Here is a 114,320-nt window from a genome sequence, read left to right on the forward strand (position 1 = left end):
TCGGCAGAGATGTGTGCGGTCTCGCCCGGTGCATAGTCACCCTTGTTGGTCTTTACTGTGGTCGCCATGGCTGCCTACTCCCTGAATCCGAATTCATTGAATGTGCTTTCCCGACGCCTTCCTGACGCCGGCCCGGAGGATTGCCGGACCCGGCACGACGCGGGAAAATCCTTGCTGCTGCCTACCGAAGGCGTGACCGCCCAGCAATCGCCGGTCACGCTTTCCTGTTCTTCCTGGAGCGAGCCACGGTCGGACAGGACGAACCGCGCTCCGATGTTGCTCCAACCTTCCTCAAAATAGCCTCGCCCGAGTGGCTTGCCTATTCCCCAAATGGGTACGGAGAGACCCCTGGGTCGCCGACCGGCCAGCCACCGATCACCCGGGCTTTTCATCGTCGAGCAGGGCCACGGCGTAGGCGAGCTGGCTGCGTCGCCGCACGCCGACCTTGTTGAACACGGCGCCGAGGTGCTTCTTGACGGTATCCGGGGAGACGTTCAGTTCGAGGGCAATCTCCTTGTTCGTCTGACCCGCCGCGGCACGCCGGGCGATCGCCGCTTCGCGCGCGGTCAGCGGCGACAGGGGAACGGGCCGCTCACCGCCTGCCTGGTCTTTCACCAACCCTCGGACCAGAATCCGCTGGCAGATCTGGCTCATCATCCAGCGCGGAAGCCACAGCCCGCCCTGACTGACCTCACGGATCGCCCGCGCGTAATGCCGTGCCGACGCGAACAACGGAATGCAGCCGCAGACGCTGTTCCTCTCGATGTCGTCGATCGGCACGGGATAGGCCTCGTCCCAGAGCAGCAGGAGTTTCGCGCGGCCGTTGGCCTTGCGCGCCTGATCGAGACAGCCGACCCCGAGCAGGGCCAGCAAGGCGGTATCGACGAGAACGACCTCGGCCGACGACCGCCTGACGAGGCCCGCGACGTCGGCCAGCGCGTCCGGGCTGGCCCCGGCGAAATCGATTCCACCTTCGGCGGCCAGGCGCACACCGATGCCCGCGACGAGATCCTTGCGCTGCGAGGCGACGAGCACCGGAATCGCGCCATCGCGCCGCGAACGGTTCGCCCCCGTCGCTTCCGGCCGCTGGCCCAGCCCTTCATCCAGCCGATCCACAGCCGGCCAGGCCCGGCGCTCGCCCTGCCGGCGATCGACCGACCGCCAGTGGCCGGGATCGCCGTCCTCACTTCGCCTGGCGACCTGCCGGCGCTCCGCGCGCCGGCGCTCACCGAACGGCAAAGGCACGACAGCCGGGTGATTTCGGGTGGGCGCTGCCGGTCGCGCGCTGCGTTCACCGGGGAACAGCCTGACTACCGGGTCGCTCGCTGCCAGCGTAGCCCCCGCCAGTGGATCGTCGCCCCTCAGCACGGCCAACCGTCTGCGCTGGGCAACCGCGCGTAGAGGCTCCAGTCCGGCCAGACAGTCGCTGACCACCTGCCTCAGGCTCGGACCTGGCCATCGCCTGCGCGACAGCGCGAGCGGCAAAGGCGCAGTCTCTTCACTCTGCTCGGGGCTGCCGCTCTCGCGGCCGTCCGACTCTTCTGCATCCATGCTCATTGTGAGGATCGCTATGGGTTACACGACGGCAGGCAGGCCTGGGGGGCCGGTCGACTCGGCCGGGGCCGAGCCAGGTTCCTGAGCGCCGCGATCGTGCGCCGCCGGCACCAGGTCAGATCAACCGTGGATCACCGCCAGACGAAGCGGTACGCCTTCTGAGGGAAGTGAGAAGCAAGCCCTGTTCCAGAGAGGAACTGAAGCTGATTTAACGTTTCTTTCGCCGCGATCGGAAAAGCGATCAATGATCGCTGTAAATTTTTTCGACAGCGCGCCGGCCGGGGCCGCCGGCGAAGCTCCGGGCGGACGCGCCTTACGGACCACGCAGCGGCCTTCGGCCGCCGGGATCTACCGGCCGGCGATGCACTTGCCGACCTCTAACTCGTTGCCGGCCTTGACCGCCTGGTACTTCTGCCAGAATGACAGATCGATTGCCTTGAGATCCGCTCGCTGCTTCGGGTTGCGATAACGCGTCAGATGGCCCGGCCCGCCGTTGTAGACCGCGTAGGTCGCTCGCGCGAGGTCGTCGGAACTGCCGTCGGCGACGCCTTCGCCACGGGCGATCGCGTAGTCGAGCAGATAGTGGTGAAGGATTTCTGCGCCCGCACGGCCGTTGTAACCGATGTCGGACTGCAATCCGGAGACGTCGTAGAAACCCCGCCAGACACGCGGGTAGACCTGCATCAGGCCAACTGCGCCGAGCCCCGACTGCAAGGGCTGGACCTTGCCCTTGAGCCGGACGAACTGGCGCCAGCAGCTCTCCTGCCAGGCCGTGGCGAGGACCACGTGCTCGTAGAGAGCGCGGAACCGCGGATCCAGCGCGTGCCCCTCGCCCTCGCGGCTGGCCACCGTCGCCTCGGCGGTGCGCAGCAGCATCGTGCGCATCTCGGCCAGATATTCGGCGAGATCGTCGCGCGTCGGCAACCAGTTGTTCAGCCGCCTGACCAGATCTGCGGTCTCGCCCTCGCCGCCTGCCGGTGCCTCGGGTGCTGCCGCATGGGCTGCCGGCACGACCCGCTCGAGGGCAATCTCGGCAAACGAAGACCGGCGCGCGGCGAGCAGCGAACTGCGCGGCCCGGGTTCGAGCGGCGCGCCGAAACCGAACAGCGAGCGAAGTTCCGGGTCGACGGCCAGGTCGTAGAACAGCGGGTCGAACTTCCTGTCGGCGAGGACGAGGCGGGCGAGGTCGCGAAGCATCTCGGGAGTGATCGGCACACCGATCGCCTCGCCGAGGCCCTGCGCCGCCTTGAGCGCCTCGCCGGCCTGGAGCAACGCGCGGAACGGCTTCGCGGCCTGCGCATCGAGTTCGCCGACCAGGCCCTGGAGCTGCGGCGCGAGCCGCTCCCAGCTCTGCAGGAAGAGTTCGCGCAGTGGGTCGGGAACCGGCGCGTCCCTGGCCAGCAGGTCCAGGCCGTCGTACCGACCGCTGAGCAGGACGAGCAGGAATTCGTTGCGCCGGCTGCCCGGCCGGGCTTCGCGAGCGGAACGCTTGATCACTTGGGTGAGGAACGCGTCCCACATCTCGCTGGCCTCGACCGTGGACACTGGCGAAGCGCGGCGCGCCCGATCGGCCGGCAGCGCCTTCTTCTGCAGCAAGCCGCCGATCGCCTCGATCACCCGCAGATCGCTGTCGCGCGCGTCGACCGGGGTCGACAACCCGACCAGAAAAACCAGCAGCAGCGCAATCGATGGCCTCATTGTTTCGCTCCCCAATGGCGGATCGGCGACGCGTCGTGGCGCCCGAGCCTGCTTCCGCGACGATCAGCGCCCGGCGGTCGCCCGGGAAGACAGCCAGTCCCTGACTGCGAGACCGGTCCCGAAGTCCCAGGCCTTGAGCCTTTCGGGAGCGATCAGGCGAAACTCGGCGAGTTCCTCGTTGAGCCGGATGTCGCCGTTGGCGACGACATGATAGGCGATGATCACCTCGTTCCTGCGGACGAACGGGTAGACGCCGATCAGCGCGACGCCCACCGCGCTCAGGCCGACCTCTTCGCGGACCTCGCGCGCGACCCCGGCAACGGGCTCCTCGTCGCGTTCGAGAAAACCGGTGATCAGCCCGAAAGCGCCTTCGGCCCAGGCGCGGTTGCGCGCGAGCAGAATCCGCCCCTGGGTTTCGACGAGCGCCGCGAGAACCGGCGCCGGGTTGTCCCAGTGCACGAAGCCGCAGCCCGCGCTGCAGGCGAGCCGCGGCCGCTCGCCGACCTGGCTCGGCACGAGTCCCGCGCCGCACAGCGGACAAAAGCGCCAGGCATTCATCGGCAACTCGGCGAGAGCTCGCAAAGGGCTGCGGCACGCTGCGGCCAGTCGTCGTCTCCGTACGAGCGGACGTGGCCTTGGTTGGCCGCGATCAGCGCGGCCAACGCCTCCGGGCAGACACCAGCGGAGTCGTCACTGGCAAACTGCCGGGCCATCGCCCCCTGCCGCGAGACGAGGAGCTTCAGAGGCGCTGTTCGACCCACTCGCGCACCGAAGCGAGCGCCGCCGGCAACTTCGCCGGATCGTTGCCGCCGGCCTGCGCCATGTCCGGTCGACCGCCCCCCTTGCCGCCGATCTGGCGGGCGACCATATTCACGAGTTCGCCAGCCTTGACGCGGCCGGTCAGGTCGGGCGTCACACCGGCGATCAGCGTCACCTTGCCGTCGGTCGTCGAGGCGAGCAGCACCGCAGCGCTCTTCAGCTTGTCGCGCAGCTTGTCGGCCGCCGCGCGCAGGCCGCTGACGTCGGCGCCGTCGAGCTGCGCCGCGACGACCCATGCGCCCCGGACCTCGACCGCCTGGGCGAGCAGTTCGTCACCCTGCGCCGAGGCCAGCCGTGCCTTCAGACGGGCGAGTTCCTTTTCGAGCGAGCGCACACCGTCGAGGACCTGCGCGAGCTTCGCCGGCACTTCGGGAATCGAAGCGTGGAAAGCGGCTGCGGCGTCGGCAAGCATCGCCTGCTGCTGCTGGACGACCGCCAACGCACCGTCGCCGGTCACCGCCTCGACTCGCCGGACACCGGCGGCGACGCCGCTTTCCGAAACGATCTTGAACAGCCCGATGTCGCCGCTGCGCCGGACATGGACGCCGCCGCAGAATTCCTTCGACGAACCAATGCTCATCACCCGGACCTGCTCGCCGTACTTCTCGCCGAAGAGCATCATCGCCCCCGAGCGCCGCGCCTCGTCGATCGGCATGACACAGGCTTCGGCCGGGGTGTTGGCGAGGATTTCGTCGTTGACCAGGACTTCGACGCGGCGGATCTCGTCGGCGGTCATCGGCGCATGGTGGGCGAAGTCGAAGCGGGTCCTCTCGGGATCGACCAGCGAGCCCTTCTGCTGTACGTGACTGCCGAGCACCTCGCGCAGCGCCCTGTGCATCAGGTGCGTCGCCGAATGGTTGCGCACCGTGCGTGCGCGGGCGATCCCGTCTACGCGAGCGCTGACCGGGTCGCCGATGCGCATTTCGCCGGTACGCACGACGCCGTGATGACCGAAGACCGCGGCCTGGATCTTCTGCGTGTCTTCGACCGCAAAAATCCCGCGCGCGGCGTGCAGCACGCCGCGGTCGCCGACCTGCCCGCCCGACTCGGCGTAGAACGGCGTCTCGTCGAGCACGACAACGCCCAACTCACCCTCGCGGAGGCTGTCGACCGGGCTGCCGTCGCGGTACAGCGCGAGCACCTTTCCCGCATGCTCGATCGTCTCGTAGCCGTGGAAGGTCGTCTCCGGCCCGGCGTATTCGAGCCCGGCGGCGATCCTGAACTTGCCGGCGGCGCGCGCCTGCTCCTTCTGGCGCGCCATCGCCGCGTCGAAAGCGGCGACGTCGACGCTGACTCCACGCTCACGGCAGACGTCGGCGGTCAGGTCGAGCGGAAAGCCGTAGGTGTCGTGCAACCGGAAAGCGGTCTCGCCATCGAACACGCGGGCCTCGCCGATGACCGCGAGTTCGCCCTCGAGGATGCTCATCCCGTGCTCGATCGTCTCGAAGAAGCGCGCCTCCTCGTTGCGCAGCACCTCGCCGACCCGCTCCTGCCCGGCCGCCAGCTCCGGATACGCGGAGCCCATCTCGGCGACCAGGTCGGGAACCATCCGGTGGAAGAACGGCGCCCGCGCGCCGAGCTTGTAACCGTGACGGATCGCTCGCCGGATGATCCGCCGCAGGACGTAGCCCCGCCCCTCGTTGCCGGGGATCACGCCGTCGGCGATCAGGAAAGAGCACGCCCGGATGTGGTCGGCGAGCACGCGCAGCGACGGGCTGTCGATGTCCTCGGCCGAGGTCTCGCGCGCCGCGGCCTCGATCAGGCGAACGAACAGGTCGATCTGATAGTTGCTGTGCACGTGCTGCAGGACCGCCGCGGTCCGCTCGAGGCCCATGCCGGTATCGACCGAAGGCTTCGGCAACAGATGCATCACCCCGGCCTCGTCGCGGTTGTACTGCATGAAGACGAGGTTCCAGACCTCGATGTAGCGGTCTCCGTCCTCGTCGGCAGATCCCGGCGGCCCACCAGGAATGCCTTCACCGTGATCGTAGAAGATCTCGGAGCACGGGCCGCAGGGCCCGGTGTCGCCCATCATCCAGAAGTTGTCCGAGGCGAAGCGCGCCCCCTTGTTGTCGCCGATGCGCACCACCCGCTCGGCCGGTACGCCGATCTCGCCCGTCCAGATCGCGTAGGCCTCGTCGTCCTCGGCATAGACGGTGACCCACAGCCGGTCCGGCGGCAGGCCATAGACCTCGACGAGCAGTTCCCACGCGTAAAGGATCGCGTCGCGCTTGAAGTAGTCGCCGAACGAGAAGTTGCCGAGCATCTCGAAGAAGGTGTGGTGGCGCGCGGTATAGCCGACGTTCTCGAGGTCGTTGTGCTTGCCGCCCGCGCGGACGCACTTCTGCGAGGTCGTCGCACGCAGGTACGGACGTTTGTCGAACCCGAGGAAAACGTCCTTGAACTGGTTCATCCCGGCGTTGGTGAACAGCAGTGTCGGGTCGTCGTGCGGGACGAGCGAACTCGAAGGGACGATCCGGTGACCCTTCGACTCGAAGAACCTGAGGAACTTGTCACGGATTTCGGCGCTTTTCATCGTCGTCGATCCCTTTCGGGAGTTCGTTCAAGGAGTCGCGATTCTAACGTATCACCCGGCCGAAGGCCCGGTCGCCGGCGCGCTGGCGGTGATCAGCACGGCGCGGAAGTCGTTGACGTTGGTCAGCGTCGGGCCGGTGACCAGCGAATCGCCGAGCGCGCAGAAGAATCCGTGGCCATCGTTGTCGGCGAGGCTCGCCCGCGGGTCGCGCCCGATCGCGCAGGCACGGGCCAGCGTGTGCGGATAAGCCAGCGCGCCGGCGATCTCCGCACGGCCATCGACGCCGTCGGTGTCGGCGGCGAGTGCATACACGCCGGGCAATCCTGCGAGGGCGATCGACAGCGCGAGCAGGAACTCGACGTTGCGGCCGCCGCAGCCCTGGCCGCGGACGGTCACCGTCGTCTCGCCACCCGAAAGCAGGACGCAAGGCGCGGCGAACGGCTGGCCGCGGTCGACGATCTGCCGGGCAATCGCCGCGATCACCCGGCCGACTTCGCGCGCTTCGCCCTCGATCCGGTCGCCGAGGATGTGCGCCCGAACGCCGGCTTGCCGGGCGACCCGCGCCGCGGCTTCGAGAGCGGCCTGCGGCGTGGCGATCAGCCGTGTCGTGCATCCGGCGAGACGCGGGTCGTCGGGCTTGATGCTCTCGCCTTCGCCGCGCTCGAGGCAGCGCCGGACACTCGCCGGCAGCATGATGCGGTAGCGTTCGACGATCGCCAGCGCGTCGGCGCAGGTCGTCGGATCGCCGACCGTCGGACCCGAAGCGATGTCCACCGGACGGTCTCCGGGAACGTCCGAGATCAGCAGCGTCAGCACCCTCGCCGGCCGGCAGGCCAGTGCGAGCCGCCCGCCCTTGATCGCCGAGAGATGGCGGCGCACGCAGTTGATCTCCGAGATCGTCGCGCCGCTGACCAGCAGCGCGCGGCTGAGCGCCTGCTTGTCGGCAAGCGTCAGCCCGGGAGCCGGTTCGGCGAGCAGCGCCGAGCCACCCCCCGAGATCAGGCACAGGACGAGGTCGTCGTCGGTCAACCCGGAAACCCTCTGCCGGATCCGCCGCGCGGCATCGACGCTGGCCGCGTCGGGCACGGGGTGCGCCGCTTCGACGACCTCGATCCGCGTACAGGGAACGGCGTAACCCTGGCGGGTGACGACGAGCCCCTCGAGCGCGCCCGACCAGTGCTCCTCGACGGCACGGGCCATGGCTGCCGACGCCTTGCCGGCACCGACGACGATCAGTCTTCCGCGCGGCGACTCGGGCAGGTGCGCTGGCAGACACGATGCCGGTTGCGCGTAGCCGACCGCTGCGGCGAACAGGTCGCCGAGGAGTTTCCTGGCCGCGGCGTCGGCAACTCGATCAGCCCCCATTCCGGAACCTTTGGAATCCAGGACGGCCTGTCTTGCCTCTCAGGGACGCGCATTGACCTTCTCGTCCTTCCCACTCCAGGCAAGGCTGATTGAGCGCGTTCGATCCGCGGTCCGGCGTCGTCGTTGCCGTGAATCTGCCTTGAGCGGCAAAGAAAAGCCCGGGAGCAGGCCGCTCCCGGGCTTCTTTCCGGCCAGGCGGCCGGCAGGCAACGGATCGTCGCTCAGTGACCGGATGCCACGGCGGCGCCGAGACCGGTTTCCGAACGCACCTTCTGCGCCGGGTACAACGAACGCTCGAGCTTCGCCTGTGCGCTGTTGTCCAGTTTGGAAACCACATAGATCACGATGAACGCAGCGGTCATCGAGAACAGCGCCGGTGAAGAGTACGGGAACCATGCACTGCCCTTCGGGTTCTTCATCACCGCTTCCCAGACCGAGGCCGACATGATGGTCAGGGCCACCGAAGACACCAGCCCGACGATGCCGCCGGCAACCGCGCCCTTGGTCGTGCAGTCCTTCCACAGCACGGCCATGAACAGGATCGGGAAGTTCGCCGAACACGCCACGGCGAAAGCCAGCATGACCATGTAGGCGACGTTTTCCTTCTCGAAGGCGATGCCCAGGAAGACGGCGAAGATGCCCAGACAGACCGTGGTGATCTTCGAGACGCGCAGTTCCGAAGCCGAGTCGGCGTTGCCATGCTTGAACACCGTCGCGTACAGGTCGTGCGAAACGGCCGAAGCGCCCGACAGCGTCAGACCGGCAACGACCGCGAGGATCGTCGCGAAAGCGACCGCCGAGATGAAGCCCAGGAAGATGTTGCCACCCAGTGCCTCGGAGAGCAGGATCGCCGGCATGTTGCCGCCGCCCCTGAGGCCTTTGGCGATTTCACCATCGACGAAGTACAGATCGGGATGCGGAACCAGATTGACGATCGCGCCGAAGCCGATGATGAAGGTCAGGATGTAGAAGTAACCGATCCAGGTGGTCGCCCAGCCGACGGACTTGCGGGCTTCCTTGGCGCTCGGCACGGTGAAGAAGCGCATCAGGATGTGCGGCAGACCGGCAGTACCGAACATCAGCGCCATGCCCACCGAAATCGCCGACACCGGATCCTTGATCAGCGCCCCCGGAGCCATGATCGCGTCGTGCTTGGTGTGCACCTCGACGGCCTTGGTGAACAGGGCTTCCGGGCTGAAGCCGAATTGCCAGAGCACCGAGAGGGCCAGGAAGGTCGCACCGAAGAGGAGCAGGCAGGCCTTGATGATTTGCACCCAGGTGGTCGCAGTCATTCCGCCGAACAGCACGTAACACATCATCAGCACGCCGACGATGACCACCGCGACCGTATAGTCGAGGCCGAAGAGCACCTTGATCAACTGGCCGGCCCCGACCATCTGGGCGATCATGTAGAAGGCCACGACGACGAGCGAGCCGGTGGCCGCGAACGTGCGCATCGGAACCTGGGCAAAGCGGTACGCAGCGACGTCGGCAAAGGTGAACTTGCCGAGGTTGCGCAGGCGTTCGGCCATCAGGAAGGTGATCACCGGCCAGCCGACGAGCCAGCCGATCGAGAAGATCAGCCCGTCGAAGCCGTTGGCGAACACCAGGCCGGAGATTCCGAGGAAGGAAGCGGCCGACATGTAGTCGCCGGCGATCGCCAGACCGTTCTGGAAACCGGTTATCCCGCCCCCGGCGGTATAGAAGTCGGCCGCCGTCTTGGTCCGCGCCGCCGCCCACTTGGTGATGCCCAGCGTGATGGCCACGAAAATGGCGAACATCGCGATCGCCACCCAGTTGGTCGCCTGCTTCTGCGTCGTGCCGAGGTCAGCGCCGGCGGCCAGTGCTCCGCCTGCAGCCGCGAGGCCCAGGGCCAGCCCGATCAGCTGGCGTGTCGATTTGCTGATCATTACTTGTTCACCTCCCTGATGATCTCGGCGTTCAGTTCGTCGAACTCGGTGTTCGCACGGCGAACATAGACGTTGGTCAGGACGATCGTGATCACGATCACCGCGAGCCCGAGCGGAATACCGATCGAGGTGGTCATCCCCGCGCCGAGTTTGGTGCCCAGCCACTCCTTGTTGAAGGCAATCAGCAGGATGTAGCCGTAGTAGTTGATGATCATCAGGATCGAGAGGAATATCCCGAAACCGTTGCGTTTGCTGACCAGTTCGTGGTACTTCGGATTGGCCTCAATCCGGGCGACGATGTCTTCGTTCACCGTGGTCTCCTCCTCTTCTGGATGTGGACGTATAGAGTCACAGAGCATGACTGGACGGGAATCCTAATGGCCGTTGCTTACTGGGGCCTTACGTGAACCGCGGGGAACGACCGGCTGAGCGCACGACGAACGAGGGGAACAATTTCACGGCCGCGAGCGGTCTTCTGGGTAAAATCCGCAGCTGTCCGACCGCCGCGACCCCCATGACGATGATCGAAGCGACCCTCCTCCACGAACTGATCCGCTGCTCGGCGCGGCGCACCCCGGAAGCGACCGCTCTGTCCTCAGGGCGTGAGTCGATGAGCTACGCGGCGCTCGAGCAGGCGGTCGACGGCTTCGTCGGCGGGTTGATCGGCCTCGGACTCGAGCGCGGCGAAAGGATCGCCATCTACCTCGAAAAGCGCTTCGAGACGATCGTCGCCAGTTTCGGAGCGACCGCCGCGGGCGGCGTCTTCGTCCCGCTGAACCCGTTGCTCAAGGCCGACCAGGTCAGTTACATCCTGCGCGACTGCAACGTCCGCACGCTGGTCACCTCGAGCGAACGCCTCGCGCTGCTTGCCCCGGTTCTGCCGGCGTGTCACGACCTGCGCCAGGTCGTGCTGGTCAATGGCCAGACCACTCCGGCGAGCGACGGAATGCCTCCGCTGTTCGGCTGGAGTGAGCTGCTCGACGCGCCGACGAGCGACGGCCACCGGGTGATCGACACGGACATGGCGGCGATCCTGTACACCTCGGGCAGTACCGGCAGACCCAAGGGAGTCGTCCTGTCGCACCGCAACATGGTCGCCGGGGCAAAGAGCGTCGCGAGCTACCTCGAGAACCGCGCCGACGACGCGCTGCTCGCCGCGTTGCCGCTCTCGTTCGACGCCGGCTTCAGCCAGCTGACCACCGCCTTCCACGTCGGCGCGCGCGTCGTGCTGCTCAACTACCTGCTGGCCCAGGACGTGCTCAGGACGATGGCCCGCGAGTCGGTCACCGGTCTGACCGCGGTTCCGCCGCTGTACATCCAGCTCGCCCAGCTCGCCTGGCCGGAGGCAATCGGCGAGCACCTCCGCTACTTTGCCAACACCGGTGGGCGGATGCCGCGCGAAACGCTTGCCGCGCTGCGCCAGCGGCTGCCGCAGAGCAAGCCTTTCCTGATGTACGGTCTGACCGAGGCGTTCCGCTCGACGTACCTCCCGCCTGAAGAGGTCGACCGGCGCCCAGACTCGATCGGCAAGGCGATTCCAAACGCCGAGATCCTCGTCCTGCGCGAGGACGGCTCGGCGTGCGCGGCCAATGAACCCGGCGAACTCGTACACCGCGGCGCGCTGGTCGGCATGGGCTACTGGAACGATCACGAGAAGACCGCCGAGCGCTACAGGCCGCTGCCGGCGACGCTGCCCGGACGCGAACCCGGGCTCGTCCTGCCCGAAATCGCCGTCTTCTCAGGCGATACGGTGCGCATCGACGAGGACGGTTTCCTCTACTTCATAGGGCGGCGCGACGAGATGATGAAGACCTCCGGCTACCGGGTCAGCCCGACCGAGGTCGAAGAAGTGATCTACGCGACCAGGCTGGTCGGCGAGTGCGTGGCTTTCGGCGTCGATCATCCGGCTCTCGGCCAGGCGATCGTGGCCATCGTCACGCCAGCCGGCGACCAGGCGCTGGACCACGCGGCGCTGCTCGCCGAATGCCGAAGGCGAATGCCGGCGTACATGGTGCCCGCCGAGATCGTCGTGCGCCGTGGCCCACTGCCGCGCAATCCCAACGGCAAGATGGACCGCAAGGCACTCGCCGCCGCAGTAACCGCCCAGACAGGACGGACAGCGACGAGCAATCGGCCCGAAGCCTGAAACGAATCCCGACACCTGCCCTGCGAGGAACGATTCTCGTGACCCAGAGCCAACGGCTCGCACCCACCCACGCCCCACTGACCGCCTTCGCCGTCCGCGACGGGGAACTGCTCGTCGGCGGCATGCCGCTTTCGCGGCTGGCTGCCCGAGTCGGCCAGACGCCCTTCTACGCCTACGAACGCCGTCTGCTCGACGAGCGCGTCGGCACCCTGAGGACCGTCCTGCCCAAAGCGCTGAAGCTGCATTACGCGATCAAGGCCAACCCGATGCCCGCGCTCGTCGGCCACATGGCGCGACTCGTCGATGGCCTCGACGTGGCCTCGGGCGGCGAACTGAAAGTCGCCCTCGACGCCGGCGCGGACCCGCGCGAGATCAGCTTTGCCGGCCCGGGCAAGAGGCTCGGCGAACTGCGCCAGGCGGTCGCCGCCGGAATCCTGGTCAACGTCGAATCGTTCGGCGAAGTCTCCAGCCTGGCCGCGATCGGCGACGAAACGGGTCTCACGCCACGGGTCGCCGTGCGTGTCAACCCGGATTTCGAGCTCAAGAGTTCGGGAATGAAGATGGGCGGCGGCGCCCGGCAGTTCGGCGTCGACGCCGAGCAGGTACCGCAATTGCTCGCCGAGATCGCTGCGACGGGCCTGGCCTTCGAAGGTTTCCATCTCTTTGCCGGCTCGCAGAACCTCCGGCCCGAGGCGATCGTCGAAGCCCAGGCGCGCAGTTACGAATTGGCCGCGAGGCTCGCTGAGCTGGCTCCCGCACCGGTCCGCTTCCTGAACCTCGGCGGTGGCTTCGGCATCCCCTATTTCCCCGGCGAGCAGCCCCTCGACCTCGGCCCGATCGGCGACAATCTTGCCGGCATCGTCGAGCGCGCGTCGCGCGAACTGCCGGAAGCCGAGCTGGTCGTCGAACTCGGCCGCTTCCTGGTCGGCGAGGCGGGTGTCTACGTCACTCGGGTCATCGACCGCAAGGTGTCGCGCGGCCAGACCTTCCTCGTCTGCGACGGCGGGCTGCATCAGCATCTCGCCGCTTCGGGGAACTTCGGCCAGGTCATCCGCAAGAACTACCCGCTGGTCATCGGCAACCGGATGAGCCCCGCGAAACGCGAGGTCGTCTCGGTCGTCGGTCCTCTCTGCACGCCGCTCGATCTGCTCGCCGAGCGCATGGAAATGGCCGAAGCCGACGTCGGCGACCTGGTCGTTATCTTCCAGTCGGGCGCCTACGGACTCACCGCCAGCCCGCAGGCCTTTCTCGGGCATCCACCCTGTGTCGAAGTCCTCGTCTGAACGGCCTCGCCGGACCAACGCCGCGCCGGGCTCGTCGCCTTGCCTCGTGCGCATCGCTCGCCATTGCTGCGCGCCATCGCTCCGATGAGCAGGCAAGGCACGACTTTCAGGGCCGCCGGCCTGCCCACCGCGCCGCTCCTCGACTGGTCGAGTTTCTCGCACGGCGCCAGGGGTGCAGGCGTACATAGCATCGACGACCTCGGCAACTCGTGCGTCACGACCAGCGGCCGGGCGGCGATCTACCAGGCACTCCTGCAGCTTCGGCTCGAACCGGGGAGCGTCGTTCTGGTTCCGACCTATCATTGTCCGACGATGGTCGCCCCCGTGCTCATCGCACGGCTCGAGGTCGGCTACTTCGGAATACGCGAAGACGGGTTGCCAAACCTCGAGACGATCGACCCGGCACTCGCCGGGCGGGCGAAAGCGATGCTCGTCTCGCACTATTTCGGACTCGCCCATTCGCTGACCGAAGTCCGGCAGTGGTGCGACGAGCACCAGATCGCGCTGATCGAAGACTGCGCACACTGCTACTTCGGCGATGCCGGAGACCGCCCCGTCGGTACCTGGGGGGATTACGCGACGGCCAGTCTGTCGAAATTCTTTCCGGTCCCGGAAGGCGGCGTTCTGGCCTCGGCCAGGAAGCCGCTCCTGTCCCTGCAGCTCTCGCCCCAGGGATTCCATTCGCAGGTCAAGGCCTGGGCCGACGTGCTCGAAAGAGCAGTGATGTACGAGCGTCTGCGCGGCATCAATACGCTGCTCGCCGGCTTGTTCCGGGTCAAGAACGCGCTGTCCGGTACGCGTGACCCGAACCCGGTCAGCCACGGCGCGACGGCGTCGGCGGCTGAGCTGATGATGCGCAGCTGCAATATGGAGCGCATCGCGATGGCCCCGGCGTGGACCGCGCGGGTGCTGCGCCGGCTGCTTCCCCGGGGACACATCATCGACCGGCGAAGGCGCAACTTCGCCATCTACCGAGAGCACTTTTCCGGCACTTGCGGCGCTCACCAGCTCTTCGAGTCGCCTGACGATGCCGCCGTTCCGTACGTCTTTCCGCTCTGGGTCGACGATGCCGATCGCGTCTACCACGCGCTGCGGGCGCAAGGGCTCCCTGTATTCCGCTGGGACCGTATCTGGCCCGGCACACCGGCCATCCGCGGCGATCTCGCGCCCTCCTGGAGCAAACATGTGCTGCAGCTCCTCTGTCACCAGGATCTCGGCGAAGACGATGTCGCGCGGACGGCCCGGGCGACCCTGGATTTGCTCGCCAGACCCGCCGATCTGACCGCAGCACCCCGAGACCACGATCAATCCACGACATAGACGTCCGCTGATGTCCACAGTATCCCGGCTGACCTGGCAGAACGAGCCAGCCAGCGCGCTGCAGCGCAAACCCGATCTGCTCGCCGCCTGGGACCGGCTGAACGCCGAGCGCGGCGACCTCCCGTTCCTCAGCGCCAGTGCCGTGCTCAGCGCACTCGACGTCTTCGGGCAAGGCAACGAGCGACTGCTGGTCGGCCGAGAAGGCGGGCGGATCGTCACGCTTTTCCTGCTCCGCCCGCTCGGCCGGTGCTCCTGGGTCACCTTCCAGCCGTCGCAGATTCCGCTCGGCGCGTGGGTCGCCAGCGCCGACCGGTCCCTGCCGGAACTCGCGCAAAGCCTGACGAGCGGGCCGCTGGGTCTCTGTCTGATGCTCTCGATCACCCGGATCGACCCACTTTTTTCACCACGCGGCGACGACTCGCGCTGTGTCCTCAGCAGCGATTACATCGACACCGGGTGGATCGAACTGCACGGGACTTTCGACGAGTACTGGAATGCACGCGGCAAGAACCTGCGCCAGAACATGCGCAAGCAGAGGAACCGGCTGGCCGCCGAAGGTGTCGCGACGCGCCTGCGCACGCTGAGCGATCCCTCGGAAATGGCTGGAGGCGTCGAACGTTACGGGCTGATCGAGAGTGCCGGCTGGAAAGCAGCGCAGGGATCGGCGATCCACCCCGAGAACGCTCAGGGACGCTTCTATCGCCGGCTGCTCGAGACCGCCGCGGAGCACGGCGAAGCGGTCATCTACGAGTACCTCTTCGGGGAGCGGGTCGTCGCCTCGAACCTCTGCCTGCGGCGCCCGGGAACGCTGGTGATCCTCAAGACGACCTACGACGAATCGCTCAGCGCGTACTCGCCCGCCTTCCTGCTGCACCAGGAGGTGATCGCCGCGCTCTACGCCGACCAGCACATCGACCGGATCGAGTACTACGGGCGGATGGTGGAGTGGCACACGCGGTGGACCGGTAGCCGGCGCACGCTCTATCACCTGACCGTGTATCGCTGGCCGCTGATCAGGAAGATCGCCGACTGGTACCGGTCGCAAGGCGCGCCGAAGTCCGGCGAAAACAGCCAATAGCGAAGTCTTCCGATCGGCCTCACCGCCCGGCGGACCCGCACGCTGCGCGGCGACTATAATCGCGTCTCCGGCAGCCCGTCTGCCTCGCCAACCGGGGTTCCTCTTGCGTGAACGGGATTCCTGAGCCTGCCAGTCTGCTCCTCGCAGCCCTGCCGGCTCTCGCCTTTGCGGGCGTTCCACTGCCGCTGCTGTTCCAGCGCTTCGGACGGACGAGCGCGGCGTCTGCAGCGATGGCCGTCATGGCCGCCTGCTTGGCGGTGCTCGCACCGCTCGCCGCGGCGGTCCTCGCCGGGCAGGTCGCGACCTTCGCCTGGGCCTGGCTGCCGGCTTACGGGCTCGATCTCAGCCTGCGCCTCGACGGCCTCGGCCTGCTGTTCTGTCTGCTGATCCTCGGCATCGGCCTGCTCGTCGTGCTCTACGCCGCGTGGTATTTCCCGGAAGGCGATCGCCTCGGGCGCTTTTTTTCGGTCCTGCTGCTCTTCATGGGCGCGATGCTCGGCATCGTGCTCTCGGCGAACCTGCTCCTGCTGCTCGTCTTCTGGGAACTGACCAGCGTCTCGTCGTTCCTGCTCGTCGCCTACCACGGCCAGCGAAACGAGTCCCGGGTTGGCGCACGAATGGCCCTTGCGGTGACCGGTGGCGGTGGCCTGGCGCTACTCGCCGGTTTCCTGTTGCTCGGCCAGATCGCCGGCAGCTACGAGATCCCGGCGATTCTCGAGAACGGCCAGCGCATCCGCGCGCACGCCCTTTACACGCCGATGCTGGTCCTCGTCCTGCTCGGCGCATTCACGAAATCGGCCCAGTTTCCGTTCCACTTCTGGCTGCCCAACGCAATGGCTGCGCCGACGCCGGCTTCGGCGTACCTGCATTCGGCGACGATGGTCAAGGCCGGGGTGTTCCTGCTCGCTCGCCTTTACCCGGCACTCGGCGGAACCGACCTCTGGTTCTGGATGGTCGGCGGAACCGGCGCGCTGACCCTCGCCTGGGGCGCGGCGGCTGCCCTCTTCCGGAACGACATCAAGGGCCTGCTGGCCTACTCGACGATCAGCCATCTCGGTCTGATCACGCTGCTGCTCGGACTCGAAACACCGCTCTCGGTGATCGCCGGGATCTTCCACATCATCAACCACGCGATCTTCAAGGCGTCGCTGTTCATGGCTGCCGGGATCATCGACCACGAGTGCGGGACGCGCGACATGCGCCGGGTCAACGGGATGTTCCGGCGCATGCCGATCACTGCCACACTGGCGATCATCGCCGCCGCGTCGATGGCCGGCGTGCCGCTGCTCAACGGTTTCCTGAGCAAGGAGATGTTCTTCGCCGAGACGGTCAGCTCGCCGCAGTTCGTGCTGATCGGCTGGGCGCTGCCGCTGTTCGCGACGCTCGCCGGCATGCTCGCGGTCGCCTACTCGGCGCGCTTCGTGCACGACGTCTTCTTCAACGGCGAACCGGTCGACCTGCCGCGGGAGCCCCATGAACCACCTCGCTGGATGCGCGCGCCAGTCGAACTGCTCGTCCTGCTCTGCCTGGTGGTCGGCATCCTTCCCGCGTGGAGCGTCGCTCCCCTGCTCGAGGCCGCCGCGGCCGCAGCGCTGCACAGCCCGCTGCCCGACTTCGAACTGGCGCTCTGGCACGGCTTCAACAGGCCGCTGCTGATGAGCCTGGTGGCTCTGGCTGGCGGGGTACTGATCTACGTCCTGCGTCGCCCGCTCTTCGCCTGGTACGACGAACTGCCGTCGGTCCATGCCGGAACGGCCTTCGAGCGCGCTCACCGCAAGCTCGCCGGAGGCGCCGGGCGCCTGCTGGCGACGATCGACAACGGTTCGCTGCAGCGTTACTGCTTCCTGCTCTTCTGCTTCACACTGCTGCTCGGCGGCTGGGCGTTCTTCTCGGGAGCGGCGAGCGAGGCGACCATCGCCGGCCATCCGGCCGAGGAGGCGGCGATCGCCGCCCTGCTGGCGCTGCTGCTCGGATGCGTCGGAGCGACCGTGCTGCACAGGAAGCGGCTGCTCGCGCTGATCCTGGTCAGCGTCGTCGGTCTCGTCGTGACACTGACCTTCGTTCGCCTCTCGGCACCCGACCTCGCGCTGACCCAACTCGCCGTGGAGACCGGGACGATCATCCTGATGCTGCTGATCCTCTACTACCTGCCGCCGACCAGCGCGCCGGCAAGCAGCGCTCCGCGACTGATCCGCGACGCGTTCATCGCCTGTCTCGCCGGCGGCGCGATCATGCTGGTCACGCTGCGCATGCTCGCCGTCCCCTTCGCTCCGCTCTCGGGGTTCTACCTCGACCAGGCGCTTCCCGGTGGCGGCGGTACGAACGTGGTCAATGTGATCCTCGTCGATTTCCGCGGCTTCGACACTCTCGGCGAGATCACCGTGCTGGCGATGGTCGCGCTGGCCTCGCAGGCGCTGCTCGATCGCCTAATCCTGCGCGCACCGGATCGTGACGCGGATGGCCGCCCGTGGGCGCGCGACGCGCACCCGCTGTTTCTCGCGATGCTCGTTCGTCCGCTGCTGCCGCTGGCTCTCGCCGTCTCGGTATATGTCTTCCTGCGCGGACACAATCTTCCCGGCGGTGGCTTCGTCGCCGGGTTGATCACCAGCGTCGCGCTGATTCTGCAGTACCTGGCCAACGGCATCGCCTTCGCCCAGCCGCGCCTGCCCGGGAAGCCCGAAAGATGGCTGGCTCTCGGTCTGCTGCTCGCCGCGGGGATCGGCGTCGCCAGCTGGCCCTGGGGAAGGCCGTTCCTGACCAGCACGCACGGAGAGCTGACCGTGCCGCTGCTTGGACCGATCGGCTTGGCTTCGGCGATGGTCTTCGATCTCGGCGTCTATGTCGTCGTGGTCACCGTCGCGCTGGCCGTGCTGTCGGGGCTCGGCACCCTTTCGCTGCGCGCGCACCGAGGGAGCACCTGATGGAAGCGTTACTGGCCACGGCGATCGGCGCACTGACGGCCTGCGGGGTATTCCTGATCCTGCGCGCAAGAAGTTTTCCGGTGCTGCTCGGCCTGACGCTCCTTTCCTACGCAGTCAACCTCTTCCTCTTTGCCAGCGGCCGCCTGCGCCTCAACGCGCCGCCGCTGGTCCAGGCCGGAGCGACGAGCACCGACCCGCTGCCCCAGGCGCTGGTCCTCACGGCGATCGTCATCGGCTTCGGCATGACCGCCTACCTGGCGATGCTCGCCTTGCGTGGTCTGTCCGAGTCGGGCAGCGACCGCGTCGACTGCGGGGACGACCGGTGATCCGCCACGCGCCGATCCTTCCGCTCTTGATTCCTTTCGCCGCCGCCCTTCTGCAGATGGCTTGCCAGCGCCTCGCCGTGCAGCGCTGGATCGGCACCGTGGCCTGCGCCGTGCTGCTGCTGACCAGCGCGTGGCTTGCGCTGCTCGCCGATGACGGCGAGCTCCGCGTGTACGCCCTGGGCGACTGGCCAGCACCGTTCGGCATCGTCCTCGTCGTCGATCGGCTCGCGGCAGCGATGACCCTGCTCGTGGCGATCCTCGGCTTCGCCTCGCTGCTCCATGCCAGCGCCGGCTTCGACGAGCGCGGCAGGAATTTCCATGCCCTCTTCCAGTTGCAGCTCTTCGGCCTGACCGGGGCCTTCCTGACCGGCGACCTGTTCAATCTCTTCGTCTTCTTCGAGGTGATGCTGCTCGCCTCCTACACCCTGCTGGCCCACGGCGGCGGCGTCTCGAGAACGCGCGCAGGGATCAGCTACGTCGTGCTCAACCTGATCGGCTCGGCGTTGTTCCTGATCGCCCTCGGTCTGCTCTACGGCACGCTCGGCACGCTCAACCTCGCCGACGTTGCGCAGCGTCTGGCGCAACCGGGATACGACCCGGCACTGGCCCGGCTCGCGCTGGCACTGCTGATCACCGTCTTTGCCCTGAAAGCCGGCCTGCTGCCGCTTTCGTTCTGGCTGCCGCCGACCTATACGGCGGCCGGAGTTCCCGTCGCTGCGCTGTTCACGATCATGACCAAGGTCGGCATCGTGGCGATTCTGCGCCTGCAGACGACGGTTCTGGCGCCGTCGCTGGCCTCGCTGCTCGACGGGTGGCTGACGACTCTGGCACTGGCGACGATCGCCGTCGCGACACTCGGCGCCTTGGCGGCCTCGCGCCTGCGCACGCTGACCGCCTGGCTGGTCCTTCTCTCGGCTGGAACCCTGCTGCTCACACCCGCCCAGGCGAGCACCCGGGTCGACGCGGCCGCCCTCTATTACCTGGTCCACTCGTCGCTGGCCGGCGCCGCGCTCTTCCTCATCGCCGGCGAAGTCGCCTCCAGGCGGGGACCGGCCGGCGACCGCTTCACGGCTGGTCCGCTCTGGTCCGGAAACTGGCTGAAGCTCGGTTTCCTCGTCGCCGCGATGACCAGCGTCGGCCTGCCACCCTTCTCCGGGTTCGTCGCCAAGCTGATGCTCCTCGACAGCCTCAGATCGGTCGACGGCGGAGCGCTGATCTGGACGGTCGTGCTGGTCTCCGGGCTGCTGGTCATGCTGGCCCTGGCCCGCGGCGGGTGCACACTGGTCTGGAGGCAGCAGGCGATTGCCGGCGAGCAGCCCGCACCGGCGACCGCCTGGCAGCGCAGCGCGGCGACACTCGCCGTCGTCGCCGCCGGCCCGCTGCTCGCCGGACTCGCTCAACCGCTGTCCGGCTGGGCGATGCGCACCGCCACCCAGTTGCACGCCCCGGAAGCCTACGTGGCAGGAGTCCTCGGCGGCCAGCCTGCACGACAGACCGACAAAGGATCCCGATGATCGCCAGGCTCCTGCCCTACCCGCTGCTCGCGCTGACCATCTTCCTCGTCTGGGCGACGATCACCAACGCCGAATCGGCGGGTCTGCTTCTGCTCGGCGCGCTGCTCGCCGTCATGCTGCCGCTGATCACCCGACCGTTCTGGCCCGAAGCGCCGCGCCTCGCCCGGCCGGGGCTGGCGCTGCGTTTCCTCGGCGTCTTCTCGGCCGACATCGTGCTTGCCAACCTGCGCGTCGCGCGTCAGGTGATCGGCCCGCTGCACCGCCTGTCGCCAGCGCTCGTCGAAGTCCCCCTCGACCTGCGCGATCCGTTCGTCGCGACGCTGCTGGCCAGTGTCGTATCGTTGACCCCGGGAACGGTGGCCATCGACGTGGACCAGCAGCGCTGGACACTGCTCGTCCATGCACTCGACTCCCCGGACCGGGCCGCGCTGATTGCCGAGATAAAGACGCGCTATGAAGCGCCATTGAAGGAGATTTTCGGATGTTGAAGGCCGCACTCGAGATCGCCTTCCTGTTGATCGGCGCATCGCTGATTCTCGCACTGTACCGGCTGGTGCGCGGTCCGGAGGCCAGCGACCGAGTCCTCGCGCTCGACACGCTCGGCATCAACGCCATCGCCCTGCTCGTCCTCTACGGGATCGAGGCCGCCAGCACGGCGTACTTCGAGACCGCCCTGCTCCTCTCACTGCTCGGCTTCGTCGGCGCCACGGCACTCTGCCGTTTCCTTCTCCGCGGCGACATCATCGAATGAACCCGGTCAGCGAAGCGCTCGTCGCCGTGCTGATCGTCGTCGGCGCGCTCTTCGTGCTGCTCGGGGCGATCGGTCTGGCAAGACTCCCCGACTTCCTGACCCGCCTGCACGGACCAACCAAGGCGACGACGCTCGGTGTCGGCACGATTCTGCTCGCTTCGGCGATCTTCTTTTCGCAGACCGCAGAAACCGGCCTGAGCCTGCACGAACTGGCGATCCTCTTCTTCCTGTTCATCACCGCGCCGATCTCTGCCCACCTCCTGGCCAAGGCCGCGCTGCACCGCCGCCCGCCCGCTGGCGAGATTCATCCTGCGGCAGGTCCGGAACTCGCTCCCGAGTCCTCGACACAGGACGCGAAGACCCGCGGGAAAGATACCGGCGGAGCAGATACGGTCGGTCCACCTGCACCCGGCAGATGCTCCGGCGGGGCCGGCGCCGAGCTTTGATGCTAGAATCCGCGCCGCTTGCGCTGGTCTGGGCCGTGCCGCCGGCATCCCTGCCCATGAGCCTGCGCGACCGGCCAACAACCCGATAACAGGGAGTTCGATCCGATGTCCGAAGAGGGCCAGTTCTTCCGCCCGGTGAAGGACTTCTGTCAGCGATCGGTGACCACCTGCGGACCCGACGAAGCCCTCGTCGATGTCGCGCGCGTGATGCGCGAGAGGAACATCTCGAGCGTCGTCGTCTGCGAGAACAGACTGCCGACCGGCATCATGACCGACCGCGACCTGCGCAACAAGGTCGTGGCCAGCGGCGCTGATCCATCGTCGCTGGCCGTCCGCCAGATCATGAACAGTCCGCTATCAGTCATCGGCGAGGACGACCTGCTCTACGAGGCGCTCTACCGGATGTCCCGCGAGAAGATCCACCGCCTGGCGGTCGTGGACGGCAAGGGCGAACTCGCCGGGATCATCACCGACAGCGACATCATCCGTTTGCAGTCACGCTCGCCCCATCAGCTGATCCTCGACATCGAGCGAACGCGCAACCTCGACGAGCTGAAAGTCGTCTATTCGAGGATCCAGAGCCTCGTCCTGCACCTCGGAGGATCCGGGACGAGCACTCGCGACATGGTGCGCATGATCGCTCACCTCAACGACCAGATTCTGCTGCGGCTGATCGCCCTGCTGCGCGACGACCGCTTTGCCGACCTGCCCGAGCGCTTTGCCTTCGTCGTTCTCGGCAGCGAGGGAAGGGGCGAGCAGACGCTGCTCACCGATCAGGACAACGCGATCGTCTACGGTGACGAACTCGGCAGCGCGGAGATCGCACGCATCGAAGCTTTCTCGCAGGAGCTGATCGACTCGCTGGCGACGATCGGCATCCCGCCCTGCTCGGGCGGAATCATGGCCAACAACAAGGAATGGCGGAGAAGCCTCGGCAAGTGGCGCGACCAGATCGACCGCTGGCTGCGGTCTCCGACGCCGAACCATGTGCTGAGCTGCGGGACTTTCATGGACATCCGCACGATCTACGGCGACCCGTCGTTCGAGCACGAGCTCAAGACCCAGCTCTACAGGCACGTGCAGCGCGACAAGCTGTTCCTGATGCGCATGGTCGAAAACACGCTGAACTTTGCTCCGCCGATCGGCTGGTTCGGCAGGATCAAGGGCGAGAAGGACGGCGAGCATTCCGGGATGCTCGAAATCAAGAAGGCGGGCATCTTCGCCATCTCGGAGGGGGTCAAGGCCCTGGCCATCCAGGCCGGCAGGCTGATGGGCAGCACCCATCAGCGCCTCGAAGCACTGGTCAAGGACAAGGTGGTCAACCGCAAGACCGCCGACATGGTCGCCGACAGCTACGACTTCCTCGTCCTGATGCGCCTGCGCGGCCAGTTCGAAGAGGTGCGCGAAGGGCGCAAGCCGGACAACTACATCCCGCTCGAACGACTGACGATGATGGAGCTTGGCCGGCTACAGCTCGCGCTCAAGGGTGTGGAGAAGTTCCAGGAGTTCATCAAGGGCCACTTCAGCCTGCACCTGCTGCGCTGAACCCGCGTGATGCGGCCGGTTGCCGCCAGCCGTAATCGCTGCTGGACCTGCCGTGAAGCGCTGGTCGGCCCAAGACGTTGTCAATGGAACTGCTGCGCGGCCAATCTGCTGTGTTGCTCACTCGCTCCCCCCACGGCCGGCTTCGGACCGGTGGGCACGATCCGCACCGACGCGCTGGCGTGCCGGCTCATCTCAGGTGGGTGCTGAACCACGCGCTGACCTCATGCACCGCCTGGTCCCAGTCACGCGGGTCGAGCATGTGCCCCGCGCCGCGGATCTCGCGGTATTTCACGAACTCCCGGCCACTCCGGGAATGCGAAGCGAGCTCTTCGTGCATGGCTCTGGCCGCCGCCGGCGGCACGACATCGTCGCATTCGGCGGTGATCGAGAGCAGCGCGGGGAGAAGTCCCGGGCGCGGCGGCGGTCCGCCTCCGGCAGCGGACCACGCCGGCGAGCCGAGCAGCGCTGCGGCCACCCGGATCCGGCAGTCCGCAGCAATCGCACCATAGACGATGCAAGCGCCCATCGACACGCCGCCGACGGCGATGCGTTGCGCGTCGGCGTTCTGCGGCAAGCCATCGATGATCGCCGGCACTTCGGCTACTGTCTGCGCGATGAGCGAGAGAAACAGCCGATGCCTCTGCTCGGGCGGACCCGCGAGGCACTGTTCGAAGTCGACGAGCCGGCGCTCACCGTGGCCCGCCGCATCGACTCCGATCGCCAGAAATCCCGCGTCCGCGAAGAGCTCGAGCTCCGGCCGGTGGGTTCCCTTGTCGGCCGTGAATCCGTGGAACCACAAGACGACCGGCCGCGGCCCGCTGCTCGCAGTGCGCCAGGCGAGCAGCGCCGGCGCTGGCCCGACAGGCCGGTTTTCGAATCGGATCATCATTGCCTCACCTCAACCCGACGGAGACGTCGTTCTGATCGCGTCGGGGCAAGCCCGACGATCGGCCGCAGAGTGACCCGCAGGCACTCTGGCCACTACCGGTAGCCATCGTCGCACATCCGGAGAGATCGATCCACAGCGCTACCGGCGATTCCCGCTGACGATCGCGCAACCGCCTGGCTACGGCTGCATCATCGCCTGCCAAGCCTCGGCGCAATGGTTCAACTGGCGGGGCCGCCAGCGTTCTTCCCGGGCTTCCGGAAGCCTCGTCACCCGCCGCCGCGGCAAACCGAAGCCCGCCGGCATCCCCGGCAAACCCGGCGACGCGAACGGTAGACGGATCCGGTTGGCGCGAAACGACGCCGCTCATAGAATAGCGGGCTGTCGTCACGCCGGCGCGACGACAACCCAGCCCACCGGCTTTCCCTGTTCAGGAGGATCGCCATGAGTCGACCCCGCGTCTTCGCCATCGACGGCCTCGTTCCGGTCGTCGATCCGAGCGCCTACGTCCATCCTGCCGCGGTGCTGATCGGCGACGTGATCGTCGGTCCCGACTGCTACGTCGGCCCGTGCGCCAGCCTGCGCGGCGACTTCGGCCGTCTGGTTCTCGAACGTGGGGTGAACGTCCAGGATACCTGCGTGATGCACGGCTTCCCGGGAACCGACACGGTGATTGAAGAGGACGGACACATCGGCCACGGTGCGGTGCTCCACGGCTGCCGTGTCGGCCGAAACGCACTGGTCGGCATGAACGCCGTGCTCATGGACAACGCCATCCTCGGCGAGTCTTCGATCGTCGCGGCCTGCGCGTTCATCAAGGCGGGGATGGAGATCCCTCCGCGCTCGCTCGTCGCCGGAGTTCCCGCCCGGGTCATCCGGGCGCTCAGTGACCAGGAGATCGCCTGGAAGATCGAAGGCACGCGGACCTATCAGCAGCTGACCCGCCGGTCGCTGGCCACTGTTCACGAGACCGAGGCGCTGACGGCCGTCGAACCGGGACGTCGACGTTTCGACTTTCCTGGCGTCCAGCCGCTGATCGAACTCAGGAAACAGTCGTCGAACGGCACGTGAAGCGCTGGGGCCGCTGACCTGCGGCTCTGCGGCAGCGGCCGACGATCAGCGAGCGCCGTCGTCCTCAAGTGGCGCCAGCGGCAGGCTGAGGGTGAACACCGCCCCGCCTCGCTCGCCGTTGGCCACTTCGAGCCGCCCACGATGGCGTTCCACGATCCCGTAGCTGATCGACAGACCCAGCCCGGTCCCCTGCCCGAAGGGCTTGGTGGTGAAGAACGGGTCGAAGAGACGCGAAAGATCCTCTTCGGCGATGCCTGGCCCGTTGTCGGCGAAGCGCAGGCAGGCCACACTGTCGCCGGCCTCGCAGCTGATCGTGAGTTGCGGCGGAGCACTGGCCGACGCCGCGTCGCACGCATTGTGCACGAGGTTCATGACCACCTGCTGCATCTGGCCCGCAGAGCCGACGACCGGCAACTCCTTCGGCAGGTCGAGGTGCACCTGGAACTGGCCGGGCCCCGAGCGCGTCACCCAGCGCACGGCCCGATCGACGACCTCGGACAAATTGAAGCGTTCATTGCCTTGGCGATCGATCGCCGCGAAACGCTTGAGCCCATCGACGATATCGCGCGTACGCTCGGCACCCTCGCTCATTCCGTCGAGCAGCGGCGGCAGGTCGGCGAGCATCGCGTCGATGCGCAGTTCCCTGCGCAAGGCTTCCACTTCAGGCGAGCGCGCGCAGCTCTCGCCATGCACCGCGGCCAGATACTTGCCGATTCGCCCGGCGTAGCGTCGCAGCGCGAGCACGTTGCCGAGAACGAAGCTGATCGGATTGTTGAGTTCGTGCGCCACTCCGGCGACCAGGCGGCCCAGCGAGGCGAGCTTCTCGGCCTGCACGAGCTGCTGCTGCGCGCATTTGAGCTCTTCGTGCGCCTGGCTCAGCGCCTGATACGCGCGCCGCAATTCACCAACCGGCCGGCCAGTGAGGACCAGCCCGACAAACTTGCCGGTGGCCGAGAGGCGCGGCGTGCAGTTCAGCGACACGGGCAACGGACTGCCGTCGCGTCCGCTGAACAGCACCTCGCAGTCCTGAACCTCGGCCGGACGAGTGGCTGAAAAGAATTCTCGCGCACGTTGCCGCGAAGCCTCGTCGGCAAGCAGTTCGCCGAGTGGCTGACCGCGCAGCGCCTGCTCGTCCCGGCCAATGAAGCGCTGCAGCGAATCGTTGACCTCGACGATCACCCCATGACGGTTGCAGACGATCAGGATGTCGGACATCGACGCGAGAACACTCTCGATGAAGCGCTGGGAGTCCTCGAGCGCGGCGTTCTTGCGCTCGAGGACCACCTCGTACTGCAGGAGGTCGTTGTAAACCTCATCCATCTTCCGGATGACCTCGACCCAGACGCCCTCGTCCACGCTCTCGATTCCCGACTGCCTTTCGCTCAATGAGTCGGCGTCGATCAGTGGGTGGCGGGCAATCCGCCTGTCCGAAGCTCTTGAACCGGTCATCAGCCAACTCTCCGAGATCAATGCGTGGCGATCTTCGTCGGCCGGTCCGGGATGCTGATCGCGCGTGCCACGACAATACGCCGCCGTCTACCAAGCGGTCGCCGGCCACCGGCCGCAAGCGAGCGATGCTCGGCCGTCGCGCGGATCGTAAGAGCATTCGACCCGACGTGCAACGCAGGCCTCCGTGCACACGGACGGCCAACCCGGAGCGTCCGCGGCGACTGGCCTCGCGCTGTGTGCCCGCGCTGGCGATCCTGCCTTGCCGCCCGGCGCAGGGGGCAAGGCACCGCTCGGCGCAGTGGTAAGCCGCTTTCCAGTTGCTCGAGCCAACGGAAAGCCGGTTAGCCTGCAGAGCGCCAGCCCCGATCTGCATCTGCCTGTTTTTTCTCGCCTTGCACTAATGGCATGTTTCTTGTATGCGCTCTTGGCAGTCAGTTCGCGAGCGCACCGTGAACTGCCTCCGGAAAGCTGCCGGGCACAGGCGGTCGAACGAAAACAGAGGGGACATCAAGATGGCCAATACCAGTCTGCTGAAGCTGGAGGGGGATCCGCTCATCACCGCGGCGAGCAGGCGACTCGACATGCCTCGTCGGGATTTTCTGCAGTTCTGTGCCACGCTGGCCGCGACCCTCGGTCTTCCTCAGGGAGCGGACGCTGCGGTCGCCGAGGCCGTAGCCGGCAAGAAGCGCCCGTCGGTGATCTGGCTTCATTTCCAGGAGTGCACCGGCTGCTCCGAGTCGATGCTCCGCGCCGAGCATCCGACGCTCGAGAGGCTGATCCTCGACGTCATCTCGCTCGACTACCACGAAACCCTCTTCGCCGCCGCCGGACACCAGGCCGAACAGGCGCGCAAGACGGCGATGGCCGCGAACCGGGGGGCCTACGTGCTGGTCGTCGAGGGGGCCATCCCGACGCGTGACGGCGGCATCTACTGCAAGGTCGGCGGCCAGACGGCGATCGAATTGACCAGGGAGTGCGCCGCCGACGCCGCGGCAATCATCGCCATCGGCTCGTGTGCGAGTTGGGGAGGCATGCCCTCGACCGACCCGAATCCGACCGGTTCTTCGGGCGTAGCAGCCGTTCTCGGCAAACCCGTGGTGACCATTCCCGGATGCCCGCCGAATCCCTACAACTTCCTGTCCACCGTCGTGCACTTCCTGACCTTCGGCAGCCTGCCGCCGGTGGACGACCTCGGTCGGCCGAGGTTCGCCTATTCGCGTCTGATCCACGAGAACTGCGAGCGCCGCGCACACTTCGATGCGGGACGTTTCGCGATCGAATTCGGCGACGAAGGGCACCGGCGCGGCTACTGCCTGTACAAGCTCGGCTGCAAGGGCCCCGAAACCTACGCCAACTGCCCGACCGTGCTGTTTGGCGACGCCGGCGCCGGTACCTGGCCGGTCGGCTGTGGCTGTCCGTGCATCGGCTGCACGGAGCAAGGGGTGGGCTTCGCCAAACCCATCCATATGCTCGCCAAGGTCAGGAACATCGAGCCACCGCAACAGTATCCACGGATCGTCGAAGACAAGGGCGTCGGTGCGACGCTCGGTTCGGCCGCGCTGCTTGCCGCTGTCGCCGGTGCTGCGGCCGGTGGCGCGGCGATGATCGCCCGCAATCTCGGTCTCTCGCACAAGGCCGAGGAAGCCGAACGAGCGCGGCTGGCCAGAGAGAAGGAGGAACTCAGAGATGGTCAATAGCCGTTCTGACGCGACGCGAGTCGAACCCTCGCGGCGCGAGTTTCTGAGGAGCATCGTCGGCGCGGCTGGCGCAGCCGCGGCCGGCACGGTCAGCACGACAGCCAGCGCCCGCGACACCTATCAGCGCCCCCCCGAAGCACTCGGGCTGCTCTATGACGCGACGCTGTGCATCGGCTGCAAGGCCTGTGTCGCGGCATGCAAGAGAGCCAACGAGAATCCGCCGGAATTCTCGACGGCCGACGAGCTCTGGGACACACCGCTCGACACCAGTGGCAAGACCTTCAACATCATCAAGATGTACCGCAACGGCACGATGGCCACGAAGGACGCCGAGATCGACGGCTACGCGTTCATGAAGACCTCGTGCATGCACTGCGCCGATCCCTCGTGCGTTTCGGCGTGCCCGGTAACGGCGATGACCAAGGATCCGAAGACAGGCGTCGTCGCCTACGACCCGGAGGCCTGCGTCGGCTGCCGCTACTGCGTCGTCGCCTGCCCGTTCGGCATTCCCAAGTACCAGTACGATTCGCCGACCGGCAAGATCGGCAAGTGCGAACTGTGCCGCAATCGCAAGGACAAGCCTGGGTCCTATTCGGCCTGCGCCGAGGTCTGCCCAACCGGCGCGACGCTTTACGGACGGACCGCCGACCTGCTCGTCGAAGCGAAGCGACGCCTCGCACTCGAACCCGGAACGCTGACCACCTTCCCGCGCGGCCGGCTCGGTGACGGTCCCGATCAGGGCTACGAAGGCCACGTCGGCAAGTACCTCCAGCACGTCTACGGAGAAACCGAGTACGGTGGCACCCAGGTGCTCAAGCTCTCGGCCGTCGACTTCGAGAAGGTCGGCATGCCCTACCTGCCGCCGAAATCGTCGGCCTCGTTGTCCGAGACGATCCAGCACACGCTCTACGGATGGCTGATCATGCCGGCACTCGTGCTCGGCGGGATGACCGCAATCGCCTGGCGCAACGTCCCACGCGACGCCGAAGCCGGCGACGAGGCGAAGAAGGGGGAAGACTCATGAGCGCCGGACACGAAGCACGACCGGCGCCGGTGGGCGGCAGCCTGTTCAATGCCACGACACTCGTCTGCGGGGTGCTGATCGCGATCATGGCCAGCGTGGTTGTCGTCCGGCTGTTTTTCGGTCTGGCCTCGGTCACCAACCTCAACGACGGCTATTCGTGGGGCATCTGGGTGGTCGGCGACGTGTTCATCGGCTCGGCGCTGGCCTGCGGCGGCTTCTCGGTCGCCCTGCTCGTGTACATCTTCAACCGGGGCGAGTACCACCCGCTGGTTCGTCCGGCGCTGCTCGGCAGTCTGTTCGGCTACACGCTGGCCGGAGCGGCGATCACTTTCGACCTCGGGCGCTGGTGGAACTTCTGGCACATCTTCTGGCCGGGCTACTTCAACGTCAATTCGGTGATGTTCGAGGTCGCCGCGTGCATCACCTTGTACATCCTGGTCATGTGGATCGAGTTCTCGCCGGTCTTCCTCGAGAAGCTCGGGCTGCACGATGCCCGGCGCAAGCTGTCGAAGGTCCTGTTCATCTTCATCGCCCTGGGCATCGTCCTGCCGATGATGCATCAGGCCTCGCTCGGGACGATGCTCGTGGTCATGGGTGACCAGGTCAGCCCGCTCTGGCAGACGCCGATCCTGCCGCTGATCTACCTGCTCTCGGCGATCATCATGGGCTACGGGGTCGTGCTCTTCGAATCCTGCGTCGCCGCGTCGGCTTACCGCCGCCAGATCGAGGTCCCGCTGCTCAATCCGCTGGCCCACGTCCTGCTCGGCGTCATGGCGCTCTACCTCGTCGCGCGCTTCGCCGATCTGATCATCCGCGGCGCTCTCCCACAGGCCTTCAGGCTGAACTTCGTCGCGCTTTCGTTCTGGGTCGAGAACCTCAGCTTCGTCGCGCCGTTCTTCCTGATCGGTACGGCCGAGGCGCGGCGGAACCCGGCACGGCTGTTCCTCGCCGGAATCGCGGTGATGCTCAGCGGCATCCTGTTGCGCCTCAATGGCTTCCTGATCGGCTTCGACACCGGGCCGGGCTGGAGCTATTTCCCCTCGGTTCCCGAGTTGCTGGTCACCCTGGGCATTTTCGCCGCCGAAGTCTATGGCTACATCTACATCACCCGCCGCTTCCCCGTGCTGCCGCGCGAGGACGGCGAAGCCTTGCCTGCACGCGGCTGACGCGCCATCGAGGAGACAAGACCATGTCGCAAAGAGTCACGATTGATCCGGTGACGCGAATCGAAGGTCACCTGCGTGTCGATGTCCAGGTCGACGGGGGCAAGGTCAGCAAGGCCTGGGCGTCCGGCCAGATGTGGCGCGGCGTCGAAAACATTCTCGTCGGACGGGATCCGCGCGACGCCTGGGCGATCACCCAGCGGATCTGCGGCGTGTGCACGACCGTACACGCGATCGCCTCGGTGCGCGCCGTCGAGAACGCGCTGCAGCTCGAGATCCCGGTCAATGCGCAATACATCCGCAACATGATCATCCTGGCGCACGCCGTCCACGATCACATCGTCCATTTCTATCACCTCTCGGCCCTCGACTGGGTCGACGTGACCAGCGCACTCCAGGCCGACCCGGCGAAGGCGGCGAGCATCGCCGAGAGCCTGTCGAACTGGCCGGGAAACAACAAGGCCGAGTTCGCGCGGGTCAAGGAGCGTCTCGCCGGCTTCGTCGGTACCGGCCAGCTGGGCATCTTCACCAACGGGTACTGGGGGCATCCGGCGATGAAGCTCCCGCCGGAAGTCAACCTGATCGCCGTCGCCCATTATCTCCAGGCACTCGAAGTCCAGAGGCACGCCAACAAGGTGGTCAGCATCCTGGGCAGCAAGACGCCACACATCCAGAACGTCGCTGTCGGCGGAGTCGCCAACGCCCTGGCGACCGACTCGCAATCGGTGCTGACCGTCGAGCGCCTGCTCGCGGTCAGGAACTGGATCGACCAGCTCGCCGACTTCGTCAAGCACGTCTATCTCGTTGACGTCGCCGTCGTCGGCGGTTTCTATCCGGAATGGACAGCGATCGGACGCGGTATCGTCGACTACCTGGCTGTTCCGGACATCCCGCTCGACGGAATGAATACGAGCTTTGCCCTGCCCGGCGGACACATCGCCGGTGGCGACCCGGCCAGTTTCAAGGAAATCCGGACGCACAACGACGCCTACTTCAGGGACGGTGTCGCCGAGTCGGTCAAACACTCGTGGTACGAGGGCGGCAAGGGCCCGCTCCACCCCTACAAGGGAGAAACGCGACCGCAGTACACCGACTTCCAGGAAGGTGGCAAGTACTCCTGGCTCAAGTCCCCGACCTTCTACGAAAAGCCGATGCAGGTCGGCCCGCTGCCGAGGGTCCTGGCGATGGTCGCCGCGGGACACCAGCCGACGATCGATTACGCGACGCAGGCGCTCGATCTCGTTTCCAGCGTCGCCAAGACCAAGGTCGGTCTCGAAGCGCTGCATTCGACGATCGGCCGCCACGCCGCGCGGGCCGTCGCCTGCGCCGTCGAGGTCGACGAACTCGGCCGGCAATGGGATCTGCTGCTCGCGAGCATGGCCCGGGGAGACCTGCGGACCTTCAACAAGCCGCAGTTCCCTAAGGGCGAGGTCTCTGGAGTCGGGATTCACGAGGCGCCCAGAGGCGTGCTGTCGCACTGGATCGTCATCGACAACGGAAAGATCAGGAACTACCAGTGCGTCGTCCCGACGACCTGGAATGCGGCCCCGCGCAACGAAAGGGACGAGCCGGGCGCGTATGAGGCGTGTCTCGCCGGCACGCCGGTTGCCATACCCGATCAGCCCCTCGAAGTCCTGCGCACGGTCCATTCGTTCGACCCCTGCCTGGCCTGCGCGGTCCATGTCGTCGACCGGCAGGCGCGGGCTGCAGTCCGCGTCAGCGCAGTATGAAAAGAGTACCGACGTCCTGGCGGTGGCACATGGCCGCCGACGGGCAAGCGGCCGCGCAGCCGGCGATTGCCCGACCTTTGCCCTAGCACCCGGTCGAGCATGCGCGTCCTCATCCTGGGCGTCGGCAATGTCCTGCTCAGCGACGAAGGGCTCGGCGTACGCCTCGTCGAACGCCTGCCCTCAGTGTGCGCCCTGCCCAGCACTGTCGAGGTCCTCGACGGGGGAACCTCTGGTATGGAGATGCTCGAGCAGCTCGAGGATCTCGATGCTCTGATCCTCGTCGACGCCATTCGCTCAGGCAGGCGCCCCGGGACACCGATCCGGCTTGCCGGCGACGAAGTGCCGACCTTCTTTGCGACCAAGCTTTCACCGCACCAGATCGGAATGAGCGACGTGCTGGCTACGCTGGAGCTGCTCGGCCGATCGCCGAAATCCACGGTGATCATCGGGCTGGAGCCCCGATCGCTGGCGCTCGGGACGACGCTGAGCCGGGAGATCGAAGCCGCGATGCCGAAGCTGCTCGACCTGGTGATCGCCGAACTGATCCGCCTGGGTGTCGACGTTTCCCGGCACCCGCAGGCCGTACGCTGAGCCGATGTGCCTGTCGATTCCGATGCAGCTGATCTCCCCCGATGGCCCCGACGGGCAGCTGGCGATCGCCGAACGCGGAAGCGGAGAAGACGCGCGACGCGAGCGAGTGAACATGATGCTCGTCGGCCCGCAACCCGTTGGCACATGGGTTCTGGTCTCGCTGGGCCTGGCCAGGGAAGTGCTCGATGACGCAGAGCGTGCGCTGATCGAGGAAGCCCTGCAGATGCTCGCCGAGAGCCTCGAGCCAGCTGACGAGCCCCGGCGGCGAGGCTTGGGCCGACCACACCTGGGAGCCGACCTGCCCGAAAACGATGGCCATGATCATTGACCTTCGCGGCTTCGCCCATCGCCGGAGACGGAGCGCGACTACTCCGGAAGCCACCAGTAGTCCGGCTGCTCACCTCGAGGCGATGTATCTGCGCCGGTGGACGACGCGCATTCGCGAGCTGCCGTTCGTCAACCTCGCCCTGTCGGTCGAGACCATAGGCTTCCGGCGCTGGTCGAGGGTCAGCACGCCATCCGGCCCCGGGGCGGCTCCGCCACGATTGGCGGGAACCGCCGAATGGAGTCTTCCTGGCGACGGAGACTGGCTTGGTTCGGTCGTCACGCCATGGCTGATCAGCCTCGTGCTGGTCCCGGGGAGCGCAAGGGCATGGCCTGTGCTGGGATCCGGAGACCGTTGCCGTCTGGTCTTTCCGGTCGGCCCGCTCGACTTCATCTTCGACCAGGACGCGACGGCCGAAGTCCCCGAGATCCTTTACTGTCCGCTCTTCTCACCGCCAGGCCAGTTTGGCTCGCAGGCGGCAGCGCGCGCCGCGGCGGCGGCCGCTCTCGAAGCCCTGTGCCGGTCTCCGGGCCCGCCGGCCAGCGGCCGATCCGCCGGAACGGACGCCGCTGACCCCAGGCTATCGCGGCGATCCTTCCTGCGCCGGATGGTCGGCAGTCGGGAAGGCGATCCGACAGGCAGGCGAGTGGACGCAGAGAGCGAACGGCGCTGAAGGCCGGTTTCCTTTTCCGGCGAAGGGGTCTATAGTTGTCGTGACGATCCGGTCAAAGCGGCCGATCGACCCTTCCGCCAGGTCTTGCCTCGATGAGCCACTTCTTTGCCGACGACGGCGAAAAGATCCACGTTCAGGTCTCTGGCGACGGTCCGCCGGTGATCATGCTGCACGGCTGGACAGCAAGCCACCACGAATGGACGCCGTTCCTCGAGCAGCTCACCGCCCACCACCGGGTGTTTCGCTGGGACGCACGGGGCCACGGCGGGCACCGCCTGACCCGGGACACCGTGCCGACGGTGCAACGGATGGCGCTCGATCTGGGCAATCTGATCGAGCACTACGAACTCGATCATCTGGTTGCCGTCGGGCACTCGATGGGTGCGCTGACGCTCTGGCAGTACATCGAGGACAATGGCTGCGCGCGGCTGGCCAAGGTCTGCTTCATCGATCAGTCGCCGAAACTGCTCACCGACGCCGAATGGCTCAACGGGATTTACGGCGATTTCGACCGTTCACGTTCAGCGGCCTTCCTGCAACACCTGGAGAGCGATTTCGCCGAATCGGTCCTGCTGCTCGGCGCGATGGGGCTCAATGATCGGGCGCGACAGAAGTATCAGGAAGGATCGCGTGGCCTCGAAAAGGCCCGGCAGTGGCTCAAGGAACTCGACCCCGCGCCGCTGATCGCCTGCTGGGAGAGCCTGACCGAGGCGGACTATCGGGCCACTCTCGACCGGATCGACATCCCGGCGCTTCTCGTCTACGGTGGATCAAGCAACTACTACCGCAGTGAGACGGCCCGCTACGTCCAGAACCGGATCGCCAACGCCGTGCTCCACATCTACGAGGGTACCGATCACTCGCCGCATCAGTGGCAGCGCGACCGCTTCGTGCGCGACCTCCGCGAGTTCATCGACCGTCCTTGAGCCGGCCGGCGAACTTCTTGCGAAAACTGGCCACCTTGGGGCCGATCACGACCTGGCAGTAGCCCTGCCCCGGATTCCGCCGGTAGTACTCTCGGTGATAGGTCTCGGCGGGGAAGAACGGCGCCTCCGGGCGCAGCTCGGTGACGATCGGAGCCGGCCAGAGCCCGGCCTCATCGAGTTCGCGGATCAGTGACGCGGCCGTCGCCTGCTGCCCGGGCGAGTGACAAAAGATGACCGAGCGATACTGCGATCCGACGTCATGGCCCTGGCGATCCTTGGTGGTCGGGTCGTGGATCGCGAAGAAGACTTCGAGCAGCTGCCGGTAGCTGCAGCGCGCCGGATCGAAAGTGATCCTGACGACCTCCGCATGCCCGGTCGAGCCGGTGCACACCGCCGCATAGTCCGGGTCGTCGACGTGCCCACCGCTGTACCCGGAGACCACCGACCGCACGCCGGCGAGCTGTTCGAAGACCGCTTCGAGACACCAGAAGCAGCCTCCGCCAAGGGTGGCTACCTCGAAATCCGCTTCCATCACTTCTCCTTTCGCACGATCGTCACGTCAGGCCGTCGGGCTGGCCTTGCGCAAGCTGGCAGGAGCCGCTGCGACGCTTCGCATACCGACCGGACCGTCCCCTGACCCGGAATTGAAAAAGCCGCGCCAGGCGCGGCTTTGTGTCGGCCGACCACGAAACCTCAGTGGAATTGCTCTTCCTCGGTCGAACCGGTCAGTGCGGTCACTGAAGAGGCTCCACCCTGGATCACCGTCGTCACCTCGTCGAAGTAACCGGTCCCCACTTCCTGCTGGTGCGAGACGAAGGTGTAACCCCGTTCACGTGCAGCGAACTCGGGTTCCTGGACTTTTTCGACGTAGGCAGTCATGCCGCGAGCGACGTAGTCCTGGGCGAGATCGAACATGTGGTACCACATGTTGTGGATGCCGGCGAGGGTGATGAACTGATACTTGTAACCCATCGCGCCGAGTTCGCGCTGGAACCTGGCGATCGTCGCGTCGTCCAGGTTCTTCTTCCAGTTGAACGACGGCGAGCAGTTGTAGGCGAGCAGCTTGTCGGGATGCTTGCCACGCACCGCTTCAGCGAACTTGCGCGCGAAGTCGAGATCCGGAGTACCCGTCTCGCACCAGACGAGGTCGGCATACTCGGCGTAGGCGACAGCCCGTGAGACCGCCTGGTCGAGCCCTTTGCGCGTCTTGTAGAACCCCTCCGAAGTCCGCTCGCCGGTGACGAAAGGCTTGTCGTTGTCGTCACAGTCGGAAGTCAGCAGGTCGGCCGCTTCGGCATCCGTGCGCGCGATGACCAGCGTTGGCACGCCGCAGACGTCCGCCGCGAAACGCGCGGCGATCAGCTTCTGGACAGCTTCCTGGGTCGGCACGAGCACTTTGCCGCCCATGTGTCCACATTTCTTGACCGAGGCCAACTGGTCTTCCCAGTGCACACCTGCGGCGCCGGCACGGATCATCGCCTTCATCAATTCGAATGCATTCAGCACCCCGCCGAAGCCGGCTTCGGCATCGGCGACGATCGGCGCGAAGTAGTCGAGGTAGCCCTTGTCGCCGGGGTTGATCCCTTTCGAGAACTGGATCTCGTCGGCACGCCGGAAAGAATTGTTGATCCGCTCGACGACCTTGGGCACCGAATCGACCGGGTAAAGCGACTGGTCAGGGTACATCGCCATGTACGAGTTGTTGTCGGCGGCCACCTGCCAGCCCGACAGATAGATCGCCTTGACCCCGGCCTTGACCTGCTGCATCGCCTGACCACCGGTCAGCGCGCCCAGGCAGTTGACGTACGGCTCGGTGTTGACCAGGTTCCAGAGCTTCGCGGCGCCGCGACGAGCAATCGTGTACTCGATTGGAAACGATCCGCGCAGGCGGACGACTTCGGCGGCCGAGTAGCCACGCTTGATGCCCTTCCAGCGGGGGTTCTCCGCCCAGTCTTTTTCCAGTTCGGCGATCTGTTGCTCTCTAGTGCTCATGACTTACCTCACAATAGGATGATGAACTGCCGTGGGAACACCGGTTGCCCCTGCAGTCGGCTCAGGAAGCCCTGCCCGTTCCCCTGCACCCTCCCCGGAGCAACCAATGGATGCAAGTATAGAGTGATTTTCCCTTGCCGGCAATAGTCTTATATAAGACATAAGATATGTTTTTGAGGATGCGTGTGAGGCTTCGGTGATTCACGCCGAGCCCCCGCAGTGCGCGTCGAGGAACCGAACGCGCATCGAGTCAGGCTGCGCCGATCGGGCAACTGGCGTGCCCCAGCCCCGGACGAGCCGGCCAGTCTGCGGCCCTCCCGCCTCACGGCCGATCCTGCCCAGCTGGCCGAAGTGGCCGGCGGCGACGACAGGGCGGGCTGGAGGACTCGTCGATCACCCCGTGACGCGGTCGATCCGGTCGCTGAACACCGCCGCCACGCCGCGGCGAAACAGTGAGCTCGCGCACTCCCGATGATTCACGGTGTAGCACAGCACGGAGATTCCCGCGCAGCGGGCCGCATCGATCACCTCGTCGTCGACGAGTTCGGCGTCGCAATGCAGGCTGAATACAGCGAGGTCCCTGCACCGGACAAGCCAGTCGTCCGGTACTTGCTGGTAGAGGCAACCCACAGCGAGTTCCGGTGCAGCCGCACGCGCAGCGGCGAGAGCCTCCCCGGAGAAGGAAGAGAGCAGCAGCCCGGAAGCCGCGCCCGCCCACAAGTCGCGCGCCTGCTGCGCGACGACCCGGCCAGTCAGCACTTCGAGCCCAGCTGCCGGCTTGATTTCGACGTTGGCCAACAGGCCCAGCCGACGGCAAAGCCGCGCGGCCGACTCCAGCGTCGGAAGCGGCTCGCCGGCGAACGCCGGATGATGGCGTACGCCGGCGTCGAGCCTGCCCAGCAGGCGATCGCTGGCTGCGCAGACGGGTCCAGAGCCGTCGGTGGTACGCTCCAGCGTCTGGTCATGGATCAACCAGGGAGTCCCGTCGGCGGAAAGCATGACGTCGAACTCGACCGCCCTGACACCCAGGCGGGCGGCTATCGACAGACCGGTCAGAGTGTTCTCGGGGGCGAGCGCACCGCCACAGCGGTGCGCGAAGACGCGCGGCAGAAGCCGGTCAACGGCCATCGCCGGGCGCGCCGTCCGACTACTTCTGGCGGGCTGGCGCCTTCCCCGATCCTGACGGTGAGGCACTCATGACCAGATTGCCACGCTGAACGGCCAGGTCGAGGGCCTCCTTGGCCGGGGTCTTGCCGGACCAGGCGGACTCGAGTTCCTCCTCGACGATGTTTCGCACCTTCTCGATCTCCGAAACGCGCAGCGTGCGCAGCGCAGCCGGCCCCTGAAGTTGCCGATAGGCTACCTTGAGCTCCGCGACGTCCCCCTTGAGCAGCTTGCTCTCCGCCGCCGCACGCGCCGCCGGGGTCATCGGCAGGAATCCGGCGACGGCGGTCAGCTCGACCTGGATGTCCGGTTCGAGCAGGAAGGCGACGAAATGCGCGACCCCCTTGTAGTCGTCCGGCTTCTGACCCGCGCCCACCCACAATGAAGCCCCCCCGGCCATCGTCTGCTGTGGGGCTCCCTGGATGTCGTCGTGATAGGGCAGGGCCGACACGCCGGTCTCCAGCTTGCGGCTTTCGTGCAAAGCTCCGAAGAGCGAAGAAGAACTGGTCAACATCGCGCACTCTCCCGCTGCAAAGCGGTTGTCGGCTTCGTCACGACGCCCGAAATAGATGAAGAATCGGGCCTTGGCCCAGGTCGTCATCATCGCCGTATGCTTGACCTGAACGAGGCCGTTGAAGTTGAGCCTGCCTTTGGCGTCGGCGACCTCGACGCCGTTCCAGGAGCTCAGATTGTCAATATGCACCCACGCCGGCCACGAGGTGGTGTACGGGCAGCTGCTTCCGGAGTCGAACAGTTTGTCGGCCGCCTTTTGGGCTTCGGCCCAGGTCTTCGGCGGATTCTCCGGGTCGAGTCCGGCCTTGCGGAAAGCCGACCTGTTGATGAACAGCACCGGAGTGGACATGGCCACCGGCAGGGCGAAGAGGTTGCCCTGGGCATCGCTCAGACCGACCCGGAGCTCCGGGGCCAGCTTGCTGCCGTCGAAGGGCATGTTGGCTTCCCTCATCACCTGATGCAGGGGCCTGAAAGCAGCTTTCGCGGCGACGAAACGCGCCTGTTCTTCACGCGTCACCAGGTTCAGATCCTTCGGCGCATCGCCCTGAACGCGGCGCACGAGCTTGACGTGATAGTCCTTCTGTCGTCCGTTGAAACGCTCGACCAGCTTCTCGAGCCGCTCGGCACGGTCCTCGTCGAGCTGGTGAGACAGTTCGATGTCGGTCACCGCGGCCAGTGCGGGGAGGGAGAAAGGCGCGACCAGGGCGAGCGCCGCAGCGGCAGGAAGAAGTCTGAGGAAATGCATGGCGGTCCTTTGGCGAACGGAAAAGCTGTGATTATAGTGTCAGGCAGCCCGTAGGGTACGCGTTGCGACGGCAACGGGCGACGACGATCGGCGATCGCCGGTCATCGACGCCATTTGTGATTAAAATGGACCCGTCGTAGGCTCCTGCCGGGGAGAATTCCGTGATCAAGCGCGCACCGCGCCCGCTCATCAGCATTCCGTTCAGCTGCTGCCTCCTCTTCGGCCTGGGCGGTTGCGATGCAATCCAGCAGAAGCTGGGCATCGAGGCGCCGGCAGCCAGGACTGCCCGACTCGAAGCCGACGGCAAGGCGGTGGGCGGAGCCTGCCGGCAATCGGGCAGAGCGATCGAGGACTGCTACTCGATCTACTCCTGGCTGCCCAAGGCGGCGATCTACGAAGGCTGGCGTGACATGGACCAGTACATGCGCGAGAACCGGCTGGAAACCGTCGAGCCTCAGTTGCCGCCGCCGCAGCCGCCGGGGACGCGCAAGAAGAAGGCCGCCGCCGAGGAGCCAGCTGAAGTACGCGCCGAGCAGAAGGCCAGCGAGAAGAACTGATCGATCGTTGACCCGGTGGTGCCCGAAAAGGGCGGCGCGATCGCCGAGACACACCCGTGATCGGTACCACCCGACCCGCCGCGGTCGCGCAGGGTCATGGCGCCGGGTTGGTATGGCGCAGGTGGATTGCGTCGATCTCGGCAAGCAGCGAAGGCGACAGGCGAACGGCCGAAGCGGCCAGATTCTCGTCGAGTTGCATCACACTGGTCGCACCGATGATCGTGCTGGCGACGAACCAGCGCGAATAGACGAAGGCAAGCGCCAGTTGCGCTGGAGTGAGTCCGTTGCGCCTCGCCAGGGCACAGTAGGCGGCGACTGCCGGAGCAACGTTGGCCTTGCCGTAACGCTGGCCGAAACCCGGAAACTCGGTGATTCGCCCGGGAGCCTGCGGATTGTCGAGGTATTTTCCGGAGAGCGTTCCGAAAGCCAGCGGCGAATAGGGCAGCAAGCTGACCTTCTCGCGATGGCAGACCTCCGCCAGACCGCTCTCGTAGACACGGTTGAGCAGGCTGTAAGCGTTCTGCAAGGACACCGGTCCGGGTAGACCATGCTCCCTGGCGAGGCGTACGAACTCCATGACCCCCCACGGATGTTCGTTGGACAGCCCGAAGTGGCGAATCTTGCCCTCTTGCGCCAACGTCGCCAGCGCCCCGAGCGTTTCGAGAATCGGTGTCGACGGGTATTCCTTTCGCGGATCGTACCGCCACTCACCGAACATCGGCTGATTGCGCGCCGGCCAGTGCAGTTGGTAAAGATCGATGTACTCGGTTCGCAGGCGCCGCAATGAGCCTTCGACCGCCTGGCGCAGGCAGCCGAGGCTGAAGTCGAGGCGACCCTCACGGATCCAGCCGAGGCCGCGCGAGGGACCGGCTGCCTTGGTGGCCACGACGACCCGATCCCGCTCCTGCTTGACCAGCCAGTTGCCGACGATCTCCTCGGTCCGGCCAGAGGTCTCGGCGCGTGGCGGAACGGGATAGAGCTCTGCAGTATCGATGAAGTTGACCCCGGCCGCGACGGCCCGGTCGAGCAGCGCGTGCGCCTCGGCTTCGCTGTTCTGCTGTCCGAAGGTCATCGTGCCGAGACAGATTTCTGAAACGACGAGCGAACTGTTGCCCAGCGTGTTCGTGTTCATGCGTCCTCCAATTTTCCTGCTCGGTTGCCCAATTCGACCCGACGACAGGCGGCGACCAGCCGACCGGGCATACGCTGACTCACCGCTGGCCCTGCTTCCGGGGGAAGACCAGCGCCCTGGCCCACTCGGCTGTCGAAGCCATGCGCAGCACCCGGCCCGGGATGTCGCTACGATACCGCAACTGAAGAACTGCTGCTCGCCTGGTGCTCCTCCGGCGACCATTCATCTGGCGAACGCCCGACTCAGGACAGAGGCCACCACTCGATCTCGACCGGACCTCTAGAGCGGCTCTGCGGCGGTGCTCCGCTGGGTGTATAATCGTCGCCCTACGAAGTTGATTTTTGGTCGATTTGGGGAATCGGATGGCTTTTGACGAACTCGGTCTGGCCGGCGAACTGCTGAGAGCGCTTGCTGACGAGGGTTACACCGAGCCGACGCCAATCCAGGAACAGGCGATACCGATCGTCCTGTCGGGTCAGGATCTGATGGGCGGCGTACAGACCGGAACAGGCAAAACCGCCGCCTTTGCTCTGCCGTTGCTTCAGCGCCTGCTGCCCTTCGCCAACGGCAGCCCCTCACCGGCCAGGCACCCGGTACGCGTCCTGATGCTCGCGCCGACGCGTGAACTGGCCATCCAGGTTCACGAATCGGTCAGAACCTACAGTCGCTACGTGCCCGTCAGAACTGCCTGCGTTTATGGCGGTGTCGATATCAAACCCCAGATCGCCGAGATTCGCAGAGGCGTCGAGGTGCTCGTCGCCACGCCCGGGCGACTGCTGGACCTCGTCGAGCAGCGCTGCCTGAACTTCACCAGCGTCCAGGCACTCGTCCTCGACGAGGCCGATCGCATGCTCGACATGGGCTTCATTCCGGACGTCACGCGAATCATCAACCTGCTGCCAGCGCAGCGCCAGAGTCTCCTTTTCTCGGCGACCTTCTCCGAAGAGATCCGGAAGCTCGCCGACCGCATGCTCCGTGCCCCGGTGCTGATTGAAGTCGCCCGCCGCAATACCGTTTCCGAGACGATCGCCCACCGCGTTCATCCGGTCTCCGCCACGGCGAAACGGGCTCTGCTGGTCAAGCTCCTGAGGTCTGCGGAGTTCAATCAGGTTCTGGTCTTCACCCGGACCAAGATCGAAACGAACCGCCTCGCCCGCGACCTGCAGCGCGCGGGAATCGCAGCCGACTCGATTCACGGTGACAAGAGCCAGCAGGATCGACTCAAGGCGCTCGATTCGTTCAAGGAGGGATCGACGCTCGTGCTCGTGGCGACCGACGTCGCAGCGCGCGGGCTGGACATCGACGAGCTGCCGCACGTGATCAACTACGAGCTTCCGCACACCCCGGAGGATTACATCCACCGCATCGGGCGGACAGGGCGCGCAGGCCGACCCGGAACGGCAGTTTCGCTGGTCTCGGCAAGCGAAGTCGCTTACCTCGTGGACATCGAAAAGCTGATCAGGCGGCAAATCGAGCAGGTCGTCATCCCGGGTTTCGAACCCGAAGACGATTATTGCTACCCTCCCGACGAGAATCGCCGGCGCGACCGGCGGTCGGCACCGCTCCGACCCGCAGCCGACACGCCGACTTCGCGCGGCGGACGCACCTCGCGTCCTCAGTCAGCCGGCGATGCGCCGGTCCGGGAACCCAAGCGAGCACGTCAGTCCGAACCGCCCATCGACGGTTTCGATTTCAGCAAGCCGTACGAGAGCCGCGATCCACAACCGCCCGCCGCACCGGTCGGCGGCCAACCCGAGAAGGCCCTGACCGGTGACGAGCGCCCGCAGAAGCCTCGTCGCCCGGTTGCGGCACTACTTGGCGGTCCTGGACGAAAGTAGGCCTGCCGGCACGCTTCCTGCTTTTTGCTCGGGAGCGGGCGCTTCGACGAGCTTGAGGATGGCCATCGAGATGTTGTCGCCGTCGCCATTGCCGAGCAGCCGGGCCCGCCCGATGAGCAACTCGGACGCTTCACGGGCCGTGGCCGAACCATTGATCGCCCAGGCCAGTTCCTGCTCGCTGAAATACGCCCAGAGTCCGTCAGAACAGAGCAGGAAAGAGTCTCCCGGCTGCAAGTCCTCGGCCTCCCCGTACTCGATCCTGGGAGCCTCGACTCCGCCGAGCGAGGTCAGCAAGATATTGCGGTTCGGATGGACCAGCGCCTGCTCGGGCGTGATCCGCCCCTGAACGACCAGTTGTCCGACGTACGAATGATCGATGGTGCGAAACACCAGACTGTCGCCGCGAAAGTGGTAGAGGCGACTGTCGCCGCAGTACGCCCAGCTGACTTTCCCTGGCTGCAGCAGCAACATCACGACGGTGCTGTGCGGGTCCTTCTCGTTGATGAAGCGCGAGGCCTTGATCAGCATGTGCGCTTCATTGATGCACGACTCGAGCAGGGTTCTGGCCGATTCCGTCCGCACCGAGAAGCCCTCGAGGTTGTTGCGTGCAGTGTGGATCACCTGCTGCGCAGCAATGACCCCGCCCGTATGCCCGCCCATTCCGTCGGCGACGACGGCGAGCGTCACTCCGCCACCGCGAGGATGCGGCAGAATCGCTGCGCGGTCCTGCTGTTCGCGGCGATCACCCTGGTGCTGAGCGACACAGGCATCAATCACGAGCGGCATCGTGCCCCCTTTCGGTCGGCGAACGACGCTGTGCGCAAGAGGCCTCCGCGCGGAAGACAGGCCCGGGCAGCGCTGCGCGGAATGGGCCGATCGGCTGCCGCGCGCATTCAGAGCTTGACCAGATGAAGTTCGTCGGGGCGCGGCAGATGCCCGCTCGTTTCGGGATTCCGTGCGATGTACGCCCGGTGCACCGCGACAACCAGGGCATGAACTTCCTCCACGTCAAGCTGCGGGAAACTCTGCGCGATGAGGCGATGCGCGAGGTGTTCGAGAGACTGCCCGGTCCACCCCCGGGCAGGGTCGAGGAAGGGCTCGATGATCACAAAAGCGTCCTCGAACATCGAGCGCAGACGAGAGTTTCTCCTTCGCTCCAGCGGCATGCCGGCTGACTGCTCATCTTGCTCGCTGATCATCCCGCTCCCCGTGCCCGGGCATCGCCCGAAGCTTCCTGCCTGCGCTCGCCAGTCCTGCCGTCGACAGTGGCCGGTAGCTGGCGAACGAATTCTATCGCTTTCAGCCGACAAGCGGTCCGGTGATCGCCGGCCAGATGGCCGAGCAGGTCCCCGCGCAACTGCGGCGATGGCAGAATGCCGCTCCGGACGACGACCAGCGCCTTCAGACCTCCGTCGCTGATCCGTTCATCGCAGGCCATCACCGCACACGCGGCGACTGCTGGATGGGCGCGCAGACGTTCCTCGACGTCGCACTGAATGACGCCTCGTTCGGGGGCGCCAGGGCCGTCGCGCTCAGGCCGATGCGCAAACATATTCCCCTGCTCATCGATTGTCCCGAGGCACCCCGTCACTCGCCAGCCATCGCCGACAAAATGCCGTCCGGCCTCAGCCGGCTGATTCCAGTAGCCGAGCCCGAGCGCCGGATCATCCGCCCCGTTGCACCGTCGATTGACGGCGAGCTGGCCGATCTCCCCAGCCGGCAGCACGCGCCCCAGTCCGTCGACCGCCGCGAGACGATGCCCGGGATAGGCCCGACCCAGCGAACCCGGACTCACCGACCATCGCCGCGGGCTGCTTCCTGCCAGGCAGGGGAATTCGCTCACCCCCCAGGTCTCACTGATCGTCACTCCGAGCTTCTCGCCGGCCCATCGGACGATGGCCTCACCGGCCGGCTCTCCTGTACAGACCAGCGTCCGCAGTTCGAGGTCGAAATGCGCCTTCGGCTCGGGGAAGCTCTCCCGGACCATCCGCAGGGCCGACGAATCGATCAGCCAGTTGCGCACCGCATAGCGCTGCAGCAGCGCGAGCGCCTTTGCCGGATCGAACGGGCCGTTGTAGGCCAGCAGCGGTACCCCGGAATGCCAGGTCGGCAGCAGGCCGTTCCACAAACCGTCAGCCGACGCCCAGTCGGCCGGCGACCAGAACAGGTCACCGGGGTGAGGACCGAAGTCGTGCGCACAGAGGTAGCCACTGAGTACTCCTGGGAGCGTGCGATGGCCGAGCAGAACGCCAGACAAGCCCTCCGGATAGAGGATCATGGCCGGATCAGCGGGCGCCGTGTCTGCCGCCGTGTAGCGTGGCGAGGCATGCTCGAGAACCTCGGCCCAGTCCCTGAGCCCCGGGCCTCGCGCGGCACCTGCACCAAGGACGTGACGCAGTCCCGGCAGGCGGTCGCGAACCTCGAGCAACGCAGCCATCGTCGTCTCATCGACGATCGCGACGTGCGCGCCGCTGTCGCCGAGCCGCCGTTCGAGCAACTCCGGCACGAGCCACGGAGACAGCGGCACGGCGATTGCAGCCATCTGCGCGATGGCGACAAGGGCGATCGCGGCCTCCGGACGCGGCGGAAGGCAAACCGCCACGCGGTCGCCACGCACCGTGCCCAGCGCGGCCAGCACGTTGGCCAGACGGTTTGCGTCGTGCTGGATGTCCCAGAAGCTGTGCGCTGAAGTGAAGCCGTGCCGGTCTTCGTAGTACAGGGCGAAGCGACTGCGGTCGGCAGCCCAGCGTCCACAGACCGCGGTACCGATGTTGAAACGGGCCGGAACCCGCCAGCGAAACTCTCGGCAGAGTTCTTCGTGGCTTTGCGCCCGCGGGTCGATCTCGATCGCTGGCCCTTCGTCCGCCCCGGCCCTGTCACCGTCGGACGAGCCGAGATCGCTGCCCGGTGCCCGTTCTTCGCGACTGCTCACGGCCCGTCGTCGTCGCCACGAGCAGCACGGCCAACCTGCAGCACACCGAACGCGCGCCACTGCCGCTCGCCTGGCACTGCCGCCAAAAACGCTCCGGCGAACATTCAGCGAATCGCGCTGAGGCGCTCGTCGACCAGCTCGATCCAGTGACGGACCGGCCTGGCCGTCCCACTCTGCAGATGAGTCTGACAACCGATGTTCGCCGTGACCAGGAAGACCGGCGAACCGGCCTGAAGCGCAGCCAGCTTGTCGTCACGCAACTGGGTAGCCAGGACCGGCTGAGTGATCGAATAGGTCCCTGCCGACCCGCAGCAGAGGTGCGGGTCGGCAACGGCGGACGGCTGATAGCCGCAGGCAGTCAGCAACCCCTCGACGATGCCCCGGATCTTCTGGCCATGCTGCAAGGTGCACGGCGAATGGAAGGCGACGGTCTGTCCAGTGCCGCCGCCGGCGTCGCGCAGCAGGCGGTTCAGCGAATCGCGTTCGGCAGCGAGCACCTCGGAGACGTCGCGGGTCAGGGCGGCGATTCGCTCCGCCTTTTCGGCATAGGCCGGGTCATCGCGGAACAGCTCCCCATACTCGCGGACGTGCGCGCCACAACCCGACGCGGTCATCACGAAACCCTCGACTCGCCCGCTCTGCACATCCGGCCACCAGGCATCGATCACCCGGCGCATGTCTGCGTATGCGCCCTGGCGAGCGTCGAGGTGGTAGCGCAACGCACCGCAGCAGTCGGCCCCGGCAACCTCGATCAGTTCGATGCCCAACCGGTCGAGAACCCGCGCGGCGGCCGCATTGGTCTGCGGCGTCAGCGTGGACTGCACACACCCGGCCAGCGCAACCATCCGGCGCCGATGACCCGACGCGCGTGGCCATGATCGGGCCGCGGGTTGTCGGGCCGGCACCTTCCCGGCGAGCGCCGCCAGCAGAAACGGACGCAGCGCCTGACCGAGACGCACCGCCGGCCTGAAAATCCATTGCCTAGGGAGAGCTTCGCAGAGCATCAGGCGCATGATCCGCGACGAGCGCGATCGCGGAACACGCCGTTCGAGAACTTCACGTCCGATCTCGAGCAGGCGATGGTAGCGCACTCCCGACGGACAGGTCGTCTCGCACGAGCGGCAGCTCAGGCAGCGATCGAGGTGCTTGCGGGTCCGCTCGGTGACCGGCTGTCCTTCGAGCATCTCCTTGATCAGGTAGATGCGCCCGCGTGGACCATCGAGCTCATCACCGAGCAGCTGGAACGTCGGACAGGTTGCGGTGCAAAAGCCGCAGTGGACACAGCTGCGGAGAATCGCGTCGGCCTCGCGCCCCGCCGCCGTGTCGCGAATGAAATCGGCCAGGTTGGTCTGCATGGTCGGCGAACTCTCAGAAATCGGGGTACATGCGTCCAGCGTTGAACACGCCGTGAGGGTCGAACGCATGCTTCAACCGGCGTTGGATCCGCGCCAGCGGTTCGGACAACGGCTGGAACACACCGACCTCTGCCCTGCTCGCGACGTCCGCGCGGAACAGCGTGGCGTGTCCTCCGGCTGCAACGGCAGCCGCGCGAATCGTTCGCGCGTCGCCGCCACGGAGCCAGCGCTGCGCCCCTCCCCACTCGACGAGAGTCGGCCCGAGAACCTGCTGGGGCTCAGCAGACGAGGGCAGAGACAGGCGCCAGAGCGGCTCGTCACCGGCAAAGAAGGGATGCCTCTGCTCGCGCAGATCCTCCCAGAAAGTCTCCGCGCTGGCGTCGTCGAGCGCCTCGCCACCAAGACCACGGTGCGCTTCCGCGACCGCCGCCGCAGCGCCCGAGAGGCGCAGCGTCAGCACGCCTTGATGCCATGCCGACGCAGATATCGGCAGAGGCCGCCCGGCCCACTCGTTCAGCATGCGCAGCGCCGCGGCCTCAGCGACTGAAAAACGCAGGCTCTTCTCGGCGACCGGCCGCGGCAAGACCTTCAGCGAGACTTCGAGCAACACCCCGAGCGTTCCGAGACTGCCGGCCATCAGCCGGGGAACGTCGTACCCGGCGACGTTCTTCATCACCCGACCACCGAACGAGAGGACTTCGCCCAGGCCATTGAGCACGCGCACTCCAAGGACGAAATCGCGAACGGCGCCGACAGCCTGCCGCCGCGGACCCGACAGACCGGCCGCCAGCATGCCGCCGACCGTCGCGCCATCGCCAAAGCGAGGTGGCTCGAAGGCCAGCCACTGCCCCCTTTCGGCAAGCGCTGCGGCCAGATCGCGCAGAGGCGTTCCGGCGCGCGCGGTCACCACCAGTTCGGTCGGCTCGTAAGCCACGATCCCGCGCCAGTCGCCGACTTCGAGCGGATCCCCCTGCTCCGGCCGACCGTAAAAGGACTTGCTGCCCCCGCCGCGAATGACCAGCCTGCCGCCCGAAGCCGCTGTCTGGTTGACCCGTTCCCGGAGGCTGTCGATCGTGGTAGTCATCAGCCCTCCGGTGAGATCGCCGGCCGACCCGCGCGGGCCTGCGTGTACTCGCGACAGCGCGCCAGAGTCGGCACACCCTTCCCGGGATTGAGCAGCCCACCTTCGTCGAAGGCGGCCTTCAACCGATGAAAGGCGGCAATCTCGGCCAGCGAGAACTGCTCGGCCATGAGCATGATCTTCTCGATTCCCACGCCGTGCTCCCCGGTGATCGTGCCGCCAAAGCGGACCGAGAGCTCGAGGATCTCGGCACCGAAGGCCGCAGCCCTTGCGAGCTCGCCGGGCTGGTTGGCGTCGTACATGATCAGCGGGTGCAGATTGCCGTCTCCGGCATGAAAGACGTTCGCACAGCGCAGCCGATACTTCGTGGACAGCTCGGCGATCGCTTCAAGCATCTCGGCCAGGTGCTTGCGCGGGATCGTTCCGTCCATGCACAGGTAGTCGGGAGTCATTCGCCCGACGGCCGGAAAGGCAGCCTTTCTGCCCGCCCAGAACCTGAGTCGCTCGGCTTCGCTCTGCGAAACGCGAACCCCTGCCGCGCCGCTGTCCTCGAGCACCGCGGTCACCCGTTCAATTTCCTCGGCCACTTCCTCGGGGGTGCCGTCCGACTCACAGAGCAGGACCGCTTCGGCCGCCATGTCGTAACCGGCATTCACGTAAGGCTCGACGGCGTGGATGGCCTTCCTGTCCATCATTTCGAGACCGGCGGGAATGATCCCCGCGGCAATCACGCTGGCCACGGCATCGCCGGCCTTGCGCACGTCGTCGAACGAGGCAATGACCACCTGCGCCAGTTCCGGCCGCGGCGTCAGCTTGACGGTGACTTCGGTGATCACCGCGAGCAGCCCTTCGGAGCCGGTCACCAGGGCCAGCAGATCATAGCCGGGCGAATCGAGTGCTGCACTGCCGAACTCGACGACCTCACCAGCGATCGTCAGACCGCGGACGCGGAGCACGTTGTGCACGGTCAGCCCGTATTTCAGACAGTGCACGCCGCCGGCGTTCTCGGCGACGTTTCCACCAATCGTGCAGGCGATCTGCGAAGACGGATCCGGCGCGTAGTAGAGCCCGTAAGGCGCTGCCGCCTCGGAGACCGCGAGATTGCGCACCCCCGGCTGGACGACGGCCGTCCTCGACAACGGGTCGATACCGAGGATCCTTTTCAGTCTGGCCAGCGAGACGAGGACACCGTCGGGATGTGGCGTGGCCCCACCGGAGAGTCCGGTGGCCGCTCCGCGCGCGACGACCGGAGCCTTCAGTTCATCGCAGACCTTGAGGATCGCCTGCACCTGTGCCTCGCTGTCCGGCAGGGCGACGAGCAACGGGACCTCCCGGTAGGCGGTCAGGCCGTCACATTCGTAAGGCCGCAGGTCTTCCTCCTCGACGAGCAGCGCCTGCGCCGGCAGGACCTCGCGCAGACGCCGGATCAGTTGGCCGCGGTTCACCGCGAAACGGCGATCAGCAAGCGGGCTTTCCATACTCATCAGAGCTCCATTTCGTCGCCGAGTCCCGGCCGGCGGGCGACCCTGTGCGCCTCGTTCGCATCCATCGTCATCAGCGTGGCGGAAGACCTGCTGCAGAATACACCAAACGCCACACAGCGGCGATGCCAGCGAAGCCGGAAATTCGGCTGCGCTCGCGGGCGGCGCAAGGCGCGCGATACGAGCGCACGGCGCCGGCAAACGCCCGGCAGGAACCTCCCGAACGCCACCCGGCAGGCGACGGCGAAGGGCGAGCCGGCACATCTCGCCGGGGCTAGCGCAGGGTGCGCGCGCAAGACCGGGCGAGAAGATCTCCTGATCACTGGTCAACACGAACGAAAACAGAGATACTACGCTGCCTTAATTTGGCCGCGTTGGCCCGACTGGCCAGCGACCACCTGCTCAAACCCAGCCATTCGTCAGGAAACCAGATGACCATACGACCTGAGTTGATAGAAAGACTGCGCGAAAAGCGAACGCGACTGATCGACCATCTCAGTCCGGAGAAACTGGATGCGCTCCACGCCAAGGGTCTTCTGTCGGCCCGCGAGCGCCTCGATGCCCTGTTCGAGGAAGGCACCTTCCAGGAACTCGGGCTGCACGCGGCACACGCGGCGGTCCACTTCGGGATGAGCAGGAAAGTGCTTCCGGCAGACGGCGTGATCGCCGGCAGCGGCTATGTCGGCAACACCCAGGTGGCGGCCTTCAGTCAGGATTTCAGCGTCGCCGCGGGCACGCTCGGCAAGATGCAGGCCAGGAAGATCACCCGCATCATGCGCCACGCGTTGAAGACCGGTGTGCCACTGGTGGCTTTCAAGGATTCGGGCGGGGCACGGATTCAGGAAGGCGTCGACGCACTCTCCGGCTATGGCGACGTCTTCTACACCAACGTCCTGCTCTCCGGCGTCGTCCCGCAGATCGCGGTGATCTGCGGTCCCTGCGCGGGGGGGGCAGCTTATTCGCCCGCGCTGATGGATTTCGTGATCATGACCCGGAACCATGCGCACATGTTCCTCACCGGGCCTGAAGTGATCAAGGCCGTAACCGGTCGCGCGACGACGATGGCCGAGGTCGGCAGCGCCGAGATGCACGCCTCGGTCAGCGGCAACGCCCACTTCCTCGCCGAAGACGACCAGCACGCAATTGCGCTGGTCAAGCAGATCCTTTCCTATCTGCCGGCCAACAACACCGAGGATCCGCCTCACGATCTCGGCGTCGCCATCGAGGAAATGGAAGACCCGGAGCTCAACGCGTGCCTTCCGGACAGTGCGTCGGACCCCTTCGACATGTACGAGGTGATTCGTCGGATCGTCGACGACGGGACGATGCTCGAGGTGCACGCGAATTTCGCGCGCAACGTGATCGTCGGCTTTGCGCGGATCAGCGGCGTGGTCGTCGGCATCGTCGCCAACCAGCCGATGGTCATGGCCGGAGCTCTCGACCTCGATGCGGCCGACAAGGTGGCCCGTTTCGTGCGCACGTGCAACATCTTCAACGTCCCGGTGGTGACGCTGGTCGACGTTCCTGGATTCATGCCCGGGGTCGAGCAGGAGCGTGGAGGAATCATCCGCCACGGAGCGAAGATGCTCTCCGCCTACGGTTCTTGCACCTCGCCGAAGATCACGGTCATCCTGCGCAAGGCTTATGGCGGGTCGTATCTGGCGATGTGTGCGCAGGAGCTCGGCGCCGACATGGTTTTCGCCTGGCCGACCGCCGAGATCGCCGTGATGGGTGCCGAAGCGGCCGTGAAGATTCTCTATCGCCGGGAACTTGCTGAGGCCGAAGACAAGCAGGCCAGGGCAACCGAGCTCGCTCAGGAGTACCGGGACCAGTTTGCTTCCCCATACGTATCGGCGAGCAACTTCTACATCACCGACGTCATCGAGCCGCAGAACACCCGCTGGGTCGTCGCGCTGGCCCTGCGCAAGACGCTCGACAAGCGCGAATTGCGGCCGGCCAAGAAGCACGGCAACATCCCGATGTAAGCATCAACGAAAGAGCCCGGACGATGATCACTGCTGCGATCCTCAAAGCCCTGCAGGTTTACGGAATTGCCATCGTGATTTCAGCGCTGGTCGCCGTGCTGATCAAGGTGCTGGTCGGAATGACCAGCCGGTTCGAAAAGAGCCGGGCGCCCGAGGTGCCGACGGGCACCGTCTGCCCCGTCGGTCTCGGCGTCCCCGATGAAGACGTCGCTGCGCTGTCGGCCGCGATTTTCGTGGCCATCGGACCGCACCGCATCCTGCACATTGCACCAACGCATCATGGCTGGGCCGCCGGCGCACGTGCCACCCAGCATACCCACACGCCGGGGCCTGCGGGCCGAGGCCCCAGATAGAAGGAGCTAGAACATGCCCAGGAAATTCAAAGTCACCGTCAACGGACGCGAGTACGACGTCAGCGTGCTCGAGATTGGCGGCGGCCAGACGCAGCAGGGAGCCTCCCAGCCGACGGCAGGGCCCGCTGTCGCCGCGCCAGTGGCCGCCGCAACAACTGCCTCGCCGGCCCCGGCAGCAGCGAGCACGCCAGCGGCTGGCGCCGGGGACATCGTCGCCGCGATGGGCGGGGTGATCGTCGAGGTCGATGTCAAGGTCGGGCAGTCGGTCGCGGTCGGCGATCGTCTGGTGGTCATCGAGGCGATGAAGATGAAGACGCCGATCACTTCGACGCGCGCCGGAGAAGTGACCCGCGTACTGGTCTCGCCGGGCGACGCCGTTGAAGGCGGCCAGGCGCTGGTCACGATCGCGTAGGCTCGAGGCGATGAACGGCGCAACCCGATCGCTCCGGACACCGACCGGCGAGCGACGGGGCCGCTCGGCCGAACTGAGGAGTCAGATCGTCCGACGACAGCGCGGCGGTGCACCGGCCTTGCTCACCCGACCTGGGGCGCTTGCCCGCAGGCCACTCCAGTGACCCCCAACGTGCTGCGCCCGCAGCGGCCGAGTGCCCTCCGGCGCGAGGATTCAAGCGCATGGAAACCATTCACTTTCTAGACCTCTTCCAGGGAATCGCGACGCTCGCAGCGGCGGAGCCGAAGATCCTGATCGGCCGTATCGTCCTGATGCTCCTGGGCTTCCTGCTGATCTACCTGGGATCGAAGAACGTACTCGAGCCTCTGCTGATGATTCCCATGGGGCTTGGCATGTCGTCGGTCAACGCCGGGGTCATGTTCCTCGAAGCCAACAAGGCTGGAACGCTGTTCGTCGATCCGCTGCTCTCCGACCCCGTGGACCTGATCAACGTCCTTCAGATCGACTGGCTGCAGCCGATCTACACGCTGACCTTCAGCAATGGCCTGATCGCCTGCCTGGTGTTCATGGGCATCGGCGTGCTGCTCGACGTCGGCTACGTCATGGCCAGGCCGTTCCAGAGCATGATCATCGCCCTGTTCGCCGAACTCGGGACGATCGCCGTCTTCCCGATCGCCGTCGGCCTCGGACTCGGCGAAGGCGAAGCCGCAGCAGTCGCGACGATCGGCGGTGCGGACGGTCCGATGGTGCTGTTCACCTCGCTGGTGCTGGCCAGGAACCTGTTCGTTCCGATCACCGTTGTCGGCTATCTGTATCTTGGTCTGACCTACGGCGCCTACCCCTACCTCATCAAGTGGCTGGTGCCGAAGCATATCCGGGCGGTTGACATGGCCGCTGACCGTGGCCCGAAGATCAGCCGATCCCAGAAGCTGACTTTCGCAGTCATCGTCTGCACCTTGTTGTGCCTGCTCTTTCCGGTGGCCGCGCCATTGTTCTTCTCGCTTTTCGTCGGCGTCGCGGTCCGCGAGAGCGGTATCGACCCCTTCGTCAAGCTGATCGGCGAGACCTTTCTCTACGGAGCAACCTTCTTCCTTGGACTGACGCTGGGCGTGCTCTGTGAGGCGAACACCCTGCTCGACCCGACGGTCCTCAAACTGCTGCTGCTGGGCATGCTCGCGCTGACCATTTCGGCGCTCGGCGGGCTACTCGGCGGCTACATCCTCTATTTCTGGACCGGAGGAAAGTTCAATCCGATGATCGGGATTGCCGGAGTCAGTTGCGTACCGACGACGGCCAAGGTGGTCCAGAAGATCGCCACCGACGCCAACCCGGGAGCGATCATCCTTCCTCAGGCGCTCGGCGCCAACATCAGCGGGGTGATCACGACGGCGATCATCGCGGCCACCTATGTGGCCCTGTTGCGCTAGCCGCGACACCGGTCTCCGGGCTGCGCAAGCGATGCACTGACCAGCCCGGAACGCAATGGCCGGCGAGGCTTGCGCGACGCTCGGCGGCTGGCCGCGGGGTCGGCCGTGCCGGACGAGATCTGGCTGAACCCGGGCGTCCGCTCAGCAGCCGTCAGACAACCGGCGCCCGGCGCCGTCAGCCCTGTTTTTCAGTGTCTTTGGGTGCCTTGGCCTGTTCGACAGGTGGAAAGCCGGGCAGCGGGATGCTGGTGAACAGCGACCGTGTCTGGTTCTTGAGCTGGTCCTGCATCTGGTGCAGCATCTTCCGGCTCTGTTCCATGTAGGTGGCCATCATCGTCTGCATGGCCGGGCCCTGAAAATTCATGAACTGCGACCACATGTCGCTCTGCATCTGGCTGCTGCTTTCGCCGTAGAACTGCTGTGACTGCTCCTGGAGCTTCTTCTGAAAGTCGACGAAGGACTTGATGTTCGTCTCCAGGTACTTGCCGAGCATTCCCTGCATCGCGTGCCCGTAGAAGCGGATCATCTGGGCGAGCAGGTCGGTGGTGAACAGCGGGATTCCGGCGGCTTCCTCTTCGAGGATGATCTGCAGCAGGATGCTGCGGGTGATGTCCTCGCCGCTCTTGGCATCGACGACGTTGAAGTTCTCGCGGGCCAGCACGAGATCCTTGACGTCGCTGAGGGTGATGTACGCGCTGGTCTTGGTGTCGTAGAGACGACGATTCGGATACTTCTTGATCAATCGGGGCTGCTCGGGCATGGCGACCCTTCCTCCTCTCTGCGGATAACTCGGCAGGCGCGTGTCAGCACGCCTTGGTGCGCTGCAACATCATTATACGCCGCAGAGAAAAAGCGAACAGGCCCCTGCCGGGGCCCGTCCTTGGCGCGATCGAAGCGACGCCGATCTACTGGTAGTACAGACCGCCGCAGATGTTCAGCGTTGACCCGGTCATGAAACCGGCGATCTCCGAAGCCAGATAGACCACCGCCCCCCCGATTTCCTCGGGCTTTGCCAGACGCTTCATCGGCACCGTGTCGACGATGCTCTGCAGGATCTCGGGCTTGATGGCCATGACCATCTGGGTCGCCACGTAGCCTGGGCAGATCGCGTTGACGGTCACGTTCTTGGCGGCGAGTTCGGCAGCGAGGGCCTTGGTGAACCCGATCACGCCGGCTTTGGCAGCCGAATAGTTGGTCTGTCCGGCCTGGCCCCTGAGACCATTGACCGACGAGATGTTGATGATCCGGCCCCAGCCGCGCTCAGCCATCTTCGCCGACACCTGCTTGGTCATGTTGAACAGACTCGAGAGGTTCGTCGAGATCACCGCGTTCCACTGCGCCGGCTCCATGCGCGCAAACATTTTGTCGCGGGTGATGCCGGCGTTGTTGACCAGGATGTCGACCGGACCGGCCTTTGCTTCGGCCTCGGCAACCATGGCCGCGCACGAATCGTAGTCCGAAACGTCGCCGGCAACACAGACGAAATCGGTGAAACCCGCTTCGGACATCGCCGCACGCCACTCGTCGGGCTTGTCGAATACCGGATGATAGGCCGCGACGACCTTGTGACCGGCCTTGGCCAGTTCCTGGCAGATGGCCGTGCCGATCCCACCCATAGCCCCCGTAACCAGAGCAACACGCTGCGTCATAGCATTTTCCTTTCCTGTCGACGATTGATTGAAACAACTGGCGGCGCATCCCGCCCCGACTACACCCTCTGCCTACCACCCGTCCGCCAGCCGCTTACCGGCAACGGAAGCCTCCCCGGAGAAAGCCAGGCCAATCCAGCCCGTGACGTCCTGCCCTGGACCAACTGAAGCAGCCCATCGCCTGCTGACCAGACGCTCGAACGACGAGTGTCGGCAAACGGCCGCCCGGGACGAAGAGCGTCGATCCGCGAGGACGCCCGCATCCCGATGGCCTCTGCGACCCCCGCTGCAGCAACGCGACGACCATTGATTCTGCATTGCAGCATCGGCGCTGTCAACGCCACGGGACATTCTTCGGGGTCGTTGAAGGGCCTCGCCGGCCGCCGTACAGCAGCACCGTTCCGGCGACCTCGGACGGGGCGCTGCGACAGCCTGGCGCGTATAATCCATTGATGTACATCGTTGCGATCGCCTGGCTCTATGTGACCATCCTGATGGCGCTGACTGAAAGCAACGTCTTTGCCGGGGTTCTCACTTTCCTATTCTACGGTCTCGCGCCAACGTCCCTGCTGCTCTGGCTCTTCGGTGGCCCCGTGCGTCGTCGGCGGGCGACGCGGATGGCCGCCGACGGAACTCCGCTCGACGAGGGCCGCGACGAGCGTAGCCCGACGCCGTGACTATTCGGCATCCAGCCAGATCAGTGAGGCCATCCGGCCGGTGACCCCATCCCGACGGTAGGAATAGAAATCCTGTTCCTGACGGACGGTGCAGAAGTCCCCACCGTACACCGAGCTGACGCCAAGGCGCGCCAGCCGCTGACGTGCGAGCAGATAGATGTCCGCGAGCCACCGCTCCGGCTGAGTCTGGCGATCAATCCCCCGGAGCTGTTCACCCGGCCGAGCGGCCTCCCGGCGAACGACTGGTCGCCGCGCGGCTTCGAACGCCGCTTCAGCCCGGGGATCATTGGCGATGAACCCTGTCCTCACCTCGGAGCCGACGACAAACGCCTGCCGACCGATGGCCGGGCCAAGGTAGGCGAGCAGCTGATCCCCGCGAACACCCATCGCGGCAACCGCCTGTTCGATGATTCCAGCCTGCAGGCCACGCCACCCGGCATGCGCAACGGCGACGACCGACCCCTGCCGGTCACAGAGCAGTACCGGCAGGCAATCGGCGGTGAGGACCGCGCAGACGACGCCTGCCTGGCGAGAGAGGGAGCCGTCAGCCTCGACAGGCTCTGCCGAGTCAACGAGCGTAGCCGCGTCGACGACCCGGGTACCGTGAATCTGCCTGAGCCAGCAGGGTTGTGCCGGCAGAATCGCCGCCAGGAGCTGGCGGTTGCGGGCTACCGAGAACGGATCGTCGCCGACGTGATCAGCGAGGTTGAAGCTCGCGTAGGGGGCGGCGCTAACCCCGCCTCCACGCTTCGTGACCAAGCTGCGCACCCGCGACGGAGCCGGCCATTCGGGAATGACCGCGCTCGGTACGCTCGGCATCGACTCGCTGGCGACAGTTCTCCGAGTAAGATCGATACTCATGGCTCACCTGCATCGACTTCGGCGTCGTCGAGAAGGCCGACTTCTGGGTCCCCGCCCCCACCGTGGCGGTCCGCCGGCCGTTGGTCGCCGAAGCGTTCATCCGGCAACCCGACGCCCAGGCGAAGCAGCCCGATCAGGGCAGCCATGTCCTTCGGGAGACAAGACGTCCAGCTGATTGGACGCCCGGTCGCTGGATGCACGAGCACGAGACGGCACGCATGCAGGGCCTGCCGGGGAAATGAAGGACCTGGCGGCGCGCGCCTGGCTCCACCTCCATAGACCGCATCACCGACCAGCGGATGGCCTTGAGCGGCAAGGTGGACACGAATCTGATGCGTACGACCGGTCTCTAGAGCACACTCGATCAGCGTACAGTCGGAAAATCTCTCGAGCGGACGATAGTGCGTTCGTGCCGGCTTGCCGGTTTCGACGATCGCCATCTTCGTGCGCAGCGTCGGATGCCTGCCGATGGGCGCATCGATGATTCCCGCGATCTCGACGCGCCCACGCGCCAGCGCCTGGTAATGCCGCCTGACAGTCCGCGCCTGAAGCTGACGGACCAGTTCGGTGTGCGCCTCGAGCGTCTTGGCGACGACCATCAGGCCACTGGTGTCCTTGTCCAGGCGATGCACGATTCCCGCGCGCGGTAGGGAGGCGAGCTGCGGCGCATGATGCAGCAAGGCGTTGAGGAGAGTCCCGCTCCAGTTGCCACTGCCGGGATGAACGACGAGCCCCGGCGGCTTGTCGATGACCATCAGCCAGTCGTCCTCGTCAACGACGCGCAGCGGAATGTCCTCCGCCTTGTCGGAGTCGGCCCGGCAATCGGGCCCTTCGATGAGCTGGATGCTCTCGCCGCCCCAGAGCCTGTGCCGGGGTTCAACTATGCGGATGCCCCCCACGCGAACCCGGTCCTCGCGGATCCACGCCTGGATGCGCGTGCGCGAGTGCCAGGGCAACAGCCGGGCCAGGATCTGGTCGATCCGGCACCCGGCGGCGTCTGCCGGGACGTCCAGGGCGACTCCCCGGTTTGCGCTATAATCCTGCGGCTCATCCCGCCGCACCGGCCCAGCCGCCAGTACCTTTCGTCTCCGTGGATCGTTCATCATGCGTAGTTTAGCGGTTATCACGACGCTTTTCCTCGTAGCCCTGATCTCGGGCTGCGGGCTCCTGCCCGAAGACAAGGACGAAACGGTCGGCTGGTCGGCCAACAAGCTCTACGCCGAGGCCAAGGAAGCGCTCAGCGATGGCTCCTATGAGCGTGCGATCAAGTACTTCGAGAAGCTCGAGTCGCGCTATCCCTACGGTCGATACGCACAACAGGCGCAGATCGAGATTGCCTACGCATACTGGAAGGATCAGGAGCCGGCAGCCGCCCTCGCCGCCTGCGACCGCTTCATCAAACTGCATCCGAACCACCCGAACGTCGACTACGTTTACTACCTCCGCGGCCTGATCAACTTCAACGAGGATCTCGGCCTGCTCGGCTCGATCAGCAACCAGGACATGACCGAGCGGGATCCCAAGGGTGCGCGCGAGTCCTTCGAAGCATTCAGGGAACTCGTCACCCGTTTCCCGGACAGCAAGTACACACCCGACGCGATCCTGCGCATGAAGTACCTGGTCAATGCCCTGGCCTCGCTCGAACTGCACGTCGCCCGTTACTACATGAAGCGCGGTGCCTATCTCGCGGCGGCGAATCGTGCTCAATACGCCGTGCTCAACTATCCCGAAGCGCCAGCGACTGAAGAGGCTCTTTTCATCATGGTCAAGGCCTACGATGCACTTGGCCTGAACGACCTACGCGACGACGCCGAGCGAGTCATGCGCAAGAACTTCCCGAGTAGCGAGTACTACGTCCGCGGACTCGAGCGCAAGGAGCCGTGGTGGAAACTCTGGTGACCGGCCACCGTCTCCCCGCTCAAGAGCGGTAAACCGGACAGCCGCGCAGCCGGTCGGCGATCTCGCTCGCCTCCCCTCCTGCTGGCCTCTCGGTATTCCCGGTTGGCCGCCCGTGCCTTCCGCGGGTTCTGGCCTGCTCGCCAGGCGGTGATCACCAGCGCTAGATGAACTCGCTTCCCGGCGTTAGCGGCTGCGCAGGCCGATGACCCTACGGTGGCTTTTCGCCAGACCGATGCCTGGACTGCCTGATCGCCAGCAGGGCCTGATTGCGAAGCGATCTGATCAGCGAGAACTGGGCGCTCGAGATCGCGATCTCCCCGGCGCGTTCGCGGTCAGCGTAGATCATCGCCAAAGGCGTTCCTTTGACGCACAGCGGCAGGACGAGGAAGGTTTCGGCGGCGACTGCCCTCGCGAACCACTCCGGAATTCGCGCTGCGATCCGGTCATCCGAGCTGTCACTGATCAGCACATCCTGTCCGCTGGATAGAGCGGTGAGAAAAATGTCCGGGGAAGAAGCGAGCGAAAAGCGGAAACGTCTGGCAACCTCGAGCGCATCCCCACCAAAGCCGAATCGGCCAACCATCGAGTTGCTACGGGCGTCGCGAACGCAGAGGATGACGCGCCTGAAGGCCATCCCCCGGTAGATCGCTTCGAGAGCGATGCGCAGGACGTCGTTGAGGCGAAAATCGTTGACCAGCGCGCTGCTGACCTCCTCGATTCCAGCGAAAAGGATGGTCTCGTTGCCCGAAGCGTGCCCGGACCCGCTCGCCGTGCTCTCTGCAGGAGCGCCCCGTTGAACTTCTTCCGGACTGCTTCCCGAAACACGGGCGGCAACCAGTGTCGGATCGGCGGTTCGGCGCCCCGCGGCGGGCGGCGCAGCGAGCAACGTACCTCGCCAGACGTCCAACTGACGACCGAAGCGCGTCTGCCGCAGATCAAGACGTACACTCGCGGCAAACCGTGTCACCTCGTCGAGCGCCCTGTCGAGCGCTGCACGCACTTCCTGCTCGCCGAGCGAAAGGATCTCAGCGAAGCGCGCGGTGGTTCTGCGCAATTCCCTCGTCTGATCCTCGGCCGCGGTGTCGATGACGACCATGCACAATTCGTTCGCCAGGGCGCAAAGCAGGCGGAACCTGTCGTCGGCCGACAAAGGCCGGCGCACGCTTCCCGCCGGGAGGCGACGCATGCTGTCGAGGATCAGTCTTGGAAATGCCCAGGTCCGGGCGATCGCGATGCCGAGGTCCTCGAACGAGACGCCGAGCACCTGCACTGCCGCGCTGTCCTGCGAACAATTCCTGCGCATGGCCACGCGCCGGATCTCCACGCTCTGGTCAGGAAAGTAGTACAGGCTCAGCAACCGCCCGAGATTGTGGAACATCGAACAGACGAACAGCTGCTCGGCTTCCGGACGAGAAGCACCCCTGCCACCGAGTTCCCTGGCCAGGACGCCGGCCAGGTTCGCGCGCAGGAACTCGTCCCGGAGTTCGCTTGCTGTGCTCCTGTTCTGCAGGTGGTCGAGCAGAAGGATGGTTGTGGCCATGCTGCGCACGGCGTCCAGCCCAAGGACGACGACCGCCCGCGAAACCGTGCTGATGCTGCCCCCCACCACCTGCCGGTAACAGACCGAATTGACCATCCGCAGGACCTTGTGGGTCAGTGAAAAGTCCTTGAGGATCGTGTTCGAAACTTCGGCTGTGCTCTGATTCTCGGAAGCCGCGATCCGGTTGATCGCCACCACCGATTCCGAGAGCGCAGGAAAGTCGCTCTCGTGCCGCATCCGGCGAAGGAGCAGGTCGACCGCGGTCGGTAGCGGCGCTTCCGGGCCGGACCCGAAACCCTCATCGCGGTGTTCAACCAGCGCTTCACGCATCTGCGCTGCGGATTCGAAACGGTCGGCAGGATCCAGCGCCAGGGCCCTTTCGACGACCTGCGCCAGCCGGTCGTCGAGGACGCTGCGGACCTCCTGGGGCAGCCGCCAGTCCTCGACGGCGGTCCGTGGAAGCACCTGCCCTGTCCCCGGGCCGGACAGCACTCCGCTTCCGGCGAGTAGATCGCGGAGGATGAGTCCGACCGAGAAGATGTCCGAACGCTCGCTGCTCACTCGTCCGGCGATCGTCTCCGGCGCCAGGTACGACGGTGTGCGGAAGTGCACGCCCAACCCGGCGCCTCGGACCAGCTGGCGAGCCGCAAGCACAAAGTCCATCACCCGCGCAACTCCCTGCCGATCGATCAGGATGTTGCTCGGCTTCAGGGCACCATGGACGATTCCTGCAGCGTGCGCATGAGCCAGCGCGTCGAGAACGGGCCGGACGATTTCCAGAGCCCGCTGCGGAGGCAGTCCACCGCTGCGTCCGAGATACTCGCCCAGATTCTCGCCCACGACGTACTGGAACACCAGATACGGCGCACCATCGTCCTCCGCCGCTTCGAGGAGCGGGATGATGTGCGGATGCCGCAAGCGGCTGACGCTTTGTCCATCATCGAGCCACTGCCGACGCTGCGGGACTTCAGGCAAGGCCAGGGTAAAGGTCTTGACGACCACCTGACGCTGCAACTGCGGGTCGCGTGCCAGATGGACGACCGTCCGGGCTCCCCTGCCCAGCTCGCGAAGGACTTCGAAACGACCGATGCGCCTGATCACCGGGCCCGCTGACCGGGAATCGCTTCCGGTTCTGCCCGGCTCACCGGTCGTCCTCTGACGGATCGAGCCCTTCGAGGTCACCGAGTCGCAGCAGCGCTTCGCTCGCCGGCAGGGCTTCGACGCCCCTCAGCCGACGCTCGATCTGGCGCGTCCGCACGCCCGCCGACTCAATGCTGCGACTCGCCTGTTCGAGCTTCCGCCGGGTCGCTTCGAGGACCTCGCCAAACTTGCCGAACTCGGTCTTGATCGCGCCAAGGACGGCCCAGACCTCCGAAGATCGTCGCTCGATGGCCAGAGTTCGGAAACCCATCTGCAGGCTGTTGAGCAGCGCGGCGAGCGTCGTCGGACCGGCGAGACAGATCCGCCAGTCACGCTGCAGCGCATCGGCCAGCCCCGGCCTCCTGAGCGCTTCGGCGTAGAGACCCTCGGTCGGCAGGTAAAGGATCGCGAAATCCGTCGTGAACGGTGGCTCCACGTACTTTTCGCGAATCTTCCTGGCCTCCTCGCGGAGCCGCGTCTCGAGTGCCCTGACGGCGACGTCGAGCGCAGACGGATCCGCTCTCTCCTGCGCATCGATGAGCCTCTGATAATCTTCGAGCGGGAACTTGGCGTCGATCGGCAACCACACCGGGCGATCCTCTCCCTCGGCGACCCCCGGTCCCGGCAGACGAATGGCAAACTCGACCCGTTCGGCGGTGTTCGGCCGGGTAGCAACGTTCCTGGCGTACTGGTCGCCAGTCAACAACTGATCGAGCAGGGCGTCGAGCTGGACTTCACCCCAGCTGCCGCGTGTCTTGACGTTGGTCAGTACCCTCTTGAGGTCGCCGACACCCGTCGCCAGCGTGTGCATCTCGCCAAGACCTTTGTGCACTTGCTCGAGGCGCTCGCTGACCAGCCTGAACGAATCGCCGAGCCGCTGCTCCAGCGTCGCGTGCAGCTTCTCGTCCACGGTTCGGCGCATTTCCTCGAGCCTGGCAGAATTGTCGGCCTGCATTGCGCCGAGCCGTGACTCGATCGTCTGTCGCAGCGCGTCGAAGCGTTGGTCGTTGTTGCTGGTCATCCGCCCCAGCTGCTGGGCGAAGGACTCGAGCTGCTGCGCCTGCAGTCGCCCGAGCTCTGCGAGCTGCGCAGCCAGCGCCTGCGACAGGCGCGCCAGGGACAGCGATTGCTCCTCTCGGTCGTCGCGCGCCGTGTTCGCTGCTTCCTGCCTGCCGATGACGAGTTCCTGGCGGATCTCGCGCTCGAGTCGTTCGAGGCCGTCGTGCAGATCCCGCAAGCGCGCGTCGCGCAGCTCACGTGCCGACCCTGCGCGGAGCAGAACGACGAGTTCGAGAACGACGACCAGGATCCCGACGGCCACTGCCGCATAGACGATTCCCTCATTCATCTGCGGCCCTCGGCGGACCAGAATGAATCGAACGGGGCAACAGCATGACCATTGCGCCTACTTCAGCGACAGCGCCACTCGACTCTCGCCGGACGTCCCCGGCGATTCCTTTGCGGCGTCCGGTGTGACGACCCTGGCGGGCAGCAGGAAGATCCGCTCGGCAGGCAGATCGTGGGCGCCGAGCCAGTCCACAACCGCCCGTGCCCTCCGCTCGGCCAGATCACGGAGGTCTTCTTCGTCGACCTGGGTATTGGCCAGGATCAGCTTCTCCATCTCATCGACCGGCAGGCTCCTGACCATGCCGACGAAATTGCGCGGCTTGGGAAACTTCTCCGCACGGTATACACGCTCGAGCAACACCGGATACTCCTTCGCGCCAACCTCCACCGACTCGGCTGATCCGCTCTCGACGCCCTGGCGGGTCAGATCCTCACGCTTCATTGCCCGCACCCTGTGCTCCAGTCGACTGCGCCGAAGACCCTCCGGATCGAGTTCGGAATCCGCTCGTCCCTCGATCTCGAGCCTCAACGCCGGTCTGTCGGCGAGTGCCTTGGCCAGGGTCTCGAGACGCTGTCGCGCGGTATCGGTCAGGGTCGCCTGGCCGACTTCGAATTCGACGTTCGACAGTTCCTCACCACCACCGAAGATCGAGCCGAGCAAAGCAAACGGCGCTGACGCCGCCTTGACCAGCAGGTTGACGATCACCCTGACGATCAGGCCGCCGACGCTGAACTCCGGATCGTCGAGCGACCCGGAGATCGGCAGATTGATGTCGATTTCGCCGCGGCTGTTCTTGAGCAGCGCCACCGCCAGAGTGACCGGCAGCTTCGTCGCGTCGGGACTGTCGACCGGGTTCCCGAAAGTCAGCTGGTCGAGAAAGACCCGATTCTCGGCGGTCAGTTGATTGTCCTCGATCCGGTACCTGACGAACAGCGAGAGCTTGCCCTTCTCGATCGCGTAGCCAGCGTACTTGCCGGAATACGGCGACAGCGAGGTCATCTCGATTCCCCTGACCTCAGCCTGCAGATTGAGATACGGCTTCTCCGAGAGAGGATTGATCTGCCCGGCAATGGTCACTGGAGCCGTGTTGTCGTAACTGCCGCGCAGGTCGACCGTGGCGAGGCTACCCATGGTCGACGACAGCCCGCTGACCGTGCCGCCGACTTTGCGCAGGTTCGCCGAGTAGTTGGGCTTGACGAAGTTGTCGCTGAACAGGATGTTCCCGCCCTGGAGCACGATCTTGCCGACGTTCACGGGCACCGGCAACCTGCTTCCGGCGGCGACGGGAGCCTGCGCTCTGCCCTCACCCGAGACGGCCACCGGCGCCACCGCCTTCGCCGGCTCAGGCGACGCGGTGCTTCCAGGCTGGCGAACGATCTGCAGCAGATTGAGCTTGCCGTCGCGACTGATGATCACCCGCGCGAAAAAGTCGGACAGGGCAACCTCGCCGATCGACACCAGCGCCGGGTTGACGCGCAGATCGAGCTTGCCGAGGAACAGCGACTTCCATTTGAGGAAGTCGGCGGAATTCAGCTTGTCGACCGCGTAAAAGTCACCGATCGTCACCTGCCCGCTGAACCCTCCGCTCAGCTCTCCGGTGCTGTCCTTCGCTTCGCGCAACTTCAACGCCCCATTGAGACTCACCTGGCCTCGCGTGACGTCGATGTTCACCTTTTCGGTGAAATAAGGCTGCAATGGCAGAAGTTCCAGCGACCGTGCGTCGAGACTGAGATCGGCTTCGAGCGGGAACAGACCGATCGTTCCGCCGGCCTCCACCTGCCCCTTGGCGTTCAGGGCAAAGCGCGCGGACAGCCGAGCCGTCTGGCCGGGTTCGGTGGTCAGATTTTCGGCATCGATGGTCGCCCCGCGGACGACCTGAACGGCTGCCGGCGATACTGCCGCGTCCTCGAAACGCAGTTCGAGGTTCTCACCGTGAACGCGGGCAAACGTCAGCTTCCACGGCGTCGAAGCGGCTTTCTGCGAAGCCTCGACGAGCTTCAGTGACGGCGGCTTGACGAAGTCGAACGCGCCGTCCCTCGTCCTCCGGATCAGCAGCCTGGCCCCGCTGGCCAGGACCTCGCCGACGGTCACCTGCTGCCTGGCCATGTCGAGCCGCCCATCGCGAGCCGCGAAGGCCTCCGCGCGGACCCACGGGTCGGCACGCAGGCGCCAGGCAGCCGCGAAAGTGGCGACTGAGGCACCCCGGGCGTCGAGATCCTGCAGAGTCAGATCGAGATCGTCGACCGTTGCGTTGAACGGCTCGCCGTGCGACTCGTCGAGCCAGTGCAGAGAGCCACGGGTGACCCTGATCTCGCCCAATGACCACTCCGGAACTGCGGCTGCTTCCGCTCCCTGCGCTTCGCCCCGGCCACTGCCGCCGGCAAACCGCTGGCTGAAAAACTCGATCCAGTCGACCACCCCCTCGCGGCTGACGCGGGCGTGTATCTCGGGCGCCTCGACCTGAACCCGCTCGATCGCCAGACGGCGCTTGAGCGGGTCGATTTCGTCGACCACGACGTCGAGGCGGGCCAGCGAAAGCAGGGGGCCGCCGGCCGCGTCCCTGACCACCACATCCTTGAGGGCCGCGCGTCCGGACAGATGGGCCGTCGACGGCCGGCCCGCCGGCGCACGGCGAAAGACGAGCTTCAACTCGCTGTCCAGGCCGGCCGAAACGACTTCGATTGGCAGGCGGAAAGGCAGGTAGCCGACGTAGCGGCCGAGCTGGACGTCGCGCAGGTCGAGCGAGAGCTCACCGTCGAGCGAATCGGCGAAGGGCCTGCTCCTGCCCTTGAAGGCCAGCGGCGAGCCATCGATGGACAGCGAGATCGCTGGCTCGACGAAGCTGTCGACTTCACTCGGCAGACTCGATACGAACGGCAGCGCCACGTTGAGGTCGTCGACCCGGTGCTTCTCGCCAAGCCGGTGATCGTCGAACTCAAGCCGGCCGCCGCTGATCTGGATGTTGTTGACCGAGAACGCCGGCACCGGGTCGTCCGACGGCGGCCGGGCGACGAAAGCATCGAGCAGGTCGGAAAAGTTGAAACTTCCGTCAGGCAGCCGAACAACCCTGACCATCGGGCCGGCGAGCCTAAGCTCGCTGACCACCGGCCCACCGCGAAAAAGCGACATGGCTTCCAGGTTCAGGTAGAGCTGGTCGAAGCCCGCGACCTTCTCTCCGCCACCCCTCTCGTCGATCGAAAGCCCATCGACTTGCAGGGAAAGAGCGTAGGGGTTTATGCTGATGCTCTCGATGCTCACCCGTCGCTGGAGGGATTCGGACAGCCTGTCGAGCAGGATCGACTTGACGATGGGTGGCAGGACAAGGAAGCCGACGACTCCGATGACCAGCACGACGGACAGCGCCCACAAGCCATACTTTCTTGCTCTTGCGGAGGCAGCCGACCTGGCAGAACCGGTTGTTTCGGACATCGTGTCGGAACGGTGGATGGCTTCGGATCTCAGTAATTTAGCACGAAGGAGTGGACACCGTGACGCACGGCGTTGGTCCCGGTCGTGGCCGAGTCGAGCATGAGCGAAACTTCGCGTCCGAGAGTCGTCGTCGTCGACGACAACGACCTGACGCGAACGCTCCTGCGCAGCATCCTTCGTGAGGGCGACTATGAGGTCGTCGGCGAGGCACGGGATGGCGTCGGCGCACTCGCCCTCGCCGAGCGACTACGCCCCGAGATCATCTGCCTCGACCTGGTCATGCCCCAGATGGACGGACTCGAGGCCTTGCAGACGATCAGGCTGATGTACCCGGAGATCGCCGTCGTGATGCTCGCCGACCGGCCCAGCAAACAGACCGTCGACGAGTCGATCCGGAGTGGCGCTAGCGGCTTCATCGTCAAGCCGTTCAACGCCGCGAAGGTTCTCGACACCGTCGGCCGAGCCCGGCGATCAGCAAACCGGCGGGATGCGTCCCAGACAGCAGACTGAAACGACGCTCTCAAGAAAACGTTCTGTAGGTCGTTGCTTTCATGCCGCACACCTGCCGAACACCTGCCGCCACCAAGGGCGGCTGGGTGGCTCAGAAGGTGTTCTTCCATTCCCTGAGGACGCTGAAGACGCTCACCGGATCTTCTGCCGTCGCTCCGCGGCTGCGGGCAGCGGCAATGACTTCGGGCTCGGCACAGCGCAGGAACGGGTTGCTCGCTTTCTCGATGCCGATCGTCGAAGGTACCGTCGCGCACCCTCGCGCCCGAGCCGCGGCGACCTCGGCTGCACGCTCGCGCAGAACCGCGTTGTTCGGCTCGACCGCCAGGGCAAAGCGCAGGTTGGCCTCGGTGTATTCGTGCGCGCAATACACGGCGGTATCGTCGGGCAGGCCCGCGAGGCGGGCGAGCGATTCCGCCATCTGCGCCGGGGTCCCCTCGAAGACCCGACCGCAGCCGCCCGCGAAGAGCGTGTCTCCACAGAACAGGCAGCCTGCCCCATAATACGCCAGGTGGCCGAGCGTGTGGCCAGGCACGGCGAGGACCGCGAAGCTGATCTCGCACGCGGTGATCGTCTCGCCGCCGTGCAGGCGCCTCGTGATGCCGGTGATCCGCTCGGCAGCCGGACCAATGACCTCCGCCTGATGCCGATCGAGCAGGCCGGCAACGCCTCCCTGATGATCGGCATGATGGTGAGTGATCAGGATCGCAGCCAGCGAGAGACCCTCTCGATCGAGCACTTCGAGCACGGGGTCTGCGGCACCAGGATCAATGACCGCGGCCATCGCGCCCTTGCGCAGCAACCAGATGTAGTTATCCTTGAAAGCTGGAATGCAGACGATCTGAACCATTGCCGAATTTTGGAAGAACTGCAGAAAATGTCAATTCCCGGTCTGGACTCGTGGCTGCACAGTGCGCTGGGGCGCTACGTCATGGACTGGGAACAGACAACGATCGATTCGGTGGTCGCCGATCTCTTCGGCTACAATGCCGTGCAGCTCGGGATGCCGGAGCGCGACCTGCTGGCCCACAACCGCATCCCCCTGAGACAGGTGGCGAGCCCGTCGGGACACGCCGACGTGCTCTGCGACCTTCGCCGTCTCCCGTTCGCCGCGCAGAGCATCGATCTCGTGGTCATGTCTCACGTTCTGGAGTTCCACGAAGACCCGCACCAGATTCTCCGGGAAGTCGAGCGCGTCCTGATCCCTGAAGGAGCGCTGGTCGTCGCCGGTTTCAACCCCGTCTCGTTTTGGGGATTGCGCCGCAGGCTTCCCGGATGCCCCAGCGGCTTTCCGTGGAACGGGCGGTATCTCTCGGTAGCGCGTCTCAAGGACTGGCTGCAGTTGCTCGGCTTCGAGGTCGAGAAGGGAATTTTCGGCTGCTACTCCCCCCCCTGCAGCCATGAACGCTGGTTGAGCCGTTGGCGGGTTGTCGAGTCGGCCGGCGCCCGCTGGTGGAGTTTCGCCGGCGGAGTCTATCTGCTGCAGGCGACCAAGCGTGTCCACGGGATGCGTCTGATCGTGCCTGCATGGAAGCAGCAGAAGGTTCCGAGCAAGGTCCTTTCAGCAGTCAGCAAGAAACAGGGCGATCCGCATGAGCAATAGCAACGGGCCAACGGTGACCATCTACGCCGACGGCGGCTGCCGCGGAAACCCCGGCCCCGGCGGCTGGGGGGTTCTCCTGCAAGCGGGAGACCACGAGAAGGAGCTCTGGGGCGGCGAAGACGCAACGACCAACAACCGAATGGAGCTGACCGCAGCGATACGCGCGCTCGAAGCCCTGAGAAGACCCGCGACGGTCGATCTGCACACCGACTCCCAGTATCTTCAGAAGGGAATCAGCCTGTGGATAAAGCAGTGGCGGAGAAACGGCTGGCGCACCGCCAACCGCGAGCCGGTCAAGAATGCGGACCTCTGGCAGCGACTCGATGAACTCGCTGCACGCCACGAGATCAGATGGCACTGGGTCCGGGGGCACTCCGGAAATCCAGGAAATGAACGTGCGGATCGCCTGGCCAACCGTGGCCTCGACGAGTTGCTGCGTGACCGGCACAGGGCACCGGCAGGCCCACGACCCGCGCAGCAATGACCGGGGGCCTCCGCAACAGCGCGTTTTCTTCCGCCACGGCCGCTCAGCCGGCGAGCGGATCGCGGTTCAGGACGCGTCGCTGAACACGCGTCGATCCTCAGGGAGTCGATCCATGCGGCAGGTCTTCCTCGATACTGAAACCACCGGACTCGAGCACAGGCTCGGCCATCGGGTCATCGAGATCGCCGGCGTGGAAATGTGCCACCGCCGCCTGACCGACCGCCACTTCCACACTTACCTCAACCCGGAGAGGGACATCGACGCCGGCGCTCTGGCCGTGCACGGGATCAGCCGGGAATTCCTGCTCGACAAGCCCCGCTTTGCCGACATCGCAACCGAGTTCGTCGACTTCATCCGTGGGGCGGAACTGCTCATCCACAATGCCGCGTTCGACGTGGGCTTCCTGAACGCCGAGCTTGCGCTGCTCGACATGGCACCGGTCGAGACCGTCTGCCACGCGGTCTGCGACACGCTGCGCATGGCCAAGGACATGCATCCGGGCAAGAAGAACAGTCTGAATGCGCTCTGCGAGCGCTACGGCGTCGACAACTCGCGGCGAACTCTGCACGGCGCCCTGCTCGACGCGGAGATCCTCGCCGAGGTCTACCTGGCGATGACTCGCGGCCAGGAAAGCCTGATCATCGACCTCGGCGGGGCGCGGTCGGGCGGCAACACAGAAGCGTCTGTCAGGCCAATGTCGGGGCAGCCGCGAGCAGCACTACAGCTGGTCAGGACGGCCAGCGATCAGGAGATCGCCGATCACGAAAGGATCCTCGCGGCCATCGAACAAGCCAGCAAAGGCAACTGCCTCTGGCTGCGCAGCCCGGACGGCCGCTGACCCGGCTGGCTGCGTCATTCCAGGGAGACCGGACCTTCGGCTGCGCGCCTCTTTCGCCCTCTCGGTGTCCATTGGCCATCTCTCGTCGCGTTCGCTGCAGGAAGGAAACGAAGGCCTTCCCTTGATTGGCGCCGGGCATCTCGCCCTGCTCACGACGATTCCTTGACGACCTTTCAGCCCTCGCCCGAGTTCTCCGGCGGGCGTCTAGGCCGGCGCACGTGCCGCTTTGGCGATCGCTGATCCGGCGCGCGGGCTTCCGCGCGGGCTTCTGCTGCTGCGTCGGGGTTGCTCTCCGGCCGCTGGCCGCCCGGCCGCGATTCAGGCCGTGCCCCGGTCGCAGGCGGTCTCGGCGTGGGCTTGCGCTGCTCTGGACGGCGAGCGGACGCGGCTGGCCCCTGCCGTTTGTCCTGTTGCCGATCGAAGTGACGGTCGGACTCACGGTTTCCAGGAGCGAGGGTGATCTCGATCTCGATGATTTCATCCCATTGCGCGTCGGTGCGATCACGCTCGGGAATGGCCAGCAGTTCACGGAGCCGCCGGCGCGGATCCTGGGGCGGGGAGTCGTTCATGGCGTCATTATCACTCACTCGCCGGCGATCGTTCAACTGGCCGCGCACTCGCGGTGTGCCGCCGCGGGATCGGCCACGCCGGGAGCCGGCTGACCGGCACCCGCGAATCGCGCGAATCCTCCTCGATCACCCTGCCGAGCAGCGGGTCGGGCAGCCCGCAAGCCGCAACACCCGGAACCAGTCCACGGTCAGGCGATGTCACGCGGCCGCCACGGGCCAGGCCCGTAGGATCAGGTCTGCTCAGTGCCCCGCGCGCAGGCTCGCAGAAAAGCTGCTCTGCAGAGCTTCCGGAAGGCGAAAACGCGCGAACGCTTCATGGATGCCCGACTCGTTGACGCCACCGGCGCGGTCCTGGAAGCGGATACCCAGCGGGCGACCGTTCGCCGCGAGAGTCGCGAAGGCAAAGCGCCACCGCTGGGCTTCGGCCAACCGCTCGCGCAACTCGTCTTCGTTGCTGATTTCCACGCCCGCGCACTTCAATGAATCGAGAAACTGGTCAAAAGACTCGCTGCTGAGGCTGCCCATCTTGATCTCCTGTCGAAATTGTTCGTACGCTCCACCCACGCGAGATTTAACGCTCGCCTCCAGCCCCGGTTGACAAGGACAGACGACGCAGAACGGCATTGACCGGCGCACCGCGCAGTCCTCAGGCGCCTTCGACGTCGATGCCATTGAGAACCGGGGTCAGCGAGTCGACCGGATAGATCAGAGGGACCATCATTCCGCCTACTCGGGTGAATACGCCAACTTGGTCGGGATTGGCACTGAACAGGACGTGGTGGTGGTCGATCCCGTCCACGTCGAGCCACAGCGTGTGCTCGCGATCGAGCGGCGTATGGCCGACGATGAAGGCAGCCGACGGATCGAGATCCAGCGCGCGACGCAAGCGCTTGATGTCGCCTCGCCCGTACCCCTGCGGGCGATTCGCCTTGCGCAGACGGTTGTTGATCAGGTCCAGGATCAGCTTCGGATGCCGGTGGATATTCACCAGCATCTCCCTGCTGACCTTCATCGTCGGAGCCGCCGCATGGCAGGCCACGAAATCCTGCGCGACGACGACGTAGGGAAGCAGCGCGTAGAACTCGCCCATCGCCTTGAGATAGGCATTCCCGCGCCGCTCGCCGAGTTCCTTGGCCCACAACAGGCCCTGCGGAATCCCCGCCTTGGCGATGTCCTCGGAGAAGGAATCATGATTGCCACGGACATAGAAGACCTGCCCCGGGAAGCGCTGCTTCAGGCGGAAGATGAGGTCCATGAGAATCATCGAGCTTTCCATCTCGCGCAACCGTCCGTCTTCTTCCGAGTGCACCGCGTCACCCAGAATCACCAGCGCGGCGGTGCCGTCTTCGAGCCCGTCGAGAAAGGCATTCTGGGTGAGGACCGTGAGCAGGTTGTCGACCTGCGCATGAAGGTCGGCGACGAGAATCGGCGCGAGCCGCTCTGGAAGCGAAAGCAGGCCGCCGGGCAGGCCGCGGTCATCAAGCACGCGATACGCCTCCTCGCGCATCAGGCGGTTGACGTCCTCGATCAGCGACAGAGCGTCGGCACGTGGCAGAAGCTCGACCGGCCCACCGAGAACTGCCCGCAGCCGCCTGAACTTCTCGGCTCGCCTCGAGCGCGGGTCGTCGATGACCGGGGCTATCGAACTGCCGGCATCACCGAGATTGCGAAAGGCGAGCGAATCCCGGCCGTAGATGACCACCAGGTGCTGCTCGTCCACCGCTGGCGGAAACTCGAACAGGGCCTGCTGGAGCGGATCGCCTGAACCGATCGCCAGCCAGCTCTTCGGGGTGAGGCGCAGAAAGCCCCCGATGCGCTGCAGGTGTGTTCGCGGATCGACCACCAGATAGCTGTCCAGCATGATCGGCTTCCCGCCTGGACCGATTCGCGTTTCCGGGTAGAGATGCAGCCGTTTGTCGCCGAGCCCAAGGGTCACCTCGATCGCCAGACCTTCGATGGGTACGCGCACCTTGCTGGTGCCCAGGCGGTACGCATCGCCGAGCTTCAGGTGGTGTCCCCACCCGAAACCGAACCTCGCGGCAAACGCCCTGAGTCGGGCCAGCAGTTTCGAGAGCTTGCTCGGCCACCCGCTGAAATACCTCATGGAGACGGCTTGGCGTCGACGAATCGTCTTGGGCGACTGTCGGTACCCTCGCGGAGATAGACGGACAACCCCTGCCGATGCAGGTATTCTGCGAGCCGCCGGAAAACGGCCAGCTGCGCAGCGCAGATCTCCAGGCTCAGTTGCACATCGACGGGATGCGTGCTGTGCCGCGCGCGCGCGCTGCGGCGATCAAAAACGAGTTCGGCCGGTGGCAGCAGGAACTCGAAAACGTAGCGTCGATACCAGTCGACCGAGAAAAAGTAGCGCCTGTGCGGAGGCAGGACGATTCGCTCGAAATCGATCGGAGGCAGCGGATCGCAATCGAGGAACTCGGCGTCGAAGACGGAAACGGCTCCTGGCAAGCCGCGGAAGGGGATCCCGAGATGGATCTCGCGCGGCCGCACCGAGAGGATCTCGGATCGCCACCAGTGCCGCTTGGCGAGATCGAGATAGCCCTCTTCCGACCAGCCGCCGAGACGAGCGATCAGCGTGCTCTTCCCGGCTCCAGGCGGTCCGGTGACCAGGAGCTGACGATAGCGGAGGTCGGCCGGGTAATCGATCCCCTTGAAGCTCTGCAGCAGTTCGACGCGCTCGGTAGACAGAACCGACATCGGCGTAGTTCTAGCCGGAGAGGGCCACCAGGACGACCGATGGGCGGCTGACTGAAGGAGTTCGAAACATCCTAGGTAAACACCTTTTCGAGCAGGAAAAAGCCGACCGCGCCGAGAAAGGCGGACACCGGAACGGTGATCAGCCAGGAGACCAGTATTCCGGCAATCACCCGGAGATCGAGCGCCCCGATGCCCCGGGCGATACCGACCCCCATGACCGCTCCGACGGCGATATGCGTCGTCGACACCGGCAGACCCAGCCCCGACGCGGTCACCGTAACCAGCGAAGCAGCAACCGTTGCACAGTAGCCCCGCGTAGGGGTCAGCGCGGTGATCCGGTGGCCCAACGTGGCCATCACACGATAACCATAGGTCGCCAGACCGGCAACGATGCCGAGACCACCCACCGCGAGGATGAACGGAGTCACCGCCGACTGATCGGACACCGACCTCGTCTGGATGATCTGGATGGCTTCGGCCATCGGGCCGATTCCGTTGGCCACGTCGTTCGAGCCGTGCGCGAAGGCCATCGCCGCGCAGGTGAACACCATTTGCGGAATGAACAGGCGCTCGACACTGGCGAAATGGAGCGCGCGGTTGGCCTGATCGGGCAACTCGATGCGCCGCATCATCAGCCAGGCGAGCAACGCCAGAGCAACGCCGATGGCTGCCGAAAGCAGGCGCCCTTCGACTCCGCCAAACTGGATATCGACGTACTTCAGGCCCCTGGTGATGGTGATCAGCGAGACGACCCAGCCGACGATGAACGCGTAGGCCGGCCCCCAGCGGCGCGCCTCGCGTATCGGGTTCTCGGTGTTGAAGATCAGCCGACGGATGCTCAGCGTCAGGAGCAGCGAGACGATCGCACCGAGCATCGGCGAAACGAACCAGCTGACGACGATCTCGCTGAGCTGGTACCAATGCACGGCGTCGGCGCCGCGCGCAGCGAGTCCGGCGCCGCATACCGCACCGACGATCGAATGCGTCGCCGAAACCGGCCATCCGCGAATCGTCGCGAGCATCAGCCAGAGACCGGCAGCAAGCATCGCGCCGATCATCACCAGCAGCAACAGATGCGGCACGGCACCGAACATCGAGCCGTCGACGATCCCTTTCGAGATCGTCGTCGTCACCTCCCCGCCGGCGAGGCAGGCACCGAGAAACTCCATGACCGCGGCCAGCAGGACCGCCCGCCGGACGGTCAGCGCGCCCGCTCCGACCGACGCGCCCATCGCGTTGGCCACATCGTTGGCGCCGATTCCCCAGGTCAGATAGACGCCGAGGACGATGGCCAGAACGAAGAAGAGCGCCTGATGTTCGGCGATGATCGCCATCACCCGGCCCCCGAAAGACCGACCCGCCGCCTCCCCAGCCAGGCATCGGAATTACGCGACTTCACGAGCTCATCACTCGCCCTTCCGCTCACCGCGCTCCTCCGTCGCTCAGCGCGCGATCATTACGCGCAGGCGTTCGCCCACTTTCTCCGCGGAATCGGCGAGGTTGCCGATCCATTGGATCAGTTGATACCAGAACATCACCGACACCGGTTTGAGCCGCTCCTCCTCGACGAACAGGGCGCGCGCCAGCGCCATGCCCATGAGGTCCGTATCACTCTCCATGCGCGCCAGCTCGACGATCATTTCCTCGACACGTGCAAGCTCGCGGCCCCGAAAACCAGTCTCGAGCAACTGGTCGAGTTCGTCGATGATCCGCTGAGCCTGATGGCAGGTGTCCGTGCAGCGGACCACCAGGCGCACCAACGGATCGGCCAGCCCGGCCGGAACGTCCATCGTGCGTTCGACGAGCAGGCCGGCGATGTCCTGTGCCGTGTCGGCCATCGCGTCCTGTACGGCAAGAAGGTCGAGCAGATCGCGCCGGTCGACGGCAAGCAGCATGCTCCTCGGCAGCTGATCGCACATCTCGTTGCGCAGAGCGTCGGCCTCCCGCTCCTTGACGAAGATCCTGTGTTTGATCTCGCCAAGCAGCGCCTGCTCGCCGGCGATCAGCGCTTCGAAGAGCGGCTGGACTTCGTTGACGCACTCGATGACCACGCGCATGTGCTGCTGCAGCGGCTTGAATGGCGACCTGCCAAAGAGCGCGGCCATCGGACTCGTCGATAACATCGCCTCTCCACCTCGAGACGTCCCGCGCTAGCGCGGTAGCACTCCGTACCGGCAAGCGAAGCGCGCCAGAGCGAAGCTTCACCTGCCGGCCGGACCAGCTTTCTGTGAGGTGGGAATTGTAAGGCAAAAAGAGGCCGGCCCCCGCAAGCGGGGTGCCGGCGCGAGGCCAGTGCGCCGCCGCGATTCCGGAATCCGCGGATCAGGCAGTCTCGAGCAGAATCTCCTCGAGCGACTGGGCGGTCTTCTTGCTCGCCCTGAAGACCTTCTCCTGCAACGCGTACAACTCCTGCAGACGATACGCGCGCAACGCCGCGGCATCGTCACCTTCGGCGTCGTAGAGGGCCTTGATCGCCTGATACATCACGGCAACCGACTTCTCCTCGATCCGCTCGATCTCCTCGCACAGGCTCATCGTCTCCGGACTGTGCGAATCCTTGTTCAGCGCCGCCATCGCCCGGGTCAGCCGCGAGCACGCCTCGACGGCCATCGCCGCCAGTTCGTGCGAGGCACGCGTCGACTCGGTGATGTTGTAGTCGCTGACCGCCATCGCCACGTCCTGGATGCAGTTCATGATCCGGTCGATGTCCAGCGTCAACTGATAGACCTGATCGCGGTTCAGCGGGGTGACGAAGGCCTTGTGCAGCAACTCGATCATGTCCGCCTTGATCTTGTCGGAACTCGCCTCGTTCATGTTGATTTCCTCGACCAGCGAAGCGACATCCTGCTTGCTGACCCCCATGCTGCTGACCAGGCGCAGCATCGCGCTGGCGCCGGCCTCGACTCGCTCGCAGTGCGCCGCGAGCAGATCGAAAAATTCCTTCCGCTTGGGTAACATCCCTGACTCCCTCTATGACTTTGGAAACGATCGTCGTGCGGACTGTGGCGCCCCGGCGATACCGTCTTGCGCTGCCGCCGGGGTCGTGCCGAGTTGTTCGGTCACAGGAACTTGGTCCCGATCCACCAGGCGACCCCGGCGATCAGTCCCGACGCCGGAATCGTCAGCACCCACGCGACGAACAGGTTGCCGGTTATCGCCCAGCGGACGGCCTTGACGTCGTTGGCCGCGCCGACGCCGATGATCGCGCCGGTGATCGTGTGCGTCGTCGACACCGGAATGCCGCCCAGCGTTGCCAGTCCAAGCGTGATCGCACCGCCCATCGACGCGCAAGAGCCGCTGATCGAATTGAGCTTGGTGATCTTCGTGCCCATCGTCTTGACGATCCGCCAGCCGCCGAGATAGGTGCCCCAGGCGATCGCGAAGTAGCACGAATAAACGACCCACATCGGCAGCGTCGACTGGTCCTTGGTGGCCATGCCGGCGGTGATCATCAGCAGCCAGATGATGCCGATCGTCTTTTGCGCGTCGTTGCCGCCGTGCCCGAGGCTGTACGCGCCGGCGGCGAAGAGCTGGGCGTACTTGAAGAACCCGGCTGCCTGGTATTGCGACCTGTTCTTGAAGATCCACGCCACGAGCACCATCAGCAGACCGCCGATGAGCATCCCGACCAGCGGCGAGATGATGATGAAGGCGAGGATCTTGCCGAAGCCTTCCCAGATGATCGCGTCGCCGGTCCCCGACTTGGCTACCGTCGCGCCGACCAGCCCCCCGACCAGCGCGTGCGAAGACGACGACGGGATGCCGTAATACCAAGTGATGATGTTCCACGCCAGCGCACCGATCAGAGCGCCGAAGATCACGTAGTAGTCGACGAACTTCGGGTCTACGGTTCCCTTCCCGATCGTCGCCGCGACCTTGAGCTGGAATATCCAGAGAGCGGCGAAGTTGAAGAACGCGGCGAACAGCACTGCCTGCTTCGGAGTCAGTGCGCCGGTGGCGACGATCGTCGAGATCGAGTTCGCGCCGTCGTGAAAACCGTTCATGAAGTCGAACGCCAGGGCGACCGCGATCAGCACGCCCAGCGTCCAGATGCTCATAGTCAAGCCTTCCATTTCGCGCGACCTCTCAGGAGTTCTCGATCAGGATCTCTTCGATCATCTTGGCCGCTTCCTGACAGCAGTCCAGGACGGCTTCCTGCAGCGAGTAGAACTCGCGCATCCTCATCGTGTTCCACAGGTTGGCGCCTTCCTGGAAGAGCGCGGCGATCGCCTTGTGCTGGATCTTGTCGGCCTTCGACTCGATCTCCTCGACTTCCTTGCACAGGTTGAGCGTCTCGGCACCGCGCGTCTTGTCGGACAGCGCAGCTACCGCACGATTCAGACGCATGCACGCATCGGCACTCAGCGAGGCGAGTTCGCGCGCTTCGGACGTCGACTGCCGGATGTTGTACATGCCTACCGCGTTGGCCACGCTCTGCAACACGTTCAGGGTCATGTCCAGGTCGTCGATCAGGGAGTGGATCTGGTCACGGTTGATCGGCGTGGTGAACGACTGGTGGAGGCGCTCGATGACCTTGGCCTTGATCTGGTCACCCGCATGCTCGTGGTCGTTGACTTCATTGACCAGTGCGCCGAGGTCGGTCTTCCCGTCACCGAGACTGTTGATCAGACGCAGCGTGGCGTTCGCCCCGGCCACGACCTTTTCTGAATGCGCGGCGAGAAGCTGAAAGAATTCCTTGCGTTGCGGCATGAGACTGCTGAACATACGACCTCCCTCGATTAATGCTCTGTCGAGCACTTGCCAGTGAAAGAAACCCCCCGGACCCGGGCCGGTCGGCTTCCGGCCCCGGAACAGACCTCTGCTCGGCTCGCCGGCCGGGCGGATCGCCGCAGTGGCTCGAGGCCCCTGCCGGTCGCTCCGTCGGTCGAACCGCTGGGCAATGGCTGATCCACCACTCGTCAACCTTTCTTCTTGACCTTGGACAGGCTGGCGAGTGATGCCAGCACCTCCTTCATCCGTTCCACCTTCTGTTCGGCGAACACACGAATCCCGGCGCGCAGGATGTCCGACTTGCTCGTCGCCCACCCCGCCGCTTTCGAAAGTTCGGTGCGCAGTGCTTCGATCGCTGCCTCTTCGCTCTTCAGCAGCTCGACCGAATAACGCACGAGCTTGTCACCCTTCTCCCGGGCGGCCTTTCCGAGCTTCTCCACCGCCTCGTCGATCTTCGCCGTCCTGCTGGCCGATTCGGACCTTAGCGCTGGAGCAACTGCCCCGGACTTGGCAGGCTTGTCGGCCTTCTGCACGACCTCGCTCGCTTGCGAAGACGCAGCGCCCTTCTCCGCCGCCTTCGCCCTGCTTGCCCGCCTTGCGCCCTTCTTCGAGCCGACCGGCTTCGTGTCCGCCGCGTGCCTCTCGCTCTTTGCGGAGGACTTCATCTTTGCCACAGCCTTGCCCCGACGACCGGCCGCAGGCTTGCCCGCGGGCGGCTCGGGCACCGGCTCGGCGCTGCTCACCGCCGCGACGGGCAGATCGGGCGGACCCACCGGAACGAGCGGAACCTCGGCCTCGGCCAGGCGCTCGGCAAGTGACTCGTCCTCCTTCCTCAGGCTGGCACGCAAGGCCGTCTTGTTGCTGCTGTCCGGTGTTGTCGTCATGACTTCTCTCCGAGTTGTTCAATGACCGCGGCAGTCATCCGGCGAACCTCTTCCTGCGCGGCTTCGGCACCCGAACCGAGCTGGAAGACGGACGCGCCGATCACTGCGCTCTGCGGATAGGCGTTGCGCTGACCGAGCGCCGCATCCAGAATCGGCAGCCTGAACTCATGCAGCAGTTCGAGCACGTCTGCGGCGAGAGCGGTGTTCTGCACGCGATTGGGAAGAATGCAGCCGCGCAGCCGGTGGCTCTGTTCCATGCGATTGAGGATCAGGCGCTCGACGGCCAGCGTCGACCAGAGGTCTGTCGGACCCGGCACTGCCGGAACGACCGCCAGGTGAGCCACGGCCAGGGCCGCCAGAGTCGATGGGTGGTAGATCGATGGGGGAGTGTCGAGGACCACGTAGTCGGCCTCGTCCTGCAATTCGGCGACGTGCCTGATCAGTTCCAGACCGGACATCTTGCGCACGTCGAGGTGCACGTCCGAATCGATCAACAGCGCCGATTCAGCCCAGCGGAAGGCGCTCTGCTGTGGATCGAGGTCGACCACGACGACCAACCTGTTGATCGCCTGCAGACCGCCGGCCAGCTGAATGGCCACCGTCGTCTTGCCTGCTCCGCCCTTCTGCGAAACGATGGCGATCACTCGTCCGTTTGACATGGACATGAATTCGGACTCCCGGTGAGCGTCGTATTTTGTTTCCATGACTGGCAATTATGCCATCATCGCGTGCACCGGCAAGCGCACGGAGGTCTCGAAGGGTCCATAAAATGGGCCACAAAAAGGGCCATTTTTTGTCGGAGTGCTGAACCTCTGACGCAGGTCAAGGAAAGCCCACGGTCAACGGGTGCGCGCGGATCGGACGAGGTCATCGCAGGGAGCTACGCGGGTCGCCCAACCGGCGGTCCCGGCAGACTCCCGCCTGGTGGCGACCCGGCGAGAATCATCGCTGGCGCGGTCTGCCGCCTGGCGCCCCAGCGAGCACGGCGGCTCTCAGCCGTCGAGAAGGATGTTGAGTGATTTCGCGCGGAGGACGGCCTCGCGGCGGCTCGACGCCTGCAGCTTGCGGTAGATGTTCTGCGTATGACGCTTGACGGTGGCCCGCGAAATGCACAGTTCCTCGGAAATCTCGAGGTTGCTCAACCGGGCGGCGAGGAGTCTGAGGATCTTCAGCTCCCGGCGGGTCAGCTCGGCGCTGATCTGCTGCCTTTCCACGCTGATCAGCCAGTCGTTCTTGAACGCCGCGAGGAGCTGCCCGACGTATCCGGTGCTCTGCCCGGCCCCGTGCACTTGCCGGAGTACCGGAACGAGCTGGTGACCGAGATCGACGAAGACCCGGACGAAGCCCGCTGGCTTTGCCAGCGCCAGCGCGCGCGTCAGTCGCTCGGCGGCTCCGGCTGCGTCGCCCTGCGCGCGTCGCAGCAATGCCTGCAGCGCGAGCACCTCGATCAGGTAGCGAGTGTTGTGCCTGGCGACGAGCTCGCTCTCGAGCAATTGCAGGAGCCGTCCGGCCTGCTCGCGGCCTTCGGCGCCGCCATCGGCAAGCCAGACGCGAGCCAGGGTCAGGTGCGGCGACCTCGACAGGTGGTAACAGGCAGGGGCCGGACCTGGATCGAAGCTGCGCGCCCAGTCCCGCGCGGCGTCGATCCGACCCTGGCGAAGGGCCAGATCCGCCTCGCAGGCACGAGCGCGGAACAGCCTCGACAAATCACCCTTCTGCTGCAGCCGAGCGCACAGGCCATCGACTATCTCCCGTGCCTTGTCGCCTTGCCCGAGCGCCTGATAGACCTCCGCGAGAAGCATCGAGCCCTCGGCCCGGTAGCCCGGAGAAGGTTCCGGATACGGCCGTAGCACCGGGATCAGCGTCGCCTCGGCGACCGCCAGTTCGTTGCGCTGATACTGCACGAGACCCGCGAAGTAGCGGGCCATGAAGGCGTACCCCTGAGCCTCGCCAGGCGTCTCCCTGTAATATTCGTTCGCGGTCCACAGCAGCGCCGACAGATCGGCGGCCATCCAGTCGATGAAGCACAACGCCGAGACCAGCCATGCCTCTGCGCTGGCACGCGGCCTGCAGGCCAGCGCATCGTGGATCAGGCGGCGCGCGTCGGCGACCTCGCCGTGCATCTGCCGGACACCGGCGAGAACCGACCAGGCCAGTGCGTGCTCCTCGACGTATTCGCCCGGTAGTCGCTGCAGTGCTTCCGTGGCGCAGGCGAGCGCATCGTCTGCCTGCCCCTCCAGGTACCTCAGCTGACTGCGCAGGGCCAGCAGACGGCCGCGCCAGAGCCAGAATCTCTCGGCGCTACGCTGGGCGAGCTCAGGGCAACCATCACCGAGGACATGTTCTGCTCGTTGGAGAACCCGCGCCAGCTCGACGTGACGTCCCTGATGATGGAGCAACCAGCTCTTCAACAGCAGGAGTTCGGGATCGCTGTCGACCACAGCGGCTGGCAGACGGCTCAGGCAGCGTTCGAGGCGATGACGGCTGTCGCGTCCGACCACTCGAGCGTACTGGCGGACGAGCAGTTCGCTCGCCAGTCCCGGACCACCCGCCACCAGGGCATGGTCGAGGGCTTCCTCGATCAGCCCGTGTGCCTCGAACCAGCCCGAGGCGTAGCGGTGCAGTTCGCCGGCCCCGGCTGGGGAAAACTGCCTGGCGAGTTGGAGAAGCAGGAACTCGCGGAACAGCACATGGTAGCGGTACCAGCCGGGCCGATCGTCGACGGGAACGGTCCACAGTGAGGCGTCGATCAAGCGTTCAACGACGCTGGCAGCGGACTCCCGATTCGCTGGTGGCACACCAGCGACCAGCAGATCCGCGGCGAGCGAAACGCAGAAGCTGTCGACGATGGCCAGGCGGAGCAAGCCATTGCGGACAGCCGGATCCTCTCGGGCGATGAGCTCCTCGACGAGGTATTGCTGGACCTGCGGGTCTGCGGCACTGAGGCGCTGATCGAAACAGTCGTCCGCGCTCCCGGCGCGCAGTGCAAGCCCAACCAGCCTCACGCCGGCCGGCCATCCCTCGCTACGCTGGCAAGCCCTTTCCAGAGCCTCCGGCGGCAAGGCGCGCCCGGCGCATCGCTCGATAACCAGCGCTGCTTCACGGGTACTCAGGCGAAGCTCGCGCATCCCGATCTCGCTGAGCGCCTCGCGGACACGCAAAGCGCCCAGCGAAAGGGGCGGCAGCGTTCGCGAGATCAGCACGAGATGAAGGCGATCGGGGGGGCGCAGCAGGAGGCGATCGAGCAGCGCATGCGTCGAGGGCGATACGATCCGTTGAAAGTCGTCGATGACCACCACCAGCGGCGCCGGCAGTGCGTCGAGATCGTTGCTCAACGCGCCGGCGAGGACCGGCAGTGACGTCTCGCCATCAGCCAGGCAGGCCAGCGTCGCCGTGCAGGCATCGGGGAATGCACTCTGGATGGCAGCGACCAGATAGCTGAGGAAAACCCGCGGATCGCTGTCCTCGGTATCGGGCGACAGCCACGCCGACAGGCCCTCACGACTCTCGATCCAGCTGACCACGAGTGTGGTCTTGCCGTACCCCGGCGGAGCATGGACCAGCGTCAGCGGCAACCGGCTGGCCGCATCGAGATCGCTGAGCAGTTCCTGCCGCTCGACCAGGTCACCAACGATCCTCGGACGCTGAAGCTTGCGGCGCACGATCTGGACGGGGGGAAGCATGGCGGGCCGATCCTGCTGCGCGAGAGCAGCGAACGATGAACAGTCGAACAGGCTCCTTAGTCCCTACTTCGCGCGCAGGGTTCCTGACAGGATGCCCGACGTTGCTTGTCGATCGGGGGCTGCGTCCCCGCGCCCCCGATGATCTCGGGGAAGCCCGGCAACTGCGCAAGTCGGCCAGCCAACGCTGCATCCCGTTCGGTGACGCTCACCGGCACTGCGCCAACTCGCTCGGGAAAGGTGATCGCTGCTTCGCGACATGCAGTTTGCGCATCCGTCTTTCCTCCCGGCGTGACTCGTCGTCCGCGCTGGCGCGGGGTTCCCGGCGTGTTGATGACGATCCCTGACCCACCGCTCAGCGCCGCGGCTCGTCGAGCAGCTGAGCGATCTCCCTGTCCTTCGCCTCCCAGATCGACTGAATCCATCGCTGGAAGGCCTCGCGGACCATCGGGTCGCCAGCATAGTCGGCACGAGTCAGGTCTGCCGGAACGGGCAAGGGATGTACGCGCACGCGCACCCGCCTCATCCGGCCGCAGAGGAACTCCCAGAAGTTCGGCGCGCCGTCGGGGTAGACGATCGTCACGTCGAGAATCGCGCGGAACTTCTCGCCCATCACGTTCAGCGCGAGTGCCATGCCCCCTGCCTTGGGCCTGAGCAGATGCCGGTAGGGCGAGCGCTGGCGCTGATGCTTGGCGACGGTAAACCGCGTCCCCTCGCAGAAGTTCATCACGCTGGTCGGAATCAGCGAGAACTTCGCGCAGGCCTGACGCGTCGCCTCCTGGTCCCGGGCCCGCAAGTCGGGGCGTTTGCTGAGGGTCTCCTCGCTGTGCCGGCGCATGAACGGAAAATCGAGCGCCCACCAGGCCAGCCCCATGACCGGCACCCAGAGCAGTTGCTGCTTGAGGAAGAACTTGAGCAAGGGGATTCGCCCGGTCAGCACGCGCTGCAGGACGAAGATGTCGGCCCACGACTGGTGATTGCAGTTGACCAGGTACCAGCCCCACCGATCGAGTCCGTCGACTCCCTGGACGTCCCAGTCGGCGTTCTGGGTCAGCCACATCCATCCGCCGTTGCCGGCTATCCAGGCCTCGGCAACGCCGACGAGCAGTGGGTCCAGGCGGAGGCGAACGAACCTGAACGGCAGGATCAGCTTGAGCGTCGCCAGGACGAGCAGCAGCGGCACCCAGATCAGAATGTTCAGCCCGAGCAGCAGACAGGCGATCAGGCCGATCAGCGGGGAAGGAAGGAAAGTGAGCATCGCCGGTCAGTCTTTCATGCGGACACTGTTGGGCAACACTCCCCGTGGCCGCGCGAGTCGTCGTCCGGCACAGCCGCCCGGTCTGCCGCGCTTGCCCCAGCGAGCATCGCCCGGCGCGTCTCCGGGGTCTCCAGGCTGATCCGTCCGAGCAGGCCTTCCCGGTAATCTTGAAGGAGGACCCGGGCTGCCTTCTCCAGGTCGACCGCACCGCCCCTGAGGAGCAGCCCACGGCGCCGCGCAAGCTGCTCGATCACGGTCGCGGCATCACCGCCGGCGATCGCTTCGGCGCTCAGACCGTAGCGCCCGGCGAGCCGTGCCGGATAGCGAGACAGCAGCAGACCGGCCAGAAAACTCGCCACTTCCTCGTCGATCACCGCATTGCGGCCGACGGCATTGCTCGCCGCGAGCATCAGGCCGTCGTTCGGATACTCGATCTTCGGCCAGAGCAGCCCTGGCGTGTCGGTCAGCGAATGCCGGATGTCGATCTGGGTGGTCTGCTGCGCGCGGGTCAGCGCGGGCTCGTCGCCGACCCTGGCCAGCTTGCGCCGCAGCAGCACGTTCATCAACGTCGACTTGCCGACGTTCGGTATACCCATGATGATCATCCTCAAAGGCTTCGTGTTGTCGTTGCGGTGCGGTGCCAGCGCCTGACAGAGAGCAGGAAGGCGCGCGACCTCCCCGGCCTTCCTGCACGACAGGGCCAGCGCGTGCACCCCGTCCTGCCGATTGTAGTGGGCGATCCACGCGCCCGTGACCACCGGGTCGGCGAGATCGGCCTTGTTGAGAACCTTGAGGCAAGGCCGCTGGCGCTGCAGACGAAGCTCACGGATCAGCGGGTTGGTGCTCGCTTCGGGAAGGCGGGCGTCGACGACCTCGATGACCACGTCGATCGCCGCCATCGCTTCAGCCGCCTTCTTGCGCGCCGAGTTCATGTGACCCGGGTACCACTGAATGACCATCACACACCATCCGGATGAAACATCACCGATTATCCCACTGCCCGAAGCAGACCGGCCGCTTTCACCGGGGCCCCGCCGGCCCCGGACGCGCTAGAATGCGCGCTCGACCCACCTCAGGACCACCAGGCCTTGCCGGCGATTCCCGAAATCAGGCCCCAGCAGTCGATCGAACTGCTCAAGCAACTGAACATCCTGACCCGCGACGGCAGGCTCAACCAGGATAGCCGGCGAAAGCTCAAACAGGTTCAGCACCTGTACCAGCTCGTCGAGCCGCTGCTCGACGAACTCGAATCAGCAGGCGCGAAGCTCAGTCTCGTCGACCACGGCGCCGGGAAGTCCTACCTCGGCTTCATTCTTTACGACCTGTTTTTCAGAACCCGGGACAAGGGGCACATCTACTGCGTCGAGACGCGTCCGGACCTCGTCGAGCGATCGAGGAAGCTCGCCGGACGGCTCGGCTTCACACGGATGAGCTTTCTCCAGATGAGTGCAGAAGAGGCGATCGCCTCCCCCGCGCTCCCCAAGACCGTGGACATGGTCACCGCCCTGCACGCCTGCGACACGACCACCGACGATGCGATTCGTTGTGCCTTGCAGCGGCAGGCAGCCTGCCTGGTCGTCGTCCCGTGCTGCCAGGCTGAAGTCGCCGCGCTGCTGCGCTCACGGAAGAGCGAATCGCTCGCCCGCACCGCCCTTTCCGAACTCTGGCGACATCCGATTCACACTCGCGAATTCGGCAGTCTGGTGACCAACGTCCTGCGCTGCCTGCAACTCGAGGCCCACGGTTACCGCGTTACGGTGACCGAGCTCGTCGGCTGGGAGCACTCGTTGAAGAACGAGCTGGTCGTAGCCCGGTACACCGGATCGCGGCGCGGCGATGCGCGGCTGCGCATCGAGCAGATCCTCGACGCACTCGACCTCGATGAACTGCGCCAGCGTTTCCTCTGCTGAACGCCTGACAGAGTTTCCCGCAGGGACTGCCAGGCGGGGTCCTCGCCGGGTAACGATCCCCACAGGCGAAGTCGCCCCGGGGCGGCCCGGGTGCGCGGACGGCCACGACACTGGAGGCAAGAATGGAAAGATGGATCACCCGCGGGGCGGCTGCTCTCTGCGCAGCCGGGAGCATCGCGCTCTTCTGGACATTCGGAGCCTTTCTCGCAGTTCCGTGGCACGCTGGCCGGTTGTTCGCGTTGACCCCGATCGAACTGCAGGTTCTCGGTGTCGCGTTGCTCGGCGGTGTTGCGGTCGCCTGGGGAGCCCTGCATGTCCTTGCAATCGCCGACCGCGAAGCCCGGCCTGTCGTCTATCGCAGCCTCTGCGGCGCGCTGGTCGTCAGCTCGCTGCTCGCCGTCTGCGCCGGGATCGCGTGGACCACCGCGCGGTTCGCCTGAGCCGAGGCCAGGCAAACCGCCCTGCCGCGGATCTGCGCTGGCCCCCGTCGTTTCCCGCCTTCCCGGCCAGGCGGGTCGCCTCCGTCGCTGGTCCTCGCCCATCGTGTTGGCCCACCCTCGACGACTTCTCGATCGCCCACGCACGCCCTGGGCAGCCCGACGCATGATCCCATGTTATAGTTCGGGCCCCTCATTGGCAGGAAAGTCCGGTCTTGCGTCTTTGCTTCGACGTCCTCATCATCGGCAGCGGTCTGGCCGGACAAGCTACCGCCCTGCGGCTCGCCGACCAACGCACGGTGGCGCTGATCAGCAAGCGCACGCTCGAGGATAGCGCGTCGAGCTGGGCGCAGGGCGGAATCGCGGCGGTCCTCGACAACCGCGATTCGATCGAAGCGCACATCCGCGACACGCTGACCGCCGGCGCCTATCTCAACGATCCACGGACGACCCGATTCGTCATCGAGAATGGCAGGCGAGCCGTCGACTGGCTGATCGCCCAAGGCGTTCCCTTCACGCGCGACGCCGATGGCTATCATCTGACCCGCGAAGGGGGCCACAGCGCGCGGAGGGTAATCCACGTCGCCGATGCCACCGGCCTCGCCGTCCAGAACACCTTGAGCGGGAAGGTCCGCCGGCACCCGAACATCACCGTCCTCGAGAATCACATCGCCATCGACCTGATCACCAGTGACAAGCTCGGTTTGCCCGACCAGCGCTGCCTCGGAGCCTATGTCCTGGACAACGGCAGCGGCGAGGTGCTGACCATCGGAGCGAGAAGCACGCTGATCGCTGCCGGCGGAGCAGGGAAGGTCTATCTCTACACGACCAACCCCGACACGTCGACGGGTGACGGGATTGCGATGGCCTGGAGGGCCGGTTGCCGGATCGCGAACATGGAATTCATCCAGTTTCACCCGACCTGCCTCTATCATCCCCAGGCCAAGTCTTTTCTGATTTCCGAGGCCGTTCGCGGGGAGGGAGGTCGCCTGCTGCTGCCCGACGGCAGCCGCTTCATGCCGCGCCACGACCCGCGAGCCGAACTCGCGCCGCGCGACGTCGTCGCCCGCGCGATCGATTTCGAGATGAAGAAGCGCGGCCTCGATTGCGTCTATCTGGACATCTCGCACAAGTCTGCAGATTTTCTCGCCGAACATTTCCCGAACATCCTCGGGCGCTGCCTCGATCTCGGAATCGACCTCACACGGGAACCGATTCCCGTCGTTCCGGCGGCCCACTACACCTGTGGCGGGGTGATCAGCGACCTGCGTGCGCGAACCGACATCGCGGGCCTCTACGTCGCCGGCGAAGCCTCATGCACGGGCCTCCACGGGGCCAACCGACTGGCTAGCAACTCGCTGCTCGAATGTCTGGTCTTCGCCGAAGCCGCGGCCAATGACATTCTCGGGCAAGCCGAAGAAGACCAGCCACCACTGCCCGCATGGGACGCCAGTCGGGTCAGCGACCCCGACGAGGAAATCGTCATTGCCCACAACTGGGACGAATTGCGACGCTTCATGTGGGATTACGTCGGAATCGTGCGCACGACGAAGCGCCTGCAGCGTGCCCAAAACCGGGTCCGCCTGCTCGGGCGCGAGATCGAAGACTTCTACTCGCATTTCCGCGTCAGCCACGATCTGATCGAACTGCGCAACCTCGTCGTCACCGCCGACCTGATCATCCGTTGCGCGCTCCGGCGCCGCGAGAGTCGCGGCCTGCACTTCAGCCGCAACTATCCGGATACGCTGCCGCGGGCACGCAACACGGTGATCAGACGCCGTCGGCCGTCTGCTCGCTAGGTTGGGCAAGCCAGCGCAACCACAGACGCAGCAGCCGATGGTCCGCGCCGCTCATGCTGTCGGGCAACAGGACGATGCTCCAGCGTTTCCGGCGGTCTGATTCCTGAACGCGCAGGACGACCAGGGCACGGAAGACAGCGGTGTCGGCGAGCACGGCCGCCCGAAGCTGTTCGCCTGAGGCGAGTTCCAGGGTCAGTTCGCCGGCCCTGCCGAGGCGCAGGCCGACGACCACCGGCGGTCGCAGGACGCGCCAGAGCGATGCAACGACGATCGCCAGGAGCAGGTATCTGGCCGCTTCGGCCCATGGCAACAGCCCCGCGCAACCTGCAGCCAGCAGGTGTGCAATAAGCACGATGAGCAACAGACGCGGCGAGCGGTGCAACCCCACCCGCGTCGGCAGCTGCACCGCAGGCTGACGCGGCTAGACGCGCCTGAACGCCACCGTGGCGTTCGTGCCGCCAAACCCGAAAGAATTCGAGAGTCCGACGTCGATCTTCAGCTGGCGAGCTTCGTTCGCACAGTAGTCGAGATCGCAGGCCTCGTCCTGATTGAAGATGTTGATCGTCGGCGGCGAAATCTGCTGATGGACCGCGAGCACCGTGAATACGGCCTCGATCCCTCCGGCCGCGCCGAGCAGATGACCGGTCATCGACTTCGTCGAATTGACCACCAAGTCGCGGGCATGGTCACCGAAAGCCCGCTTGACCGCCGTCGTCTCGGCCTTGTCGCCAAGCGGCGTCGACGTCCCGTGGGCATTGATGTACTGGACTTCGTTCGGGTTCACCCCGGCGTTGCGCAAGGCATTGAGCATGCAGCGGGCCGCACCCTCGCCGTTCTCACACGGGGCGGTCATGTGGAACGCGTCCGAACTCATGCCGAAACCCACCAGTTCGCAATAGATCTTCGCCCCGCGGGCTCTGGCGTGCTCGAGTTCCTCAAGCACGACGACGCCGGCGCCTTCTCCGAGGACGAAGCCGTCCCGGTCCCGATCCCACGGACGGCTGGCGGTCTGAGGATCGTCGTTGCGCGTAGACAGCGCACGGGGCGCGCAGAAGCCACCCAAGCCAAGCTTCGAAACGCAACCCTCCGCGCCACCGGCGAGCATCACGTCCGCGTCACCGTACTCGATCCAGCGCCCGGCGTCGCCAATGCTGTGCGTTCCCGAAGCACAGGCGCTGACCAGCGAGAGATTGGGACCGCGATAGCCGAACATGATCGAAAGGTTTCCGGAGATCATGTTGATGATCGAACCCGGTACGAAGAAGGGCGAGACCTTGCGGACTCCGCCGGCCAGGAAATCGCCGACCGTGCTCTCGATCATCGGCAGACCGCCGATCCCGGAACCTATCGAGACTCCGATCCTTTCCGGATCGACTGCCGAGCCGTCGAGCCCTGCGTCGCGAATCGCCTGAATCGCCGCCGCCATCCCATAGTGGATGAACACGTCCATGCGCCGCGCGTCCTTCGCCGGCACATACGCGGCGACATCGAACCCGCGCACTTCTCCCGCGATCCGCACCGGGAAGCTCGAAGCGTCGAAACGGGTGATCGTGTCTATCCCCGAACGACCCGCAAGGACATTATTCCAGGCTTCGGCAACGCTATTGCCAACTGGAGAAACGATCCCCAATCCTGTGACGACGACTCTGCGACGTGCCACGTTCAGTACTCCGATCGCGAAAACGTCTCCGGGACCTGCCCCTCCGCCGCCGAGCCTGGCCGGCGCGCGGGTGACTCCGGTGGCAGCGTGCCCGAAGCCCGGAAGGTCGATGACTACTTCTTGTGGGCGATGACGTAGTCGATGGCCTGCTGGACGGTGGTGATCTTCTCAGCCTCGTCGTCCGGGATCTCGCATTCGAATTCCTCTTCGAGAGCCATCACCAGTTCGACCGTATCCAGCGAATCGGCCCCTAGATCGTCGACGAATGACGATTCATTCTTGATGTCGGCTTCATTCACTCCGAGCTGTTCGGCGACGATCTTCTTGACCCGCTGCTCAACATTTTCCATCGAACTAATCCTTCCTTGGATTCACACATCAAACAAAATGCGGCATTCTAGCAAACAGGCCGCTTCTTTGCCAATCATCAGAACGCAGCGGCGAGTCCCCGGGCCCGCGAGCCCGCGAAGTGGAGCCGCTAACCAGAGGGTTGTGCATCAATCGACTGCGCGGCCACTCTGCGCTGTTGCCCACTCACTTCCCCAACGGCCGGTCTTGCCTGACCGCCCGGCTACGGCGGCGCGCAGCATGCTGCGCGCAACCCCGCCTTCGCTCTCGCGTATCGATCCGATAGGTCTCGGCATTCGCTCCATGAGGGAAAGGAAGGGACCCTCCGCTTCCCTGGCGCGGGCCATCTCGGCCGGCTCGCGACGATTTCCTCGCAACCTCTCAGCCCATGAACATGCCGCCATTGACATGCACGGTCGTTCCGGTGATGTAGCCCGCGTCGGCCGAAGCGAGAAAAGCCACCGCCGCGGCAACGTCTCCGGGGGCACCCAACCGGCCGAGCGGAATGCTGGCCAGCAGCGCCTCCCTCTGCCGGTCGTCGAGCGACCTGGTCATGTCGGTGTCGATCAGCCCGGGAGCAACGCAATTGACCGTGATGTTCCGGCTGCCAAGCTCTCGAGCAAGCGCCCGAGTCATTCCCCCGACGCCGGCCTTGGCCGCACAGTAGTTGGCCTGGCCAGGATTTCCGGCGTGGCCGACGACCGACGTCACATTGATGATTCGCCCGTAACGAGCCTTCATCATGCCGCGCAGTACGGCGCGCGAGAGCCTGAAGACGGCCTTCAGGTCGGTATCGAGCACCGTGTCCCAGTCCTCGTCCTTGAGCCGCATGGCCAGATTGTCGCGGGTGATGCCGGCGTTATTGACCAGGATCGAAACTGCCCCGTGGGTCTTCTCGATCTGAGCGATCAGCGCGTCCACCTGTCCGCCGTCGCGCACATCGAGGAGTGCACCTTCTCCCTTGCCACCCGCTTCGCCGAGCATCGCCGAGACTCTTGCGGCTCCCTCGACGGTCGTCGCCGTACCGACCACGCACGCTCCCCTGGCCGCCAACGCCAGGGCGATCGCCTGTCCGATTCCGCGAGACGCGCCCGTCACCAGTGCCACCTGCCTGTCCAGCATCGTCGTCACTCCAACGTTGCGATTGCGTTGTCGAGCGCGGCCAGGTCGGCCAGGGCGACACTGGCCAAGCTGTCGGCGCAGCGCCGGGTCAGTCCGGCGAGAACCTTACCCGGACCGCATTCGGCCACCGTCGTCAGGCCGTCGATCGCCGCGATCCGGCGAATCGTCTCGACCCAGCGTACCGGCGAATACGCCTGGCGGACCAGTGCCTCCTTGATCTTCAGAGGCTCGACCTCGATCGCCACGTCCACGTTGTTGATCACCGGCAACTGCGGCTCTGCGAAGCTCAGGTCCGCAAGACGCTCGGCAAGTCGGTCCGCGGCTGGCCTGATCAGCGAAGAGTGGAAAGGAGCCGAGACTGGCAGGAGAAGCGCCCGTTTTGCACCACGCGCCTTGCACAGCTCGCACGCCCTTTCGACCGCCGCCCGACTGCCGGCGATCACCGTCTGCCCGGGCCCGTTGAAATTGACCGGCTCGACGACCGATCCACCACCGATCGCCGCCTGGGCCTCGCTGCAGGCCTCGGCAATCGTCTCGTCGTCGAGATTGAGAATCGCAGCCATCGCGCCGGTGCCCAGCGGCACCGCTTCCTGCATCGCCGCAGCACGCAGGCGCACGAGCGGCACGGCATCAGCAAAGGCGATCACCCCCGCTGCGACCAGCGCCGAGTATTCGCCGAGGCTGTGACCGGCGACCACTGCCGGAACCCTTCCCCCCCGGTCGAGCCACAGGTGATAGACCGCCACCCCCGCCGCAAGCATCACGGGCTGGGTGTTGACCGTCTGTGCCAACGCATCGGCAGGCCCCTCGGCGAGCAAGCTCCACAAATCCTCGTCGAGAGCCTCCGATGCCTCGGCGAAAGTGGCCCGGATCACCGCAGAATCGCCGTAGGCCGACATCATCCCGACCGACTGCGAGCCCTGACCGGGAAAAACGAAAGCGAAAGCCATGTCTGTGCCTTTCAGAACTCGAGCAGGACCGCACCCCAGGTGAAACCACCGCCAACGCCTTCGAGCAGGACCTTGTGTCCCGGGCGGATCCGTCCGTCACGAACGGCCTCGTCGAGCGCCAGAGGCACCGACGCGGCCGACGTGTTGCCATGTCGATCGACGGTGACGACCACCCTGTCCATCGGCATCCTCATCTTCTTCGCCGTGGCCTCGATGATGCGCACGTTCGCCTGGTGCGGAATCAGCCAGTCGACCGCCGAAGGAGGGATCCCTGCCGCTGCGCAGCACTCCTCGCCGACTTCGGCGAGCACACGCACGGCGAACTTGAACACTGCCTGTCCATCCATCCGCAGAAACGGATCGCCGATGACCTTGCCGCCCGAAACACTGCCTGGCACCGACAGGATGCCGTGATGCGCGCCGTCGGCATGCAACGCGGTACTCAGGATGCCGGGCCGATCGGAAGCTTCGAGCACGACGGCACCCGCGCCATCGCCGAAAAGGACGCAGGTTCCCCGCTCCGACCAGTCGAGTATCCGTGAGAAGACCTCTGCGCCGACGACCAGGGCGCGGCGATGACTGCCCGAGCGGATGAACTTGTCGGCAACGACGAGCGCATAGACGAAGCCGCTGCACACGGCTTGCACGTCGAATGCAGTCGCGCCCCGATTGCCCAGCTTGCCCTGGAGCAGGCAGGCGGTGCTCGGGAAGATGAAATCGGGCGTCGACGTCGCGACGATGATCAGATCGAGATCCGCTGCTTCAACGCCGGCTGCGGCAAGCGCCCGGGTACTCGCCTCGAGACCCAGGCCGCTCGAGGTCTCGGCGCCCTCCGCGAGGTGACGGAACCTGATTCCGGTCCGGCTGGCGATCCACTCATCGTTGGTTTCGATCCCGCGCCGAGCCAGGTCAGCGTTGCTGACCGGCTCGCCGGGCAGGAAGCTGCCGATCCCGGTGATTCGCGAGAACATCCTACGCCGTCTCCCGAAGCGGTTGCCGCTGCGCAACCCGTTCGCTGATTCGCCCCAGAACGCCGCTGCCCGCTTCGTCTGCGGCCCTCTCCAGAGCCCGCCGGAAAGCCAGCGAATCAGCCGAGCCGTGGCTCTTGACGACGATGCCCTTCAGGCCGAGCAGTGTCGCCCCGTTGTACTGGCGGTGATCGACACGCTTCCGGAAGCGATTGAGCATCGGCAGCGCAAAGAGGGCCGCCGCCCGGGTCAGCGGATTGCGGCTGAATTCCTGACGGAGGAAGGTGGCCAGAAGTTGCGCCAGACCTTCCGATGCCTTGAGAGCCACGTTGCCGACGAAGCCATCGCAGACGATCACGTCGGCGTCGCCCTTGTAGATTCCATCACCCTCGACATTGCCGACGAAGTTGAGGCCGGACTCCCAGAGCAATTCGGCAGCGCGTTTCACGACGTCGTTGCCCTTGATCTCTTCTTCGCCAATGTTGAGGATGCCGACCGTCGGGCGATCGCGATGCTCGATCGCGGCGACGAGCGAAGTGCCCATGATCGCGAACTGCAGCAGATGGTCCGGCGTGCAGTCGACATTCGCACCCAGGTCGAGAACATGCGTGTGACCCTTCAACGTCGGCAGAACCGCGCAGATCGCCGGGCGATCGATCCCTGGCAACATCTTGAGGACGAAGCGGGACACGGCCATCAGGGCGCCGGTGTTCCCCGCCGAAACACAGGCGTCCGCCTCGCCCTGCTTGACGAGATCGACGGCCACGCGCATCGACGAGTCCTTCTTGTTGCGCAGGGCCAAGGCAGGCGACTCGTCCATCTCCACGACTTCACTGGCGTGACGGATCGCGACTCGACCGCCTCCCGCGCTACCCAGCAGGGGCCGGAGGCTGTCGTCCAGGCCAACGAGAACCACCCGCAGGTCGGATCGGTCGCGCACGAGGTCGAGAGCCGCGGGAACCGTGACCCTCGGCCCATGGTCACCCCCCATGCAGTCGACGGCGACGGTGATGCTCATCCGCATTCCCGAAAAAGAAAAGGCAGGCAGTTCACCATCGGATGAAGCTGCCTGCCCGATCCGCCGGAATCACTCCCCGGAACCCTTGGCGACCTTCTTGCCCCGATAGAACCCCGTGGGGCTCACGTGATGGCGCAGGTGGACCTCCCCGGTCGTCGGCTCGACTGCCAACGGCGGGGCGCTCAGGAAATCGTGTGCACGGTGCATGCCGCGCCTCGACGGAGACTTCTTGTTCTGCTGTACAGCCATAACGCACTCCAGGAAAATCAGACTCAGAGCTTCCGGCCAAATCTGCTGCGCCACCGATCGGCGCCGTTGTCCGGTCGCTCACTCCTCGCCTGTCTACATGTCTCGCCATTCGCTCGCTTGCGCCGTGCATCTCGCCCTGCTCGCGACGATTTCTTCACAAACTCTCAGTTCCTTCTCGCGGCCATCCCGGCGAGCACCGAGAAGGGCGAAACCCTCTCCGACTCCCCACCGCCAACCGGCAGGTGGCAATCGTCGTGCCGCGGCGCGACGGGAAGCGCGAGGAGGATCTCGTCCTCGATCAGCGACTCGACGTCGAGTGCCTTCTGATGCGGCAGAAAATCCCGCGAGTCGTCTTCCAGTTGCTCCTGCGTCAGGTCATCCTCGTCCTCGACGAACTCGATCAGGCTGCGCAGCCGCAGCGGATACTCGATCGCTTCCAGGCAGCGCTGGCAGCACAACGCCAGAACTCCCTGCACTTCAACGACCAGCAGCCCCCTGCCGCGCGACGCCGCCCCGCCTGCGAGGCGATAGACCAGCGAACCCGCAGGGTCGGCCAGCAAGTCGAAGAGCCGAGTCAACGTGGCGACCGGCACCTCGCCGTGCAGAACTCCGCCCTCGCGGCAGAAAGCGTCGCTGTCAATCAGCGTCCGTTGCGACATAAGGCGCGCATGATATTATCTTCACCTTTTGAAGTCAAAGCCGCCAGCCGACGATCTGCACCGTTTGGTGTGCGGATCGTCACGCGCTTCGGCGGCGTTCACGATGCCCAGAGTCCCGCTCGTCCTCGCCTCGGGTTCCCCCTACCGACGTGAACTGCTCGCCCGCCTCGGTCTGCCGTTCGAAATCGCCACACCTGCCGTCGATGAGACGCTGCGACCGGATGAAAGGCCTGAAGCTGCCGCTCTGCGACTCGCCGAAGCCAAGGCGCGTGCGGCGGTCGCCGACCATCCCGAAGCCCTGATCATCGGTAGCGACCAGGTTGCCGTACTCGACGGCGAGGCCTTCGGCAAACCGGGCGACCACGAAAGCGCCGTCCGCCAGTTGAGGACGATGCGCGGGCGCAGCGTCGACTTCTTCACTGGTCTCTGCCTGCTCAATGCACAGGACGGTCGCGTGCACCTGCGCGGCGTCCCGACCGTGGTGACCTTTCGTGACCTGAGTGACGCAGAGATCGAGTCGTACCTGCGCATCGAACGGCCGTATCAGTGTGCAGGCAGCGCCAAATCCGAGGGACTCGGCATCGCCCTGATTGCCCGAATCCAGGGCGACGACCCGAATGCGCTGATCGGCCTGCCGCTGATCGCACTCTGCGATCTGCTGCGCATCGAACAGATCGACCTCTTCGCCGACGCCGCGGCGAAGCAGTGAGCTCAGCGCGCGAAGCGGAGCCAGTTCGCCCGCCCCGCGGGCACCTCTATCTGATCCCCGTGCCTCTGGGGCAGACGCCACCCGTTTCGGTGCTGCCTGATCCGGTTCTCGCCTGCACGCGCCGGCTGACCCATTTCGTCGCCGAGAATGCGCGGACGGCGCGCGCTTTCATCAGGTCGGTCGGGTCGACCTGGCCGCTGCAGCAGATCCTGATCAGCGAGCTCAACGAGCATACCCCGGCGAGCGAAGTGGCCAGCCTGCTCGAACCGGCGCTCGCCGGAACCGACCTCGGCCTGGTGTCCGAATCCGGGTGCCCGGGCGTCGCCGACCCCGGCGCGGCGCTGGTCGCGCTGGCCCATCGGCTGGATGTCCCGGTTCATCCACTGATCGGGCCATCGTCGATACTGCTGGCCCTGATGGGCTCGGGCCTGTCGGGACAGAACTTCGCCTTTCACGGCTACCTGCCGACTGCCACAGCAGACCGCGAACGGCGTCTTCAGGTCCTGGAGAAGGAGTCGCGGATCCTGCGGCGGACGCAGATCTTCATCGAGACCCCGTATCGCAATGCTCATCTGCTCGCTTCTTTGATCCGCGTCTGTGCTCCCGGCACGCTGATCTGCGTGGCCACCGACCTGACCCTGGACAGCCAGCAGATCAGCACCCATGCGGTCGCCGAATGGCGCCGTCGGCTACTACCCGCAATCGATCGGCGACCGAGCGTCTTCCTGCTTCAAGCGTAGGCGGATTGCCCTGAACCGGTCAGTGGAAGAGCGGCAGTCCGGAAACCAGCGAATCGGCCAGCCCGCCCGGTCCGCCGGTGCGCAGACGCCGGGCGAAACGTTCGGCGAGGTTTTCCTTGATCGTGAAGTCGACCAGCCGGTCGGCCTTGATCACGTCGCGCGCGACCGACCCGACCGTACCGTAGCCGTCGGCCAGCCCGAGGCGGATGCTCTGGCTGCCGGTCCACATCAGCCCGCTGAACATTTCGGGAGTCTCCTTCAGCCGCTGCCCTCTCCCTCGCCGGACGACCTCGATGAACTGCCGGTGGATCTCGCGGAGCATCACTTGCGCGTGTTCCTTCTGCCTCGCGTCCTGTGGCGAGAACGGATCGAGAAACCCCTTGTTCTCTCCAGCGGTCAGCAGCCGGCGCTCGATGCCGAGCTTCTCCATCGCGCCGGTAAACCCGAACGCGTCCATCAGAACGCCTATCGAGCCAACGATGCTCGCCTTGTCCACGAAGATCTTGTCGGCGGCTACGGCCACGTAATAGCCACCCGAGGCGCAGACGTCCTCGACCACGGCGTACAGCGGAATCTGCGGGTGTTTGGTCCGCAGGCGCCGGATCTCGTCGTGGACGATTCCGGCTTGAACGGGACTGCCGCCCGGGCTATTCACGCGCAGGATCACCCCGGCAGTTCCCTTGTCGTCGAAGGCCTGCTGCAGCGCGTCGGTGATGTTCTGGGCACTCGCCTCGCCCTGTGCCTCGATCGTACCATGCAGGTGTATCACCGCCGTGTGCCGGCCATCGGCAAGCGGTTCCGGCGCACCCCAGTCGACGACCAAGACCAGCACGGCGACAAAGTAGCCCAGCGCGGCGAGCTTGAAAAAGATGCCCCAGCGACGTCGAGCCCGCTGCTCGTTGAGGGCTGCGAAGGCAACCCGCTCCAGCAGTTGCCGCTCCCATTGGGGTTCGTGTTCCGGGGTGCTCAAGATTCCGGCTCGCATCCAGTGAAATAGATCGCGCCATCACGTTCCTCGACAGCTAACGGCGCCAGCCCCCTCCCGTTGCAGCGGCCGCCGAGGCAACGACCGTCTTCAGGCGAGTAGAGCGCACCGTGAGTGGCACAGATCAAGTATACCCTGGAATCGTCGAAGAACTCGCTGGGCTGCCAGTCGAGTTCCACGGGCAGATGCGCACAGCGATTGAAGTAGGCAACCGCGCGGCCCCTGAAGCGCACTGCGAAGGCCTGTTCATCCGCCCCATGGAAATTCACCGTGAAGCGGATACCCGGACCACCATCGACCAGTTCGGCAGAGGCACAGATCAGGCGTACCGGCGCAACCACGCGCGAAGCTCCTCGCTGTGTTGAAGACAGGCCAGAGGCCGGAACCGACCGAGATCGGCAGCCGTGTGGGCGCCGTAGCTCACGGCCAGCGACTGCACGCCGGCGTTGCTGGCCATCTGCAAGTCATGCGTCGTATCGCCGATCATCAGCGCCTTGTCCGCGTCGACCGACAGTTCGTCGAGCAACTCGTGGAGCATCTGCGGGTGCGGCTTCGAAAAACACTCGTCGGCACAACGCGAGGCGTCGAAGTACGAGCCGATGCCGCTGGCCGCGAGCGCCCGGTCGAGTCCGTGACGGCTCTTTCCGGTGGCCACGGCGAGCAGGAACCCGTCGGCCGCGAGTTCGCCGATCAGTTCGGCAACACCAGCGAACAGTTGCAACTCCTGGTCACCGGCGAGGTAATGATGGCGGTAACGTTCGGCGAGTTCCGGATAGCGATCCTCGCCGAGGTCGGGCAGCGCGTATTGCAGCGCCGCCTTGAGGCCCAGCCCGATGACGTGGCGAGCCCGCTCCTCGGGCGGCGGCACGAGGCCCAGGTCAGCGCAGGCCGAGGAAATCGCGCTGACGATTGCGCCGGCCGAATCGAGCAGCGTACCGTCCCAGTCGAATACCAGCAAATCAAATCTTCTCGCCATAGTCCTGCTCCTCCGTCGCGGCGACGGTGTCCAGGAAGTTCCGCAGAGCTGCGGGCAGATCCGACTCCAGCAGCAGATCCCGACCTTCTATCGGATGCGGCAGACGAATCCTTGAGGCGTGCAGGAACATCCGCTTGAGACCCTCCCGGGCAAGCGTCCTGTTGAGCGCGAAGTCGCCATACTTCTCGTCGCCGACGATCGGGTGACCGAGCCCCGCCAGGTGAACGCGGATCTGATGCGTCCGCCCCGTTCTCAGCTGCGCTTCGAGCAGGCTGAAACTCTGCCATCGGGCGAGCAGTCTGAAGACCGTATGCGCGAATTTCCCATCGTCAGCAACCCGCACGCGCCGCTCGCCCGAGGCGAGCAGGTACTTGAGCAAGGGCAGCCGGACGTCGCGCACGGGTTCCATCCACCGCCCGGCGACCACCGCCAGATAGCGCTTGTCGGCTCGACGATCGGCCGGCGCTCCCGTGTGTTCGCGGAACGAGGCCTGCAGGGCAACCAGCGCCGAGCGCTTCTTGCCGAGCAGAAGGAGGCCCGAGGTCTCGCGATCGAGCCGGTGCGCGAGTTCGAGGAAGCGCGCCTCGGGACGCTGCCGGCGTAGCGCCTCGATGACCCCGAAACTCTCGCCGCTGCCGCCGTGGACGGCTATCCCGGCAGGCTTGTCGACGACCAGCAGAGCGTCGTCTTCATGGACCACCGGCAGGCGGACCTTCCACTCGGCGCCGGCGACGACCTCGTGTTCCGCGCGAGCGATCCGCACGGGGGGAATTCGCAAGCGATCACCCGCCTGCAGCCGATACGAGACGTCGGCCCGACGCCCATTGACGCGCACCTGACCGCTGCGCACGATTCTGTAGACATGGCTCTTGGGGACCCCCTTGCAGAGCTTCAGCAACAGATTGTCGAGGCGTTGTCCGTGCTCATTGTCCGTGATCACCGCCTCGGTTACACAGTTTTTGCCAACTTCGACCATTTTGAATATACTTCGAGCGATTTGCGCCTTCCGTGGAGAAAGGGGCGCTGACCCGAAAGACCGGCGAGCGAAGCCGATTCCGCAGTCCTTGCGACGCACCTCCCGGCAGATCGGACCCTTCTCGCCCGCAGCCCCTCGTCCAGTCCCACGCGACGCCAATCGGCTGGTTAAGTACGCTCACCACGAAGTAGCGATACTACTTGAACTGCGCGCGCCTAGCATCTGTGGAGCGGCCTAGGTCATCCCCCGAGCCCCTGACTGACACGGCCTGCCTCGTTGGCGAGTTCGCCGCCTGCTCGATCTGGCGACGAGCCCGGCAGGCGTCCGGCCCAGAACTGATCCCTTGCTTCCAGCACCATGCAATGCCCAACCCAACCGCGCGGGAGCCCAAATTATGAAACGCATGCTGTTCAACGCAACGCAAGCCGAGGAACTCCGCGTTGCGATTGTCGACGGTCAGAAACTGATTGACCTGGACATCGAATCGGCGACGAAGGAGCAGAAAAAGAGCAACATTTATAAGGCAGTCATCACCCGCATCGAGCCGAGCCTGGAAGCCGCATTCGTTGACTACGGCGCCGAGCGGCACGGCTTCCTGCCATTCAAGGAAGTCTCGCGAGCGTTCTTCCAGCCTGGAGTCGAGGCGAGCCGAAGCACGATCAGGGAGGCGCTTCGGGACGGGCAGGAACTGATCGTCCAGGTGGATAAGGACGAACGCGGCAACAAGGGCGCCGCTCTGACTACCTTCATCAGTCTCGCCGGGCGCTACCTCGTGCTGATGCCGAACAATCCGCGCGGCGGTGGTGTCTCGCGGCGCGTCGAGGGAACCGAGCGCATCGAACTGCGCGAGGTGATGGACCAGTTGCAGGTACCGGGAGGCATGAGCCTGATCGCGCGTACTGCGGCGATCGGCCGAAGCGCCGAGGAACTGCAGTGGGATCTGAACTACCTGCTGCAACTCTGGAAAGCGATCGAGGCAGCCGCGCAACAGCAGCAAGGCGCCTTCCTGATCTACCAGGAAGGCAGCCTGGTGATCCGCGCGATCCGCGACTACTTTCAGCCGGAGATCGGCGAGATCCTGATCGACACGGACGAGGTTTTCGAGCAAGCCCGGCGGTTCATGGAACACGTCATGCCGGGAACCGTCAACCGCGTCAAGCGTTACCGCGACGACGTCCCGCTCTTCTCGCGCTTCCAGATCGAGCATCAGATCGAATCGGCGTATTCCCGCCAGGTCAGCCTTCCCTCCGGAGGGGCGATCGTCATCGACCACACTGAAGCGCTCGTCTCGGTCGATGTCAATTCCGGACGCGCGACGCGCGGCGCCGACATCGAGGAGACCGCGCTGAAGACCAACCTCGAGGCAGCCGAAGAGGTCGCCCGTCAGCTGCGTCTGCGCGACCTCGGCGGACTGATCATCATCGACTTCATCGACATGGAAAGCCAGCGCAACCAGCGCGAAGTCGAGAACCGGGTTCGTGAGGCGTTGCGTTTCGACCGCGCGCGGGTGCAGACCGGCAAGATCAGTCGCTTCGGTCTGCTCGAGTTGTCGCGACAAAGGCTGCGCCCCGCTCTCGCCGAAACCAGCTACATCCCCTGTCCGCGCTGTTCGGGAACCGGCCACATCCGCAGCACCGAATCTGCTGCACTGCATATCCTCCGGATTCTCGAAGAGGAGGCGATGAAGGACAACACGGCCGCCGTGCATGCGCAGGTGCCCGTCGATGTCGCGACCTTCCTGCTCAACGAAAAGCGGGCGGACGTGCAGGCCGTCGAGTCGCGACAGAAGGTCAACATCGTGCTGATCCCGAACATCCATCTCGAGACCCCACAGCACACTGTCGTGCGGATTCGCCAGGACGAAGCCGGTCAGGAGGACTTGCAGCAGGCCTCGTACCGCATGGTCAGCCTGCCCGCCGAAGAGGGCGCCCGAGGCGTCGCGCCGGCTGGCGAGGCGAAGGCGCCCAGAGCGGAGGCGGCGATCAAGGGGGTGACCCCCGAGCAGCCGGCACCGATCGTCGGCGAGACCACCACGCCGAGCGAAGCGCGCAAGCCCGAAACGGCAGCCAGCCGATTCCTGCACAGGATCGTCTCGTGGTTTCGCCACAGGTACCCGGCGAAGCCGGACGAGGAACGCCCACCGGCGAGCACGGAGAGCCCGCCGCCTCGCGAGTCCGTCCGGGAAGGCCGCCGCAGCGGAAGCCGCGGAGCACGCCGCGAAGACACCACCCAGGACCTCGGGACGCGAATCGGCCGCGAGCCCAGGGAAACGGTGGCCGAACCTCGTGCCGAGTCCCCCAGGCCACGCGAGGCGCGCGAAACGAGCACGGCGCGCGAACCGCGCGAAGCGGGAGTGGCCCGCGAGGCGCGTCGCCAACGCACCGAGCGCAAGACGCAGAGCGCTGCCCCGGCCGCCGCGGCACAGGCCCTGGAGACGCCGGCGACCGACGGTGTACCCGACGCCGTGCAAACTGGCGAGACGATTGGTGACGATACGGGCACCACTCCACGCCGCCGCGGGCGACGCGGTGGTCGCCGCGAACGCGGCGAAAGAACCGGTGTACCCGCCGAGCTGGCCAACACCCCCGAGGCCGCCGGTCGCGTTCCGGAATCCCGGGGTGCCGAGCCCGAACGACTCGCTGCACCCGTCGCGGCGAACGCCAAAGCGCCGACGGCCGCAGCGGCCCCGGTCGAAACACCACCAGTGTTGAGAAACGAGCCGGGCGAAGCTCAGGCAGAGGTCGTCAGATCGCCGGAATTCACCGCGGAGAGCGCCGAGCCGGCGGTGAAGGAGCTGGCCGCCGGACAGGCCGGCGCAACCGGGCCGGTGCTCGTCGAGCCGGCTCCGGAGTCCCTTCCTGCCGGACAGATCGACGCCGTAGAGGCAGCGACAGACCGCCAGTCGCCGCCAGCGGAGCGCCCGGCTGCCGGCGCTCGCGATCCTCAGGCGTCGGGACCTGCCAGGATGTCTACCGAGGACGAGGTCGGCGAGCGCCCTGCTGCGCAGTCAGCGATCGAGCCCCGACCGGCAATCGCCGTGCAGCCGCCGCTCGAGGAAGCCCTCGGCGCGAGCGGACTGATCATGGTCGAGACCGATGCGCGGAAGGCTCAGGTCCACACGACGGACGAAGTCGACACGCCGCGTCGCCCACCATTGCGCCGGCGCCGGGCAGCGCAGCTTCCCGTCCCGGAAGAACCGCTGATCATGGTCGAGACACGTCGGGAAGGTCCGGCCTGATCGCGCACAGGAACAGGAACCGATGATCAGGGTTGGAATCGTGGGCGGCACGGGTTACACCGGCGTCGAACTGCTGCGCCTGCTGGCCCAGCATCCCGAAGTGCAGGTCGCGGCGATCACCTCGCGCGGCGATGCGGGAGTTCCCGTGGCGGAGATGTTCCCGAGCTTGCGCCGGCGTGTGAGACTGAAGTTCGAGGATCCGGCGCAAGCCAACCTCAGGGCCTGCGATGTGGTCTTCTTTGCCACACCGAACGGCGTGGCGATGGAACAGGCTCCGGCACTGCTCGACGCCGGCGTGCGGGTCATCGACCTGGCCGCCGACTTCCGGCTCACCGACCTGGATGAGTGGAGCCGCTGGTACGGCCTGCCGCATGCCAGTCCGGAGTGGGCGGCGCGGGCAGTCTACGGACTGCCCGAGTGCAATCGCGCGGCCATCCGCAACGCACGCCTCGTTGCCAATCCCGGCTGCTACCCGACAGCGGTGCAACTCGGCTTCATGCCGCTGCTCGAACAGGGCTCGGTCGATTGTGACGACCTCGTTGCCGACGCCAAGTCCGGAGTCTCGGGCGCCGGCCGGAAGGCGGAAGTGGCCAGCCTCTTTTCCGAGGCGGCGGACAACTTCAAGGCCTATGCCGTTCCCGGACACCGGCATCTGCCGGAGATCTGTCAGGGCCTCTCGCGCATTGCCGGCAGCTCGGTCGGGCTGACCTTCGTCCCGCATCTGACCCCGATGATCCGCGGGATCCACGCGACACTCTACGCCCGGGTCAAGCGCGAGACCGACTTTCAGACGCTGTTCGAGCAGCGCTATCGCGACGAACCCTTCGTCGACGTGCTGCCACCCGGCTCGCATCCCGATACGCGCTCGGTACGCGCCGCCAACGTCTGCCGGATAGCCTTACATCGCCCCGGGCAGGGACGCGTTCTCGTCATCCTTTCGGTGATCGACAACCTGGTCAAGGGAGCAGCCGGCCAGGCGGTTCAAAACATGAACATCATGTTCGGGCTGCGCGAGACCGAGGGTCTCTGGCAGATCGCGGTACTGCCCTGACGGCTCGGGGCGCGTACCGGACGGACCATCGCCGTCCAGGCACGATCCGGCAATCCGGACAGTGAGGGGCGACCCTCGGACGGACCATAGGTGATAGGATAGGCGCCGCCTTCCCGGGAAGTGGCCAGCCAGGCGGTATCCGGCAGTTCGTCGGCGAATGACCGGTGCGCTGTCGGAAGGGTACAGCTTGTGATGATCGCGGAACTTCGCCTCGCCGGGTCTGTCGCAAGCGGGTATTGTCGCTTTCGCCAGAAAAGTCCACGGTGCCCGGCTTCCCCAACCCGGGCCCTGGTGACCGGAACGCCAGTGATGGTCTCCCTTGCACGCGAAGGCGCCCTATGGAAAAAAGGAGAATCGATTGATGAACGTAGCAACAGACATGCCAATGCCATTCATCTTCACGGACAGCGCGGCCGGCAAGGTGAAGGAACTGATTGAGGAGGAAGGCAACCCCGACCTCAAACTGCGTGTTTTCGTAACCGGGGGCGGCTGTTCGGGTTTCCAGTACGGTTTCACCTTCGACGAAGTGGCCAACGAGGACGACACCGCCATGGAAAAGAACGGAGTCACGCTGCTGATCGACCCGATGAGTTACCAGTACCTCGTTGGTGCCGAGATCGACTACACGGAGGGGCTCGAGGGCTCGCAGTTCGTGATCAGAAACCCGAACGCGACGTCCACCTGCGGCTGCGGATCGTCCTTTTCCGCCTAGACGGAATTCTCCGGCGAGGAGCAAAACGGCACTTGCTCGAGCGGCAACGGCCGGCCCACGGGTGACACCACCTGCCGGGCGACCCGCCGTTCGAGCGTCGAACCTGGTCAGCGGCGAAGCAGCGAAACCAGTGTCGCCAGCATTGCGGCTGCGCACGCACCGTGGGCCACTGCGATCTCGATCGAATAGTTGCCAAGCACGAGCAGGCCACCGAGAAGCACTTCGGCCGGCAGCAGTGCGAGCATCAACATCGCGGACCGGCGTTTGCTTCGTTCGTCGAGCGCTCGCCACGCACCGCCACCAAGCAGGAGCAGCGTGGCCAGCGCCGAGTAGCGATGCAACAGGTGCAGGGCCTCGCCGGCGCGATCTCCCGCCTGCGGAGCCCCGGAAAGACTGGCCAGCAACCCGAGTGCGGTCTCGGCGCCCACTCGCGGGAACCAGTTCCCGGCGCAATCGGGAAACGAGGCGCAGGTCAGCGCTGCATGACGCGCACCGATCATTGCTCCGAAAAAGACAGTCAGCGTAAGGCACAGCGCTCCGAGCCGCAGCAGTGGGTGCGCAGCGTCCATGGCCGATCCACCCGCCGACGGTGAAGTGGCCAGGACCACGCGCCACGAAAAGCTGACCAGGCCCAATCCACCGAGGATGTTCAGCAGGTTGACCACGGTCAGCCGCGGGTCCGTGCTCCAGATACCCAGCGCCGAGAGGACCAGCATCAAGCCGAGGAGCGCAGTTGCCGGCCACGCGACCGGCATCAGCGGCGGCCGGCGCCAGCACTGCCAGACGACGATCACCGCGACGATCAGCGACAGCGAGGCGACCGCACGATGGAACACTCGCGCGGGCCCGAAGTACAGTGGTGGCGGCTCGCCGGCGAGCAGTTGGCCATAGCACGCCGGCCAGTCGGCGCAGCCGAGACCCGCCGCGTCGAGCCGCAGATAAGCGCTGGCCCCGACGACGAACAGCGAGAGGGCGACGAGCAGGAATCCCAGCCAGCGGACCATGCGCAGGCGGCCGGCGCCTCCGGACATCAGAGGTGGCGCCCGACGACGCCTGGCGCCACGCGCAGTTCGTGGTTGAGCCAGAGCAACGCGGCAAGGACGACCATCGCCCCGCCCTGATGCGCAGTTCCGAGATCGACCGGGACGGCGAGAAGCAAGGTCGCGATGCCCAGTCCGATCTGCACGAAAAGCACCACCAAGAGGCAGTTTGCCGCCAGACGGGCGCGCCCCGGAACCACCGCCGAGCGCACGGCCCACCAGAACCAGGGAACGAGGAAGGCCAGCAGCCATGCCCCCAGACGGTGGTTGAACTGGACGAGCGCCATATTGTTGAAGAAGTTGAGGTACCACGGTTCGAGGATGAAGCTTTCCGGCGGCAGCACGTGCCCGTGCATCAGCGGGAAACTGTTGTACGCCTTGCCGGCCCTGATACCGGCGACCAAGCCACCGGTGACGACCATGTAGCCGACCAGGGCGACCAGCCAGACGCCGGCGCGCTGCAGTTTGCGGACCAGTGCATCGTGCGTCACCGAAACCCGCTCGGCAACCAGTCCGAGCGCCAGCCAGAACATCGCGACGAAGATCAGGAAGGCGAGCGAGAGGTGCGCGGTTAGCCGGTAATGGCTCACTCGCGGATCGTCGACGAGACCGCTCTTGACCATGTACCAGCCCATCGCCCCCTGAAGACCACCCAGGACGAAGATCCCGGCGAGTTTGGGCCACAGCGGTCGATCGATCTTCCCGCGCAGCCAGAAGAAGAGGAACGGCAGCAGGAAGACGACGCCGACCAGCCGCCCGAGAACGCGATGCACATATTCCCAGAAGAAGATCCCCTTGAACTCTTCGAGAGTCATCTGGTGATTGACCTTCTCGAACTCGGGGGTCTTCCGGTATTTGGCGAAAGTCTCCTCCCATTGGTGCTCGTCGAGCGGCGGAACGATGCCGACGATCGGCTCCCATTCGACGATCGACAAGCCCGAATGTGTCAGCCGGGTGATCCCTCCGACGACGAGGATGGCGAAGACCATCGCGCTGCAGGCTAGGAGCCAGCAAGCGATCTGCCGGCGAGCGACCTTATCCATGTGCGGAACCCGGAGAGAAGCGGAACGGGCGCAGATTATAGGCTCTTTCGCGGGGCGGTCCACGGCTCTGCGTGCTGCGACACGCAGCCGCAGGACCGGGCCCGGAAGCCGCTTCGCTGCTGGCTTTGCCGCAAGTGCCGAGCTTTTCCCGTTCTTGACGTGCATCAAGTCGCTGGCTTGCCCGCAGCGGGTATCCTCGCGCCGATTGTGCCCCGAAAGGCCAAGGAGCTTACCCGTTTGCAGCACTCTTCCGGTGCCGCGCCACCCGCAATGGAGGATACCCAGATGGCCGACAACAACGACGAAGACGTCCCGTTCATGCAGAAGTTGCTCGACAACCACTTCCTGCTGCTCTTTCTCGGCGTGGCCTCACCCGGGCTGCTGTACATCCTGTGGGGGATCATCGACATCATGAACGTGCCCGTCGCCCGATAACCTTTGCCTAAAGAGGGAGAAACCAGCATGAGTGCAATTCTGCCGCCATCCGAGAGACTCTGGTGGAAGCAGCCCATCGACAAGATCGAGTGGGCGTGGATCGCCATCGCGTTCGTCTGGGGCATGGTCATGTTCGTGATGATGATCTATTGGCATATCAACGGGAAACAGAACCTGTCCAACGAGGTGTACAAGACGAGCCCAGAACTGTTCGCCGCCAAGGCCGAGAAGTTCATCGCCGAGAACACGGTGCGCACCGAGACCGACCAGCAGATCCCGGTGGTCAAGGTACCGGCCGGCGGAGACGGCTATCTGATCGCCCGGCTCTGGGCCTGGTACCCGATCCTCGAGCTCGAGAAAGGCAAGACCTACAAGATTCACCTCTCGTCGATGGACTACAACCACGGCTTCTCGCTGCAACCCGTGAATATCAACATCCAGGTCATTCCGGGCTATGAGCACGTGGTCAAGATGACTCCCACCAAGGAAGGTACCTACGCCATCGTCTGCAACGAATTCTGCGGCATCGGCCACCACTCGATGCTCGGCCGGATCTACGTGAAATAAGGGGGAACAAGTCAGATGGCCACCACCTACCGCACCTGTCCCATCTCGGGACTCCAGTTCGAGGACCAGGCCGAGAAGCTGATGCGCTGGAACGCCGTCGCCGGCGTCCTCGCCCTGCTCGCCGGCGGGATCACCGCGCTGCTCGTCATCCTCACCCGCTGGCCGGCGATCAAGCTGCTGCCGGCCGACCAGTTCTACCTGATCCTGACCGCCCACGGCGTCGACATGTTGATCCTGTGGATCATCTTCTTCGAGATAGCCGTGCTCTACTTCGCCTCATCGACCCTTCTGCGCTGCCGACTGGCCGCGCCAAAGGTCGCCTGGTTCGCCTTCTGGCTGATGGTCGTCGGCAGCATCATGACCAATGTGGCGATCTTCCAGGGCGAATCGACGGTGATGTTCACCTCGTACGTGCCGATGCAGGCCAAGTGGCACTTCTACCTCGGCATCATTCTCTTCGCCGTCGGAGCACTGATCGGTTGCGGTATCTTCTTCGGCACGCTGGTCGTCGCCCGTCGCGAAAAGACCTACAGCGGATCGATCCCGCTGGTCACCTTCGGCGCGCTCACCGCCGCGATCATCGCCACATTCACGATTCTCTCCGGAGCCGGCATCCTGGTGCCGACCTTCCTCTGGGCGGTCGGAGTGATCAAGGAAATCGACGCGCAGCTCTACCGGATGGTCTGGTGGGGACTCGGCCATTCGTCGCAGCAGATCAACGTTTCCGCCCACGTCTCCATCTGGTACCTGATCGCCGCGGTCGTCTTCGGTGCCAAGCCGCTCTCCGAGAAGGTTTCGCGTTTTGCCTTCCTGCTCTACATCCTGTTCCTGCAACTGGCCAGCGCCCACCACCTGCTCTCGGACCCCGGCATGAGCGCCGAGTGGAAGGTCCTCAACACCTCGTATTTCATGTACTTCGCGGTGATGGCCTCGATGATCCACGGGTTCACCGTTCCCGGAGCGGTCGAGGCCGCGCAGCGGCGCAAGGGCTACACCAACGGCCTGTTCGAGTGGCTGCGCAAGGCGCCCTGGGGCAATCCGGTGTTTTCGGGAATGTTCATTTCGCTGGTCAGCTTCGGCTTCCTCGGTGGCATCTCCGGCGTAGTGCTCGGGACCGAGCAGATCAACATGCTGATGCACAACACCTTCTACGTGCCCGGCCACTTCCACACGACGGTCGTCTCGGGTACGACTCTGGCCTTCATGGCGGTCACCTACCTGCTCGTGCCAGTGCTCTTCAAACGTCAGATGATCCTGCCGAAGCTCTGCCAGATCCAGCCGTACCTGTTCGGCATCAGCATGTCCGTCCTCGGCCTGGTGATGATGGGTGCCGGTACGCTCGGCGTATCCCGCCGGCACTGGGACATGGCCTTCTCTGGCGCGCCTTTCCAGTACGAATGGCCCGGTGCGGCGAACCTGATGATGGGCCTGACCGGCATCTTCGGTGTGCTCGCGGTGACCGGTGGCGCACTATGGATCCTCCTCGTCGTCGGCTCGCTGCTGTTCGGCAAGAAGCTCGACGGCGGCAAGGTCTCCGACCGGCCGACTCCGATTCCGGCAAGCACGCCGGCGGCCGCCGCGGTGGCCCACGGCAGCGATCACGTCGCGGTCCCGGGAACGGTCGTCCTCGCGCTGCTTCTGTTCGTCTGCTTCGTCCTCTACTACTTCGTCAACTGGAAGTACCTCTCCGAAGTCTGGCTGCTCAGCTAGGCCGGTAAGCATCCCCCGCGCACCCGCGCGGGGCCTGCCTGAATCGGGCCCCCCAAGAGACCCGATTCAAGCAGGAAGAGCGTTCCTCACCACTCGATCGCCAGGGTATCGACCGCCATGCCAACGACTCTCCGAGCGAAAGGCCTTCGCAGTTTCCCGCTCCGCACCATCCTCGGCGTCTTCAAGCTGCGCATCGGCGTGGTGATCACGCTGACCGCGCTCACCGGCCTGGCCGTGAGTCCGGGCCCGAGTCCGAGCCTGGCGCAGATTCTCGTCCTGGCCCTCTCGGTGCTCGTTTCATCGGCCAGCGCGGGCGCCTTCAACCAGTATTACGAATCCGACCGGGATCGGCTGATGTCGCGGACCCGCGGCCGCCCGTTCGTCACCGGCGAGGTGCGCCGCGGGCCGCTCTGGCTTCTGGCGATCGTCGTGCTGACCGTCCTGGCGGTGGCGGCAGCGTGGCTGGTGCTCAACCCCTGGTCGGCGTTCTTCGTCTTCTTTGGCGCGTTCTTCTACGCGATCGTCTACACCGTCTGGCTCAAGCGGCGCACCTGGCTGAACATCGTCTTCGGCGGGCTGGCCGGCAGTTGGGCGGTTCTCGCCGGCGCGACCGCCGCCGACCCTCAGCCCGGAGCCGCGCCGCTGGCGCTCGCGCTGGTCCTCTTCCTGTGGACGCCGCCGCATTTCTGGAGCCTGGCGCTCGCCTATCGCGACGACTACGCGGCCGCCGGAGTACCGATGCTGCCGGTCGTCGTCGGCGAGCAGCGGGCTGCACAGACGATCTTCGGGAGCACGCTGGCGCTGGTCGCCGCGAGCCTGCTGCCGCTCGCCACGGGCCTCGGCGTGATCTACGGCATCGGCGCGTGCGCCGGCGGCGGCCTGTTCATCGCCAAGGCCTGGCGCCTGAGCCGTGAGCCGACGCGCGGCAATGCACTGAGCTGCTTCCACGCCTCGCTGGCACAACTGAGCCTCGTGCTGCTCGCCGCGATGGTCGACTCGCGAGTCGCTTCGTGACGGAGAACATCCGGTGATCGAACGTTTCCGTCGCCTCGTCTGCGCGCTGCTCCTCGCTCTGGCCGCAGGACAGGCACCTGCTTCCGAGCACCCGGACGAAAAGCCCAGGCTGACCGCGCGAGCGCAAGGTCTGAACACCGACCTCCAGTTGACCAGCCTCGACGAGAAAGCCGCCTTCGCGCTCTCACAGGGCGTCATCGGCCACCAGATCGGCGACTTCGTCCTCCTCGACCGACAGGGCAGACCCGTCGAACTGTCGCGTTACCGTGGCAAGCCGCTGCTCGTCACCTTCATCTACACCGCCTGCTTCCGGGTCTGTCCGACGATCACCCGCAACCTGCAGAAGGCCGTGCAGAACACGGTCGGCCTGATGGGCGCCGACCGCTTCAACGTGATCAGCATCGGCTTCAACCAGCCCTTCGACTCCCCCGAGGCGCTCCGGGATTTTGCCACGCAGTACGGAATTCGCCTGCCCAACTGGGAGTTCCTGAGCCCGGCACCGGCAATCGTCGGCGAACTGACGCGCAGCTTCGGCTTCAGCTACGTCGCCACGCCCGCCGGATTCGACCATATCAATCAGGTCACTCTCGTCGATGCGAGCGGAACGATCGTCCGACAGGTCTACGGCGAGAAGTTCACCGCCGAGGACATCGCCGAACCGCTCAAGACGCTGATCACCGGATCGGCAATTCCGCCCGAAGTCGGCACGCTCGAGGAAATCGTCGACCGGGTGCGCATCCTCTGCTCGGTCTACGATCCGCTGACCGGTCGTTACCGGACCAACTACTCGCTCTACTTCCAGTTCGCCGGCTTCCTGAGCTTTGCCGGCTTCATGATCTACCTCTCGATCCACTTCTGGAGAAACCGTCGTCGCTCGGGGTAGAAAAAGGAGCGGCACCCGGCGATTGCGCACTCCGCGCCGCGCGCGATCGAGCGCGACGGGCGCTTGCCCGGGATTTGACGCGCATCATTTCGGCGCCCAATGGTGGTCGATAGACTTGGCAGTCAGTGTTCTTGGCCAACGGCGGCTCCCGGAGCGTCAGCGACGTGAAGTTCCACGCAGCCTTGCGCGCGGGCGTGAGGAGTATTTTTCTGCGCGTCGAGGAAGCTCTCGACGCGCCTTTCGGTGGAGCAGACAATCCGTTGCGCCATCTCGGCGCGATCGGCCTGTATCTGCTGTGGATCGTGGTCGGGACGGGGATCTACCTCTACACGGTGCTCGACACCGGCATCGCAGCGGTGTATCGCTCGATCGGGCAGCTATCCACCGACCAGTGGTACCTCGGCGGAATCCTGCGCAGCCTGCACCGCTATTCAGCCGATGGCTTCGTTCTGGTGATGATGCTGCATCTGGTCCGTGAATGGTGCTACGGGCGCTACCACGGGTTCCGTCTGTACTCATGGGTGACTGGCGTGCCGCTGATCTGGCTCGCTTACATGGCCGGAATCGGCGGCTACTGGATCGTCTGGGACCAGCTGGCCCAGTTGTCGGCGCTGTCCACCGCCGAGTTGCTCGACTGGCTGCCGGTGATCAGCGAGCCGACGGCGCGCAACTTCCTGGCCCCGGATTCGATCAGCGACCGCTTCTTCACGATGCTCGTCTTCCTCCACCTCGGCGTCCCGCTGTTGCTGATCCTCGGCCTCTGGGCTCACGTCCATCGGATCAGCCACGTCGATTACCTGCCGTCGCGTCGGGCGATGCTCGCCACCTTGGCCGCGCTCCTCGTTCTCGCACTGATCAGACCGGTGGCCAGCCACCCTCCGGCGAACCTGGCGACCGTTCCCCGAGACGTGGCGCTCGACTGGTTCATCCTGTTCATCCACCCGCTCACCGATCTCGGCTCGCCAGCGATCGTCTGGGCACTGCTCTTCGCGGCGACGATCGTCCTCTGCGCACTGCCGATCCTGCCTCACCCGGCGCGGGACCCTGTCGCCGTCGTCACCCCGGCGAGGTGCACGGGTTGTGACCGCTGTCTCGCCGACTGCCCGTACGCAGCGATCACCATGACGCCGCATCCGCTGCGGCCTGGTTCGAACCTCGCCGTCGTCGACGCCGACCTCTGCGCCGCCTGCGGGATCTGCGCAGGTTCGTGTCCCTCATCGACGCCTTTCCGCAGGCAGCCGACCCTGGTCACCGGGATCGACATGCCGCAACTGCCGGTCAACGCGCTGCGCGAGTGTCTCGATCGGTCGCTTGGCGAACACCGGCACGAGCCGACGATCGTCGTCTTTGCCTGCTCGCGAGCCGCTGACGCGAACGCCCTGGCGATGCCGGACGCGATCGTCGTACCGTTGCCATGCACCGGCATGCTGCCACCCTCGTTCGTCGAGTACGCTCTACGCACGGGCGCAGACGGCGTGCTGCTGACCACCTGTCGGGCGGGCGGTTGCGCGTTCCGACTCGGCGAACGGTGGACAGCCGAGCGGCTCGCCGGTCGGCGCGAGCCTCACCTGCGGCGTAACGTTCCCCGGGATCTCGTCGCGGTCGTGCCGCTCGCCGTCGGAGACAGCGCGGCGCTCGACGCCGCTCTGGCGTCGTTCCGGCGCAACCTGCAGGGCGGTCCGGCGGCGAGCGCGTCCCTGCCGCCGTACGAAGTCTTGCGCAGACCCACGGCTGAACCGGTCTTCGGCAGTGTCCGGTCGCCGGATCCGCGGATATCTGCCTGACATGTCCCGTCGTGCGCCACCGAGTTCCGGCCATCCCGGCCTGCTCGCGACGAGTTCTTCACCAACCCTGACTGCGGAGAGCGCCCCAACATGCCCAAACCCGCCGCGATAGCCGGCCAGGTCGTCCTCTACGGCGCCTTCGCCGCTTTCATCGGCTACTTCGCCACCTCGCCGAAGTACCGGCAGATCCCCGACGACGCTGCGCTGATCAAGCTGTCGATCAACCACCTCGGCGAGCGCGAGTGCCGCAAGCGGAGCCCCGAGGAACTCGCCCGCCTGCCGCCGAACATGCGCGCGCCGCTGGACTGCCCGCGTGAGCGCTCGGACATCAGGCTGGAAATGGACCTCGACGGAGAGCCGGTCCTGCGCACGACGATGCATCCAACCGGACTCTACAAGGACGGCATCTCGACCATCTACCGCCGCTTCGAGGTCAAGGCGGGCAGCCACGAGGTGGCCGTGCGCATGAACGACAACGCCGTGAAACCTGGCTTCGCCTTCGTCCGGGAAGGCCGGGTGACGCTCGCCCCGGGACAGGTGATGGTCATCGACTTCAACCCGGACATGGGCGGGCTGTTCTTCAAGTGACCGCCCGCACGGTCCACCCGGAACGAGCGACTGCCTACGCCAGGTCCACGGCGTCCGGTGTCGATTCCCGCTGATCCTGAAACTACGAATCGATCATGGTCAAAGTCCTGCAAGTCTGTCTGCGCTGGCTGTTCATGCGCGTCGAGAACGTCTTCAACGTCGCCTTCGGCGACAAGATGAACCCGTTCTATCACCTCGGGACGATCAGCTTCTGGCAATTCTGGCTGCTGGTCGTCTCGGGACTCTACCTGTACATCTTCGCCGACACCGGAGTGCACAAGGCCTTCGAGTCGGTAGAGTCGATCACCCATGACCAGTGGTGGGCTGGAGGCCTCCTGCGCAGCATCCATCGCTACGCGACCGACGGCATGATCCTGACGATGCTGCTGCACATGCTGCGCCATTTCGCCTACGACCGCTACCGCGGCTTCCGCTCGTTCTCCTGGTTGACCGGCGTCGCGCTGCTCTGGCTGGTCTATATCGCCGGCGTCAACGGCTTCATGCTCGTCTGGGACAAGCTCGCCCAGTTCGTCGTCGTTGCCACGGCCGAATGGTTCGATGCGCTGCCGATCTTCAACGGCACGATGATCCGCAACTTCCTCTACCTCGAGACGGTCAACAGCCGCCTGTTCACGCTGCTCGCGTTCATTCACATCGGCGCCCCGCTGATCGTCGTGTTCATCATGTGGGTCCATGTCCAGCGGGTGCCGCGCGCGCACATCAATCCGCCGCGCCCGATCGCCGTCGCCGTCACGCTGATGTTTCTGCTGCTCGCGCTGGTCAAACCGATCGTCAGCCAGGGCGGCGAGGCCGATCTGTCGGTCGTGCCGACGAACATCGCCTTCGACTGGTTCGAGCTGCCGGTTCTCGCGCTCGTCTATGTCGTCAACCCGCTGCACCTATGGTACTGGGTTCTCGGTCTGACCGCCCTGCTCTTCCTCGTCCCCTGGCTGCCGCCGAAGCGGCGCGGCGCGGCGAAGGCGCAGACGGCGATCACCTTCCACCCCGACCGGCGGACCGTCTCAGCGCGCTTCGGTGAGACGCTGCTCGACGCCGGCCTGCGCCAGGATATCGACCTGCCGTACGAATGCCGAAACGGTGGCTGCGGCGTTTGCAAGTGCACCGTGCTCAGCGGCAAGGTCGATCCGGGTCTCTATCAGCCGAGCGTGCTCTCGCCGGTTGAACTCGCCCAGGGCAAGGTCCTGCTCTGCTGCGCCACGGCG

Annotated in this window: 105 protein-coding genes and 1 pseudogene (1 of these 106 running past the window's edge); 49 read left to right on the forward strand and 57 right to left on the reverse strand. The window is 65.6% G+C overall.

The window, feature by feature from the left end; all coding sequences use genetic code 11:
* Positions 1 to 375: 375 nt before the first annotated feature.
* From NFW05_RS01200 to NFW05_RS01235, 8 genes and pseudogenes are all read right to left on the reverse strand, one after another.
* Positions 376 to 1,557: a LuxR C-terminal-related transcriptional regulator gene (locus tag NFW05_RS01200; protein WP_295302062.1), complete on the reverse strand. Its 1,182-nt coding sequence runs from the start codon at positions 1,555 to 1,557 to the stop codon at positions 376 to 378.
* Between the two features lie 345 nt (positions 1,558 to 1,902).
* Complete coding sequence (locus NFW05_RS01205) at positions 1,903 to 3,252, reverse strand: lytic transglycosylase domain-containing protein (RefSeq protein ID WP_295302065.1); 1,350 nt, start codon at positions 3,250 to 3,252, stop codon at positions 1,903 to 1,905.
* Positions 3,253 to 3,315: 63 nt separating this feature from the next.
* Positions 3,316 to 3,810: an NUDIX domain-containing protein gene (locus tag NFW05_RS01210; protein ID WP_295302067.1), complete on the reverse strand. Its 495-nt coding sequence runs from the start codon at positions 3,808 to 3,810 to the stop codon at positions 3,316 to 3,318.
* 29 nt (positions 3,811 to 3,839) lie between these two features.
* A pseudogene (locus tag NFW05_RS01215) lies at positions 3,840 to 3,965 on the reverse strand (threonine aldolase); the annotation flags it as partial.
* Positions 3,966 to 3,991: 26 nt separating this feature from the next.
* A complete protein-coding gene (alaS, locus tag NFW05_RS01220) occupies positions 3,992 to 6,607 on the reverse strand; it encodes an alanine--tRNA ligase (protein ID WP_295302069.1) in 2,616 nt (871 codons plus the stop codon).
* A gap of 51 nt (positions 6,608 to 6,658) precedes the next feature.
* Complete coding sequence (locus tag NFW05_RS01225) at positions 6,659 to 7,972, reverse strand: glycerate kinase (protein WP_295302071.1); 1,314 nt, start codon at positions 7,970 to 7,972, stop codon at positions 6,659 to 6,661.
* A 221-nt stretch (positions 7,973 to 8,193) separates the two neighbouring features.
* Entirely contained in the window at positions 8,194 to 9,882 is a 1,689-nt protein-coding gene (locus NFW05_RS01230; RefSeq protein WP_295302073.1) for a cation acetate symporter, read from the reverse strand.
* Positions 9,882 to 10,241 carry a DUF485 domain-containing protein gene (locus NFW05_RS01235; RefSeq protein ID WP_295302075.1) on the reverse strand — a complete coding sequence of 120 codons (360 nt, stop codon included), beginning with the start codon at positions 10,239 to 10,241 and terminating at the stop codon, positions 9,882 to 9,884. The genes NFW05_RS01230 and NFW05_RS01235 overlap by 1 nt, the downstream gene beginning before the upstream one ends.
* A 161-nt stretch (positions 10,242 to 10,402) precedes the next feature.
* Between NFW05_RS01235 and NFW05_RS01240 the strand changes: the two genes are divergently transcribed.
* From NFW05_RS01240 to NFW05_RS01290, 11 genes are all read left to right on the forward strand, one after another.
* Entirely contained in the window at positions 10,403 to 12,028 is a 1,626-nt protein-coding gene (locus NFW05_RS01240; protein WP_295302077.1) for an acyl-CoA ligase (AMP-forming), exosortase A system-associated, read from the forward strand.
* A gap of 38 nt (positions 12,029 to 12,066) precedes the next feature.
* A complete protein-coding gene (locus NFW05_RS01245) occupies positions 12,067 to 13,311 on the forward strand; it encodes a pyridoxal-dependent decarboxylase, exosortase A system-associated (RefSeq protein ID WP_295302079.1) in 1,245 nt (414 codons plus the stop codon).
* Positions 13,312 to 13,395: 84 nt separating this feature from the next.
* Entirely contained in the window at positions 13,396 to 14,631 is a 1,236-nt protein-coding gene (locus NFW05_RS01250; protein WP_295302080.1) for a DegT/DnrJ/EryC1/StrS family aminotransferase, read from the forward strand.
* 10 nt (positions 14,632 to 14,641) lie between these two features.
* Positions 14,642 to 15,709: a GNAT family N-acetyltransferase gene (locus NFW05_RS01255; RefSeq protein WP_295302082.1), complete on the forward strand. Its 1,068-nt coding sequence runs from the start codon at positions 14,642 to 14,644 to the stop codon at positions 15,707 to 15,709.
* 134 nt (positions 15,710 to 15,843) lie between these two features.
* Complete coding sequence (locus NFW05_RS01260) at positions 15,844 to 18,630, forward strand: monovalent cation/H+ antiporter subunit A (protein WP_295302398.1); 2,787 nt, start codon at positions 15,844 to 15,846, stop codon at positions 18,628 to 18,630.
* Complete coding sequence (locus tag NFW05_RS01265; RefSeq protein WP_295302083.1) at positions 18,630 to 18,956, forward strand: Na+/H+ antiporter subunit C; 327 nt, start codon at positions 18,630 to 18,632, stop codon at positions 18,954 to 18,956. Before NFW05_RS01260 ends, NFW05_RS01265 begins: the two co-directional genes overlap by 1 nt.
* Entirely contained in the window at positions 18,953 to 20,470 is a 1,518-nt protein-coding gene (locus tag NFW05_RS01270; RefSeq protein ID WP_295302084.1) for a monovalent cation/H+ antiporter subunit D, read from the forward strand. Before NFW05_RS01265 ends, NFW05_RS01270 begins: the two co-directional genes overlap by 4 nt.
* Complete coding sequence (locus NFW05_RS01275) at positions 20,467 to 20,958, forward strand: Na+/H+ antiporter subunit E (RefSeq protein WP_295302086.1); 492 nt, start codon at positions 20,467 to 20,469, stop codon at positions 20,956 to 20,958. Before NFW05_RS01270 ends, NFW05_RS01275 begins: the two co-directional genes overlap by 4 nt.
* Positions 20,952 to 21,221, forward strand: a complete 270-nt coding sequence (locus tag NFW05_RS01280) for a K+/H+ antiporter subunit F (protein ID WP_295302087.1) — start codon at positions 20,952 to 20,954, stop codon at positions 21,219 to 21,221. The genes NFW05_RS01275 and NFW05_RS01280 overlap by 7 nt, the downstream gene beginning before the upstream one ends.
* The gene (locus NFW05_RS01285; RefSeq protein ID WP_295302088.1) at positions 21,218 to 21,667 is read left to right on the forward strand and encodes a Na+/H+ antiporter subunit G; all 450 of its coding nucleotides are present in this window, start codon (positions 21,218 to 21,220) and stop codon (positions 21,665 to 21,667) included. The genes NFW05_RS01280 and NFW05_RS01285 overlap by 4 nt, the downstream gene beginning before the upstream one ends.
* Before the next feature lie 105 nt (positions 21,668 to 21,772).
* Positions 21,773 to 23,212 carry a DUF294 nucleotidyltransferase-like domain-containing protein gene (locus tag NFW05_RS01290; protein ID WP_295302089.1) on the forward strand — a complete coding sequence of 480 codons (1,440 nt, stop codon included), beginning with the start codon at positions 21,773 to 21,775 and terminating at the stop codon, positions 23,210 to 23,212.
* A 187-nt stretch (positions 23,213 to 23,399) separates the two neighbouring features.
* Here NFW05_RS01290 and NFW05_RS01295 read toward each other — a convergent pair whose 3' ends face one another.
* Positions 23,400 to 24,101 carry an alpha/beta hydrolase gene (locus tag NFW05_RS01295; RefSeq protein WP_295302090.1) on the reverse strand — a complete coding sequence of 234 codons (702 nt, stop codon included), beginning with the start codon at positions 24,099 to 24,101 and terminating at the stop codon, positions 23,400 to 23,402.
* A 441-nt stretch (positions 24,102 to 24,542) separates the two neighbouring features.
* On the opposite strand from NFW05_RS01295, the gene paaY reads away from it, so the two are divergent.
* Entirely contained in the window at positions 24,543 to 25,169 is a 627-nt protein-coding gene (paaY, locus tag NFW05_RS01300; RefSeq protein ID WP_295302092.1) for a phenylacetic acid degradation protein PaaY, read from the forward strand.
* Positions 25,170 to 25,214: 45 nt separating this feature from the next.
* On the opposite strand, the gene NFW05_RS01305 is transcribed toward paaY, so the two are convergent.
* Positions 25,215 to 26,618, reverse strand: coding sequence for an ATP-binding protein (locus NFW05_RS01305; protein WP_295302094.1), 1,404 nt, complete (start codon positions 26,616 to 26,618; stop codon positions 25,215 to 25,217).
* A gap of 512 nt (positions 26,619 to 27,130) precedes the next feature.
* Between NFW05_RS01305 and NFW05_RS01310 the strand changes: the two genes are divergently transcribed.
* From NFW05_RS01310 to NFW05_RS01345, 8 genes are all read left to right on the forward strand, one after another.
* A complete protein-coding gene (locus NFW05_RS01310) occupies positions 27,131 to 28,315 on the forward strand; it encodes a hydrogenase small subunit (RefSeq protein ID WP_295302096.1) in 1,185 nt (394 codons plus the stop codon).
* Positions 28,305 to 29,339, forward strand: coding sequence for a hydrogenase 2 operon protein HybA (hybA, locus tag NFW05_RS01315; protein WP_295302097.1), 1,035 nt, complete (start codon positions 28,305 to 28,307; stop codon positions 29,337 to 29,339). Before NFW05_RS01310 ends, hybA begins: the two co-directional genes overlap by 11 nt.
* Entirely contained in the window at positions 29,336 to 30,505 is a 1,170-nt protein-coding gene (gene hybB, locus NFW05_RS01320; RefSeq protein WP_295302099.1) for a Ni/Fe-hydrogenase cytochrome b subunit, read from the forward strand. The genes hybA and hybB overlap by 4 nt, the downstream gene beginning before the upstream one ends.
* Before the next feature lie 23 nt (positions 30,506 to 30,528).
* On the forward strand, positions 30,529 to 32,232 hold the full coding sequence (locus NFW05_RS01325; RefSeq protein WP_295302101.1) for a nickel-dependent hydrogenase large subunit: 1,704 nt from the start codon (positions 30,529 to 30,531) through the stop codon (positions 32,230 to 32,232).
* 99 nt (positions 32,233 to 32,331) lie between these two features.
* Positions 32,332 to 32,823 carry a HyaD/HybD family hydrogenase maturation endopeptidase gene (locus NFW05_RS01330; protein ID WP_295302103.1) on the forward strand — a complete coding sequence of 164 codons (492 nt, stop codon included), beginning with the start codon at positions 32,332 to 32,334 and terminating at the stop codon, positions 32,821 to 32,823.
* A 4-nt stretch (positions 32,824 to 32,827) separates the two neighbouring features.
* On the forward strand, positions 32,828 to 33,151 hold the full coding sequence (locus NFW05_RS01335) for a HypC/HybG/HupF family hydrogenase formation chaperone (protein ID WP_295302104.1): 324 nt from the start codon (positions 32,828 to 32,830) through the stop codon (positions 33,149 to 33,151).
* Entirely contained in the window at positions 33,141 to 33,821 is a 681-nt protein-coding gene (gene hybE, locus NFW05_RS01340) for a [NiFe]-hydrogenase assembly chaperone HybE (protein ID WP_295302106.1), read from the forward strand. The genes NFW05_RS01335 and hybE overlap by 11 nt, the downstream gene beginning before the upstream one ends.
* A 92-nt stretch (positions 33,822 to 33,913) precedes the next feature.
* A complete protein-coding gene (locus tag NFW05_RS01345) occupies positions 33,914 to 34,747 on the forward strand; it encodes an alpha/beta hydrolase (protein ID WP_295302108.1) in 834 nt (277 codons plus the stop codon).
* Here NFW05_RS01345 and msrA read toward each other — a convergent pair.
* From msrA to NFW05_RS01365, 4 genes are all read right to left on the reverse strand, one after another.
* On the reverse strand, positions 34,731 to 35,279 hold the full coding sequence (msrA, locus tag NFW05_RS01350) for a peptide-methionine (S)-S-oxide reductase MsrA (protein ID WP_295302109.1): 549 nt from the start codon (positions 35,277 to 35,279) through the stop codon (positions 34,731 to 34,733). The genes NFW05_RS01345 and msrA overlap by 17 nt on opposite strands.
* A 161-nt stretch (positions 35,280 to 35,440) precedes the next feature.
* On the reverse strand, positions 35,441 to 36,739 hold the full coding sequence (aceA, locus tag NFW05_RS01355) for an isocitrate lyase (protein WP_295302111.1): 1,299 nt from the start codon (positions 36,737 to 36,739) through the stop codon (positions 35,441 to 35,443).
* Positions 36,740 to 37,132: 393 nt separating this feature from the next.
* A complete protein-coding gene (gene ugpQ, locus NFW05_RS01360) occupies positions 37,133 to 37,867 on the reverse strand; it encodes a glycerophosphodiester phosphodiesterase (protein ID WP_295302112.1) in 735 nt (244 codons plus the stop codon).
* Positions 37,868 to 37,886: 19 nt separating this feature from the next.
* The gene (locus NFW05_RS01365; protein ID WP_295302113.1) at positions 37,887 to 39,161 is read right to left on the reverse strand and encodes an extracellular solute-binding protein; all 1,275 of its coding nucleotides are present in this window, start codon (positions 39,159 to 39,161) and stop codon (positions 37,887 to 37,889) included.
* A 161-nt stretch (positions 39,162 to 39,322) separates the two neighbouring features.
* Here NFW05_RS01365 and NFW05_RS01370 point away from each other — a divergent pair, with 161 nt between their 5' ends.
* Positions 39,323 to 39,718 (forward strand): hypothetical protein, encoded by a 396-nt coding sequence (locus NFW05_RS01370; RefSeq protein ID WP_295302116.1) that lies wholly within the window; start codon positions 39,323 to 39,325, stop codon positions 39,716 to 39,718.
* Between the two features lie 94 nt (positions 39,719 to 39,812).
* Here the strand turns inward: NFW05_RS01370 and NFW05_RS01375 are convergent, their stop codons facing one another.
* Positions 39,813 to 40,850 carry an aldo/keto reductase gene (locus tag NFW05_RS01375; protein ID WP_295302117.1) on the reverse strand — a complete coding sequence of 346 codons (1,038 nt, stop codon included), beginning with the start codon at positions 40,848 to 40,850 and terminating at the stop codon, positions 39,813 to 39,815.
* A gap of 362 nt (positions 40,851 to 41,212) precedes the next feature.
* Here NFW05_RS01375 and NFW05_RS01380 point away from each other — a divergent pair, with 362 nt between their 5' ends.
* Complete coding sequence (locus tag NFW05_RS01380; protein ID WP_295302119.1) at positions 41,213 to 42,688, forward strand: DEAD/DEAH box helicase; 1,476 nt, start codon at positions 41,213 to 41,215, stop codon at positions 42,686 to 42,688.
* Here the strand turns inward: NFW05_RS01380 and NFW05_RS01385 are convergent.
* The 6 genes from NFW05_RS01385 to NFW05_RS01410 all read right to left on the reverse strand — a co-directional run bounded on the left by NFW05_RS01385 (position 42,662) and on the right by NFW05_RS01410 (position 49,540).
* A complete protein-coding gene (locus NFW05_RS01385; RefSeq protein WP_295302121.1) occupies positions 42,662 to 43,474 on the reverse strand; it encodes a protein phosphatase 2C domain-containing protein in 813 nt (270 codons plus the stop codon). The genes NFW05_RS01380 and NFW05_RS01385 overlap by 27 nt on opposite strands.
* 107 nt (positions 43,475 to 43,581) lie before the next feature.
* Entirely contained in the window at positions 43,582 to 43,887 is a 306-nt protein-coding gene (locus NFW05_RS01390; RefSeq protein ID WP_295302122.1) for a hypothetical protein, read from the reverse strand.
* Entirely contained in the window at positions 43,884 to 45,620 is a 1,737-nt protein-coding gene (locus tag NFW05_RS01395; RefSeq protein ID WP_295302124.1) for an AMP-binding protein, read from the reverse strand. Before NFW05_RS01395 ends, NFW05_RS01390 begins: the two co-directional genes overlap by 4 nt.
* A 104-nt stretch (positions 45,621 to 45,724) precedes the next feature.
* Positions 45,725 to 46,975, reverse strand: coding sequence for a glycolate oxidase subunit GlcF (gene glcF / locus NFW05_RS01400; RefSeq protein WP_295302126.1), 1,251 nt, complete (start codon positions 46,973 to 46,975; stop codon positions 45,725 to 45,727).
* A 13-nt stretch (positions 46,976 to 46,988) separates the two neighbouring features.
* Entirely contained in the window at positions 46,989 to 48,059 is a 1,071-nt protein-coding gene (gene glcE / locus NFW05_RS01405; protein ID WP_295302127.1) for a glycolate oxidase subunit GlcE, read from the reverse strand.
* On the reverse strand, positions 48,059 to 49,540 hold the full coding sequence (locus tag NFW05_RS01410; protein WP_295302133.1) for an FAD-linked oxidase C-terminal domain-containing protein: 1,482 nt from the start codon (positions 49,538 to 49,540) through the stop codon (positions 48,059 to 48,061). Before NFW05_RS01410 ends, glcE begins: the two co-directional genes overlap by 1 nt.
* 428 nt (positions 49,541 to 49,968) lie before the next feature.
* On the opposite strand from NFW05_RS01410, the gene NFW05_RS01415 reads away from it, so the two are divergent.
* The 4 genes from NFW05_RS01415 to NFW05_RS01430 all read left to right on the forward strand — a co-directional run bounded on the left by NFW05_RS01415 (position 49,969) and on the right by NFW05_RS01430 (position 53,714).
* Positions 49,969 to 51,522, forward strand: coding sequence for an acyl-CoA carboxylase subunit beta (locus NFW05_RS01415; protein WP_295302137.1), 1,554 nt, complete (start codon positions 49,969 to 49,971; stop codon positions 51,520 to 51,522).
* A gap of 23 nt (positions 51,523 to 51,545) precedes the next feature.
* Positions 51,546 to 51,875: a hypothetical protein gene (locus tag NFW05_RS01420; protein WP_295302138.1), complete on the forward strand. Its 330-nt coding sequence runs from the start codon at positions 51,546 to 51,548 to the stop codon at positions 51,873 to 51,875.
* A 13-nt stretch (positions 51,876 to 51,888) separates the two neighbouring features.
* Positions 51,889 to 52,287, forward strand: a complete 399-nt coding sequence (locus NFW05_RS01425; protein ID WP_295302140.1) for a biotin/lipoyl-containing protein — start codon at positions 51,889 to 51,891, stop codon at positions 52,285 to 52,287.
* Between the two features lie 221 nt (positions 52,288 to 52,508).
* Entirely contained in the window at positions 52,509 to 53,714 is a 1,206-nt protein-coding gene (locus tag NFW05_RS01430) for a sodium ion-translocating decarboxylase subunit beta (protein ID WP_295302142.1), read from the forward strand.
* A gap of 175 nt (positions 53,715 to 53,889) precedes the next feature.
* Here NFW05_RS01430 and phaR read toward each other — a convergent pair whose 3' ends face one another.
* Positions 53,890 to 54,474: a polyhydroxyalkanoate synthesis repressor PhaR gene (phaR, locus tag NFW05_RS01435; protein WP_295302144.1), complete on the reverse strand. Its 585-nt coding sequence runs from the start codon at positions 54,472 to 54,474 to the stop codon at positions 53,890 to 53,892.
* A gap of 145 nt (positions 54,475 to 54,619) precedes the next feature.
* Positions 54,620 to 55,363 carry an acetoacetyl-CoA reductase gene (gene phbB, locus NFW05_RS01440; protein WP_295302146.1) on the reverse strand — a complete coding sequence of 248 codons (744 nt, stop codon included), beginning with the start codon at positions 55,361 to 55,363 and terminating at the stop codon, positions 54,620 to 54,622.
* A gap of 452 nt (positions 55,364 to 55,815) precedes the next feature.
* Between phbB and NFW05_RS01445 the strand changes: the two genes are divergently transcribed.
* A complete protein-coding gene (locus NFW05_RS01445; RefSeq protein WP_295302148.1) occupies positions 55,816 to 56,040 on the forward strand; it encodes a hypothetical protein in 225 nt (74 codons plus the stop codon).
* On the opposite strand, the gene pgeF is transcribed toward NFW05_RS01445, so the two are convergent.
* Positions 56,041 to 56,859, reverse strand: a complete 819-nt coding sequence (pgeF, locus tag NFW05_RS01450; RefSeq protein WP_295302400.1) for a peptidoglycan editing factor PgeF — start codon at positions 56,857 to 56,859, stop codon at positions 56,041 to 56,043.
* A gap of 38 nt (positions 56,860 to 56,897) precedes the next feature.
* A complete protein-coding gene (locus tag NFW05_RS01455) occupies positions 56,898 to 58,028 on the reverse strand; it encodes an RluA family pseudouridine synthase (RefSeq protein ID WP_295302150.1) in 1,131 nt (376 codons plus the stop codon).
* On the opposite strand from NFW05_RS01455, the gene NFW05_RS01460 reads away from it, so the two are divergent.
* Positions 58,006 to 58,800 carry an outer membrane protein assembly factor BamD gene (locus NFW05_RS01460; RefSeq protein WP_295302151.1) on the forward strand — a complete coding sequence of 265 codons (795 nt, stop codon included), beginning with the start codon at positions 58,006 to 58,008 and terminating at the stop codon, positions 58,798 to 58,800. The genes NFW05_RS01455 and NFW05_RS01460 overlap by 23 nt on opposite strands.
* Before the next feature lie 208 nt (positions 58,801 to 59,008).
* On the opposite strand, the gene NFW05_RS01465 is transcribed toward NFW05_RS01460, so the two are convergent.
* The 3 genes from NFW05_RS01465 to NFW05_RS01475 are packed head-to-tail and all read right to left on the reverse strand — an operon-like array spanning position 59,009 to position 66,197.
* Positions 59,009 to 61,441: a serine/threonine protein kinase gene (locus NFW05_RS01465; RefSeq protein ID WP_295302153.1), complete on the reverse strand. Its 2,433-nt coding sequence runs from the start codon at positions 61,439 to 61,441 to the stop codon at positions 59,009 to 59,011.
* A 40-nt stretch (positions 61,442 to 61,481) separates the two neighbouring features.
* A complete protein-coding gene (gene rmuC, locus NFW05_RS01470) occupies positions 61,482 to 62,828 on the reverse strand; it encodes a DNA recombination protein RmuC (RefSeq protein WP_295302154.1) in 1,347 nt (448 codons plus the stop codon).
* Between the two features lie 57 nt (positions 62,829 to 62,885).
* Positions 62,886 to 66,197 (reverse strand): DUF748 domain-containing protein, encoded by a 3,312-nt coding sequence (locus NFW05_RS01475; RefSeq protein WP_295302156.1) that lies wholly within the window; start codon positions 66,195 to 66,197, stop codon positions 62,886 to 62,888.
* 159 nt (positions 66,198 to 66,356) lie between these two features.
* Here NFW05_RS01475 and NFW05_RS01480 point away from each other — a divergent pair, with 159 nt between their 5' ends.
* Positions 66,357 to 66,767, forward strand: a complete 411-nt coding sequence (locus NFW05_RS01480) for a response regulator (protein ID WP_295302158.1) — start codon at positions 66,357 to 66,359, stop codon at positions 66,765 to 66,767.
* Positions 66,768 to 66,858: 91 nt separating this feature from the next.
* On the opposite strand, the gene gloB is transcribed toward NFW05_RS01480, so the two are convergent.
* On the reverse strand, positions 66,859 to 67,614 hold the full coding sequence (gene gloB, locus NFW05_RS01485; protein WP_295302159.1) for a hydroxyacylglutathione hydrolase: 756 nt from the start codon (positions 67,612 to 67,614) through the stop codon (positions 66,859 to 66,861).
* A gap of 27 nt (positions 67,615 to 67,641) precedes the next feature.
* On the opposite strand from gloB, the gene NFW05_RS01490 reads away from it, so the two are divergent.
* The 4 genes from NFW05_RS01490 (at position 67,642) to NFW05_RS01505 (ending at position 70,351) form a co-directional block, all read left to right on the forward strand.
* Positions 67,642 to 68,367, forward strand: a complete 726-nt coding sequence (locus NFW05_RS01490; RefSeq protein WP_295302160.1) for a class I SAM-dependent methyltransferase — start codon at positions 67,642 to 67,644, stop codon at positions 68,365 to 68,367.
* Positions 68,357 to 68,851: a ribonuclease HI gene (gene rnhA / locus NFW05_RS01495; protein WP_295302161.1), complete on the forward strand. Its 495-nt coding sequence runs from the start codon at positions 68,357 to 68,359 to the stop codon at positions 68,849 to 68,851. Before NFW05_RS01490 ends, rnhA begins: the two co-directional genes overlap by 11 nt.
* A gap of 112 nt (positions 68,852 to 68,963) precedes the next feature.
* Positions 68,964 to 69,689 (forward strand): DNA polymerase III subunit epsilon, encoded by a 726-nt coding sequence (dnaQ, locus tag NFW05_RS01500; RefSeq protein WP_295302163.1) that lies wholly within the window; start codon positions 68,964 to 68,966, stop codon positions 69,687 to 69,689.
* Between the two features lie 410 nt (positions 69,690 to 70,099).
* Complete coding sequence (locus tag NFW05_RS01505; protein ID WP_295302165.1) at positions 70,100 to 70,351, forward strand: hypothetical protein; 252 nt, start codon at positions 70,100 to 70,102, stop codon at positions 70,349 to 70,351.
* Between the two features lie 147 nt (positions 70,352 to 70,498).
* Here NFW05_RS01505 and NFW05_RS01510 read toward each other — a convergent pair whose 3' ends face one another.
* The 13 genes from NFW05_RS01510 to ylqF form a co-directional block, all read right to left on the reverse strand.
* Positions 70,499 to 70,882 carry a hypothetical protein gene (locus tag NFW05_RS01510; protein ID WP_295302167.1) on the reverse strand — a complete coding sequence of 128 codons (384 nt, stop codon included), beginning with the start codon at positions 70,880 to 70,882 and terminating at the stop codon, positions 70,499 to 70,501.
* Between the two features lie 22 nt (positions 70,883 to 70,904).
* Positions 70,905 to 72,362: a metallophosphoesterase gene (locus NFW05_RS01515; protein ID WP_295302168.1), complete on the reverse strand. Its 1,458-nt coding sequence runs from the start codon at positions 72,360 to 72,362 to the stop codon at positions 70,905 to 70,907.
* The gene (locus NFW05_RS01520; protein WP_295302169.1) at positions 72,359 to 72,973 is read right to left on the reverse strand and encodes a serine/threonine protein phosphatase; all 615 of its coding nucleotides are present in this window, start codon (positions 72,971 to 72,973) and stop codon (positions 72,359 to 72,361) included. Before NFW05_RS01520 ends, NFW05_RS01515 begins: the two co-directional genes overlap by 4 nt.
* A gap of 71 nt (positions 72,974 to 73,044) precedes the next feature.
* Positions 73,045 to 74,307 (reverse strand): inorganic phosphate transporter, encoded by a 1,263-nt coding sequence (locus NFW05_RS01525; protein WP_295302171.1) that lies wholly within the window; start codon positions 74,305 to 74,307, stop codon positions 73,045 to 73,047.
* A gap of 108 nt (positions 74,308 to 74,415) precedes the next feature.
* A complete protein-coding gene (locus NFW05_RS01530) occupies positions 74,416 to 75,096 on the reverse strand; it encodes a TIGR00153 family protein (protein ID WP_295302172.1) in 681 nt (226 codons plus the stop codon).
* 199 nt (positions 75,097 to 75,295) lie between these two features.
* On the reverse strand, positions 75,296 to 75,931 hold the full coding sequence (locus NFW05_RS01535) for a DUF47 family protein (protein ID WP_295302173.1): 636 nt from the start codon (positions 75,929 to 75,931) through the stop codon (positions 75,296 to 75,298).
* Positions 75,932 to 76,032: 101 nt separating this feature from the next.
* A complete protein-coding gene (locus tag NFW05_RS01540; RefSeq protein WP_295302174.1) occupies positions 76,033 to 77,046 on the reverse strand; it encodes an inorganic phosphate transporter in 1,014 nt (337 codons plus the stop codon).
* A 13-nt stretch (positions 77,047 to 77,059) separates the two neighbouring features.
* A complete protein-coding gene (locus tag NFW05_RS01545) occupies positions 77,060 to 77,698 on the reverse strand; it encodes a DUF47 family protein (RefSeq protein WP_295302176.1) in 639 nt (212 codons plus the stop codon).
* A 194-nt stretch (positions 77,699 to 77,892) separates the two neighbouring features.
* Positions 77,893 to 78,588 (reverse strand): hypothetical protein, encoded by a 696-nt coding sequence (locus NFW05_RS01550; RefSeq protein ID WP_295302177.1) that lies wholly within the window; start codon positions 78,586 to 78,588, stop codon positions 77,893 to 77,895.
* On the reverse strand, positions 78,585 to 79,253 hold the full coding sequence (locus NFW05_RS01555) for an AAA family ATPase (RefSeq protein ID WP_366918255.1): 669 nt from the start codon (positions 79,251 to 79,253) through the stop codon (positions 78,585 to 78,587). Before NFW05_RS01555 ends, NFW05_RS01550 begins: the two co-directional genes overlap by 4 nt.
* A gap of 327 nt (positions 79,254 to 79,580) precedes the next feature.
* Positions 79,581 to 82,271 (reverse strand): LuxR C-terminal-related transcriptional regulator, encoded by a 2,691-nt coding sequence (locus NFW05_RS01560; RefSeq protein WP_295302179.1) that lies wholly within the window; start codon positions 82,269 to 82,271, stop codon positions 79,581 to 79,583.
* 352 nt (positions 82,272 to 82,623) lie between these two features.
* Positions 82,624 to 83,526 carry an acyltransferase gene (locus NFW05_RS01565; protein WP_295302181.1) on the reverse strand — a complete coding sequence of 301 codons (903 nt, stop codon included), beginning with the start codon at positions 83,524 to 83,526 and terminating at the stop codon, positions 82,624 to 82,626.
* 14 nt (positions 83,527 to 83,540) lie between these two features.
* Positions 83,541 to 84,485, reverse strand: a complete 945-nt coding sequence (ylqF, locus tag NFW05_RS01570) for a ribosome biogenesis GTPase YlqF (protein WP_295302183.1) — start codon at positions 84,483 to 84,485, stop codon at positions 83,541 to 83,543.
* A 129-nt stretch (positions 84,486 to 84,614) separates the two neighbouring features.
* Here ylqF and NFW05_RS01575 point away from each other — a divergent pair, with 129 nt between their 5' ends.
* The 3 genes from NFW05_RS01575 (at position 84,615) to nadB (ending at position 87,672) form a co-directional block, all read left to right on the forward strand.
* The gene (locus NFW05_RS01575; protein WP_295302184.1) at positions 84,615 to 85,436 is read left to right on the forward strand and encodes a methyltransferase; all 822 of its coding nucleotides are present in this window, start codon (positions 84,615 to 84,617) and stop codon (positions 85,434 to 85,436) included.
* Between the two features lie 122 nt (positions 85,437 to 85,558).
* A complete protein-coding gene (locus tag NFW05_RS01580) occupies positions 85,559 to 85,876 on the forward strand; it encodes a hypothetical protein (protein WP_295302185.1) in 318 nt (105 codons plus the stop codon).
* A gap of 212 nt (positions 85,877 to 86,088) precedes the next feature.
* Entirely contained in the window at positions 86,089 to 87,672 is a 1,584-nt protein-coding gene (gene nadB / locus NFW05_RS01585) for an L-aspartate oxidase (protein ID WP_295302186.1), read from the forward strand.
* Here the strand turns inward: nadB and NFW05_RS01590 are convergent.
* From NFW05_RS01590 to NFW05_RS01630, 9 genes are all read right to left on the reverse strand, one after another.
* Entirely contained in the window at positions 87,644 to 88,078 is a 435-nt protein-coding gene (locus NFW05_RS01590; protein ID WP_295302187.1) for a protein YgfX, read from the reverse strand. The genes nadB and NFW05_RS01590 overlap by 29 nt on opposite strands.
* A gap of 15 nt (positions 88,079 to 88,093) precedes the next feature.
* On the reverse strand, positions 88,094 to 89,332 hold the full coding sequence (gene fabF, locus NFW05_RS01595) for a beta-ketoacyl-ACP synthase II (RefSeq protein WP_295302190.1): 1,239 nt from the start codon (positions 89,330 to 89,332) through the stop codon (positions 88,094 to 88,096).
* A gap of 113 nt (positions 89,333 to 89,445) precedes the next feature.
* A complete protein-coding gene (gene acpP / locus NFW05_RS01600; protein ID WP_295302192.1) occupies positions 89,446 to 89,682 on the reverse strand; it encodes an acyl carrier protein in 237 nt (78 codons plus the stop codon).
* Positions 89,683 to 90,061: 379 nt separating this feature from the next.
* Complete coding sequence (fabG, locus tag NFW05_RS01605; protein WP_295302194.1) at positions 90,062 to 90,811, reverse strand: 3-oxoacyl-ACP reductase FabG; 750 nt, start codon at positions 90,809 to 90,811, stop codon at positions 90,062 to 90,064.
* Positions 90,808 to 91,752 (reverse strand): ACP S-malonyltransferase, encoded by a 945-nt coding sequence (fabD, locus tag NFW05_RS01610; protein ID WP_295302196.1) that lies wholly within the window; start codon positions 91,750 to 91,752, stop codon positions 90,808 to 90,810. Before fabD ends, fabG begins: the two co-directional genes overlap by 4 nt.
* An 11-nt stretch (positions 91,753 to 91,763) precedes the next feature.
* Positions 91,764 to 92,723, reverse strand: a complete 960-nt coding sequence (locus NFW05_RS01615) for a beta-ketoacyl-ACP synthase III (protein WP_295302198.1) — start codon at positions 92,721 to 92,723, stop codon at positions 91,764 to 91,766.
* Between the two features lies 1 nt (position 92,724).
* Positions 92,725 to 93,738, reverse strand: a complete 1,014-nt coding sequence (plsX, locus tag NFW05_RS01620) for a phosphate acyltransferase PlsX (protein ID WP_295302200.1) — start codon at positions 93,736 to 93,738, stop codon at positions 92,725 to 92,727.
* A gap of 69 nt (positions 93,739 to 93,807) precedes the next feature.
* Entirely contained in the window at positions 93,808 to 93,987 is a 180-nt protein-coding gene (gene rpmF / locus NFW05_RS01625) for a 50S ribosomal protein L32 (RefSeq protein ID WP_295302202.1), read from the reverse strand.
* A gap of 164 nt (positions 93,988 to 94,151) precedes the next feature.
* Positions 94,152 to 94,646 (reverse strand): YceD family protein, encoded by a 495-nt coding sequence (locus NFW05_RS01630; protein WP_295302205.1) that lies wholly within the window; start codon positions 94,644 to 94,646, stop codon positions 94,152 to 94,154.
* Positions 94,647 to 94,749: 103 nt separating this feature from the next.
* On the opposite strand from NFW05_RS01630, the gene NFW05_RS01635 reads away from it, so the two are divergent.
* A complete protein-coding gene (locus NFW05_RS01635) occupies positions 94,750 to 95,355 on the forward strand; it encodes a Maf family nucleotide pyrophosphatase (RefSeq protein WP_295302207.1) in 606 nt (201 codons plus the stop codon).
* Entirely contained in the window at positions 95,352 to 96,095 is a 744-nt protein-coding gene (locus NFW05_RS01640; RefSeq protein WP_295302209.1) for an SAM-dependent methyltransferase, read from the forward strand. Before NFW05_RS01635 ends, NFW05_RS01640 begins: the two co-directional genes overlap by 4 nt.
* A 19-nt stretch (positions 96,096 to 96,114) precedes the next feature.
* On the opposite strand, the gene NFW05_RS01645 is transcribed toward NFW05_RS01640, so the two are convergent.
* The 4 genes from NFW05_RS01645 to NFW05_RS01660 are packed head-to-tail and all read right to left on the reverse strand — an operon-like array spanning position 96,115 to position 99,032.
* Positions 96,115 to 97,065: a S49 family peptidase gene (locus NFW05_RS01645; protein ID WP_295302210.1), complete on the reverse strand. Its 951-nt coding sequence runs from the start codon at positions 97,063 to 97,065 to the stop codon at positions 96,115 to 96,117.
* Complete coding sequence (locus NFW05_RS01650) at positions 97,062 to 97,421, reverse strand: Rieske 2Fe-2S domain-containing protein (RefSeq protein ID WP_295302211.1); 360 nt, start codon at positions 97,419 to 97,421, stop codon at positions 97,062 to 97,064. Before NFW05_RS01650 ends, NFW05_RS01645 begins: the two co-directional genes overlap by 4 nt.
* Positions 97,400 to 98,056, reverse strand: a complete 657-nt coding sequence (locus NFW05_RS01655; protein WP_295302214.1) for an HAD-IA family hydrolase — start codon at positions 98,054 to 98,056, stop codon at positions 97,400 to 97,402. The genes NFW05_RS01650 and NFW05_RS01655 overlap by 22 nt, the downstream gene beginning before the upstream one ends.
* Positions 98,040 to 99,032, reverse strand: coding sequence for an RluA family pseudouridine synthase (locus NFW05_RS01660; protein WP_295302216.1), 993 nt, complete (start codon positions 99,030 to 99,032; stop codon positions 98,040 to 98,042). The genes NFW05_RS01655 and NFW05_RS01660 overlap by 17 nt, the downstream gene beginning before the upstream one ends.
* Positions 99,033 to 99,426: 394 nt before the next feature.
* On the opposite strand from NFW05_RS01660, the gene NFW05_RS01665 reads away from it, so the two are divergent.
* The 3 genes from NFW05_RS01665 (at position 99,427) to erpA (ending at position 104,033) form a co-directional block, all read left to right on the forward strand.
* Entirely contained in the window at positions 99,427 to 102,270 is a 2,844-nt protein-coding gene (locus NFW05_RS01665) for an Rne/Rng family ribonuclease (RefSeq protein ID WP_295302218.1), read from the forward strand.
* Between the two features lie 22 nt (positions 102,271 to 102,292).
* Positions 102,293 to 103,321 (forward strand): N-acetyl-gamma-glutamyl-phosphate reductase, encoded by a 1,029-nt coding sequence (gene argC, locus NFW05_RS01670; RefSeq protein WP_295302220.1) that lies wholly within the window; start codon positions 102,293 to 102,295, stop codon positions 103,319 to 103,321.
* A 361-nt stretch (positions 103,322 to 103,682) separates the two neighbouring features.
* Positions 103,683 to 104,033, forward strand: coding sequence for an iron-sulfur cluster insertion protein ErpA (gene erpA / locus NFW05_RS01675; protein ID WP_295302222.1), 351 nt, complete (start codon positions 103,683 to 103,685; stop codon positions 104,031 to 104,033).
* 107 nt (positions 104,034 to 104,140) lie between these two features.
* Here erpA and NFW05_RS01680 read toward each other — a convergent pair whose 3' ends face one another.
* Entirely contained in the window at positions 104,141 to 105,064 is a 924-nt protein-coding gene (locus tag NFW05_RS01680; protein WP_295302223.1) for a COX15/CtaA family protein, read from the reverse strand.
* Complete coding sequence (locus NFW05_RS01685; RefSeq protein ID WP_295302226.1) at positions 105,064 to 106,116, reverse strand: COX15/CtaA family protein; 1,053 nt, start codon at positions 106,114 to 106,116, stop codon at positions 105,064 to 105,066. Before NFW05_RS01685 ends, NFW05_RS01680 begins: the two co-directional genes overlap by 1 nt.
* A 285-nt stretch (positions 106,117 to 106,401) precedes the next feature.
* On the opposite strand from NFW05_RS01685, the gene NFW05_RS01690 reads away from it, so the two are divergent.
* From NFW05_RS01690 to NFW05_RS01725, 8 genes are all read left to right on the forward strand, one after another.
* Positions 106,402 to 106,551 (forward strand): hypothetical protein, encoded by a 150-nt coding sequence (locus NFW05_RS01690; RefSeq protein ID WP_295302228.1) that lies wholly within the window; start codon positions 106,402 to 106,404, stop codon positions 106,549 to 106,551.
* Between the two features lie 27 nt (positions 106,552 to 106,578).
* On the forward strand, positions 106,579 to 107,118 hold the full coding sequence (locus tag NFW05_RS01695) for a cytochrome C oxidase subunit II (protein WP_295302230.1): 540 nt from the start codon (positions 106,579 to 106,581) through the stop codon (positions 107,116 to 107,118).
* 15 nt (positions 107,119 to 107,133) lie between these two features.
* Positions 107,134 to 108,828 (forward strand): cbb3-type cytochrome c oxidase subunit I, encoded by a 1,695-nt coding sequence (locus tag NFW05_RS01700; RefSeq protein WP_295302232.1) that lies wholly within the window; start codon positions 107,134 to 107,136, stop codon positions 108,826 to 108,828.
* 117 nt (positions 108,829 to 108,945) lie between these two features.
* Complete coding sequence (gene cyoE / locus NFW05_RS01705; RefSeq protein ID WP_295302235.1) at positions 108,946 to 109,842, forward strand: heme o synthase; 897 nt, start codon at positions 108,946 to 108,948, stop codon at positions 109,840 to 109,842.
* 13 nt (positions 109,843 to 109,855) lie between these two features.
* Positions 109,856 to 110,725, forward strand: a complete 870-nt coding sequence (locus tag NFW05_RS01710) for an SCO family protein (protein WP_295302236.1) — start codon at positions 109,856 to 109,858, stop codon at positions 110,723 to 110,725.
* A gap of 164 nt (positions 110,726 to 110,889) precedes the next feature.
* Positions 110,890 to 112,509: a hydrogenase iron-sulfur subunit gene (locus NFW05_RS01715; protein ID WP_295302238.1), complete on the forward strand. Its 1,620-nt coding sequence runs from the start codon at positions 110,890 to 110,892 to the stop codon at positions 112,507 to 112,509.
* Between the two features lie 90 nt (positions 112,510 to 112,599).
* Complete coding sequence (locus NFW05_RS01720) at positions 112,600 to 113,097, forward strand: hypothetical protein (protein WP_295302239.1); 498 nt, start codon at positions 112,600 to 112,602, stop codon at positions 113,095 to 113,097.
* Between the two features lie 95 nt (positions 113,098 to 113,192).
* On the forward strand, positions 113,193 to 114,320 hold the 5' portion of the coding sequence (locus NFW05_RS01725) for a 2Fe-2S iron-sulfur cluster-binding protein (protein WP_295302241.1). It continues 789 nt past the right edge of the window; the window shows 1,128 of its 1,917 coding nt (coding positions 1-1,128); the start codon lies at positions 113,193 to 113,195; its stop codon lies beyond the right edge, outside the window.

The organism is Accumulibacter sp. (genome assembly GCF_023806625.1).
Classification (GTDB): Bacteria; Pseudomonadota; Gammaproteobacteria; order Burkholderiales; family Rhodocyclaceae; genus Accumulibacter.

Excerpts from the sequence above, each read along its gene's own strand:
- NFW05_RS01200 (WP_295302062.1), bottom strand. The coding sequence starts at position 1,557 with ATGAGCATGGATGCAGAAGAGTCGGACGGCCGCGAGAGCGGCAGCCCC.
- NFW05_RS01205 (WP_295302065.1), bottom strand. The coding sequence starts at position 3,252 with ATGAGGCCATCGATTGCGCTGCTGCTGGTTTTTCTGGTCGGGTTGTCG.
- NFW05_RS01210 (WP_295302067.1), bottom strand. The coding sequence starts at position 3,810 with ATGAATGCCTGGCGCTTTTGTCCGCTGTGCGGCGCGGGACTCGTGCCG.
- alaS (WP_295302069.1), bottom strand. The coding sequence starts at position 6,607 with ATGAAAAGCGCCGAAATCCGTGACAAGTTCCTCAGGTTCTTCGAGTCG.
- NFW05_RS01225 (WP_295302071.1), bottom strand. The coding sequence starts at position 7,972 with ATGGGGGCTGATCGAGTTGCCGACGCCGCGGCCAGGAAACTCCTCGGC.
- NFW05_RS01230 (WP_295302073.1), bottom strand. The coding sequence starts at position 9,882 with ATGATCAGCAAATCGACACGCCAGCTGATCGGGCTGGCCCTGGGCCTC.
- NFW05_RS01235 (WP_295302075.1), bottom strand. The coding sequence starts at position 10,241 with ATGCTCTGTGACTCTATACGTCCACATCCAGAAGAGGAGGAGACCACG.
- NFW05_RS01240 (WP_295302077.1), top strand. The coding sequence starts at position 10,403 with ATGATCGAAGCGACCCTCCTCCACGAACTGATCCGCTGCTCGGCGCGG.
- NFW05_RS01250 (WP_295302080.1), top strand. The coding sequence starts at position 13,396 with ATGAGCAGGCAAGGCACGACTTTCAGGGCCGCCGGCCTGCCCACCGCG.
- NFW05_RS01255 (WP_295302082.1), top strand. The coding sequence starts at position 14,642 with ATGTCCACAGTATCCCGGCTGACCTGGCAGAACGAGCCAGCCAGCGCG.
- NFW05_RS01265 (WP_295302083.1), top strand. The coding sequence starts at position 18,630 with ATGGAAGCGTTACTGGCCACGGCGATCGGCGCACTGACGGCCTGCGGG.
- NFW05_RS01275 (WP_295302086.1), top strand. The coding sequence starts at position 20,467 with ATGATCGCCAGGCTCCTGCCCTACCCGCTGCTCGCGCTGACCATCTTC.
- NFW05_RS01280 (WP_295302087.1), top strand. The coding sequence starts at position 20,952 with ATGTTGAAGGCCGCACTCGAGATCGCCTTCCTGTTGATCGGCGCATCG.
- NFW05_RS01285 (WP_295302088.1), top strand. The coding sequence starts at position 21,218 with ATGAACCCGGTCAGCGAAGCGCTCGTCGCCGTGCTGATCGTCGTCGGC.
- NFW05_RS01290 (WP_295302089.1), top strand. The coding sequence starts at position 21,773 with ATGTCCGAAGAGGGCCAGTTCTTCCGCCCGGTGAAGGACTTCTGTCAG.
- NFW05_RS01295 (WP_295302090.1), bottom strand. The coding sequence starts at position 24,101 with ATGATGATCCGATTCGAAAACCGGCCTGTCGGGCCAGCGCCGGCGCTG.
- paaY (WP_295302092.1), top strand. The coding sequence starts at position 24,543 with ATGAGTCGACCCCGCGTCTTCGCCATCGACGGCCTCGTTCCGGTCGTC.
- NFW05_RS01305 (WP_295302094.1), bottom strand. The coding sequence starts at position 26,618 with ATGACCGGTTCAAGAGCTTCGGACAGGCGGATTGCCCGCCACCCACTG.
- NFW05_RS01310 (WP_295302096.1), top strand. The coding sequence starts at position 27,131 with ATGGCCAATACCAGTCTGCTGAAGCTGGAGGGGGATCCGCTCATCACC.
- hybA (WP_295302097.1), top strand. The coding sequence starts at position 28,305 with ATGGTCAATAGCCGTTCTGACGCGACGCGAGTCGAACCCTCGCGGCGC.
- hybB (WP_295302099.1), top strand. The coding sequence starts at position 29,336 with ATGAGCGCCGGACACGAAGCACGACCGGCGCCGGTGGGCGGCAGCCTG.
- NFW05_RS01325 (WP_295302101.1), top strand. The coding sequence starts at position 30,529 with ATGTCGCAAAGAGTCACGATTGATCCGGTGACGCGAATCGAAGGTCAC.
- NFW05_RS01330 (WP_295302103.1), top strand. The coding sequence starts at position 32,332 with ATGCGCGTCCTCATCCTGGGCGTCGGCAATGTCCTGCTCAGCGACGAA.
- NFW05_RS01335 (WP_295302104.1), top strand. The coding sequence starts at position 32,828 with ATGTGCCTGTCGATTCCGATGCAGCTGATCTCCCCCGATGGCCCCGAC.
- hybE (WP_295302106.1), top strand. The coding sequence starts at position 33,141 with ATGATCATTGACCTTCGCGGCTTCGCCCATCGCCGGAGACGGAGCGCG.
- NFW05_RS01345 (WP_295302108.1), top strand. The coding sequence starts at position 33,914 with ATGAGCCACTTCTTTGCCGACGACGGCGAAAAGATCCACGTTCAGGTC.
- msrA (WP_295302109.1), bottom strand. The coding sequence starts at position 35,279 with ATGGAAGCGGATTTCGAGGTAGCCACCCTTGGCGGAGGCTGCTTCTGG.
- aceA (WP_295302111.1), bottom strand. The coding sequence starts at position 36,739 with ATGAGCACTAGAGAGCAACAGATCGCCGAACTGGAAAAAGACTGGGCG.
- ugpQ (WP_295302112.1), bottom strand. The coding sequence starts at position 37,867 with ATGGCCGTTGACCGGCTTCTGCCGCGCGTCTTCGCGCACCGCTGTGGC.
- NFW05_RS01365 (WP_295302113.1), bottom strand. The coding sequence starts at position 39,161 with ATGCATTTCCTCAGACTTCTTCCTGCCGCTGCGGCGCTCGCCCTGGTC.
- NFW05_RS01375 (WP_295302117.1), bottom strand. The coding sequence starts at position 40,850 with ATGAACACGAACACGCTGGGCAACAGTTCGCTCGTCGTTTCAGAAATC.
- NFW05_RS01380 (WP_295302119.1), top strand. The coding sequence starts at position 41,213 with ATGGCTTTTGACGAACTCGGTCTGGCCGGCGAACTGCTGAGAGCGCTT.
- NFW05_RS01385 (WP_295302121.1), bottom strand. The coding sequence starts at position 43,474 with ATGCCGCTCGTGATTGATGCCTGTGTCGCTCAGCACCAGGGTGATCGC.
- NFW05_RS01390 (WP_295302122.1), bottom strand. The coding sequence starts at position 43,887 with ATGATCAGCGAGCAAGATGAGCAGTCAGCCGGCATGCCGCTGGAGCGA.
- glcF (WP_295302126.1), bottom strand. The coding sequence starts at position 46,975 with ATGCAGACCAACCTGGCCGATTTCATTCGCGACACGGCGGCGGGGCGC.
- glcE (WP_295302127.1), bottom strand. The coding sequence starts at position 48,059 with ATGACTACCACGATCGACAGCCTCCGGGAACGGGTCAACCAGACAGCG.
- NFW05_RS01410 (WP_295302133.1), bottom strand. The coding sequence starts at position 49,540 with ATGAGTATGGAAAGCCCGCTTGCTGATCGCCGTTTCGCGGTGAACCGC.
- NFW05_RS01415 (WP_295302137.1), top strand. The coding sequence starts at position 49,969 with ATGACCATACGACCTGAGTTGATAGAAAGACTGCGCGAAAAGCGAACG.
- NFW05_RS01420 (WP_295302138.1), top strand. The coding sequence starts at position 51,546 with ATGATCACTGCTGCGATCCTCAAAGCCCTGCAGGTTTACGGAATTGCC.
- NFW05_RS01425 (WP_295302140.1), top strand. The coding sequence starts at position 51,889 with ATGCCCAGGAAATTCAAAGTCACCGTCAACGGACGCGAGTACGACGTC.
- NFW05_RS01430 (WP_295302142.1), top strand. The coding sequence starts at position 52,509 with ATGGAAACCATTCACTTTCTAGACCTCTTCCAGGGAATCGCGACGCTC.
- phaR (WP_295302144.1), bottom strand. The coding sequence starts at position 54,474 with ATGCCCGAGCAGCCCCGATTGATCAAGAAGTATCCGAATCGTCGTCTC.
- phbB (WP_295302146.1), bottom strand. The coding sequence starts at position 55,363 with ATGACGCAGCGTGTTGCTCTGGTTACGGGGGCTATGGGTGGGATCGGC.
- NFW05_RS01445 (WP_295302148.1), top strand. The coding sequence starts at position 55,816 with ATGTACATCGTTGCGATCGCCTGGCTCTATGTGACCATCCTGATGGCG.
- pgeF (WP_295302400.1), bottom strand. The coding sequence starts at position 56,859 with ATGCCGAGCGTACCGAGCGCGGTCATTCCCGAATGGCCGGCTCCGTCG.
- NFW05_RS01460 (WP_295302151.1), top strand. The coding sequence starts at position 58,006 with ATGCGTAGTTTAGCGGTTATCACGACGCTTTTCCTCGTAGCCCTGATC.
- rmuC (WP_295302154.1), bottom strand. The coding sequence starts at position 62,828 with ATGAATGAGGGAATCGTCTATGCGGCAGTGGCCGTCGGGATCCTGGTC.
- NFW05_RS01480 (WP_295302158.1), top strand. The coding sequence starts at position 66,357 with ATGAGCGAAACTTCGCGTCCGAGAGTCGTCGTCGTCGACGACAACGAC.
- gloB (WP_295302159.1), bottom strand. The coding sequence starts at position 67,614 with ATGGTTCAGATCGTCTGCATTCCAGCTTTCAAGGATAACTACATCTGG.
- NFW05_RS01490 (WP_295302160.1), top strand. The coding sequence starts at position 67,642 with ATGTCAATTCCCGGTCTGGACTCGTGGCTGCACAGTGCGCTGGGGCGC.
- rnhA (WP_295302161.1), top strand. The coding sequence starts at position 68,357 with ATGAGCAATAGCAACGGGCCAACGGTGACCATCTACGCCGACGGCGGC.
- dnaQ (WP_295302163.1), top strand. The coding sequence starts at position 68,964 with ATGCGGCAGGTCTTCCTCGATACTGAAACCACCGGACTCGAGCACAGG.
- NFW05_RS01510 (WP_295302167.1), bottom strand. The coding sequence starts at position 70,882 with ATGCCGTTCTGCGTCGTCTGTCCTTGTCAACCGGGGCTGGAGGCGAGC.
- NFW05_RS01515 (WP_295302168.1), bottom strand. The coding sequence starts at position 72,362 with ATGAGGTATTTCAGCGGGTGGCCGAGCAAGCTCTCGAAACTGCTGGCC.
- NFW05_RS01520 (WP_295302169.1), bottom strand. The coding sequence starts at position 72,973 with ATGTCGGTTCTGTCTACCGAGCGCGTCGAACTGCTGCAGAGCTTCAAG.
- NFW05_RS01525 (WP_295302171.1), bottom strand. The coding sequence starts at position 74,307 with ATGGCGATCATCGCCGAACATCAGGCGCTCTTCTTCGTTCTGGCCATC.
- NFW05_RS01530 (WP_295302172.1), bottom strand. The coding sequence starts at position 75,096 with ATGTTATCGACGAGTCCGATGGCCGCGCTCTTTGGCAGGTCGCCATTC.
- NFW05_RS01535 (WP_295302173.1), bottom strand. The coding sequence starts at position 75,931 with ATGTTACCCAAGCGGAAGGAATTTTTCGATCTGCTCGCGGCGCACTGC.
- NFW05_RS01540 (WP_295302174.1), bottom strand. The coding sequence starts at position 77,046 with ATGGAAGGCTTGACTATGAGCATCTGGACGCTGGGCGTGCTGATCGCG.
- NFW05_RS01545 (WP_295302176.1), bottom strand. The coding sequence starts at position 77,698 with ATGTTCAGCAGTCTCATGCCGCAACGCAAGGAATTCTTTCAGCTTCTC.
- NFW05_RS01550 (WP_295302177.1), bottom strand. The coding sequence starts at position 78,588 with ATGACGACAACACCGGACAGCAGCAACAAGACGGCCTTGCGTGCCAGC.
- NFW05_RS01555 (WP_366918255.1), bottom strand. The coding sequence starts at position 79,253 with ATGTCCATGTCAAACGGACGAGTGATCGCCATCGTTTCGCAGAAGGGC.
- NFW05_RS01560 (WP_295302179.1), bottom strand. The coding sequence starts at position 82,271 with ATGCTTCCCCCCGTCCAGATCGTGCGCCGCAAGCTTCAGCGTCCGAGG.
- NFW05_RS01565 (WP_295302181.1), bottom strand. The coding sequence starts at position 83,526 with ATGCTCACTTTCCTTCCTTCCCCGCTGATCGGCCTGATCGCCTGTCTG.
- ylqF (WP_295302183.1), bottom strand. The coding sequence starts at position 84,485 with ATGGTCATTCAGTGGTACCCGGGTCACATGAACTCGGCGCGCAAGAAG.
- NFW05_RS01580 (WP_295302185.1), top strand. The coding sequence starts at position 85,559 with ATGGAAAGATGGATCACCCGCGGGGCGGCTGCTCTCTGCGCAGCCGGG.
- acpP (WP_295302192.1), bottom strand. The coding sequence starts at position 89,682 with ATGGAAAATGTTGAGCAGCGGGTCAAGAAGATCGTCGCCGAACAGCTC.
- fabD (WP_295302196.1), bottom strand. The coding sequence starts at position 91,752 with ATGGCTTTCGCTTTCGTTTTTCCCGGTCAGGGCTCGCAGTCGGTCGGG.
- NFW05_RS01615 (WP_295302198.1), bottom strand. The coding sequence starts at position 92,723 with ATGTTCTCGCGAATCACCGGGATCGGCAGCTTCCTGCCCGGCGAGCCG.
- plsX (WP_295302200.1), bottom strand. The coding sequence starts at position 93,738 with ATGAGCATCACCGTCGCCGTCGACTGCATGGGGGGTGACCATGGGCCG.
- rpmF (WP_295302202.1), bottom strand. The coding sequence starts at position 93,987 with ATGGCTGTACAGCAGAACAAGAAGTCTCCGTCGAGGCGCGGCATGCAC.
- NFW05_RS01630 (WP_295302205.1), bottom strand. The coding sequence starts at position 94,646 with ATGTCGCAACGGACGCTGATTGACAGCGACGCTTTCTGCCGCGAGGGC.
- NFW05_RS01635 (WP_295302207.1), top strand. The coding sequence starts at position 94,750 with ATGCCCAGAGTCCCGCTCGTCCTCGCCTCGGGTTCCCCCTACCGACGT.
- NFW05_RS01655 (WP_295302214.1), bottom strand. The coding sequence starts at position 98,056 with ATGGCGAGAAGATTTGATTTGCTGGTATTCGACTGGGACGGTACGCTG.
- NFW05_RS01660 (WP_295302216.1), bottom strand. The coding sequence starts at position 99,032 with ATGGTCGAAGTTGGCAAAAACTGTGTAACCGAGGCGGTGATCACGGAC.
- NFW05_RS01665 (WP_295302218.1), top strand. The coding sequence starts at position 99,427 with ATGAAACGCATGCTGTTCAACGCAACGCAAGCCGAGGAACTCCGCGTT.
- argC (WP_295302220.1), top strand. The coding sequence starts at position 102,293 with ATGATCAGGGTTGGAATCGTGGGCGGCACGGGTTACACCGGCGTCGAA.
- erpA (WP_295302222.1), top strand. The coding sequence starts at position 103,683 with ATGAACGTAGCAACAGACATGCCAATGCCATTCATCTTCACGGACAGC.
- NFW05_RS01680 (WP_295302223.1), bottom strand. The coding sequence starts at position 105,064 with ATGTCCGGAGGCGCCGGCCGCCTGCGCATGGTCCGCTGGCTGGGATTC.
- NFW05_RS01685 (WP_295302226.1), bottom strand. The coding sequence starts at position 106,116 with ATGGATAAGGTCGCTCGCCGGCAGATCGCTTGCTGGCTCCTAGCCTGC.
- NFW05_RS01690 (WP_295302228.1), top strand. The coding sequence starts at position 106,402 with ATGGCCGACAACAACGACGAAGACGTCCCGTTCATGCAGAAGTTGCTC.
- NFW05_RS01695 (WP_295302230.1), top strand. The coding sequence starts at position 106,579 with ATGAGTGCAATTCTGCCGCCATCCGAGAGACTCTGGTGGAAGCAGCCC.
- NFW05_RS01700 (WP_295302232.1), top strand. The coding sequence starts at position 107,134 with ATGGCCACCACCTACCGCACCTGTCCCATCTCGGGACTCCAGTTCGAG.
- cyoE (WP_295302235.1), top strand. The coding sequence starts at position 108,946 with ATGCCAACGACTCTCCGAGCGAAAGGCCTTCGCAGTTTCCCGCTCCGC.
- NFW05_RS01720 (WP_295302239.1), top strand. The coding sequence starts at position 112,600 with ATGCCCAAACCCGCCGCGATAGCCGGCCAGGTCGTCCTCTACGGCGCC.